Source organism: Arthrobacter sp. P4_F11 (genome assembly GCF_056401395.1).
This window is the reverse complement of record NZ_JBFUJK010000006.1, coordinates 1-113,109: the sequence shown is the minus strand read 5'-3', so window position 1 is coordinate 113,109 and position 113,109 is coordinate 1. Positions and strand designations below refer to the sequence as shown.

Here is a 113,109-nt window from a genome sequence, read left to right as displayed (position 1 = left end):
GTGTCGCCAGCCAGGTGCGTCCCGCAGGGGTACGGGCGTACCGGCGGGAAAGATCAGGCGGGATGGGGACATCTGGGATCGCGTTCACGGGACCTATCGTAGGGCCGGAGGGGTCGCCGCCGCGTTGGCCTGCCCCAGGCGGACCTCGGATGGTTCCTCTGGGACCGGGGGCCTTTAGACGATGCCGCTCGCGCCGAGCGCGTTGCCGATCGCGAACGTTGCCACCAGCGCAACGGCGCCGCCAATCACCACGCGGATCGCTGCTTTGAGCTTTGAGCCACCGCCAATCCACGCGCCCACGGCGCCGGTGGCGGCCAACGCCACGAGCACGGCCACGAAGGTCAGCGGAATCCTGATGCTTTCCGGCGGCAGCAGGATGGCCATCATGGGCAGGATTGCACCGGCGAGGAACGCGATGGCAGAAGCGAACGCCGCGTGCCACGGGCTCACGATGTCGGTCTCGTCAATATGGAGTTCGGCTGAGAGGTGCGCGCCGAGCGCATCGTGCGCCGTCAGTTCCTTGGCCACCGTCCGTGCGGTCGCGGGGCTGAGGCCCTTGCCCTGGTAGATCGCCGCGAGCTCCTCGAGCTCTTCCTCCGGCTGTTCCTCCAGCTCCCGGCGCTCCTTTTCGATCAAGGCGTGCTGGCTGTCCTTCTGGCTGCTGACGGAGACATATTCCCCGAGCGCCATCGAGATAGCGCCGCCCACCACGCCCGCGGCGCCCGCGAGCAGGATTGCTCCGGTATCGGTGGTGGCGCCGGCGACGCCGACGACGATCGCTGCGACGGAGACGATGCCGTCATTGGCCCCCAGGACGCCCGCGCGGAGCCAATTGAGGCGGTGTGCGATGTCATTGTGGTGCGGCTCGTTCTCGTGCTGGGTTGCGGCGCCGGTCGTTTCCATGCCTACAGCAAATCACCCGGGGCCGGGGCATGCCAGTATTCCAAGGCTTACCAAAATAAGCCGAGGCTTGCTCCGGCGTTCAGCCTGCGGGCTGCGACGGCGTTTCGCCCGCCGGCCGCGTCGGCATCGACGCTCTGTCCAGGCCCGGCAGGGCGCCGGAATCCGCACCCCACTGCACCGCCCGCTTCGCAGACCCGAACAGTGCAGCGATGGCCCACTGCCGGGTCCCGCCCTCACTCAGCGCCACGAGGTCGCCATAGACCGGCAGGGCGGCGGCTTCCAGGTCGCCGAGGCCGGCGGCGGGGGAGGCCAGGAAGGACGGCGCCAGCGCGTAGCCCGCCTCGCGTGGTGGCACCGCGGAACAGTGCAGCCGGCTCAGGGATTCCACGGCGCCAAGGAGCGCGTCATGATGGGCCAGTTCCTCGGTCGCGGATTTCGCCGCGTCGCCGCCGAGCCGGGTCAGCGCCACCTGGTAGCCGTAGATGGTCTGCGCCTCGGCCCGCGCAGCCGACGCCAGGGCGCCGCCGAGGTTGGACGCGGCCGCGGATGGCTCTCCTTCGGGCTGCGCTGCTGTGGACGGTTCTGCTGCGGCCTGATCCTCTGTGGTTGGCGCCGTCGCTGACTGCGACGGGCAGGTGCCGGACACCTGTGGGGAGGTTACGTCGGCTGCCGGCGCCGCCGTTCCGGTGCCGGTGGCGAGCGCGGATGCCTGCAGCAGCTGAGCGGTGCCGACGGCGGCCAACAGCCGTGCCATGCCGCCGTCGGCCTTGGCAGCGTCCGCGAGGCGCTGGCGGCCGCTGCCTGCCAAGGCCGCCACCAGCCCGGCGGCGGTCGCCGGAAGAGGTGCGGCGGACGCCCGGGCGCCGGGTCCTCCGGAAGCGGACGGAGTCGATGCGGCGGAGGACGCTGCCGGGGGCGTTGCCCGGCCGGAGGCGGAAGCCGCGCCGGCCGGGTCCGCAGGACTTTCTCCCGGCGCCAGCAGAGCTTGCGCCTGGAGTGTCAGCAAGGTCACAGTCCGGTCGATGGCGGGATTGCCGGCATCGGCCGGACGGCCATCCGCGCCCTCGGCCGGGCCGTCTTTTGAATGCGCCCGGGCCGCGGTGCCAAGCTGGCTGCCGGCGTCCAGCAGTTGCCGGGTTTCGGCCAGTGCGGCGGCGCGCGCCTGCTCAGAAAAGGGTGCGATCGCAGGCTCCGGCGGCCTGGCCGGCGTCAGGACCACGCCCAGGCTCACCACCACCAGGGCGAGGCACACCAAAAGCACATAGCGGGGGAGTGACCGGGGAAAGTGATCCTGCCATCGCTTTTCCCTGGTGTCGTCTTTCACAACAGACCATGTTGTCATGCCGGCCCGGAACTGCGTGCACCACGCCGCCCGGAAAATCGCTAGGCTAGTACACACAACATCATCTAGCGGGAGGCGGCCGGCATCATGACCAACGCAGAAGCCACGACTTCAACAGACCGGACCGGGACGGGAAAGGCTGAAGCCGCAACCGTTCAAAATGTCGAGGCCGAGCGCCTTCACGCACTCCTGGAACCCGCAGTGCTGGCGAACCGGCTGTACCTGGAGGACGTATCCATCCATGTCGCCGGCGCCAACCGGGTGGTCCACGTAGTGGTGGACCTGCCGCAGGAGGAGACCGGGGGCGTCGGGCTCGACGTCATCGCCGAGATCTCCAAGACCCTTTCGGACACCCTGGACAACGACCCCAGCATGGACGCGCGCCCCTATGAGCTCGAAGTCTCTTCACCCGGCGTCGGCCGTCCACTGACAGAGGAGCGGCACTGGCACCGTGCCCGCGGGCGGATGGTCAACGTGAACGTGATCCAAGGCGACAACGTCACCGGCAGGGTCCAGTCCGTAGACGATGGGGGAGTCACCCTCGTTCCGGAAATCGCCGTCAAGAAGGGCATGAAGCCCAAACAAGGTGAACCCGTCAAGCTTCCTTTCGACAGGATCCGCAGCGGAAAAGTCGAGATAGAGTTCAGCCACCTCGAAGAGGCCGGCTTGGAAAAAGCAAACAATGGACCTTCTGAGGAGGCCTGATGGATATTGACATGAGCGCACTGAGACTCCTGGAGCGTGAGCGTGAAATCCCGCTGGATCTCCTGATTCCAACAATCGAGCAGGCACTGCTCGTGGCCTATCACAAGACCCCCGGCGCCTTCGAAAAGGCCCGGGCCGAGCTCGACCGCAAGAGCGGCCACGTGACCATCTGGGCCACCGAGATCGACGACGACGGCGCCCCGATCGGCGAGTTCGAGGACACCCCCGCGGGCTTCGGACGCATCGCGGCGAGCACCGCACGGCAGATCATCCTGCAGCGCCTCCGGGACGCTGAGGACGACAACGTGCTGGGCCAGTTCAAGGGCCGTGAAGGTGAGCTTGTCGCCGGCACCATCCAGCAGGGCAACAACCCGCACATGATCCAGGTGAACCTGGGCACGGTGGAGGCACTGCTGCCGCCGCCCGAGCAGGTTCCCGGCGAGAAGTACATCCACGGCAACCGGCTGCGCGCTTTCGTGATCGACGTCCACCGCGGCACCAAGGGCCCGTCCATCACGCTGTCCCGCTCCCACCCCGGGCTCGTCCGGAAGCTCTTCGAACTCGAAGTTCCCGAGATCGCGGACCGTTCGGTCGAAATCGTGGCGCTTGCCCGCGAAGCCGGCCACCGCACCAAGATCGCCGTCAAGGCAAACACCCCCGGCGTGAACGCCAAGGGTGCCTGCATCGGTGAAATGGGGTCGCGGGTCCGGGCGGTCATGACTGAACTGAACGACGAGAAGATCGACATCGTTGACTACAACGACGATCCGGCGACCTTCATCGCCAGCGCCCTCTCGCCGTCGCGCGTGAATTCGGTCACAATCACCGACGAAGCCACGCGTTCGGCCCGGGTGGTCGTTCCCGACTACCAGCTCTCCCTCGCCATCGGCAAAGAGGGGCAGAACGCCCGTCTCGCCGCCAAGCTCACGGGATGGCGAATCGACATCGTCTCGGACGCCGCCGTCAACACCGGCAAATAGCGCGGGCGCGCAAGCGCACGAACACGGGCACCAATAGGCGCTGCGGGCCGCCATCGCGGCCCGCAGCCTGTGTGCGCTCTCACGGGTTAGCCGTGATTTCCAAGCTGACCGGCATGCCTGGGTTCGGGACCCGGGCGCCGGAGGGGCTAGAATAGACATGACCGCGCCTAACGGCCGGTATCCGTGTGTCTTTGGCGCGTCTGGGTTTTTCCCGGATTCCCGGGACGCGGTGATTCACCAAGCAGTTGTACTGGCAGGAAGATACTCGTACGTGGCACATGTGCAACACCTCGGGAATCAGCCGCAGCGCACCTGTATCGGATGCCGACAAAAAGGATCGCGGTCGGAGTTACTCCGGCTCGTCGCCGGCGCCGGTGGTTCGTCCGCCGTCGTGGTGGATGAACGACGCCGGATGGCTGGCCGGGGAGCATGGCTGCACCCCAGCGAAAAGTGCCTGGCACTGGCGGTCAAACGTCGAGCGTTCGGCCGCGCCCTCAACGGCGCAGCCGGTACAGCCGATGTTGAACGCCGGATCACTGCCGGCACGGAAGCCGTGGGCACCCCGGTGGCCGCAGCAACAACCGTCCAACCTGAAAGCGGGTCAGAAAACTGATGGAAACCCGATGAGTTCCCAGCGATGAGTGCGCAACGATGACAACTTTGTTGCGCTCTGCAATGGGCCTTTCAGCTGCATTCGCGGCGGAGGCCCGCAGTAAGAAGTAGACGGTTCGTGCCTGGCTCGGTGCGGACCGAGACAGGAGAAATGTGGCCAAGGTCCGCGTACATGAGCTTGCTAAAGAGCTCGGTATTACTTCCAAAGATGCAGTAACCAAACTGCAGGAACTGGGCGAATTCGTTCGCTCCGCCTCGTCAACAATCGAGGCTCCCGTTGTGCGGAAACTGCGCAACGCTTACCCCGACGCCCCCGCAGCTTCGAAGTCAGAAGCTCCGGCGTCCGCCCCCCAGGCATCTGCCAGCCCGGCAGCGACCCGTCCGGCGCCTGCGCCTGGCCCCGCTGCGCCCACAGCGCCGGCGGCTGCAGTACCCAAGGCTGAAGCTCCGGCTCCGGCCGCTGCGGCACCTGCCGCCGCGCCCGCCGCTCCGGCAGCCCCCGCCGCCCAGGCCCCGGCAGCCCCCGCCGCCCAGGCCCCGGCCGCTCCGTCTACGGGCGTCAAGCCCGGCGCGCGTCCGGCCCCTAAGGCTGAAACCCCGGCTGCTCCGGCACGCCAGGGTGGTTCTGCACCGCGTCCGGGCGGTCCCCGTCCCGGCAACAACCCGTTCGCCACGTCCCAGGGCATGCCCCGCGGCCGCGGCGGCGACAACGAACGTCCCTCGCGTCCGGGCAACAACCCGTTCGCTCCTTCCCAGGGCATGCCCCGTCCGGGCGGAAGCCGCACCGAGGGTGAACGCCCCGGTGGTCCGCGCCCCGCAGCAGGCGCAGGCGGCCCCCGTCCGGGTGGTCCCCGTCCGGCAGCGGGCGCAGGCGGCCCCCGCCCCGGCGCCCCGCGTCCGGCCGGCGCTCCCGGCGCCGGTCGTCCGGCAGGAGCCGGCGGCAACCGCCCGACTCCCGGCATGATGCCTAACCGCACCGAACGTCCCGCACCCGCTGGTGCCGGCCGTCCCGGCGGCGGAGGCCGTGGTCCGGGCCGTCCGGGTGGCGCTCCGGGTACCGGTGCTCCCGGTGCCGGTGGCGGCGCTCCGGCCGGTGGTGGCTTTGGTAAGGGCGGTCGCGGTCGCGGCGGCACCCAGGGTGCCTTCGGTAAGGGCGGCGCAGGCCGTGGCAAGCAGCGCAAGTCGAAGCGTGCCAAGCGTCAGGAACTGGAGCAGATGAGTGCTCCGTCGCTGGGTGGCGTGAGCGTACCCCGCGGCGACGGCAACACCGTAGTCCGGCTTCGCCGTGGCTCGTCCATCACGGACTTTGCCGACAAGATCGAGGCAAACCCGGCAGCACTGGTGACGGTCCTCTTCCACCTCGGCGAAATGGCCACCGCCACGCAGTCGCTGGATGAAGAGACCTTCGCCCTGCTCGGCGAGGAGCTTGGCTACAAGCTCCAGGTTGTGTCCCCGGAGGACGAGGAGCGCGAGCTGCTCTCCACCTTCGACATCGACTTCGACGCCGAACTGGAAGCCGAAGGCGATGAAGACCTCGAGGCACGTCCTCCGGTTGTCACCGTCATGGGTCACGTTGACCACGGTAAGACCCGACTGCTCGATGCCATCCGCAAGTCCGACGTTATGGCGGGCGAGCACGGCGGTATCACGCAGCACATCGGTGCCTACCAGGTCACCCACGCCCACGAAGGCATCGATCGCAAGATCACCTTCATCGATACTCCGGGCCACGAGGCGTTCACCGCCATGCGTGCCCGTGGTGCGAAGGTTACCGACATCGCCATCCTGGTGGTCGCAGCGGACGACGGCGTCATGCCGCAGACCGTTGAAGCCCTCAACCACGCCCAGGCGGCCAACGTGCCGATCGTCGTGGCCGTGAACAAGATCGACAAGGAAGGCGCCAACCCGGACAAGGTCCGCGGCCAGCTGACCGAGTACGGCCTGGTTCCGGAAGAATACGGTGGCGACACCATGTTCGTGGAGGTCTCTGCCCGCCAGAACCTGAACATCGACGAGCTCCTCGGCGCCGTTCTGCTCACCGCAGACGCCGCTCTGGACATGCGCGCCAACCCGAACAAGGACGCCCGCGGTATCGCGATTGAAGCCAACCTGGACAAGGGCCGCGGTTCCGTGGCCACCGTCCTGGTTCAGTCCGGTACCCTGCACGTCGGCGACACCATCGTGGCAGGCACGGCCCACGGCCGCGTCCGTGCGATGTTCGACGACGACGGCAGCGCCCTGACCGAGGCCGGCCCGTCCCGCCCTGTGCAGGTGCTGGGTCTGTCCAACGTCCCGCGCGCCGGTGACACCTTCTTCGTGACCGCTGACGAGCGTACCGCCCGCCAGATCGCCGAGAAGCGTGAAGCTGCCGACCGCAACGCCGCCCTGGCCAAGCGCCGCAAGCGCATCAGCCTGGAAGACTTCGACCAGGCCGTCGCCGATGGCAAGATCGACACCCTCAACCTCATCCTCAAGGGTGACGTGTCCGGTGCCGTGGAAGCCCTCGAAGACGCGCTGCTCAAGATCGACGTCGGCGAGGGTGTCCAGCTCCGCGTCATCCACCGCGGTGTCGGTGCGATCACGCAGAACGACGTCAACCTGGCAACGGTCGACAGCGCCGTCATCATCGGCTTCAACGTCAAGCCCGCCGAGCGTGTTGCCGAACTGGCAGACCGCGAAGGCGTGGACATGCGCTTCTACTCCGTCATCTACGCAGCAATCGATGACATCGAGGCAGCCCTCAAGGGCATGCTCAAGCCGGAGTACGAAGAGGTCCAGCTTGGCACCGCCGAGGTCCGCGAAGTGTTCCGTTCCTCCAAGTTCGGCAACATTGCAGGCTCGATCGTCCGCTCCGGTGTTATCCGGCGCAACGCCAAGGCCCGCATCAGCCGCGACGGCAAGATCATCGGTGACAACCTCACCGTTGAGACGCTCAAGCGCTTCAAGGACGACGCAACCGAGGTCCGCACGGACTTCGAGTGTGGTATCGGTCTTGGCTCGTTCAACGACATCACCGAAGGTGACATTATCGAGACCTTCGAGATGCGCGAGAAGCCGCGCGTCTAGGTTGGTTTAGCAGTACAGGTGCGGGGCCGTTGGATTTTCCGGCGGCCCTGCACTTTTCCGCCGTAGAGGGGGCCCCGCCCCTACGCTGGGTGGCCGACGTCTTACGACGTCAGCCACCCAGCTCCGGCAGGCCCGATGCCACTCCCGGGCCCCCTCCACGGCTCCAAAGGGCCGCCGGAAGAATCCAACGGGAGTCCGTCGTAGACTCGCCTTAGGCGCGTGGCATGAAAACCCAACTGGTGTACGGCAGCCGTTACAGCGCCGTCGTACATCCAAATTTTTAGGAGTGGAAATGGCTGATCCCGCACGGGCTGCCAAGTTGGCGCAGCGGATTAAGGTTGTCGTTGCTGAGGCGCTGGGCCGGAGGGTGAAGGATCCCCGCCTGGAAGGCGTCACCGTGACTGACTCTCGGGTGACCAACGACCTGCAGCACGCAACTGTTTACTACACCGTGTTCGGTGACGAGGTGGCCCAGGCCGATGCCGCCAAGGGGCTTGAGAAGGCCAAGGGCGTGCTGCGGCAGGAAGTAGGGCGGAACATCACCGTGCGGCTGACTCCGACGCTCGAGTTCGTGGCTGACCAGATCCCTGTCAACGCCTCGAACCTTGAGGAGCTGCTCCGGGCGGCGAAGAAGCGGGACGCCGAGGTGGCCGCGCTTGCCGAAAGTGCAAAGCACGCCGGCGACGCCGATCCTTACAAGAGTGACACTCCGCAGGACGTGGAGCTCGACGAGGACGACTTTGACGAAGAGGACTTGGACCTCATTGACAACGACGCAATCGATGAGGACCGCAACAAGTAGGAATGCCTTCCACAGCAGGGGCCGGAACCGGTAACGGATCCGGCCCCTGCTGTTCCGGGTCTTGGTGCTGCTAGGTGCCAGAAGCGCTATTTTGCGATGCGTGCTTGAGGCTCAGGACCGCGACTTGGCCGTTGGGGGGTGTTGTCGAGGGGCCCTCAGGCGGAAGGGCGTTGACGGTGGCGTACAGCGTGGAACCTTGAAGGGCGACGTCGGCCGTGAGCCCAGCGCTCAACAGCGTGCTCTGCCGGCCGGAATCCCCGTCGATCTTGAGGACTCCCATACCAAACAGGGACGCGACGAACACGTCGCCGTCATTATCCACCGCCAAGCCGGTGGGGGACAGGATCTTGTCCGCGAACACCTTCACGTGACCGTTGTCCGGATCCACCTTGAAGACGGCGCCCCTGGCCCCAAAGGACGGGTCCTCGGGTCCTCCCGGCAACGACGTGACGTAGAGCCAGCCGTCCGGCCCAACCCCAACATCGGTGGGTACCGGCTCGAAGTCGTAGCTCCGCCCGACCACGCAGGCCGGCAGGTGGTTGGCGGCTGCGGCTTCGGCCGTAATCGTGAACGGCCGAGGCGGCAGTACAGCGACGGTCCGTGTCTTCCCGCTCTCTATATCAACGGACACCACGCTGTTTGCGCCCGCATCCGCCACATAGAGGGTGTGGCCGGAGACGGTAATCCCGTATGGATGGGAATCCACTTCACCGTTGTAGGCCGCCGGCATCTCGGGCGGCAGCAGCGCTGCGCACCCGTTCGGCAGGTTGCGGAAGCCGTAGTGGACTTCTCCGTCGGCGTTATGCCCAGCTTCCAGTGCGGCGAAGTCGCCGTAGGTGCGTTGCCGACCGTCGCCATCGATGGTGTGAACATGACCGGCGAGCGGACGTTGGTCCTCGGGCCCAGCGCCCTGGCTCTCGAGGAAGTAGGTTGTCGATCCGCGCTGGGCATTTCCGGCGACGTCCCAAGCAGGATTCGAGTAGAGGACGCTCTTGGTACCGTGAGCGTCGATCCGGGTCAGCCGGCCCGCGAATTCTTCGCTGACCGTGACGGTTTTGTCATGGCCGGCGCTGACATGAAGCGGGGCCACCAGTCCGCCCGCCAGAGTGGCCGGTGGCTGTCCGTTCGGGGTGGCGGCCGCAGCCGTGAGGGTGGAAAGGAACACCGCGGCGATAGCAGCCGCGGATGGAAATGTCATTAGTTTTCTCATGGTGTGCTCCCGTGGCCGTGATGAAGTATCCACAGTTCGAGACCGATGAGACCGTTTGAAGATCGGGGAAGCACAACCGGAAACCCACGCCTGCTTCCCAAGCGGATTGTATTCCGGCGGGCCGGCGAAGTCGACAGTTCCCGCGGACGCTCATTTCTCCTGGCTTGTCTCCTGTCCGCGGCTTCGGTGACCTTCGACTCTATGCCCGTCCAAGTGCAGGCGAGTCCCATGGACCCATGAGTGCGTGTATGCGGGAAGGCACCGGCGTGCCGTGGAATCCAGCCTGACCAAGTGCCCGCACTGCGGGAAGACCAACCGGATTCCTGCGGCGGCTGCCGGGCACCCGCGCTGCGGCAATTGTGGCCAGGATCTTCCGTGGATAGTGGCGGCGGGTGACGCAGATTTTCCGGTTGTGGCGGAGCAGTCTTCGGTTCCGGTTCTCGTCGATTTCTGGGCGGCCTGGTGCGGGCCGTGCCGGATGGTCAGCCCGGTGCTGGACAAGCTGGCGGTGGAGCGGGCCGGTAAGGTCAAGCTCGTGAAGGTCGACGTCGACACCTCCCCGGGGCTGTCCCGCCGGTTCGATATCCAGGCCATTCCAACGTTGCTTGTCATCAAGAACGGGGCTGTGGCGGCCCGCCAGGCTGGAGCGCCGCCGGCCGCGGCCCTCCGCAGTTGGCTCGACGCCGCACTGTCCGCCTAGCGGCGTCTTGAGCGTCCTCGGGCTCCCAGCCCGCCGCCCAGCACGGGAGATCCCATGCCCAGGAGATAGCCGAAGTCGTACCAGTTTCCCGCACGGGCGGAGTTGTAGAACGGGAATTCACTCCAGAAGCCGAAGACATGGGCGATCAGGACGATCCATGCCGTCAGCCCATTCCAGAAACCCCACAACAGGTCTTGCCACCACACGATGTACTCCCTCGGCCGGAAATCGGCGGCGCCCTGCCGGGCCAGCCCGCCGCCAGTACACCGGGCAGGCCTGGAATCGCCGTGAGTTCAGGCTAGGGCGCCAGCTTCGCCGGCGATAGGGCCGGTTGACCCGTCGGTGCCCGCCGGCTCGCGCGCAGGGATGCGGCCGAGGCCCTCCACAAGATCGGCCTGGCTGCCGCAGAGCGCGATCCGGATCCAGCCCTCGCCGATCGAGCCGAACGCCGTGCCGGGGGCGAAGGCCACCCCGGAGTCCGCCAGGAAGCGGCGCGTCCATGACCGGACATCCCCGCCACTGGCATGCGAGACGTCCGCCCACAAATAGAACGCGCCTTGGGCCGCGAGGTAGGGGATGCCGTGGGTGCGCAGCACCGCCGAGGCCGCGTCGCGGTTGGCCCGGTAGTGGGCATGGGCGTGGCTGACGTAGTCCTGCGGACCGGTCAGCGCTGCCAGCGCGGCGTACTGCGACGGCGAGGCCACGCACGACACGATCGACTCCATGACGTTGTTCATCTTCTGTTCCAGCCCCGGCGGGCAGATCAGCGCACCGATCCGCAGTCCCGTCAGCCCGTAGGTTTTGGAGAGCGTGAGCGAGGTGAAAACGCGTGCTTCGCCTGGGGCGTCGCTGTCGAAGCGGGCCGGGCTGACGTGCGGGACATCGTAGGTGAACGCCTCGTAGCATTCGTCCGAGATGACCCACAGATCGTGCCGCCTCGCCAGCTCCACGAGCCGGCGGGTCAGATCCTCGCCCAGGACAGCACCGAGCGGGTTGGACGGGGAATTCAGTATCAGCACCTTGGTGCGGGGCGTGATGAGCGCCTCGATGTCCTCGATCCGCGGCTGGAAATCGTGCTCCGGGTACAGCGGGTAGCGGACCGGAACGGCGTGCAGCAGGCTGGACGTCATCGCGAAGGTGGGGTAGCCGGGATTGGGGATGAGGATCTCATCCCCGGGGGAGAGCAACAGGCTCATGGCGAAATGCAGGCCCTGCTGGGCGCCGTCGACCACGTAGACGCGCTCCGCGCCGACCGGCGTCGCATTGTGTTCACGGAAGCGGGCGGCGAAGGCCTCCCGCAACGCGGGGATCCCGGCGTTCGGTGTGTAGTTGGTCTCGTCCCGGTCCAGGCACGCCATGCCGGCTTCGAGGACATGGCGGGGGACTGCGAAGCCCGGCTCCCCGATACTCAGCACGATCGCACCGGGCGTTCCCCAGGCGGCTTCGGTGATCTCGCGGATCTGGTTGATCGGGACGTCGCGGACATGTGCGGCAAGCTCGGGCATGTCTGCCATCCTAACGCCCGGCGTCCGCGGTGGCGGCGGGACGGTGGGCGTCGGGGCAGGGCTGGCCCGCATATACTGGGAGGCGTGCTTTCTGGACTGGTGATAGTAGACAAGCCGCAAGGTTGGACCAGCCACGATGTGGTTGGACGGATGCGGCGGATTGCCGGTACCCGAAAGGTTGGCCACGCCGGGACACTGGATCCGATGGCCACCGGCGTTCTGGTGGTGGGCATCAACAAGGCCACCCGGCTGCTGACTTACATCGTGGGCACGTCCAAGACCTACACGGCCACCATCAGGCTCGGTGAATCCACCGTGACGGACGACGCCGAAGGCGAGGTCACCGCCACCCGCAGCGCCGCCGGGGTCACCGAAGACGCCGTCCGCGCCGGCGTCGCGGCACTGACCGGGGAAATCGAGCAGGTTCCCAGCAGCGTCAGTGCCATCAAGGTCAACGGCGAACGCGCCTACGCCCGGGTCCGGTCCGGTGAAGAGGTCAAGCTCGCAGCCCGGCCTGTAACGATCCACCGCTTTGAGATCCACGAGACCCGTCCCGTCCACGACGGCGAGGCCCTCGACGTCGACGTCACCGTGGAGTGCTCCTCCGGTACCTACATCCGTGCCCTGGCCCGCGACCTCGGCGATGCTCTCGGCGTCGGCGGCCACCTGACTGCACTGCGGAGGACTCAAGTGGGTCCATACACCCTTGATCAGGCGCACACCCTCGAACAATTGGCCGAGACGCTGGATGTCCTGGAAATCTCGGACGCCGCACGGGCACTCATGCCGAACCGCGAACTCAGCGAGGCGGAAACCACCGAGATTTCCTTCGGCCGCAGAATCGGAGCCGGAGCAACCGCAGGCACGCCCGAGGCAGCGACCGCGGACAAACCGGCAGCGGCGTTCGCGCCGGATGGTTCGCTCGTGGCCCTCCTGGCCGATGCGGGAAGCTACGCCAAACCTGTGCTCGTCTTCGCGCCGGATAATGAAAAGCCCGGCAACGGCAAGCCGGCCACAGACAAGCAGCCAACAGATAAGCAGCCCACAGAAAAGCTGGCCGGCCAGTAGTGGACGCGTATTTCTACATCATTCTGGTGGTTGGCCTGCTCTCCAGCATCATCTGCGTCGTCGCGGGCCTCCTGAAGAAGGCGCCCAACGACACGACGATATTGTCGGTGGCCGCCGTCGAACTTGCCCTCCTGGTCTATCTGGGGGGTTCGATTGTCCGGGTGGCCAGCGGCGAGCGGATCGCGGGGGAGTCTTGGGAGTTCTGGGGCTATCTGGCGACGGCGCTGATCCTCCCGATCGGGGCCGTTTACTGGTCCATCCTGGAGCGGACCCGCTGGAGCAACTTTGTCCTGGCCGCCGTCGGCGTCACCGCCCTGGTGATGGCGGCGCGCATGAACCAGATCTGGTATTGAGATGGAAGAGGCAGAAAACGTGAGCGCAAACTCCCCGCACGACGGCACCGGAAACCCGGCGGCGCCGGCGTCCCGGACCCCTGGGCCGGCGGACGCTGGATCCGCCGACACTGCGCCGGCGACGACCGATACCCGCAACACCGGGCCGGGACGGCTGTTGATTGCTGTCTATGCCATCTTCGCGATTTCGGCGACGGCCCGGGCCGGCTACCAGATTCTCACGAAGTTTTCCGAGGCGCCGCTGGCCTACCTGCTGTCCGCGTTCGCCGCTGCCGTCTACGTCGTGGCCACGGTGTCGCTGGCGAAGCCGGGGCGCACCGCGTTCAAGGTCTCGGTGGCGGCAGTCATGGTGGAGCTTGTGGGCGTCCTGGTGGTGGGAGCACTCAGCGTGTTCGACTCGGTGAACTTCCCGCATGAGACAGTGTGGTCCCTGTTTGGCCGCGGCTACGGATTCATCCCGCTCCTGCTGCCGATCCTGGGACTCATCTGGCTGTACCGCCGACGGCCCGCGCCGCGGGACCACTAACTCCGGCTGACTACAAGCGGCCGGCGATGCGCCGGGCCTCCGTGAGCCTGCTGCGCAGCCCGGGCCAGGCCGCGGCAAAGCCCGGGTGCAGTTCCTTGCCGCCGACGCCGTCAATCCCCACCCACTGCAGTTCGATACTTTCCGCATCACTGATCGCGGCCTCGAACGGCTGCAGTGCAAGGGCCACCACGGTGGTGTAAGACCAGTAGCCGACGTCGAACACTGACGTAAACAGGACCTGGAGATTCCCCGGAGGCACGGCCGCTTCCTCGTGTGCTTCCCGCAACGCGCCGTGGATGGCTTCTTCCCCTTGGTGCAGGGCGCCGCCGGGGAGCCCCCAGGTGCCGCCCTGATGGCTCCACAAGGCGCGGTGCTGGAGGAGGACCCCCTTGGCGGGGTCGTGAACCAGGAGCCCGGCGGAACCGAACCGACCCCAGAACCGCCCCCGGTCGCCATCGACCCAGGCATCGCCAGGATCGCGTGGGCCCAACGGGCGGCGCGGATCGCCCGGCAGCAGTGGTGCGAACGGTGATTCCCCGACTTGGGGAGCGGCTGTGCTGTCCATCCCTACAGCTTGCCACGCACCGGTCCGTAGGAGGGCGGGGGTCGTACGCAGTGTTACGTGCCCGGACGTGCCCTATGGGCTCCAGGTGCTCTGAGGTGTGCTGCCGGGAGTCACCCACTATGAGTCGCGCGCCGGCAGAATGGCTTCCGTTATTTCTGTCGTACCCCTCTGGCAGGGTTTAGTTATGGAAGCCATTGGAGAGTTCATCCCGGACCGGGCCCCGTGGGCCGGCCCGGCTGTGTCCTCCCGGCATCCCCGCCTGGCCGCCGCGGGTGCGGCTGTGGACGCGGCGCTGGCGGCGCTGCGGGATTCGAGCCCGACTGCGGATGTCGACGCCACCTGGTTTGGCTTGCGGGAGGCCGCGGACTTTGCCGGCCACGTCGAGGACCTGTCCCGCACGGTCGAATACTTCCAGCTCGTTGCCGTGGCCGCGGTAGAGCGGACGCGCCAACAAGCCGCGTTCACCGCGCCGGCCGCCCACGGCTGGGGTGAGGAAGCGTCCCAGGCGGGCTGGCTCACGGGCTGGAAACAGGAATCCGACGGCTGGACGGATGCAGGGGCCGGCGGGGGAGCTGATGCCGTTTCCGACGCCGGGGCTCACTGCGTACCTGTCGGCGGGACGCAGGCCGGGGCCGGAACTGGCCCCCGCGGTGACTTTGCCGGGCAAATGGGGATGTCCGCTGCAGCGGATGACGGCTACCGGAACGCCACAGATTTTTTGCGGGCGCGGCTGCGGATCAGCGCCGCCGAGGCAAAGCGCCGGCTGACGCTGGCCGCCGAGCTGCTGCCCCGCGCCGGCAGCGGCGGCCATACCGGGCCACCGGTCCGGGAGGAGCTCGCCGCCGCCGTCGCGTCCGGCGAGGTCGCGTCCCGGGCCGCAACCCTCGTCACGCTCGCCCTGGACCGGGTCCGGCACAGCTGCCTCCCCGAGGCCGCCGCCACCATGGAACATGCCCTGACAGTGACGGCCATCGAAAACGACGCCGACTTCCTGGCTCGGATCGCCCGCCGGTGGACCGAGGCGCTGGACCAGGACGGCGCCGAGCCCTCCGAGGAACTGCTCCGCCGGATTCAGGGCGCCTTTCTCCGCAAACCCCGGCACGGCCTGCAGCACCTGGAAATCTTCGCGACCGCGGACCAGTTCGAGCACCTGATCACCGTGATGAACACCGCCACCAACCCCCGCACCGGCGAAGGCACCAGCGAGGGCACCGCCACCGGCAACACGGCGCAGGCCGGACCGGGCGACGGGTCCGCGGCGGCAGATGCGCCCGGCGCGGCTGACGATCCCGCCACGGCCGAAGAGGACGCCGCGCTGCCGTCCCTGGACCTCCGCTCCCGGCCCCAACGACTGCTCGACGGCTTGGTCGGCGCGTGCAAGGCAGCCCTCGCCGCCGGAGGGCTGCCCGCCACGGGCGGGCTCCGGCCCCAGGTCATGGCCACCATCGATTACCGGGACCTGCTCACCCGGCTCGGGACGACCGGCTCCGAAAACGGGGCCACGGGATCTCTGGCGTTCACCGGCCCCGTCACCGCCGGCACCATCCGCAAAATCGCCTGCGACGCCGACATCATCCCCGTCGTCCTCGGCGGCGACGGCCAGGTCCTGGACATCGGCCGGGCCTCCCGCGTCTTCCCGCCGCACATCCGCAAGGCCATCACGGCCCGGGACCGGGGCTGCGCCTTCCCGCAATGCACGATCCCGGCCCCCTGGTGCGAGGCCCACCACATCACCTACTGGTCCCGCGGCGGAACCACCGGAACCGGCAACGGCACCATGCTCTGCTCCCATCACCACCACGTGATCCACAAGGAACACTGGAGCATCCAGATGCGCACCGGGATCCCCTGGTTCATCCCGCCACCCCACCTCGACCCCGCCCGGACGCCCCGCCGGAACACCTACTTCCGCCTGGAGTGACCCCTCGCCTGGACTGAAGCTCGCCTCGACTGACCCGGTGGCACCCCCGAAACCGGCGCCCCTCCGTCGCCGGGCTCCCTGCACCGGGCCGAAAGTCCCAAGCATGCGCGCCCGGGCGGGCCTAGGGTGGAGGCATGGACCAGCGCAGTCTGATGCTGCGGGCAGTGAAGACGCTCCACACCCTTGCCTGGCTCGTGATCGAGGCCTGTATGGCCTACGTCCTGTACGCCGGCATCACGGGCCGCAATGACCGGAAAACGAGGGCCGCCGCCGTCGTGGTTGCCAGCGAATCGCTGATTTTTGCGGGCACCGGCTTCCAGTGCCCGCTGACCGTCGTCGCGAAAAATCTTGGCGACGGCTCGGGCTCCGTCACGGACATCTACCTCCCGCGGTGGTTAGCGAATATCCTGCCCGGGCTGCACGTCCCCCTCATCCTCGTCGCCGTGCTGCTGCATTGGCGGAATTGGCGGAAACAGACGGTGCGCGACAGCGAGCGGCGGCTTTTGCTCGGACGCTAGCGCGCACCCGCCTCACACCTTCGCCCTGCCGCCGATTAACCGTGGTCCCTCCGGCGGGGCCTTTACGGGGCTGCCCCGGGAGCCCGGCGGACCGTCCGGAAGTTGCCCGGATTGCGGGTAATCTTAGAGAGTTCCGGAGCCGGCACGGTCGCTCCGGAGCAGTTCATGGCAGGCAGCAAAAGGCGAGGTTGATGGTCCACATCTGGAACGATCTGTCCGAGGTCCCGGCGGACTTTGGTCCTTCGGTTGTCACGTTCGGCAATTTCGACGGCGTGCACCGCGGCCACCAGCAGGTGCTGTCGCAGCTCATCCGTACCGCCCGGTTGAATCACGCACGCGCCGTCGCCATCACCTTCGACCCGCACCCCGCGCAGGTACACCGTCCGGAATCGGCTCCCGAACTGATCATGGGGCTGGAGGACAAGCTCGTGGCCCTCGGAGAGCTCGGCCTCGACGCCGTGCTGGTGATGAAGTACTCGATGGAGCTCGCCAGCCTCACTCCCGAGGAATTCGTCGCGACAGTGCTGGTCGACAGCCTCAAGGCCAGCCACGTGGTGATCGGCCACGACGCCCGGTTTGGCCGCGGCAATTCCGGCGACCTCGCCACCATGCAGGAACTGGGCAAGAAGCTCGGGTTCGAGGTGCTGGTCATCAGCGAATTCGGCTCAGAGGGCTTTCCCATCCACGACGACGACGGCACGGACCGCCGCTGTTCGTCCACGTGGGTGCGCGAGGCCCTGCGCGCGGGCGACGTCGCCACCGCCGCTGCCGTGCTCGGCAGGCCGCACCGGATGCGCGGCGAGGTAGTACACGGTGCCGCACGTGGCCGCGACCTCGGGTTCCCCACCGCGAACCTCTCCTCGACGGCCACCGGGTACATCCCCGCGGACGGCATCTACGCCGGCTGGCTCGTGGACCAGGCAGGCACGCGCTGGCCCGCCGCCATCTCCGTGGGCTCGAACCCGACATTCGACGGCGTGAGCCGTCAGGTCGAGGCCCACGTGATCGACCGCCCGGAAGAGTCTCCCGACGACTTCGATCTGTACGACCAGACAGTTGTGGTGGAATTTGTCGCCAGGCTCCGCGGCATGGTGGCGTACCGTGGGGCTGAAGCTTTGGTGGAGCAGATGCGCCTGGACGTCGTCCAGGCCCACGACCTCCTGTTCGCCCACTAAAAACCCGGCCGGATCGGCGTCGGCCCCCGCGCTGACAATGTTCTGATTCACTGGAGCCGCGCTGATTCACAGCCACTTGGCAAGGAAGGCAAGACACGTGACCATCGAGAAAAACACGAGGGAACTGGACCAGGACATTGTCCGGGACTTCAGCGCGCGGATGAGCTACGCGTCCTACCTGCAGTTGCCCACCTTGCTCAGCGCCCAGCAGCCGGTCAGCACCCCGGAACACCACGACGAGATGCTGTTCATCATCCAGCACCAGACCACGGAGCTGTGGCTGAAGCTGGTATTGCACGAGCTTCGCAGCGCCGCCGCGTGGCTGCGGTCGGACGACCTCGGGTCCGCCCTGAAAGCGATTGCCCGCGTCAAGCACATTCAGAAGACGCTCACCGAGCAATGGTCCGTCCTGGCCACCCTGACGCCCACCGAGTACTCCCAGTTCCGCGGCTTCCTCGGCAACTCGTCCGGATTCCAGTCCAGCCAGTACCGTGCGGTGGAGTTCCTCCTCGGCAACAAGAACGCCAAGATGCTTCCGGTGTTCGAATCGGACCCCGAGGCCCACGAGATGCTGCGCGAACTGCTCGAAGCCCCCAGCATCTATGACGATTTCCTCGCCTATCTCAAGCGCCAGGGCTTTGACGTCCCTGCCTCCCTGCTGGAGCGCGACGTCACCAAGGCCCACGAGTTCTGCCCCGAACTGGTCCCGGTGTTCAAGTACATCTACGAGAACGCCGCCGACAACTGGGGCGCATACGAGGCCTGCGAGGAACTTGTGGACCTTGAGGACAACTTCCAGCTGTGGCGCTTCCGCCACCTGCGCACCGTCCAACGGACCATCGGCATGAAGGCCGGCACCGGCGGATCCAGCGGCGCCGCGTTCCTGCAGAAGGCCCTCGAACTGACCTTCTTCCCCGAGCTCTTCGCCGTGCGGACGGAGATCGGCCAGTGAGCATCTCCGCCAACACCGAAGCGACGGACAGCCTGTGGAGGCGCGCCCTCGAGCTCGACGCCGCGGATCCGCTGGCCGGCTACCGCGACCACTTCGTCGGCACGGACACGGACCTGTCCTACCTTGACGGCAACTCCCTGGGCCGTCCACTCAAGCGGACCGTCACCGACATCAGCAGCTTCATCCAGGACAGCTGGGGCGGCCGCCTGATCCGGGGGTGGGACGAGGAATGGCTCGAACTGCCCCAGAAGATCGGCGACCAGCTCGGCCGCGCCGTACTCGGCGCGGCGCCGGGGCAGACGATCATTGCCGATTCCACCACCGTGGTGCTGTACAAGCTCATCCGCGCCGCGCTGGCAGCCGTCACCGATCCGGCCCGGACCGAGATCGTCCTGGACACCGATAATTTCCCCACCGACCGCTACCTGGTGGAGGGAATCGCCCGTGAAGAAGGCCTGAGCCTGCGCTGGATCCACGCCGATCCCGCCTCCGGCGTCACCGTCGAGCAGGTGCGGGACGCCACCGGGCCGGCCACCGCCGTCGTGGTCCTGAGCCAGATCGCCTACCGCTCCGGCTTCCTCGCGGACCTGCCGGGCATCACCGCGGCAATCCACGACGCCGGCGCACTGGTGGTGTGGGACCTGTGCCACTCCGCCGGGTCTGTAGAGATCGCTTTGGACGACGCCGACGTCGACTTCGCGGCAGGCTGCACCTACAAATATCTGAACGGGGGACCGGGCTCGCCCGCGTTCGCCTACATCAACGCACGGCACCTGGCCGGGCTGCAGCAGCCCATCTGGGGCTGGATGGGGCGCAAGGACGCGTTCGAGATGGGTCCCGGCTACGAGGCCGCCCCCGGCATCCGCGGCTTCCTCAGCGGCACTCCGGCGATCTTCGGGATGCTCGCCATGCGCGGCACCCTGGACCTGATCGAGGAAGCGGGGATGGCTGCGCTCCGGGAGAAGTCGCGGCTGCTGACCGCTTATGCCCTCGAACTTTACGACGCGTGGCTGGCGCCGGCCGGCGTGCAGCTGTCCACCCCGCGGGCGGCGGAACTGCGCGGCAGCCACGTGACGATCGACCACCCGGCCTTCCGTGAAATGACCGCCACATTGTGGGACCAGGACGTGATTCCCGATTTCCGCGCCCCGCAGGGCCTCCGGATCGGGCTCTCGCCGCTCAGCACATCCTTCGCGGAGCTTTACCGGGGCGTCGCCGCCATTCGCGAACTGCTCTCAGCCCAGGAAAGTGGAAACCCGCAACCGCCGCAGGCAGCTGGCGCGCCGCCAGAGTCGGCGGCCGCGCCCGGCGGTTTCGACAAGACCGCGGACGTGCCACTAAACTGAACGTTGGATCCGGCTGCAGTCCGTGGCGGCTGGCTCCTGTTGTGTACGGAATACCCGGCTTCGGCGGGGGATTCCGGGACGGCACCCCCGGCAGTGAATTACTGATTCGGGCCTCACGGCACATCTCTAGGAGTTATTGTGGCACTTGAAGCCGCTGTAAAGCAGTCCATCATCAAGGATTTCGCAACGTCCGAGGGCGACACCGGTTCGCCGGAGGTCCAGGTTGCAGTCCTGACTCAGCGGATCAAGGATCTCACTGAGCACATGAAGGAGCACAAGCACGATTACCACACCCAGCGCGGTCTGCTGGCCATGGTTGGTCGTCGCAAGCGCATGCTCACCTACCTCAAGAATACTGACATCACCCGCTACCGTAAGCTCATCGAGCGCCTCGGCCTGCGTCGCTAGTCAGCTTTAAGGGGCGGCCCCTTCCGGACCGGAAAGGGCCGCCTTCTTCAGGAAAAAACTAAACAGGAGGATCAACCGCATCACGCATTCGCGGTCCTCGGTAGTGATCCCCGGGAACGGCCTCAAGGAATGAGGCCCGGCCCGTGGGTCTCGATCGATGACCGGGTGCAGTGCAGGCCAGTAGACAGATGCTGGACTGGGTTGATGCGGCTGGGCTCCGTGAACCAAGAAACGGAGGTGACTCTCTATGGAGGGTCCCGAAATCCAGTTCTCAGAAGCAATCATTGACAATGGCCGCTTCGGCAAGCGTGTAATCCGCTTTGAAACCGGCCGCCTTGCCAAGCAGGCAGCCGGCGCAGCGATGGTCTACATCGATGAAGAGACCGCGCTGCTGTCCGCAACCACCGCCGGCAAGCACCCGCGTGAAGGTTTCGACTTCTTCCCGCTGACCGTCGACGTCGAAGAGCGTATGTACGCCGCCGGCCGCATCCCGGGCTCGTTCTTCCGCCGCGAAGGCCGTCCCTCCACGGAAGCCATCCTGGCCTGCCGCCTCATGGACCGCCCGCTGCGCCCCGCGTTCGTCAAGGGCCTGCGCAACGAAGTCCAGATCGTCGTCACCGTGCTGTCCATCAACCCGGACGAGCTCTACGACGTCGTCGCGATCAACGCGTCCTCGATGTCCACCCAGCTTTCCGGCCTGCCCTTCTCCGGCCCGATCGGCGGCGTCCGCGTTGCCCTCGTTGCGGACGAGAACGGCTCGCAGTGGGTTGCGTTCCCGAAGCACTCCCAGCTCGAGAACGCCGTCTTCAACATGGTCGTCGCCGGCCGCATCGCCGGTGACGACGTCGCCATCATGATGGTTGAAGCCGAAGCCACCGACAACTCCTGGAACCTCATCAAGGAACAGGGCGCCACCGCCCCGACCGAAGAGGTTGTCTCCGAGGGCCTCGAGGCTGCCAAGCCGTTCATCAAGGCCCTTTGCGAAGCACAGTCCGACCTGGCAGCCCGCGCCGCCAAGCCGACCGTCGAGTTCCCGGTCTTCCTGGACTACCAGGACGACGTCTACGCCGCCGTGGAGTCCGCTGCCGCCGAGAAGCTGGCCGCTGTCTTCCAGATCGCCGACAAGCAGGAACGCGACACCGCGTCCGACGAGCTCAAGGACGAGGTCACCTCTTCCCTGGCCGGCCAGTTCGAAGGCCGCGAGAAGGAACTGTCCGCAGCCTTCCGCTCCGTCACCAAGCAGGTTGTGCGCCAGCGCATCCTCAAGGACCAGATCCGCATCGACGGCCGTGGCCTGACGGACATCCGCCAGCTCACCGCCGAGGTTGAGGTTCTGCCCCGCGTCCACGGCTCGGCCATCTTCGAACGCGGCGAGACCCAGATCATGGGTGTCACCACGCTGAACATGCTCAAGATGGAACAGCAGATCGACTCGCTGTCTCCCGTGACGCGCAAGCGCTACATGCACAACTACAACTTCCCGCCGTACTCCACCGGCGAGACCGGCCGCGTCGGTTCCCCGAAGCGCCGCGAAATCGGCCACGGTGCCCTCGCAGAGCGCGCCATCATGCCGGTGCTGCCGTCCCGCGAGGAATTCCCCTACGCCATCCGCCAGGTGTCTGAGGCTCTCAGCTCCAACGGTTCGACGTCGATGGGTTCCGTCTGCGCCTCCACGCTGTCCCTGCTGAACGCAGGCGTGCCGCTGAAGGCTGCTGTTGCCGGTATCGCCATGGGCCTGGTCTCCGACCAGGTCGACGGCCAGACCCGTTACGCCGCCCTGACCGACATCCTCGGCGCCGAAGATGCCTTCGGTGACATGGACTTCAAGGTTGCCGGTACCTCCGAGTTCGTCACGGCCATCCAGCTGGACACGAAGCTCGACGGCATCCCGGCCTCGGTCCTGGCCGCCGCCCTGAAGCAGGCCCGCGAAGCCCGCCTGCACATCCTGGACGTCCTGAACTCCGCGATCGACACCCCGGACGAGCTCTCCGAGTTCGCGCCGCGCGTCATCGCGGTCAAGATCCCGGTTGACAAGATCGGCGAGGTCATCGGCCCGAAGGGCAAGATGATCAACCAGATCCAGGAAGACACCGGAGCCGACATCTCGATCGAGGACGACGGAACTGTCTACATCGGCGCCACCAACGGCCCGTCTGCCGACGCAGCACGGTCCGCGATCAACGCCATCGCCAACCCGCAGATCCCGGAAATCGGTGAGCGCTACCTGGGCACGGTCGTCAAGACCACCACCTTCGGCGCCTTCGTTTCCCTGACCCCGGGCAAGGACGGCCTCCTGCACATCTCCGAGCTGCGCAAGATCGCCGGCGGCAAGCGCGTGGACAACGTCGACGACGTCGTCTCCGTGGGCCAGAAGATCCAGGTGGAAATCACCAAGATCGACGATCGCGGAAAGCTGTCCCTCTCGCCCGTAGTGGCTGAGGAGGCTGGCGCGGAAAATGCAGGAAACACGGAAAACGCTGCCAACGCCGAGGTCTCCGCGGACGCTGCAGAGTAGTCTCTCCTGAGTCAAACAGCGGGGCCGGTGGATCAACCACCGGCCCCGCTGCTGTTAAAGGTAGGATGGCAGGCAGATTTGGCATGTGTTCAATGAAAGGCCTTGATGACTGTCGTCCCCCTGCCGCTAGAGCAGAACCAGCACGCTGACACCCTGATCCACGGCGCCGACGGCGGCTCCGAGGTGCGACGCTCGGTCCTGCCCGGCGGCGTCCGCGTCCTCACCGAAGCGATGCCCGGCCAGCGCTCTGCCACGATCGGTTTCTGGGTCGGCGTCGGCTCCCGCGACGAGGCTCCCGGCCAGCACGGCTCCACGCACTTCCTGGAGCACCTGCTCTTCAAGGGCACCAAGCGCCGCACCGCGCTGGAGATCGCCTCGGCCTTCGACGAGGTCGGCGGGGAATCCAATGCGGCCACCGCGAAGGAGAGCACCTGCTACTTCGCCCGCGTGCTGGACACGGACCTTCCCATGGCGATCGACGTCATCGCGGACATGATCACCGGTGCGGTCCTGGACCCGCAGGAGATGGAGCAGGAGCGGGACGTCATCCTCGAGGAAATCGCCATGGACAGCGACGATCCCACCGACGTCGCGCACGAGAACTTCGTGGCCGCCGTGCTGGGAACGCACCCGCTGGGCCGCCCCATCGGCGGCACGCCGGCAGCCATCCGGGCCGTGGCGCGCGACTCGGTGTGGGACCACTACCGCCGCTACTACCGTCCCGACGAGCTCGTGGTCACCGCGGCCGGCGGCCTGGACCACGACGTCGTCTGCGGGCTCGTGGTGGATGCCCTGCACTCCGCCGGCTGGAACCTTGAGGCCGCGGCCGCCCCCGTGCAGCGCCGCTCCACCGAACGTGCATCGATCACCGGCACGGCCGGCCTGCATGTGGTCAAGAGGCAGGTGGAGCAGGCCAACATCATTATGGGTTGCCCGTCGCTGGTCGCCACCGACGGCCGCCGCTTTGTGATGAGTGTGCTCAACGCCGTCCTCGGCGGCGGCATGTCCTCCCGCCTCTTCCAGGAGGTCCGGGAAAAGCGCGGACTTGTCTACTCGACCTACTCTTTCGCCTCCTCCTACGCCGATGCCGGCTATTTCGGCATGTACGCCGGATGCACCCCGTCGAAGGTCCGGCAGGTCATTGATCTGCTGGGCGCCGAACTGGACAAGCTGGCTGCCGACGGCATCTCAGACGAGGAGCTCCGCAAGGCGGAGGGACAGCTGTGCGGCGGAATCGTGCTGGCGCTGGAGGACACCGGTTCCCGGATGTCCCGGCTGGGCCGCGCGGAACTGGTGTCCGGCGAGTACCAGGACATCGATGAGACCCTCCGCCAGATCAAGGCCGTCACAGCAGCGGAGGTCCAGGAGCTCGCCCGTGAGCTCGCGGCAGCCCCGCGGACCGTCACGGTGGTTGGCCCGTTCGAGGAAAGCGAGACGTTCGGGCTCCTGGCCTAGACATTCCAACTGGCGCGGCGCCATGATGGTGGCGGGGTCACTCGGGAGGAACTCCGTATGGGAGAAACTGTGGACCGGCCGCTGCCAGGCAGTGCATGCGAGGCGCTTGAGGCTTTCCTGGGCCATTGGACGGGGACCACGCACTGGGAGGCAACCGCGTGGGGTCCGGCGCGCACCGCGGACACCGAGATTATCTTTTCCCGGGCAGCCGCCGGGCTTGCGGTCACCCAGAGCTACCGGCACACGGATGCGGACGGGACCCGGTCCGAGGGCCACGGTGTCTTCACGACGGACCCGGACCATCCCGAGGCCTTCTGGTACCACGTCAACAGCTTGGGGTTGCCGCCCGAGGGACCCGCGCGCGCCAGCATGGAAGGCGGCACCTTGACCGTGGAACGGCGAAGTGACCGCGGCACCGCACGGCACACCTTCCGGGTGGACGACGGCGAACTGACTCACACCGCCGGTCTCCGCCTGGGCAAGGCGAGCGATTTCACGCCCTTCATGACCACCGTGTGCCGTCGCGTCGCTGAGGGCGCCTCCGTCCCGGTGTGAGGTCTTAGGAGGCGGCTTCGAGGATCCGGGTCTTTGGAGCCCCTTGTAGGGCCGGGGCGGCGTCGGCGGAGTTCCAGACCTTCGCCTGAAGATTGGCCAACAAGGCTTCCGCCTGCTCGCGTTGGTCGAAGTCCAACTCGACCACCACATAGTGCGGGTCGTCCACCGGGCGGCTGATCCGGTACGCAGTGACACCAGACGCCGCCCGGTTCACCGGATCACGGTCGAAGGCGGTCTTCCACATGCCAAAATCCTTGATCCTGTGCTCAATCTGCAGTGTGAACATGGCGCTCTCCTGATTGTTTGTCGCCTGCCGCGGGGTAGTCCACACTCTAGGACCGGTCCGGTCCACGCGATAGCCCAGGAATCCGGGCCCAGCTGTGCTGTGCCTACCCGCCGGCGAACGGCGGCAGCACGTCGACGACGTCGGCCGGCTTGAGCGCCGCGGCATGGTCCCGCACGGCAACTTCGTTGAGCAGGAAGCTGGAGCGGGACAGGATGCGGGCCAGCGGCGGCGTACCGGCCGGCGGTTCGGGGCGCTCGACGGCGAGGATCGCCTCGAGCAGCGAGGTGAGGGTGTCGCCGTCGGCGAGGTCGTAGCGTTCTTCATCCACGCCGGCGGCAGCGCGTGCGGCAGCGAAGTAGCGTACATTCACGAAAAAAATCAGCCTCCGATGGCGCTCATGCTGCGGTCCGGCTGGACGAAGTCGGGCGCGTCGAGGCCCACATGGTCCATGCCGTGGGCCTTGGGCTTGATCCACATGGCATCCTGCCAGCGTTCGGCGAGCTGTTCGTCGCTGGCGCCCTCGCGCAGCAGCCCCAGCAGGTCCACTTCCTCGCGCGAGAACAGGCAGCTCATGATCTTGCCCTCGGCGGTGATGCGCGTCCGGCGGCAGTCCGAGCAAAACGGCTCCGTGACGGAGGCGATGATGCCCACAGTGCCGAGCAGAGGGCCGGTGGCGCGGTCGGTGCCGGGAACCCGGGCCCGGACTTCGAACCGTTCCGCCGGGGCGCCGTCGCGGTCCCGCGGGTCGGAACTGAGCACGTAGTCGACCGAGAGCAGTTCGCGGATCTCCGCGGCGGTGATCATGTTCCGCCGGGTCCAGCCGTGGTCCGCGTCGAGCGGCATCTGTTCGATGAAGCGCAGTTCATAGCCGCGGTCCAGTGCCCAGGCCAGGAGGGCCGGCGACTCGGCGTCGTTGATCCCGCGCATGAGTACAGCATTGAGCTTTACCGGGCCCAGGCCTGCGGCCCAGGCGGCGTCGACGCCGGCGAGGACCCTGTCCAGGAAGGGCCGGCGGGTCAGCTTGGTAAAGGTTTCTTCATGCAGGGAGTCGAGCGAGACGTTGATTCTGGTCAGTCCCGCGGCTTTGAGTCCGGCGGCCTTCTTGTCCAGGCCGACGGCGTTGGTGGTCATCGAGATTGGCAGGTCGGGGTGGGCCTGGCGGAGCGCGGCGATGATCTGCAGCAGGTCCGCCCGCACCAGGGGCTCGCCGCCGGTCAGCCGCAATTCGCGCACGCCGAGCATATCGACGCCGATTCGCACGATCCGGACGATTTCCTCCGCGGACATCACCGCCTGTTTGGACAGCCATTCCAAGCCCTCGGCCGGCATGCAATAGGTGCAACGCAGATTGCACTTGTCCGTCAGTGAGAGGCGCATGTCGGTGGCACGGCGGCCGTAGCGATCCACGAGCCCGGCAGGCAGGCCCTCCGGACGCCCGGACAGCGCGGCTGCAGCAGGCATTCCCGCTCCGGGACTGCCTGCCGCGCGGGGCTGGGGCATACCCAGTTGAACTGTCATAGAGTCAGGCTACGCCACCTCGCTGCCCACGTCACAGCCGCATGACGGCACGGATATTACAGATTCGGGAACGATGTCCCGCGGGGGTCCGGAGCTCTGCCCGGACCGTTGCGGCGAACCTATGCTGGAAGCGTGAACAAGACCCAGCCGGCCCCGGACGCAACGGAGTACCGGCGCATCCTTCTCGTCGAGGACGAACCGACCATCGCCGGAGTGGTCCGGGACTACCTCGTTCAGGCGGGATACCAGGTGGTCCTCGCCGCCGACGGGTTCACAGCCCTGCGCCTTGCGGCCGAACGCCGCCCGGACCTCGTCCTGCTGGACCGGATGCTGCCGGGCCTGGACGGTGTGGAAGTCTGCCGCCGGCTCCGTGCCGCACACAGTGTCCCGGTCATCATGCTCACCGCCCTCGGAACGGAAGACGACCGGATCCTCGGCCTGGAAGCCGGCGCGGACGACTACGTCACCAAGCCATTCTCGCCCCGCGAGCTGGTACTGCGGGTCCGGTCGGTCCTGCGCAGGAGCATTCCCGAGTTCAGCCCGGAGCCCTCCGTCGAAGTAGGCGGTTTCGACCTCAACCCGGCCGCCCGCACCGTCTCACGCCACGGCACGCCCCTGGCGCTGACGGCCCGGGAGTTCGACCTGCTGGCCTTCATGCTCCGCCGTCCCCGGCAGGTCTTCAGCCGCGAGGAACTCATGAAGGCGGTCTGGGGCTGGGACTACGGGGACCTGTCCACTGTCACGGTGCACGTGCGGAGGCTGCGGGAGAAGATCGAGGACGACCCCACCCGCCCCTCCGTCCTGAAAACGGTCTGGGGCGTGGGGTACCGGCTGGACCCCAGCGACGAGGAGGAGTCCGCCGATGCAGACCTCTGAACTCCTGACCATCATCGGCTGGGCCGTTGCTTGGGGAGCCTTGATCGGGGCCGCGTCGCTGCTCATCCTGAAATCCCTGCGCCGGGCCTCGTTCGCAGTCCAGATCTGTGTGGTGGTGCTCGCTGCCGTGGCGGTCCTGACGGCCGGAATGGTCAGCGCCTTCAACGCCATGTTCATCTCGGCCCGGGACCTCGAAGTGATGTGGTACGTCCTGGCCGTGGCTTCCGCCGTGGCTGTTTCGATCGCGCTCGTGCTCGGATCGAGGGTTTCGCGGAACGCCAAGGCGCTGGTCGAGGCTGCCCGGAGCATCGGCCGCGGCGAGAGCCCCGGGATCCAGTCCCCGGTGATGAGCCACGAACTTGCCGCCCTCGCCGCCGAGCTCGAATCCAGCAGCCGGATGCTGGAGGCCTCCCGGCAGCGGGAGGCCGCCGTCGAAAACGCCCGCCGCGAACTGGTCAGCTGGATCTCCCACGACCTGCGGACGCCGCTGGCGAGCATGCGCGCCATGACCGAGGCCCTGGAAGACGGGATGGCCGCGGATGTTCCCGGCTATTACCGCAAACTCATCGCGCAGACCGACCTCATGGCCGGCATGGTCAACGACCTCCTGGAATTGTCGAAGATCCATGCCGGAACGATGCGGCTCAAGGCCGAGCCGTTGGACCTGTACGACCTCGCCAGCGACGCCATTGCCGACCTCGCCGCGCTGGCGGAGCAGCACGGCATTACGCTCGACGGCGGCGGCCAACGGGAAAGCCTGGCCCTCGCCGACGGCCCCTCGATGGGACGTGCCATCCGGAACGTCGTGCTCAACGCGATCGTCCACAGCAGACCCGGCTCCAGGGTCACCGTGGAAGTCGGCCGGAACGGTGACCGGGCCGTCGTCGCGGTCACCGACGGCTGCGGCGGAATCCCGGAAGCGGACCTCCCGCATGTGTTCGAAACCGGCTGGCAGAAGGACCCGGCGCGGCGGCAGGCCGGCCGTTGGGCCGCCCCGGACGACGGACTGGACGGTATGGCCCCTGATGGCGCGGCCCGGGGCGACGGCTTCCGGGTGCCCGGGCCGGATGAGCCGGCGGGCGTCATGCGCTACAGCGGCGCCGGCCTTGGCCTGAGCATCGTCGCCGGAATCGTCAGCGCCCATCAAGGCACCGTCACCGTGGAGAACGTCGACGGCGGATGCCGGTTCTCGCTGCTGCTCCCCGGCCAGGGAGCAGCCGGCCAGGAGCCGGGTGGCAGCCACGGCACTTCTGCCGGGGAGCCTGCTGCCGGGGGAGCATCAGCCCCGGCAGCAGCAGCCCAGGGCACACGCAACAGGATTCCGCGCGACGCGGTAGAGGAAAAACTCCGGACGGGACGGGCACAGTGAGCAGCGGCGTCGGATTTGACGGGCAGGGGAAGGAAACCGGCGGCACACTCGCCGGCAGGGAACAGCAGCATACGGAACCGGGAGTCCGGCAGCGGCAGTCCCGGGACCTGTGGGCCGCCGGGGCCGGACTGGTGGCCGTGGGGACGGCGGTGGTCCTCGGTGAACTCACGGCCAGCCTGGTGAGCCCCACGGTGTCTCCGGTGACGGCCGTCGGCGGGGCCGTGATCGACACCGTCCCGCCTGGCGTCAAGGAGTGGGCCATTTCCTTGTTCGGCACGGCGGATAAGGTGGCGCTGCTGGGCGGCATGGCACTGGTCATCGCCGCGCTCGCGGCGCTCTCCGGAGTCCTCGAAGTGCGGCGCCGTTTCGCCGGGGTGATTCTCATCGCGGTGTTCGGCGCGGTAGGGCTCGTGGCCGTGCTGAGCCGGGCGGACCTGACCGCCAACGCCATCCCCGTCCCGGTGCTGGTGGCACTGGTGGGGATCGCGCTGTTGCGGTGGCTCATCCGGAAACTGTTGGAGTGGCAACCCGATGCCGGCCGGCGGCCGGCGGTGGCGTCCGGCCCGGCGGAAACACCACCGGTTGAGCCGGCCCCGCAGGAAGCCCCCGCCGTGGCGCCTGCAGATGCTACAGCCAACGACGCCGGGCCCGCCCGGCGCCGGTTCCTGCTGGCGCTGGGCGGGACAGCCGCGGTTGCCGCCGTCGCCGGTGTGCTCGCCTCCACCCTCAGGGGAGCTGCCGCCGTCGTCAGCGACGTGCGCAGCAAGCTGGTCCTCCCGGTGCCCGCCGCTCCCGCGCCGCCCATCCCGGCCGGCGCCGAGATCCGGCTGGACGGGCTGGGCCCGCTCGTGACGCCGAACAGAGATTTCTACCGGATCGACACCGCCCTGCGCGTCCCGCTGGTGGACCCTGCGGAATGGACGCTGAAAGTCACGGGCCTGGTGGAACGGGAGATCGAGCTCGACTACGCCACCCTCCTGGCCAAACCCCTGACGGAACGGCACGTGACCATCGCCTGCGTCTCCAACGAGGTCGGCGGGGACCTGATCGGCAACGCCCGCTGGCTCGGCTGGCCGGTGCGCGAACTGCTCGCCATGGCCGGCCCCAAGCCCGGGGCGGACATGGTGCTCTCCCGCAGCACGGACGGCTGGACGGCAGGGACCCCGCTGGAGGCCCTCACGGACAACCGCGACGCGCTGCTGGCCGTCGCCATGAACGGGGAACCGCTCCCGCTCGAACATGGATTCCCCGTCCGGATGATCGTGCCCGGGCTGTACGGCTACGTCTCCGCCACGAAGTGGGTCACCGAACTCAAAGTGACCCGGTACGCGGACGACGTCGCCTACTGGACGCCCCGCGGCTGGAGCGAGCGCGGGCCCATCAAGACATCGTCCCGCATTGACGTGCCTCGCGACGGGGCCAACGTGAAGGGCGGGACGGTTGTCTTCGGCGGCGTCGCGTGGGCCCAGCACACGGGCATCGGCAAGGTGGAGCTGCGGGTCAACCGCGGCGACTGGCATCAGGCCGAGCTGGCCCCCGGCATCTCCAAGGACACCTGGTACCAGTGGAAGCTGGCCCTGCCGCTGGAGCCGGGACAGTATGAGGTCCAGGTCCGGGCCACAGCCCTCGACGGCGTGCCGCAGGCCGAGGAATCCGCCCCGGTCGCGCCGAACGGAGCCACGGGTTACCACACGGTTAGAGTTGACGTGAAGTCCTAGCGAGCCGAGCAGAGGTCAGGAAACGCATGCACCGCACCGAGACAAGGCATGTCAGCGTTCAAGCGCACCGGGACAAGGTGCGGGCCCTGCTGGCCCCCCTGCGCGCCGAGGGGCGGGTGGAACGGCTCCCGCTGCTCGAAGCCCTGGGCCGGGGGATCGCCGCCGACATCCTGGCGCCGCTGGACCTTCCCCCCTTCGCCAACTCGCAGATGGACGGCTTCGCGGTCCGCAGCGCCGACGTGCCCGACGGCGGCAGGGAACTGCGCGTCGTCGCGCCCGTCCCGGCCGGTGCCGCACCGGCGGAACTGGCCGCCGGCACGGCCGCCCCGATCATGACCGGCGCGATGATGCCGGCCGGGGCCGACGCCGTCGTTCCCATCGAGCAGGCCGTGCCCGATTCCTTCCCGGTGCCGGGGGAGCCCGCCACGGTCCACCTGCCGGCCGCCGCCGCCGGAACGTTCGTGCGCGACGCCGGCAGCGACATCCGCTCCGGCGAGCTCGCCCTCGGCGCGGGGACCTTCCTCGGCCCCGGTCAGCTGGGACTGCTGGCGGCGATGGGCTACACGGAGGTGCCCGTCCATCCCTCCCTCCGGGTCCTCTTGGTCACCACCGGCGACGAGGTGGTGGAACCGGGCAGCCCGCTGGGACCGGGCAAGATCTTCGACTCCAACGGCACGCTGCTCGAGTCCTCCATGCGCCAGGCCGGGCTCCAGGTCACACGGACCGGCGTCTCCACGGACCAGCCGGATGAGCTCGCCGCGTTGCTGCGCCGGCATGCCCCCGCCGTGGACCTGATCGTCACCACCGGCGGCGTCAGCAAAGGTGCCTACGAGGTGGTCCGGCAGGCAATGGCCGGACACGACGTCGAATTCGGCGCCGTGGCGATGCAGCCCGGCGGCCCGCAGGGGATCGGCAGCTTCGACGGCGTCCCTGTGCTGGGGTTCCCGGGTAATCCGGTGAGCTGCCTCGTGTCCTTTGAAATGTTCCTGCGCCCGGTCCTCACAGAACTGTTCGGCGCCCCGGCCCCCCGGCCCGCCGTCCGCGCGCGCCTCGCCGAACCGCTGACATCCCCGGCGGGCAAGCACCAGGTGCGCCGCGGCACACTGGCTCCGGACGGCACGGTCAGGCTGGAGGGCGGCGCGGGATCCCACCTGGTCCATGCCCTGGCCCGTTCCAACGCCCTGGTCCACGTGCCGGAGGGAACAGCGGCGCTCGCAGCGGGCGACGAAGTGGAAGTATGGATCCTGTGAACGATGTAGAAAACCCCGAAGCGGATGCCACACCAGCAGACAACGGCGGAGCGGACAACGGCGAAGTGGACAACGGAGCAGTGGGCAACACCCGCCTGACCCATCTCCGCCACGACGGCACGGCCCAGATGGTGGATGTGTCCAACAAGGCGCAGTCCACCCGGGAAGCCACGGCCACCGCGACCGTCCGCAGCACGGCCGAGGTCCTGTCCCTCCTCGGCGGCGGTGAGCTCCCGAAGGGCGACGCCCTGGCCGTGGCCCGCATCGCCGGGATCATGGCGGCCAAGAAGACGCCGGACCTGATCCCGCTGTGCCACCCGCTGCCGATCGCCAAGGTCACCATCGATTTTGAGCTCGACACCGACGCCGTGACAATCTTCGCCACGGTCAAGACCCGCGGCGTCACCGGGGTCGAGATGGAAGCCCTGACTGCGGCGACGGTCGCGGCACTGAGCGTGTACGACATGATCAAGGCCGTGGACAAGCACGCGGTCCTGACCGATATCAAGGTGCTCGCCAAAAGCGGCGGCAAGAGCGGGGACTGGACCCTATGAACATGCCCGAACCCCACCGCCACGGCGAAGCCACGGGCCGCAAGGCCGGTGTCGTGATCGCCTCCACACGGGCGGCCTCCGGTGTCTATGAGGACCTCACGGGTCCTGTGATCATCGATTGGCTCACCGAGCACGGCTTCGAGCCGTTCCCCGCCATGGTGGTGCCGGACGGGGCGCCGGTCGGGGCCGCGCTGAGGGCCCTGCTGAGCCAGCAGCCGGCCGTCATCATCACCAGCGGCGGCACCGGGCTGAGCCCCACGGACGCAACGCCAGAACAGACGCTGCCCCTGCTGGATCGGGAAATCCCGGGCATCATGGAGGGCATCCGGACCGCCGGAACGGCCAAGACTCCGATGGCCATGCTCAGCCGGGGCCACGCGGGCGCAGCCGGACAGACGTTCATCGTGAACCTGCCCGGATCCCCGAAAGGCGTGATGGACGGCCTGGCCGTGCTGGATCCCATTCTTGGACACCTTTGCGACCAACTGGAAGGCAGCCATGGGCACTGATACCGGATTTGAAATCGTGCATGCCGTGCTGAGCGCCGAACCCATCTCGGTGGAGCAGGCCATCGCGGCGGTGGAGTCGGACACGGCAGGAGCGGTGGTCAGCTTCAGCGGCGTCGTCCGCAACCACGACGGCGGCAAGCAGGTCTCCCGGCTCAGCTACAGCGCCCACCCGACGGCGCACCAGGTGATGGCCGACGTCGTCGCCGGGCTTGTGACGGAGCACTCGGTCCCGGCCGGGGATGCCGTGCCCGGCGGATCTCCGGAGGATGCCGCCGGTGGCGCCGGCGCCACCGGGGACCGGCGGCAGCCGGTGCGGATCTGGGCGGCCCACAGGATCGGCATGCTGGAGATCGGCGATCCGGCCCTGGTGTGCGCCGTCTCGGCGGCCCACCGCGGCCAGGCCTTCGCCGTATGTGCAGAACTCGTCGACCGGATCAAGGCCCAGGTGCCGATCTGGAAGGAACAGTTTTTCGCCGACGGCACTGTGGAGTGGGTCGGCGCCGGAGAGTAGAGGCAGTGGTGACCGGAAGCCGGCTCCGGATCAGGAGGAAAGAACCCTGCGCCGGACCACCGCCCGGTCGACCCCCAGTTCCTTGAGCAGCACGGCTGCCGGATCGTGTTCCTCGCGGTCCAGCAGCGACAGCAGCAGATTCGCGGTGGTGATCTGTCGTGACTTCTGGTCCATGGCGTACCGAAGCATGCCTTCCATTACCGACCGGGCGCCCGAGCTGAAGGGCGGTTTCTTCCCCCGGCCGGGCATGGGGACGCGCTCAAAGCCGTGGGCAGCTATACCGATTGACGCGAGTGCCGTGCGGTCAAGCCTCGCCGCCGCTGCCCGAGCCTGATCGAGCGTGACACCCAGAAGGCCGGCGGGACCAGGATCGTGGAGCGCCCCCAGCAGCAGATGATCCGTGCCCAGCCGCTTGTCGCCGCTGCAGCGGGCCTCGTCCATGGCGAAGCCAACGATTTTTCGGGTGTCGTCGGCAAATCGTTCAAACATGGCTTGATCTCACTCTCGGTATTTTGCGTGGACGGACTGCCGTGAGACGCCCAGGGCGTCACCGATCTGCTCCCACGTCCATCCCTGCTGTCGGGCCGCTCTGACCTGCGCTGCCTCGACCTGTTCTGCCAGGCGATGGAGGGCGCCGACCGCCCGCAGGCCGACGGCGGGGTCGAGTGAATGAATATGCGCGGACAGGTCGTCAGTCTCCATGCCTGTCAGTTTAGATTGACAGGCTCAGGACGTCAATCCAGCTTGACAGGCCTGGGTCGGCGTGTGACCCATCGAGCCGGCGGGCCGGGCCCTGCGGAACGTTGCTCACGCCGCGTGGCGGGCAGGCTGTCGCCCCCGACGGCGGCCCTGTAACCAAGCGCCGCCGGTTCCGGAACGCAGCGGCCCCGGCGGTAGGGTTGATGGCATGACCGAACAACTCTCCGTCGCCGTGCTGGGCGCCAGCGGGCGCATGGGCGCAGAGGCCGTGAAGGCCATCGACGCCGCCGCGGACCTGACGCTCGTCGCGGCCCTTGGCCGCAACGACCCCCTCGACTCCCTTGTCAGCTCCGGCGCGCAGATCGTGGTGGACCTGACCGTCCCCGAAAGCACCGAGGCGAACGTTCGCTTCGCCGTCGAGCACGGCATGCACGCCGTGGTCGGCACCACCGGCTGGGATGCCGGCCGGCTCGCGGGCCTGGAAGAACTCCTCGCCAACCGGCCCGGCGTCGGCGTCCTGATCGCCCCGAACTTCGCCCTCGGCTCCGTCCTGGCCTCCGCCTTCGCCGCCAAGGCGTCCAAGTACTTCGAATCCGTTGAAATTATTGAGCTGCACCACCCGGACAAGGTCGATGCGCCCTCCGGCACGGCCGTGCGCACGGCACAGCTGATCTCGGCCGAGCGCTCCGAGGCTGGCGTGCCGTCCAGCCCGGACGCCACCACTTCGGAACTCGCCGGTGCCCGCGGCACCGACGTCGACGGCATCCGGGTCCACAGTGTCCGGCTGGCCGGTCTTGTCGCGCACCAGGAAGTCCTGCTGGGCGGGCCGGGGGAGCAGCTGACCATCCGCCACGACTCCTTTGACCGTGCGTCCTTCATGCCCGGGGTGCTGCTGGGGATCCGCAGCGTCGCCGCTCACCCCGGTCTCACCGTGGGACTCGACGGCTACCTGGACCTGGGACTCTGAGCCCGATGTCCGCTGCCTTGACTGCCCTGAAAGCGAACCGCACCAAGATCTGGGTGGGGGCCGTCACCCTGCTGCTCGTGTTTTACCTGGTGGTGTCCCTTCAACGTTCCGTGCTCCTGATGTCCGATCCCAGCCTCGTGGCGAAGGCGATCGGCGTCGCCTACCTGGTGCTGCCGGTCATCGGGGCCTGGGCCCTGATCCGGGAACTGCTGTTTGGTGCCCGCACTGAGCGGTTGGCAAAGATCCTCGAAGCCGAGGGAGGTCTGCCGGAGGACACGCTGCCGCGCACGCCCGCCGGCCGGATCATCCGCGAAGCCGCAGACGCCGAATTTGAGAAGTACCGCGCCGAGGCCGAAGCCGCCCCCGAGGACTGGCGTTCCTGGTTCCGGCTCAGCTGTGCGTACGATGCTGCCGGAGACCGCAAGCGCGCCCGCGCCTCAATGCGCGACGCCGTGCGGATGTTCCGCGCCGGGGCGCAGAAGAACTAGCCGGACGCTGTGCGGAAGGCCTGTGGGCCGCGCCGGACCTGGCGGCAGGCCGGTGGGCCCGTGCTCGGCGGACGGCCTGTGGACCGCGCCGGGCCCGGCGGCGGAACTTAGCGCCGGACCTTAGCGCACGCGTCGAGGCCGGCGGACTTGAGCCGGCCGGTGGCGGCCGGCCTGGCTGGCCGCATGGGTCGCCCATTCCAGCGGCCCGCGCCACGCCATGGCCGCGAAGACTCCGCCGGCCACCAGCACCCCGACAGCCTGCGCGAAGTACACACCCTCCACGGTCCAGCCCGGCATCAAGGGCTGGTCGTGCAGGGCGGCCATGATGCACAGGTGAGCCGTGTAGAGGCTCAACGTCATGGCCCCGGCTCCGCGCAGCGGCAGCAGCAGATCCAGTTCCAGCCAGTCGCCCAGCCGGCCCAGCAGCAGGCACAGGCCGATCACGGCGGCAGCGGCCCCCGAGGTGTGCAACAGATCCAGCGTGGTGCCGGAGTGCGGTGCACTCGTGGCCAGCCACCACACTGAGCCTGACTGGTCGATGCCGGCCAGGTTGACCTGCAGCAGGCTCTCCAGCGGGTAGGCGGGATCGCCGATGTGCGCCTGAAGGGCCTGCCTGCCACCCCAGTCTTCCAACATGAGCGTCCCCAGCCATTTGGACATGACGGCCACCACCGTGCCGGCAGCAACGAGCAGGAACGGCACGGCCGCTTTCCACAGCGCCATCCGGCCGATCACCAGCCCTACGAGGAGATAAGCGATCCACTGCAGGACAGGGTAGTAGCCCGTGAGGAAGAGGTCGCCCAGTAGCCTTGCCGGCGTGGCCAGATCCTCCCAGCTTGGGTTGTGCCCCAGCCGCAGGGGCGGATCGGCGGACAGCAGCCACGGCCGCAGGAGGTAGGCCAGGGCGGGGGCAGCCAGTATCCCGAGGGCCGCGAGTGCGGCCAGGCGTTTCAGCCCAAGCCCGATAAAGGGCAGCACGCACAGGAACAGCAGGGCGTAGTGGACCAGAATTATCGCGATGTTGACTTCCAGCCCGCCCAGGGAGAGCCCGACGGCACCGATCACGAGCGCCCGCAAGGCGATGCCTCTGCGGGCCGCCCGCAGTTCGGCGCCCTCGAGCGGCTGCTGTTTCCCCGTGGACAAGGCGAGTCCGACTCCGGCCAGCACGGCGAACAGCGCGGCTGCCCGTCCGGAAAACGCCAGGCCGATCCAGGTGGGCGTCAGCTGCTGGTCCGGCTCAAAGGTCGCCAGCACGTGGGTGGCCATCATGGCCAGCAGGGCGAGGCCGCGCGCGGCGTCGATACCGGCCAGCCGGACGCCGGGGGGAGTGCCCCGGACGGTCCGGGAAGCCGTAGTAATTCCGCGCGCCGTCATCATCTGATCGTCTCACGATCGGTCCGGTGACCGTCTCATCTTCGGCCTGCCCGCAGCCCCGATCCTTCTCCGGGCAGCCCTTGAATTCGAATATATGTTCGAATACGATGGGCGCATGAACGACGCCCCAGAGCCAGCCTTCCTGAAGCCCGAATTCACCGGCCGGGATTCCACAAGCCGACATTTTCCGGGCCCGGATCCGTCGGGCCCGCAATGGACCAGCGCGACGCCTGGTGGAAGAACAAAGCGTGGCGAGCCGGCGGCCGGCGTCCTCAAAGCCATGAGCCCGGGCGTGGTGGACTTCCTCTTCCGGCGCTTGGTCGCCGGGGAGCCGGCCGAGGACGTCCAGTGGGGGAAGGAGGGGGCGGCGCTGGCCGCGGTACCGCCGGGAGCTGAGCTGGCGCGGCGGCTGGCCGAGACGGACCTCGATGCCCTCACTCCAACCGAATTGTTCGACTACGTGCGGGCGGCCCAACGTCTGGCCGCCTGGGCGGAGGCCCTTCGCGAAACCGCCGTCGGGCGCTACTGCTCGGCACCTTCGGCTCCCTCCGGAGAAAGAGGGAGTGCATAGGATGGCAGGGTGACCACTGGCTCAATCACCGCGCTGACGCTGTCCGCCGTCCAATACCAGGCCCTGGATGGTGGCGTTGCCGCCAACGTGCCCGAGCACATCCGGCTGATCGAAGACGCCGAGTCGCATGGAGCCCGGCTTGTCATCTTTCCCGAACTCTCGCTGACGGGGTACCGGCTGGACCTGCTGGACGGACCCGGGGAGTGGCTGAGCGCGGCTGACCGGCGGCTGGACGGCATCCGGGAAATCTGCCGGCGCACCGGAATGACCGCCGTGGTCGGTGCAGCGTTCAAAGACGCGGACGGGACGCCGCGGCTGGCCGTCCTCGCGGTCCATCCAACAGGCTCCATCGAGGCCAGCTTCAAAACGCACCTGCACGGACCGGAGCGGGATCTCTTCGTGGCCGGCAGGAATCCCGCGGTCCTGGAGATCGACGGCTGGAAGGTCGCCCTGGCGATCTGCTTCGACGCAGCCCGCCCGGGCCATGCGGAATGGGCCGCGGACGCCGGGGCGGACATCTATGCCGTCTCGGCCCTCTACACGGCCGGCGAAGACCACCGGCTGGCACTGCATCTCGGCGCCCGGGCCATGGACAACCGGATGTTCTCCGTCCTGGCGAACCTGGCGGGCGCCACGCCGCTCGGCCCTTCGTGTGGCCTGAGCGGGTTCTGGGGTCCTGACGGGCTCCCGCTCCGGCAGGCGGCCGGCACCGGCACCGAGGTGCTGACCGCGAGTCTCCAATACAGTGTGCTGGCGCGGTTTCGGCGGCCCTGAGTCCGGCCGGGCCGCCGAAACGTGACGCACGGCCGCCGAGTTTGACGTTCGTCACACCGCCGCCATTGTCCTAACATGCCGCAGACAAGGTAACGTTTTTCATATGGCTGACTCTGATATTCGCTCTTACACGTTCGGGACCCTCGTGACTGCCATGGTCACGCCTTTCACATCGGACGGTGAGGTCGACTACCTGCAGTCGGCGGAACTGGCGAGCAAGCTCGTCGACGACGGCAATGACGCCCTCGTGATCTCCGGCACCACGGGGGAGACCTCCACGCTCGAGGACGACGAAAAAGAGAAGCTCTTCCGCGTCATCGTCGAGGCCGTGGGCGACCGCGCCAAGGTCATCGCCGGGACCGGGACCAACCACACCTCGCACTCGATCGAGATGGCCAAGCGCGCCGCCAAGGCCGGAGCGCACGGCCAGCTGATCGTCACGCCGTATTACAACAAGCCCAGCCAGGCCGGTATCCAGGCGCACGTCGAGGCCGTGGCCGATGCCGCCGACCTCCCCGTCATGGTCTACGACATCCCCGGCCGCGCCGGCGTGCCCATCCTGCCCGAGACCATGATCCGGCTCGCCGACCACCCCAGGATCGTCGCCCTCAAGGATGCCAAGGCCGACTTCAACGCCGTCACGCGCGTCCTGGCGAACACCGATCTTGATGTCTACTCCGGCGACGACGGCCTCACGCTGCCGTGGATGGCCGCCGGCGCCGTCGGGCTGGTCAGCGTCTCCGCGCACGTCGCGACGCGGCAATTCCGTGCGCTGATCGATGCCGCACTTGCAGGCGATTTTGCTACCGCCCGCACCCTACATTTCGAACTGGACCCCGTGGTCCGCGCAGTGATGACCCACATTCAGGGTGCTGTCGCTGCCAAGCAGGTTCTTAAGTGGCAGGGAGTCCTGCCCAACTCGGTTGTCCGTTTGCCCCTCGTGGAGCCGGGCGAGGCCGAGATCGCAACCATCCGCGAGGATTTGGCGGAAGCGGGGATGGTCTTTTCCTGATCGGGAGCCAATCCTGACGGTTAAGAACCAGCCCGGCTTCAGCCTGGAAAGTAGTGCACTATGACCCAAACCGCCCTTCCCGGCCTTGTCACGCCGCCCCGCCTCCCGAAGAACACCCTGCGGATCGTACCGCTCGGCGGGATCGGGGAAATCGGTCGAAACATGACCGTTTTCGAGATCGATGGCAAGCTCCTCATCGTTGACTGCGGCGTCCTCTTCCCCGAAGAGACCCAGCCCGGCGTCGACCTCATCCTGCCGGACTTCTCCTACATCGAGAACCGTCTCCAGGACATCGTCGCGGTAGTCCTGACCCACGGTCACGAAGACCACATCGGCGCCGTCCCCTACCTCCTGCGCCTGCGCGCCGACATCCCCATCGTCGGTTCACAGCTGACACTGGCCCTCATCGAGGCCAAGCTGCAGGAACACCGGATCAAGCCGAACACGAAGATCGTCGTCGAGGGCCAGGTCGAGAAGTACGGGCCCTTCGAATGCGAGTTCATCGCCGTCAACCACTCCATCCCGGACGCCCTGGCCGTGTTCCTCCGCACCTCGGGCGGCACCGTCCTGCACACCGGTGACTTCAAGATGGACCAGCTGCCGCTGGATGGCCGCATCACCGACCTCCGGCACTTCGCCAAGCTGGGCGAAGAAGGCGTGGACCTGTTCATGTCGGATTCGACCAACGCCGACGTCCCGGGGTTCACCACCGCCGAGAAGGAAATCGGACCCACCCTGGACCGGCTGTTCGGGCAGGCCTCCAAGCGCATCATCGTCGCCTCCTTCTCCTCGCACGTGCACCGCGTCCAGCAGGTTCTCGATGCCGCCGCCAACCACAACCGCAAGGTTGCCTTCGTGGGCCGCTCCATGGTCCGGAACATGGCCATCGCCGCGAAACTGGGCTACCTGGAGGTCCCGGCCGGGATCCTGGTCGACATCAAGAACATCGACAACCTGCCGGACAACCGGGTTGTGCTGATGTCCACCGGCTCCCAGGGCGAGCCCATGGCCGCCCTGTCCCGCATGGCCAACGGCGACCACCGCGTCGTCGTCGGCGAGGGCGACACCGTCATCCTTGCGTCCAGCCTGATCCCGGGCAACGAAAATGCCGTCTTCCGCATCATCAACGGACTGCTGAAGCTCGGCGCCGACGTCATCCACAAGGGCAACGCCAAGGTGCACGTCTCCGGCCACGCTGCCGCCGGCGAACTGCTGTACTGCTACAACATCCTTGAGCCGCTCAACGCCATGCCGGTGCACGGCGAAACCCGCCACCTCATCGCCAACGGCAAGATCGCCCTCGAATCCGGCGTGCCGGAGGAAAGCATCCTGCTCGCGGACAACGGCAGCGTGATCGACCTGCGCGACCACCAGGCCGACATCGTCGGCCAGGTCGAGGTCGGCTTCGTCTACGTCGACGGCTCCAGCGTCGGCGAGGTCACCGAAGCAGACCTCAAGGACCGCCAGACCCTCGGCGATGAGGGCTTCATCTCCATCATCACGGTCATCCACCGTGCCACCGGCAAGGTGGTGTCCGGGCCGGAAATCCACGCCCGCGGCGTGGCGGAGGATGATTCCGTCTTCGACGAGATCATCCCCAAGATCAATGAGGCCCTCGAAGAAGCCGTGCTGAACCGCACGGACCACACGACGCACCAGCTGCAGCAGGTCGTCCGCCGGGTCGTCGGCACGTGGGTCAACCGCAAGCTCCGCCGCAAGCCCATGATCATCCCGGTGGTCCTTGAGGCGTAAGCCTCAGGTGGTTCACCGGGCGTAAGCCTCAGGTGGTTCACCGGGCGTGAGCCTCAGGTGGTTCACCGGGCGTGAGCCTCAGGTGGTTCACCGGGCGTGAGCCTCAGGTGGTTCACCGGGCGTGAGCCCTTCACACCGCCCGGCGCATGCCTGGTCAACGGCCTTCCCCGCCAACCCGCAGCCTCAGAGCCGCGGGAGGCGGGGGAGGCCGTTCCCGTTGGTGGTGGCGGCAACATGATCCCGGGCGCCCGGAAATTCGGGGTTTTCGGCCCGGCATCCGGTACCGTGGCGGGTATGGCGACTCGTACTTCTTCCGCGCCTAGAGGAAACTCAAGCGGCAAATCAGGCAGTTCTCCCGGCCGGGGGTCCCGTCCCGCCGCATCCAAATCCGCCCGGCCGCGGGGAGCCGCAGGTGGCACCGCAGGTAGAACCCCAGCCACCGCGCGGACCCGGCAGTTGGCCGTTGTTGAGCCGCACCAGCCCTGGGTGGTGAGGCTGCTGGCCGGTGCCTGGCTGGGCATCGCCCACGTGATCGGCGCCGGCATCCGGCGGGTCGGCCACGACGTCAGCGACCTCGCCCCCGAGGACCGCCGCGACGGCGCCGCCCTGTTCAACCTGGCCCTGGGAGTCTTCGTTGCCACCTTCGCGTGGTGGGGGTTCCAGGGCTGGCTCCCTGACCTCGTGTTTGCGATCGTCAACGGCACGTTCGGCTGGATGGCCCTGCTGCTTCCGCTCATGCTGTTCGTGTGCGCCTTCCGGCTGTTCCGCCAGCCCGACGACGGCCGCGGCAACAACCGGGTCGGCATCGGCTTCCTCATCATGACGTTCGCCGGTTCCGGGCTGGCGCACATCATTGGCGGCCAGCCGACCGTCGCCGACGGTTTCGATGGCCTGCGCCGGGCCGGCGGCATGCTCGGCTACCTCGCCGCCGCCCCGCTGGCCGCCGTGCACACCGCCGTCCCCGTCGCGGTCTACGGCCTGCTGGCCTTCACCTCCCTGCTGATCGTCACCGCCACGCCCTTCGGCGCGATCCCTGGCCGCCTGCGCGACGCCTACGAGCACCTGATGGGCATCGACCTGCAAGACGACGACGGCGGCGACCGCCACGACCGCAGCTACCTGTACGAGAACGACGCGCCGGCCCCGCCCAGGAAGAAGCGCAAGCGCCTCTTCGGCAAGGACCACGACGACGAGTCCGGCCTGGAAGGCTACGTCGGCGACGAGGCCTTCGAACGCGCCCTCATCGCAGATGAGGAAGCAGCGGACGCACCTCCGGCCAAGGGCACGAGGGGCAAGGCGCGCTCTGGCGTCGCAGCCGACGCCGCGCCCGACGTCGCGCCCGGCGTCCGCCGTCCCACCCAGGCCGAGATCGCCGTCGAAAAGATCAAAGCCGCCCAGGGGCTCGGCACGGCAGGATCCGCCGACGCTGCGGCGGAGTCCGGCGGCGACGCCACCGAGGCCATCCCGCTGGTCACTCCGGGGATGGTGGCCGCGGGATCGCTCAATGCCGCCGCTGCGGCCGCAAAGGTCCCCTCCAACCCGGTCGCGCCCGCACCGCTGCCCACCCCGATTCCGCAGCGCACCGAGCAGCTTTCCCTGGCCGGCGACGTCACCTACACCCTGCCGGCGTCGGACGTGCTGACACCCGGTTCCATCCCCAAGGAACGCACCGAGGCCAACGACGCGATTGTCGCCTCGCTCACCGAGACCCTCAACCAGTTCAACGTGGAGGCGCAGGTCACCGGCTTCAGCCGCGGCCCCACCGTGACCCGCTACGAAATCGAACTGTCCCCGGGCACCAAGGTGGAACGGGTCACCGCCCTGTCCAAGAACATCTCCTATGCCGTGGCCAGCTCGGATGTGCGCATCCTGAGCCCCATCCCGGGCAAGTCGGCCATCGGCATCGAAATCCCCAACACGGACCGCGAAACCGTGTCCCTGGGCGACGTGCTCCGCAGCCAGAACGCCCGCCGCACCGACCATCCCATGGTCATGGGGGTCGGCAAGGACGTCGAGGGCGGCTACGTCGTGGCCAACCTGGCCAAGATGCCGCACCTGCTCGTGGCCGGCGCCACCGGTGCCGGCAAGTCCTCGTTCGTGAACTCGATGATCACCTCGATCCTGATGCGGGCCACCCCGGACGAGGTCCGGATGGTCATGGTGGACCCCAAGCGCGTGGAACTCACGGCCTACGAGGGGGTCCCGCACCTCATCACCCCGATCATCACCAACCCGAAGAAGGCGGCCGAGGCCCTGCAGTGGGTGGTCCGGGAAATGGATGCCCGCTATGACGACCTCGCCAATTACGGCTTCAAGCACATCGATGACTTCAACAAGGCTGTCCGGGCCGGCAAAGTCCACCCGCCGGTGGATTCCAAGCGCGTCATCAAGCCGTACCCGTACCTGCTGGTCATCGTGGACGAACTCGCCGACCTCATGATGGTGGCCCCGCGCGACGTCGAAGACTCGATTGTCCGCATCACGCAGCTGGCCCGTGCGGCCGGCATCCACCTGGTCCTGGCCACCCAGCGCCCGTCGGTCGACGTCGTGACCGGCCTGATCAAGGCCAACGTGCCCTCCCGCATGGCCTTCGCCACCTCCTCTGTCACCGACTCCCGGGTGGTCCTGGACCAGCCGGGCGCCGAGAAACTCATCGGCCAGGGCGATGCCTTGTTCCTGCCAATGGGGGCCTCCAAGGCCATGCGTGTCCAGGGTGCCTGGGTCACCGAGTCCGAGATCCACAAGGTCGTCGAGCACGTCAAGGGCCAGCTCAAGGCCGTTTACCGCGATGACGTCGCGCCCGAGGCGCAGAAGAAGCAGATCGATGACGACATCGGGGACGATCTCGAGGTCCTGCTCCAGGCAACCGAGCTCGTGGTCACCACACAGTTCGGCTCCACCTCGATGCTCCAGCGCAAGCTCCGCGTCGGCTTCGCGAAGGCCGGCCGTCTCATGGACCTGCTTGAGTCCAGGGGAGTGGTGGGGCCCTCCGAAGGTTCCAAGGCGCGCGACGTGCTGGTCAAGCCCGATGACCTCGCCGCCGTGCTGGCCGCGATGAAGGGGCAGGACGGTCCGGTGTCCGCCGACTCGCAGACCGCGGCGCTGAGCGATAACGCCAACGCGAACATCGCCCAGGGCGGTTACGCCGAGGACCTCGTGGCGGCGGATCTGGAGAACCGCACCCAGGCGATCGACTACCATGACGGCGCCGACGGCGGTTCCGGCGACGAGGACGGCTCAGAGGACGCCTGGTCGCTCACCGGCCGGTAGCGCAGAAGGTAGCCTAGGAAGGTGAATAGCGCCGAAGCCAACGCCGGATCCGCCTCGCGGATCTGGAACCTGCCGAATGTCCTCACGATGCTGCGGATAGTGCTGGTGCCGTTCTTCGTCTGGTTCCTGCTCCTCGACGCGCCGGGGCTGCAGGCCCAGAACGGCGTCTGGCGCTGGGCGGCCGCCTTCGTTTTCGCGGTCGCCATCTACACGGACAAGCTCGACGGCGACATCGCCCGGTCCCGCGGCCTCGTCACCGATTTTGGCAAGATTGCTGACCCGATCGCCGACAAGCTCCTGATCGGTTCCGCGCTGGTCATGCTCTCGTTGCTCCAGGAACTGCCCTGGTGGGTCACCATCCTGATCCTGGTCCGGGAGTGGGGCATCACCGCGCTGCGCTTCTTCGTCATCCGCTACGGCGTTATCCCGGCCTCGCGCGGCGGAAAGCTCAAGACGGTGGTGCAGACGGCGGCCATCTTCCTCTACGTCCTTCCGCTGGCGTCCCTTGCCCCGTGGCTGGGCGTCGTGGCGTTCATCGTGATGATGGCCGCCCTGGCCATCACCCTGTGGACGGGCGGCGAATACGTCATTGAGGCGCTCAAGCTGCGGTCCGCCGGCATCAAGGCAGAGAAACAACATTCAAGGGAGAACAAGCCATGAACCAGCCGGACCCCGTTCTTCACCCCAACCTGCACCCCAATCTGCACCGCCTGGCGGAGCAGGCCGTCACCGGCGCCCTCGGCCGCGGCCTGACCGCCGCCACTGCCGAATCGCTCACCGCCGGCATGGTCACCGCCGTGCTGGCCGACACGCCCGGCGCCTCCGGGATGCTGCAGGGCGGCGTGGTGTCCTACGCCAACAGGGTCAAGTCCGACGTCCTTGGCGTCCCCGCTGAGCTGCTCGACGCCGTCGGCTCCGTGGACGGCCAGGTAGCCGCAGCCATGGCCGACGGGGCGCGCCGCATCTGCGGCGCCGATATCGGCGTTTCCACCACCGGCGTTGCCGGTCCCGAACCGCACGACGGCAAAGCGGTGGGCACGGTCTTTGTCGGCATCGCCACGGCGGAAGGATCGACGTCGTACCCCTATTCCTTTGACGGCAGCCGTGCCGAGATCCGCGCACTTGCGTGCGGCGCCGCGTTGGAGCGTCTGCTGGAGGCCCTATCTTCCGAAGGCTACCGGGCGTAAAGTTGCCGGGAACAAAAGTTGATTCCGAATAGTTGTTACATTGTGTCGCTTCCAAATGAGGGAGGCGCCTAGGATGAAAACATCAGCAGAGTCCGCCCCCACCGGCGGACTCGACAGTACGAGGAGCAAGGCGATACAGATGGTAAAGCAGCCCGTATCCGTAAACGGCGTTGTCCGCTGGAAGGATGTGGGCCTCGCCGATCAGGCCAAGAGCGAACAGAAGGAGCGCAAGATGGTTGTACTACGTCACGAAATCGGTGATGTCCTGCGCGATGTCCGCCAGCGCCAGGGCCGTACGCTCCGCGAAGTCTCGCACAGTGCCCGCGTTTCCCTGGGCTACCTGAGCGAAGTGGAACGCGGCCAGAAGGAAGCCTCCTCGGAGTTGCTCTCCTCGATCTGCTCGGCCCTCGATGTTCCGCTTTCGAGCATGCTCCGCGAAGTCAGCGACCGCGTCGCGGTCGCCGAGGGTGTCGCGGTTCCGGACACCGTTCCCCAGGAGTTCGCGCAGCGCTATGGCCGCGACCTCGACCGGGAACTGAACTCCGATCTCTCCGACGAGCTGGCCAAGGGCCTCCTTTCCGGAGCGCGCTAGCCCGCCCACTCACCTAAGACCTAAGACACAAAAGAGGACCTCCGGCCCAGGCCGGAGGTCCTTTGACGTGTTTCGGTGACCAGGGTTCCCGGTGGGGGAGTCAGGCGTGCTCGTCCCGGGGGAAACCGTCTCGCTCGTAGGTGGCATTGAGCTTGGCCATGTACATGGCCAAAGCCTGCAGATCCTCGGCCGGCCATTCCGCCAGGCGTTCCCGGAACACCTCACGCCGTGCGTCCTGGACCTGGTGCATCCTTTCCTCGCCTTCGGACGTCAACCGGATGGCCTGCGCCCGGCCGTCCAGCGGGTCCGCCTCCTTCGACACCAGCCCGAGGCCCTCGAGGAAGGCGATCTGCCGGCTCACCGAAGGCTTGCCGACGCCGATGCAGGATGCGAGGTCGGTCAGCCTGATGGGACCCTGCTTGCGGATCACGCTGAGCAGCCCGTAAGCGGCGGGTTCCATGTCCGGGTGGACCTGGCGCGAGAGCTGGTGGGAAATCGACCGGCCCCGGCGCCAGAGCAGACTCAGCTGGTTCTCGACGGCGTCCAGGGCGGCGTCCGCGCCGGCGGTATCGGGAGCGGGATCTCCCGCGGACTCAGTTGGGTTGCTCATGGCAACCATTCTAGAGTCCCCGGCCGTGAGAGACTTTACTCGTGCGAATCAGTGACTTTTGGCGGCTTATGGACGACGAGTTCGGCGCGGGATACTCCCGCGTCCTGAGCAATTCGCTGGTCTTGGCTGGGGTCGGAGGCCGCACCGCGGACCAGGCCCTCAGCGCCGGCATTCCGCCGCGCCAGGTGTGGCTTGCCCTGTGCGACGTCCAGGACGTTCCGCCGGAACGCCGCCTGGGCCGCGACGTCAAACCCCGTGACACCACCGGGCCCCGCTGACGCCTGCTGACGCCCGCGCCGTCGCGCTGACGCCGGCTGAGCACCGCTGACGCCTGACACGCCGCCCGCTTGTTCGAATATCTGTTCGGATAGCGATATGCTTTTTTTCAGACCGTTTTCCACATAAGTGGTTCTCCCGACAACTTTGTCGGAGGGTGCCAGTAGCGTCAGTGATGACAGACAAAGGCCTCCACGGCCACTCCACAGCGAGAAAGTATTAGAGGTGTGAATCATGGCCGCAGCCCCGGATCGCCAGAAGGCGCTCGACGCAGCGCTTGCCCAGATTGACAAGCAGTTCGGCAAAGGCTCGGTCATGCGCCTCGGCGATGAAGTCCGTGCACCCATCGAAGTCATCCCGACCGGGTCCATCGCACTGGACGTCGCCCTGGGAATTGGCGGCCTGCCCCGCGGCCGCGTCGTGGAAATCTACGGTCCGGAATCATCCGGTAAGACCACGGTCGCGCTGCACGCGGTTGCCAATGCCCAGCGCCAGGGCGGCATTGCCGCCTTCATCGACGCCGAGCACGCCCTCGATCCGGAATATGCCGCCAAGCTGGGCGTCGACACCGACGCGCTCCTGGTCTCCCAGCCGGACACCGGCGAGCAGGCGCTGGAAATCATGGACATGCTTATCGGGTCCGGCTCCCTTGACGTCATAGTCATCGACTCCGTGGCCGCCCTCGTTCCCCGCGCGGAAATCGAAGGCGACATGGGCGACAGCCACGTGGGCCTGCAGGCCCGCCTGATGAGCCAGGCCCTACGTAAAATCACCGGCCGCCTGAGCCAGACGAAGACCACGGCCATCTTCATCAACCAGCTGCGTGAAAAGATCGGTGTCTTCTTCGGCTCCCCGGAAACCACCACCGGTGGTAAGGCGCTGAAGTTCTACGCCTCCATCCGCATCGACGTCCGCCGCATCCAGACCCTGAAAGAGGGCGCCGATTCCGTCGGCAACCGCACCAAGGCCAAAATCGTCAAGAACAAGATGGCCCCGCCCTTCAAGATCGCCGAGTTCGACATCATCTACGGCCAGGGCATTTCCCGTGAGGGCGGCATCATCGACATGGGTGTCGAGCACGGCCTGATCAAAAAGTCGGGCTCCTGGTTCACCTACGATGGCGACCAGCTGGGCCAGGGCATGGAGAACTCCCGCCGCTTCCTGCGCGACAACCCGGAGCTGGCGGCCGAACTGGAGCGCCTGATCAAGGAAAAGCTCGGCGTTGGCGTCAAGGCCCCGGCTGAGACCGAGGAATCTCCGAAGCTGAAGGCCGTTGACGGCTTCTAACAGCCGGCGGCGCAAAGGGGCAGGATTTCCATCACGGAATCCTGCCCCCGGCTTTGCCGGCCCGGATCAGCCGGCGGACCGCACCGATGGCGCGGATTCGCCGGCCGGGCAGGACCGGGACGCGGACCCCGCGGCGGTGGCGCGTGCCATCGTGCTGCGGCAGCTGACGAATTCGCCCAAGAGCCGGCTGCAGCTCTCGCGCAAGCTGGCCGAGCGCAACGTCCCTGAGGACGTCGCGGAGGCCGTGCTGGACCGCTTCGAGGAAGTGCGGCTGGTTGACGACGCCGAGTTCGCCGACATGTGGGTCCGCAGCAGGTCCCAGACGCGCAAGCTCGCCAAAGGGGCCTTGCGGCGCGAACTTGCGGACAAGGGCATCGACCCGGAGATCGCTGCCGGTGCACTGGACCAGCTCAGCGACGCCGACGAGGAAACGGCCGCCCGGGAGCTCGTGGAGCGCAAGCTGCGGGGATTCACCGGCGGCGAAGACCGGGCCGAACGCGACAAAGTTACGCGCCGCCTCGCGTCAATGCTGGCCCGCAAGGGATACCAGCCGTCGCTCGCCTTCCGGGTGGTGGGTGAGGTGCTCGATGCCGCCGCCGGCCCAGCGGGGGACGGGGATTAGGACCGCCGGGCCGGGGTCTGCGCCGGCCCAGCCGCTGCCCACCACCCTTACCCGTTACCCTTAACAGGTGAGTTTTACCATTCCCTCCCCAACGGCCGGCACGACTTCTCCGACAGCGCCACCGGCGGTGCAGCCAGCAGGGCCCCAGACATTCGCTGCGGACCCCGTTTCCGCACCGGAAAGTCCCGCCCCGGCCCAGCCCCGCACCTACCAGGTGCGCACTTTCGGCTGCCAGATGAACGTGCACGATTCCGAGCGGATGGCCGGCATGCTGGAAGCCGCAGGCTACGTCCCCTCCGCCGGCGAGCTGGCCGACGTCGTGGTCTTCAACACCTGCGCGGTCCGGGAAAACGCCGACAACAAGCTGTACGGCAACCTCGGCATCCTCGCCCCGGTCAAGGCAGCCAACCCGGGCATGCAGATCGCCGTCGGCGGCTGTCTCGCGCAAAAAGACCGCGAGACCATCCTCAAGAAAGCCCCGTGGGTGGATGCCGTGTTCGGCACCCACAATGTCGGTGCCCTGCCGGCGCTGCTGGACCGGGCCCGCCACAACAATGAGGCCCAGCTGGAGATCCTCGAATCGCTGGACGTCTTTCCCTCCACCCTCCCCACCAAGCGGGACTCCGTCTACTCGGGCTGGGTATCGATCTCGGTGGGCTGCAACAACACCTGCACCTTCTGCATCGTCCCGGCCCTGCGGGGCAAGGAAAAGGACCGCCGCCCCGGCGAGATCCTGGCCGAAATCCAGGCGCTCGTGGACGACGGTGCCATCGAGGTAACCCTGCTGGGCCAGAACGTGAACTCCTACGGCGTCGAATTCGGCGACCGGCAGGCGTTCTCCAAGATCCTGCGTGCCTGCGGAGACATTCCGGGCCTGGAGCGGGTCCGGTTCACCAGCCCGCACCCGGCCGCCTTCACCGACGACGTCATCGACGCCATGGCCGAGACCCCCAACGTCATGCCGCAGCTGCACATGCCCCTGCAGTCCGGCTCGGACAAGGTCCTCAAGGACATGAAGCGGTCCTACCGCTCGACCAAGTTCCTCGGCATCCTGGACAAGGTCCGCGAGAAAATCCCGCACGCCGCCATCTCCACGGACATCATCGTCGGGTTCCCCGGCGAGACCGAGGAGGACTTCCAGGCCACCCTCGACGTCGTGGAGAAATCCCGGTTCGCCACCGCCTTCACCTTCCAGTACTCCAAGCGGCCCGGCACGCCCGCCGCGGACCTGCCGGACCAGCTGCCCAAGGCCGTGGTCCAGGAGCGCTTCGAACGCCTCACTGCCCTGCAGGACCGGATTGCCGCCGAGGAAAACGCCCGGCAGCTTGGCCGCCGCGTCGAGGTCATGGTGACGGCCCAGTCGGGCCGTAAGGCTGGGGAAACCCACCGCCTCTCCGGCCGGTCCCAAGACCAGCGGCTGGTGCACTTCTCCGTGCCCGCCGGAGCCGAAGTGCCCCGGCCCGGCGATCTGGTGACTGTCACCATCACGGAGGCGGCGGCGTTCCACCTCGTCTCCGACCCCGCCTCGGCCGAGGACTACAGCCTGCGCCGGTCCCGTGCCGGCGATGCCTGGGACCGGTCGCAGGCAGATTCGTGCGGCGCAGGCCCAGCAGGCAAAACCAGCCCGGCGGGGAAGACCAGCGCGTCGGGCACCTCCGGCGTGTCGCTGGGCATGCCCAGCCTCCCGGCCCGCGGCCGTTAGCGCCGTGCGCGGCCCGCAGGGCGCTCCCGGCAACGCAGCAGTCCAGAACCCAGCAGCCCGGGCCACAGCGGTCGAGGACACAGCCCAGGCCACGGCGGTCGAGGCCACAGCCCAGGCCGCTGCCCAGCAGGACGCTGCCCAAAATTCGGCGGCGCAGGGGGCACAGCCGGCTGCTCCGCCGGTGATCGCCGTCGTCGGGCCGACGGGATCCGGCAAATCAGACCTGGCCGTCTCCCTCGCCCTCGAACTCGAGGGGGAAGTCGTCAACGCCGACTCGATGCAGTTCTACCGCGGCATGGATATCGGCACCGCCAAGATCACCGAGGCGGAGCGCCGCGGTGTGCCGCATCACCTGCTGGACATTCTGGACGTGACCGAGGAAGCGAGCGTCTCGGACTTCCAGCAGCAGGCCCGGGCGTTAATCGCCGACATCCACGGCCGGGGTAAGCGGACCATCCTGGCCGGCGGCTCCGGACTCTACGTCCGCGCCGCCCTCGACGTCCTGGAATTCCCCGGCACGGATCCGAACATCCGCGGCCGGCTCGAGGCGGAACTGGCTACCGCGGGAGCCGCGCCCCTTCGGCAACGGCTCGAGGCAGTGGACCCCGTCTCCGCGGGCAGGCTCGGCGATGAGCGCAGGATCATCCGCGCCCTGGAAGTCTTCGAGCTCACCGGGCGGCCATTCAGCTCCTTCATGCCGGCCCGCCAATACTTCCAGCCTGCCATCCAGATCGGACTCGAGGTGGACCGGGAACTGCTCCGGCAGCGCCTGGCCGACCGGGTCCACGCCATGGTGGACCGGGGGCTCCTGGACGAGGTCCGCCGGCTGGACGCAGCAGGGCTCCGCAGCGGCCGGACCGCGCCGCGGGCCCTCGGCTACGCCCAGTTCCTCCGGGTGCTCGACGGTGCCTCCAGCGTGGAGCAGGCCGCGGACGAAACCATCGTCGCCACCCGGCAGTTCGCGCGCCGCCAGCTGACCTGGTTCCGTGCGGATCCCCGGGTCACCTGGCTGGGCTGGCACGATCCTGACCTCGTGGCCAAGGCCGCCGGCCTCTGCCGGGCGACGCCGGTTCTGCCTCCGGCGTAGCGCTTGGGTCACGGTGCCGGAGCGGTCGGGGCGGAACGGTAACCTTGGAGCATGGACGAATCCCAAGCCGTAGCCGCTGACCGTACTGCCGGCGATACCGCCCCGCTGAGCGGTCTGAAGTTTTCCAAAGGCCACGGAACGGGCAACGACTTTGTCCTGATCGCAGACCTCAACGGCGCGCTCGAGTTGAGCCCGGAGCACGTCGCGGCGCTCTGTGACCGGCACCGTGGCATCGGCGGCGACGGCCTGATCCGGGCCGTGCCCTCCCGGCTCCTGCCCGAGGGGCAGCAATTGCTGACCGCGCACCCCGATGCCGAGTGGTTCATGGACTACCGCAACGGCGACGGCTCGCTCTCTGAGATGTGCGGGAACGGAGTCCGCGTCTTTGTGCACTTCCTCATCGCCGAAGGCCTCGTGGACCTGCCGGCCGGCGAATCGCTCGTGATTGGAACCCGGGGCGGTGCCAAGACGATCGTCCGGACGGCTGCGGGCTACGCCGTGGACATGGGCCCCTGGGAGTTCATTTTCCCGGGCGAGGCGACCGCGCGGGCCATGGACTCGCTGGTCAGCGCCGACGGGCTCGAAGTCGCGCGGCCCGCCCTCTCCGTCAGCATGGGCAACCCGCACACCGTCGTGGCCCTGGCCGAAACAGCCGAACTGGAGGCCACGCAGCTGTTCACTGCCCCCCGGGTGGACCCGACGCCGCCGCACGGCACCAACGTCGAATTCGTTGTGCCCTCCGAACCACTGGTGCACGACGGTACCGGCACCATCACCATGCGGGTCCACGAGCGCGGAGTGGGGGAGACCCAGTCATGCGGCACGGGCGCCTGCGCCGCCGCCGTCGCGATTCGCCATTGGGCCGGGCAGGGCGCGCCGGACGCGTGGAACGTCCACGTCCCCGGCGGCGTCGTCGGCGTGAAATTCTTCCTGGGCCCGGAGGGGCACGAACACGTCGAACTCAGCGGCCCGGCCGTGATCGTGGCTAGCGGGACGCTTTCCTGATTCGAAGGATCCGAAACGACTTCGACGTGCTCTCCCGGGTCACGCTGAAGCTGGCGTCGAGCTCCGCCGAGAGCCAGCGCTGCAGCGAGTCGGAGCCGAGGTTCTTCTGGACCACGAGCCAGGCCGATCCGCCCGGCGCCAGCCTGGGAATCCACAGGCGCAGGAGGGCATGAAGTTCATCCTTGCCGATCCTGATCGGGGGGTTGGACCAGATGGTGTCAAAGCGCAGGTCGGGGTCCACGGCGCCCGGCGTGCTGGCGGATACGTTGTGCAGCCCCAGCAGCCCGGCGTTTTCATTGGTCAGGGTCACGCAGCGTTCGTTCACGTCCACCGCGTAGACCTGGGCGTGCGGTGCCCGCAGGGCCATGGTCAGGGCGATCGGTCCCCAGCCGCAACCGATATCCAGAAGGTTGCCCTGCGGCGACGGCGCCGGGACGTCGGCCAGCAGCACGGCCGTTCCCTTGTCGATCCCGTCCGGGCTGAAGATCCCCGAGGACGTCTGCAGCCGGCGCGTCTCACCGGCAAGATCCACGGTGAGCGGCTTGCGGGTAAATGGCCCGGCCGGCTGGGCGCTGAAATAGTGTGCAGACTCCATAATGGGCCAGATTAGTTCGCGGCCAGCCCGTATGGGAAACCGGGTGGCAGCGCCGGCGTCTGCTACGCTACAAAACATGATCCTGATCTCCAAGTAGCCGGCACGGGTCCCGTCCCGTCCTTGTCAGGGACGCCGGGGACCCCGAAGCGACGCAGGTAAACGCCTTCCGCTGAGTGCGCCATCGCAGGGGTGAGTTTTCTCACCCGCGGGCGCCCGCACCACTTGGAATCCAGCCATTTCCCAGGCACGGAGTTTTGCTAGCACTGTGCTGGCGCTGTACTCCCGGGCCCGGCGTGGCGGAGGCACCCACCTCACCGTGTTTTGCACCGGCACGGCACCCCCCAGACAGCCAGTGTCCCCGTAGCCAGGCGCCTTAGCCGCCTCTACCGTCACCCAGCCACCGCTCTGCACAGAGCCAGCCCCGCCCCGGCGCCGTTGCCGCGGGCATTCCAGGAGGCCCCCATGACCACCCGCCGTCAGCCCAGCGCGAATACCGCCCCACAGAGCAACAATCGGCACTATTCTGAAAGAGCCGAACCTTTAAAGGAGACCATGACCAGCCACCCCAACACCGGACCCGATTCAGCAGCCCAGGACATGAGCCCTGAAGAGATTCAAGCTGTAATCGACCGGATCCTTTCCAAGGACACCCCCGCCCCAGGCCGCGGCGGCGGCGCCGGCACCAGCCATGGCACCGCCGCCGGTGCTGGTACCAGCAGCCCGACGTCGGTGCTCGGCAAGGCGCAGGCCATCTCCCGCCTGGACGAGGTGTACACCAACTTCGACGGCGACCAGCAGGACCTTGAGGAACGGCACGCACTGCGCCGCAAGGCCGGCCTGTCCACCGAGCTCGAAGACGTCACCGAGGTCGAATACCGGCAGTTGCGCCTTGAGCGCGTCGTCCTGGCCGGCCTCTGGACCGAGGGCACCCTCGCGGACGCCGAGAACTCCCTGCGCGAACTTGCCGCCCTCGCTGAGACGGCCGGCTCCGAGGTCCTCGACGGGCTCGTCCAGCGGCGCGCCAAGCCCGATCCCGGGACTTTCCTCGGCTCCGGCAAGGCACAGGAGCTGAAAGCCATCGTGATGTCCACCGGCGCCGACACCGTCGTCGTCGACGCCGAACTGGCCCCCTCCCAGCGGCGCGGGCTCGAGGACATCGTCAAGGTCAAGGTCATTGACCGTACAGCGCTGATCCTGGACATCTTCGCCCAGCACGCCAAGAGCCGTGAAGGCAAGGCCCAGGTGGAGCTCGCCCAGCTCGAATACCTGCTCCCGCGCCTGCGCGGCTGGGGCGAATCGATGTCCCGCCAGGCCGGTGGCCAGGTGGGCGGCGCCGGTGCCGGCATGGGCTCGCGTGGTCCCGGTGAAACCAAGATCGAACTGGACCGCCGTCGGATCCGCACCCGGATGGCCAAGCTGCGGCGCGAAATCGCCGCCATGAAGCCTGCCCGGGAAACGAAGCGCGCCAACCGCCGTCGTAATGCCGTGCCCTCTGTCGCGATCGCCGGCTACACCAACGCCGGGAAGTCCTCGCTGCTGAACCGGCTGACCGACGCGGGGGTGCTGGTGGAAAACGCCCTGTTCGCCACCCTGGACCCCACCGTCCGCAAGGCCGAAACCGCTGACGGGCTGGGATACACCCTGGCCGACACCGTGGGCTTTGTCCGGTCCCTGCCCACCCAGCTCGTGGAGGCATTCCGCTCCACGCTGGAAGAGGTCGCCGACTCTGACCTGATCCTGCATGTCGTGGACGTCTCGCACCCGGATCCGGAGGGCCAGATCGCCGCTGTCCGGACGGTCTTCAGCGAAGTCGACGCGCGCAAGGTTCCGGAAATCATTGTCCTGAACAAGGCCGACGCCGCTGACCCGTTCGTGGTCGAACGGCTCAAGCAGCGCGAGCCACGCCACGTGGTGGTCTCGGCCCGCACCGGCGAAGGCATTCCGGAACTGCTCAAGGCCATCAGCGACGGCATTCCGCGGCCCAGCGTGAAGCTTGAACTGCTCATCCCGTACAACCGCGGGGATCTGATCAGCAAGCTCCACGAGAGCGACGCCGAGATCCTCAGCCTCGACCACGAGGAAACCGGGACCCGTGCCGTGGTGATGGTGCGTGAAGGACTCGCCGCCGAACTGGATCCCTTCATTAGCAATGACTGAGGCTGCGGTGACCAGGACCGACGCCGATCCAGCCGACGCCGAACCAGCCGACGCCGAACCAGCTGATGCTGGGCCGGCCGAAACTGACACCGGCGCCGGCGCCGGTTCAGGTGCCGGCGCGGCCGGCGAGGAGTTTGTTGTTAAGCTGCTCGACCGTGCCGTGTCCGGCATGGGCGGGCAGAGCCGCGATGGCCAGCACGAAATGGCCCGGCAGGTGGCGCGCGCGATAGACAGCGGCGATCACCTGCTGGTCCAGGCCGGCACCGGCACCGGCAAGTCGCTGGCCTACCTGATTCCGCTGATCGCGCATTCGCTGACCAGCAACAAACCCACCCTGGTCTCCACCGCCACCCTGGCGCTGCAGACGCAGATTGTGGGCCGGGACCTGCCCAGGCTGCTCAAGACCATCACGCCCGCCCTGGAGCGGCCCGTCAAGGTCGCCCTGGTCAAGGGCCGTTCCAACTACGTCTGCCGGCACAAACTCGAGGGCGGCTTCCCGTCCGAAGAACCTTCCGAGGGACAGCTGTTTTCCCTGGGCGAGGACACCAGCGTGCCGCATTTCGCCGCCGCACTTGGCGGGCCGTCCTCCCAGCTGGGCAAGGAAGTCGTCCGCCTGCGCGAATGGGCCGAGGAGACCACCACGGGGGACCGCGACGAGCTCATGCCAAGCGTCACGGACCGGGCCTGGCGCCAGGTCTCGGTCACCTCCATGGAGTGCCTCGGCGCGCAGAAATGCCCGCTCGCGGCCGAATGCTTCAGCGAACTGGCACGGCAGAACGCCGCCGATGCCGACGTCGTGGTCACCAACCACGCCATGCTCGCCGTCAGTGCCTTCGAAGGCCTGGCGGTGCTGCCCGAGTACGACGTCGTCGTGGTGGATGAAGCACACGAACTTCAGGACCGCGTCACGGGCGCGGTCTCGGGCCAGCTCTCCGTGGCGATGGTGCACGCCGCCGCGTCCGGGGCCCGGAAGCACACGGGCATCACCGTGGATGCACTGAACAATGCCGCTGCCCACCTGGAGCTCGCCATCGACGGCGTCCCCAGCGGGCTGATGCCCAACGGCCTGAACAGCGGGCAGCTGGACTGCATCGACCAGCTGCGCGACGCATGCCGCGCCGCCCTGTCCGATTCCAAGGGGGACAGCTCCGTGTCGGCGGACGGCGGACGGCAGCTGGCCCGCTCGCGCCTCATGGTCATCCTGGAGCTCTGTGAACGCCTCCTGGCCGCGCGCGAAAACCGCGAAGTCGTGTGGTTCTGCCGCAACAGCAGCTTCGATCCGGCGCAGGGCTACTCGCAGCCGGACGAGAGCGCGCCGGCGTTGATCAATGTTGCCCCGCTGAGCGTCGCAGGGCGGTTGCGCGAGGGCCTGTTCGCAGACCACACCGTCATCCTGACCTCGGCCACACTGGCCATCGGCGCCGCCTTCGAACCCGCCGCCGGCGGCCTGGGCCTGGTTGGCAACGGCGCACCGAGCTGGACCGGCGTCGACGTCGGCTCCCCGTTCGACTACCCGAAGCAGGGCATTCTCTACGTCGCCCGGCACCTGCCCAAACCCGGCCGCGGAACGTCCCCCGAGGCCCTGGACGAACTCGAGAAGCTGATCCGCGCCTCCGGCGGAGGCGCCCTGTGCCTGTTCTCCTCGCGGCGCGCCGCAGAGGAAGCAGCCGAGTCCATGCGGCCCCGGCTGGGCCTCAGCATCCTGTGCCAGGGGGAGTCGACCATGACGGCGCTCGTGCGGCAGTTTGCCGACGAACCTGACACGTGTTTGTTCGGCACCATGTCCCTCTGGCAGGGCGTCGACGTCCCTGGCGTGTCCTGCCGGCTGGTGGTCATCGACCGGATTCCCTTCCCGCGGCCGGACGACCCGCTGATGACGGCACGTTCGCGGGCCGTGGCCCAGGCCGGCGGCAATGGCTTCATGGCCGTCTCGGCCACGCACGCCGCCATCCGCCTCGCGCAGGGCGCCGGACGGCTGATCCGCTCGACCTCGGATAAGGGCGTGGTGGCAGTGCTGGATTCGCGGCTCTCTACGGAGCGTTACGGCGGCTTCCTGCGCGCCGCGCTGCCGCCGTTCTGGCCCACCACCGATTCATCGATAGCCATGGCAGCCCTGAAGCGCCTGGCGAAAGACTCCGCAAAAGCCTAAGTCCCAAACCGGGGCCGCCACCCTGCGCCGGAAATCCGCCGCGGGGTGGCCGCTCCGAACTGGCGGCATGGCCCGGGACGGCTAAGGGGAGCGCAGTTTAGAGTGAGCGCAGTACCGAGACGACCTTGCCCATGATGACGGCGTGGTCGCCCAGGATGGGCTCGTACTGGGTGTTTTGCGGCAACAGCCACGTGTGGCCGTCCCGCTGGCGGAAGGTCTTGACCGTGGCTTCGTCGTCCAGCAGGGCGGCAACGATGTCGCCGTTCACGGCATCGCCCTGGCGGCGGACAACCACCCAATCGCCGTCGCAGATGGCGGCGTCGATCATCGAGTCGCCGGCCACTTTGAGCATGAAGAGTTCGCCATGGCCCACGAGCTGGCGGGGCAGCGGCATGACGTCCTCCACCACCTGGTCCGCGAGGATCGGCCCGCCGGCGGCGATGCGTCCGACGAACGGCACCATTGCCGTGTCGGTGGCGCTGGCCAGCTCAGTCACTGACAGGCCGCCGACGGCCCGCAGGCCGCTTGACTTCTCGACACCGGAAATCGGTGTGGTCCCCTCGTCCAGGGTCAGCGGCATGAGCACTTCCATGGCCCGCGGGCGCTTCGGATCACGCCGCAGGTAGCCGAGCTTTTCGAGCTGGGAGAGCTGGTGGGTCACGCTCGAGAGGCTGGCGAGACCGACGGTGTCGCCGATTTCGCGCATGGACGGCGGATAGCCCTTGTCCGTGACGGACCGCTGGATGGTCTCCAGGATTTTCTTTTGCCGGACGGTGAGGCTCTTGGGGGCCCGGGCGGGCTGCGGGCTCCGTGGGGTGGCCCTGCCGCCGGTGGCTTGTGCTGCCATGTTCGCCAACGCCTTTCCGTTCCGCCCGGCTGCCGTGGCTGCTGTCACCGGGAACTTCCGGCCTGAAATGTCAGACCCTGCTGATCAACTACGAATGAATTCCCACGGGTAGTTCGAAAGTGGGAGTTCGAAAGTGGTTGTCCTGTCCCTCAAAAATAGGCCAGCCGCAGACCTTTTTCAAACATTTGTTCTAGCGAGTCTCGACATCGTTCGTTAGTAAGTGCTAAAACAGAACTAGCAAGATTCGAATATGTGTTCGATTCCGACGATCTGGGTTCGCAAGCGATGTTCGGTTCTATGTTCGAAGGTTCGGCCGGTTGGCGGCGAGTACGTGAGTACGCCGGGCGGCAACTTATGGTCCAGGAGGGCTCAGTTCATGTCAGTTTCAAGCGCGTTTGACGGCACTAACATTCAGGACGTCACGACCCGCCACCGCGGTGTTGGTCCAGGTGGCGCAGCGGCTCGCCGCAACATCGGACACGGCAGCCTCGGACACGGCAGTCGCGACCAAGGCGGCATGGGCCAGGGTGGTTCCCTTCACGGCAACGTGTACCCGCTCAACGCCAGGCGCCGCGGCGCCGCGACGTCGCAGGCGCCGCAAGGAGCCGCCGCGGTTTCCGGCGGCCGGACCAAGCAGCCGCCGCTGCGGCTCACCCGGCGCGGACGCTTCGTCTTCTTCGGTGTCCCGCTGATCCTGCTGGCGGCGTTCATCCTGTCGTTCAGCGGATTCCTCAACGCTCCCGCGAAAGCGGCAGATTCCGCAGACCAGCTCTCGGTGACGCCGACCGTATCCGTCACAGTCCAACCGGGGGAGTCCCTCTGGGCCATTGCCGGGTCGGTGGCTCCGGAGCGCGATCCCCGCGACGTCGTGGCCGACATCGTGGAGCTGAACAATCTGGACGCCGCGCGTGTGATGCCGGGCCAGCAACTGTTCGTCCCGTCCAAGTAACCACCCCCGGGTGCCGTCGCGGGCGTCACAGTTTCAGCGCCCGTCCCGCTACCACTTAAACTGGTCACGTGACTGACCAGCTTGAGCGCCTCAACCGACTGCCCCTCCGAACCAATCTGCGTGGCCTGCGTCCGTATGGCGCGCCGCAGCTGGACGTCCCCATCCTGCTCAACGTCAACGAGAACACCCATGGGGTCCCGGCCGATGTCCGCGCAGCGATCACCGAGGCCGTGAGTGCCGCCGCTGCCGGGCTGAACCGCTATCCGGACCGTGAATTCACCGAATTGCGCGAAGCCCTCGCCGAATACCTTGGCCACGGGCTGGACGCGGAGAACATCTGGGCCGCGAATGGTTCCAACGAAGTCCTTCAGCAGATCCTCCAGGCCTTCGGCGGCCCCGGCCGGACGGCCCTCGGGTTCCCTCCCACGTATTCGATGTACCCGCTGCTGGCCTCCGGCACGGATACGGAATACGTCGTCGGGGCCCGCGCGTCAGACTATGGGCTCAGCGCGGACTCGGCGGCACAGCAAGTCCGCGAGCTTCAGCCCAACGTTGTCTTCCTCTGTTCCCCGAACAACCCGACCGGCACGGGGCTGGGCCTCGATGTGGTCGAGGCCGTCTATGACGCCGGCGAGGCCAGCCAGACCATCGTGATCGTCGACGAGGCCTACCACGAGTTCGCCCACGACGGCACGCCCAGTGCCCTCACCCTGCTCCCTGGCCGGGAGCGGCTCATCGTCTCGCGCACCATGAGCAAGGCCTTCGCCCTCGCGGGTGCGCGGCTCGGCTACATGGCCGCGGCACCGGAGGTCGCTGACGCCCTGCGCCTGGTCCGTCTCCCGTACCACCTTTCCGCCATCACCCAGGCTGCGGCCCTGGCTGCCCTGCACCACCGGGAGGCGCTCATGGCGGACGTCGAGGACATCAAGCGCCAGCGCGACCGGATCGTGTCGGAACTGACGCGGTTGGGCTTGACCCCGGCCGCGTCCGATTCCAACTACGTGTTCTTTGGCGGCCTCGAGAACCCCCATGAGGTTTGGCAGCGGATGCTGGACGCCGGTGTCCTCATCCGCGACGTCGGTATTCCGGGGCACCTGCGCGTCACCGCGGGCACTGAGACAGAAACCACAGCCTTCCTGGAGGCACTTGAACTTATCCTGGCCGGCTCCGCAAAGCCGCAGGCCTAGACTTGGTGGGGAGCCCGATCGTCCCCGCCAGATTGCCCAACACCCTGCCTTCTTCCAAAGGACACATCTACATGAGCACCACCGGATCCACCACCGCCGAGGGCCGGACCGCACGCATGGAACGGACCACCAGCGAGTCCTCGGTCCTGGTCGAGATCAACCTGGACGGCACCGGCGTTTCAGACATCAGCACGTCGGTCCCGTTCTACGACCACATGCTGACAGCCCTCAGCAAGCACTCCCTGATCGACATGACGGTCAAGGCCACCGGCGACACCCACATCGATGTCCACCACACTGTCGAGGACGTGGCCATCACTTTCGGCGAGGTTTTGCGGACCGCGCTGGGCAACAAAGCCGGGATCCGCCGTTTTGGCGAGGCGACCGTTCCCCTCGACGAGGCCCTCGCGCAAGCTGTCGTGGACGTCTCCGGCCGCCCCTACCTGGTCCACGCCGGCGAGCCGGCAGGCCAGGAATACCACCTGATCGGCGGCCACTTTACGGGCTCCCTGACCCGCCACGTCTTCGAGGCGATCACCCTTCACGCCGGGATCTGCCTGCACATGAACGTCACTGCCGGGCGCGACCCCCATCACATCGTCGAGGCCCAGTTCAAGGCCTTTGCCCGCGCCCTGCGCGCCGCCGTCGAGCCGGATCCCCGCGTCGAGGGCATCCCGTCGACAAAGGGTGCTTTGTGACCGGCCCGCTGCTCCGCGACGGGGCCATCATCGACCCCGCTGCCGCGACCAAGCCGGTCTCCCCGGAGGGAAAGCCCACCGTTACGGTGCTGGACTACGGCTCCGGGAATGTCCGGTCCGCCGTCCGCGCGCTGGAGCGGGCCGGCGCCGAAGTCATCCTCAGCTCCAAGGCTGAGGATGTCCTCAATGCCGACGGCCTCGTCGTCCCCGGTGTCGGCGCCTTCGAAACCGTCATGCGCGAACTCAAGGCCGTTGACGCCATCCGGATGATCGGCCGCCGTGTCGCCGGAGGCCGTCCCGTGCTGGCCATCTGCGTCGGGCTCCAAGTGCTGTTCGAGGCCGGCGTCGAACACGGCACCGAAGCCGAGGGCATGGGGGAGTGGCCCGGCAAGGTGGAACTGTTGCCTGCCGACGTCGTGCCCCACATGGGCTGGAACACCGTCGCCGTCCCCGAAGGGTCCAGGCTCTTCGCCGGGGTTGAGGACGAGCGGTTCTACTTCGTGCACTCCTATGGTGTCCAGAAGTGGGACTTCGACGTCATCCAGCCGCGGATGGCTGCGCCGCTGGTGACCTGGTCCGACCACGGTGCCCCGTTCATCGCGGCCGTGGAAAACGGCCCGCTGTGTGCCACCCAGTTCCACCCGGAGAAGTCCGGCGACGCCGGCGCCCGGCTGCTGCGCAACTGGGTCCAGGGCCTGCGCCCCGCAGCCCCGGAAGGAACCGCCTAGATGTGGTCTCTGGTGCTCATGGGCGTGGCCGGCCTGCTGGTTGGCGGCGGGATCTCCTTCCGCCAGCAGAAAAGTCCGCTCTGGGTGCAGATCGTTTTCTACATCCTCGCCGGCATGTCGCTGCTGGCCGCCTACCTCCTGACCCTGCCGGCGTCCTGACCGCCCCCTCCCCACCACCATCCCCAAGCTGAGGACTCCACGATGACCACCGAAACCCCGCTGCCCGTACTTGAGCTCCTGCCCGCCGTCGACGTCGTCAACGGACAGGCCGTCCGGCTCGTGCAGGGCGAAGCCGGCAGCGAGACGAGCTACGGCACCCCGCTGGAGGCCGCCCTCAACTGGCAGCAGCAGGGGGCTGAGTGGGTGCATCTGGTCGACCTGGACGCCGCGTTTGGTCGCGGTTCCAACGCCGAGCTCCTGCGCGAGGTCGTCGGCCGGCTCGATATCAAGGTGGAGCTCTCCGGCGGCCTGCGCGACGACGAATCCCTTGAGAAGGCCCTCGACCTCGGCGTCGCCCGCGTCAACCTGGGCACGGCGGCACTGGAGAACCCGGAATGGACGGCCCGGGTGATCGATCGCTTCGGCGACAAGATTGCCGTCGGCCTGGATGTCCGCGGCACCACCCTCGCCGGCCGGGGCTGGACCAAGGAAGGCGGGGACCTCTGGGACGTGCTCGGCCGCCTCGAGGACGCCGGCTGCGCCCGGTACGTCGTGACCGATGTGACCAAGGACGGCACGCTCCAGGGCCCCAACGTCGAACTCCTGCGCCAGATGGTCGAGAAAACGGGCAAGCCGGTGGTCGCCTCCGGCGGCATTTCCAGCCTCGAGGATCTGAAGGTCCTGCGCTCCCTAGTGCCACTCGGCGTCGAAGGCGCCATCGTCGGCAAGGCCCTCTACAACGGCAACTTCACCCTGCCCGAGGCCCTCGACGTCGCCGGCCGCCGCTAGCGGCGAAGGCGCCCATGACGCACACCCACGACACCCACGACCCCAATAACCCCCACGAGACAGCGCAGGCAGGGACCGGGGCCGGTCCCGTCCGGCATCTGCCCGGGCACATCGCGGCGGCCCTCGCCGGCGCCGGCGGGGCCACCGACTCCGCCGGCCAACCCTGGGCAGGGCGCAGCCTTTCCGGCGATGACGCCAACATCCACAATTTCGACAACGACGACGGCACCGCCGACGCCGGCTATCTGGCGGCTTTGTCCGACCTCGCAGCGGGCACTGGCGACGAAGCGGCCGTGGTGGCCGCGCTGGCCACCGCCCGGGTGTTCGTGCCAATCCTCGCTCAGCTCGCCGAAGAGGGCGAGGCCGCGCCCGGCCCCAACGGGGACCCGCTGCACGATGACAAACTGCTTGGGGACAAACAGGCCGACATGGCCCTGGTGACGCTCAAGGCGCCGGACGGGCGGACGGCCATGCCGGTGTTCACCTCGGCGGCGTCACTGACGGCGTGGCACCCGGAGGCCAGGCCGGTCGCCGTGTACGCGGCCCGGGCCGCCTTGTCAGCGGTCGCGGAAGGCGCGGAGCTGCTCGTGCTCGATCCCGGCTCGGAAGTGACGTTCGTGGTCCGCCGGCCGGCAGTCTGGGCCCTCGCCCAACAGCAGCCATGGACGCCGTCATACGCCGATCCCGATCTCGCGGGTGCACTCGGGGAAGGCGCGGTTGGCTTTCCGGCGGTCCGCCGTGTTGAAATTCATCCGGGGGGTGGAGTTGCCTCGGCCACGGCCGATGGCAGGCGGCTCCCCGGTGGGGGAGCCGGCCCGGAACTCCGTGTGGTCCTCTATCTTGAAGACGGTCTCGACGCCGCCGGCGTGCAGTCGATCGTCGCCGGCCTCTATAACGCCTGGGCCCGGAATGAAATCTTTGCCGAGCGGGTTGATTCGATCGAGGTCAAGCTGCAGCGCGCAGCACCATAGCTGACGGCCCAACGGGGGGACCTCCCGGTGCTGCCGTGGGCAGTACCAGAAGGATATAGTCCGTGAATTTCGCGCTTTACCGTCAGCTGCTGGCCATCCGGCCCATCAGGCGCCTCCTGTTGGTCGGCATGATCGCCCGCATACCGCACTCGGCGGCCGGTGTCCTGCTGACCCTGCACATCGTCCTGACCCTCGGCCAGGGCTACGCCGCCGCCGGAGCGGCCGCCGCCGTGATGACGATCGGTATCGCCGTCGGCGCGCCCTGGCGCGGACGTCGGGTCGACACCGTGGGGCTGCGAAAGGCGCTGATTCCGTCTGTGGTCTCCGAGGCCGTGATCTGGTCGATCGTGCCGCACGTGTCCTACGAGGCCCTGTTGCCCCTGGTCTTCATCGGGGGCCTGCTGACCCTGCCTATCTTCAGCGTGGTGCGGCAGTCGCTGGGCGTGCTGGCCCCCGGGGAACAGCGCCGGACGGCCTTTGCGCTCGACGCCATCGCCACCGAGCTGGTCTTCATGATCGGCCCGGCCGTCGGAGCCGTCGTCGCCACCAGCGGCCAGTCCGTCCTGGGCCTGACAGTCGTGGGAGTGGCCACATCCGTCTCCGGGCTCTTCCTGATGTGGTTCAACCCGCCCACCCGGAGTGCTTCCCCGGACGCCGGGCTTGAGGCGCAGGAACTGGAGTGCGCGGAAGCCGCAGTGGTCGCCGCCGCGCCGGCCCATCTGCAGGAGGCCGCAGCCGAACTGGCACCCCTGGCGGCCGCCGCCGAGGAGCGCCGCCGGCGGGGCTCCGGCCTGCGCCACCGGGTCATCCACAACTTCAGCTGGTTCACCGCCGCCGTAGCCGCCGTGTTTGCCGTCGGCGCCGGTGCCGGCATGGTCCTCAGCGGCACCGACGTCGGCATCGTCGCGGCGCTCCAGACCGGCGGCCACCAGGCCGAAATCGGCATCGTGTTCCTCTTCTGGTGCGCGGCCTCGGTGGTGGGCGGCGTCCTCTACGGCGCCATGCACCGGGCCGTTTCCCCGATCCTCCTGTTGCTGGGGATGTCAGCGCTGACGGTCCCGATGGCCTTCGCGACCGACGTCTGGACGCTCAGCCTGCTCGCGTTGCTGCCGGGTCTGCTGTGCGCGCCGGTGTTGTCCGCGGCCTCGGAAAAGGTGGCCGAACTGGTGGATGAAAGCCGGCGCGGCGAGGCGATGGGCTGGTACGGGTCATCGCTCACCGGCGGAGTGGCCCTGGGCGCGCCGCTTGCCGGGCTGTTCATTGACCTCATCGGCCCGTCGGCCGGCTTCGTCTCAGTGGGGTTGGCGGGCGTGACCCTCTGCCTGGTGGGACTGGCCCTGCAACAGGTCCGGCGCAGCCGTCTGGCCCGCGTCTGAACGCTGGCGGCCCCCACTGCGCCGACCCGGGCACGCGCCCGGGCCGTGCGGACGGAAAATCGTGCGGACGGAAAATCGTGCGGACGGAAAATAACGACGCCGGCGGGCGGACCTGGGTGGTCCGCACGCCGGCGTTGTCCTGACTGACTAGTGCTTAGTTGACGGGGCCGGTGTACTTCTCGCCCGGGCCCTTGCCCGGAGCGTCCGGGATGATCGATTCTTCGCGGAAGGCCAGCTGGAGCGAGCGGAGTCCGTCGCGCAACGGTCCAGCGTGCTGAGAGCCGATTTCGGGCGCCGCCGCGGTCACCAGACCGGCGAGGGCGGTGATCAGCTTGCGGGCCTCGTCCAGGTCCTTGAGTTCCTGGGCATTTTCCTCGGCGGCGAGGCCGAGCTTTACCGCGGCGGCGCTCATCAGGTGCACGGCGGCCGTGGTGATGACCTCGATCGAGGGGACTTCCGAGATGTCGCGGATCTGCTGCGAGACGTCCGCCTGGGCGGCCGCGGGCTCGAAGACGTGGGAATTACTATCTGAAGTGCTCATGCTGGTAAGCTTGTCACAGACCGACTAAATGTCGTTATTCTCAAGCTTTTATAGAATGCAGTGTTCTGACTGGCAGTGCTTGTCACTGAAGTTGGCGCCCGGCGACGCATACGTGCGTTGAACGGGTGTCTTTCTGTAGAGTTGGCTTTAGTTTGCAAGCGGAGTTCTCTCCCACCCGCGTCAGCCGCGAAACTTCCTTCGGGAAGCCCCTCCTGTCCAGGAGTCAAGGTTGCCGGGTACCTGGTCGGGCACTACCTCGGACTCCGGTCCGCAGGAAGTGCATGTTGCCCCATTGAGGGCGGCAGTTCCGATCTCGAGGCCTTCGATTGCTCCGGCAATTGGGGGCCTTCTCTTTTTGCCGGTGGAATACCCCTCACGAACACAGGAGCTTTAACATTAGCGAGCCAAGAATCAATGAGCGTATCCGCGTCCCCGAGGTGCGGCTGGTCGGCCCTGCAGGCGAACAAGTAGGAATTGTCCGTATTGAGGATGCCCTGCGTTTGGCTGCCGAGTCCGATCTTGATCTCGTTGAAGTTGCACCGCAGGCGAAGCCTCCGGTGTGCAAGCTGATGGACTTCGGCAAGTACAAGTACGAAGCCGCTGTCAAGGCACGCGAGGCCCGGAAGAACCAGACCAACACGGTCCTGAAGGAAATCCGTTTCCGCCTGAAGATCGACACCCACGACTACGAAACGAAGCGCGGCCACGCGCTCCGCTTCCTCGGTGCCGGTGACAAGGTCAAGGCCATGATCCAGTTCCGCGGCCGCGAGCAGCAGCGCCCCGAGATGGGCATCCGCCTGCTCCAGCGCTTCGCCGACGACGTCGCCGAAGTTGGTGTGGTGGAGTCCAGCCCGCGCATCGATGGCCGCAACATGGTCATGGTGGTCGGCCCGCTGAAGAACAAGGCCGAAGCCAAGGCGGAGGCCCGCCGCGCAACGCAGCGCGCAGAAGCCAAGGCTGAGAACGAAGCCAAGGCTTCGGGACGCGTCGATGTCTCCGGTGGCAACGCCCCGCTGACCCAGACGCTGTCGGACCTCCTGCCGGAAGGCTACGTCGTATCGCCGGAGGCACCCGCAGCGGAGGCCCCCGTCGAAGAAGCCAAGGTCGAAGAAGCCAAGGTTGACGAGACCAAGGTTGAAGCGGCCAAGGTTGAAGAAGCCAAGGTTGAAGCGGCTCCGGTCGAAGAGACCAAGGCCGACGAGGCCCCCGCCCAGGACGCGCCGGCGGAAGCCGCTCCGAAGGCAGCCGAGGAGCCGGCAGCAGCGAAGGCTCCGGCGGCTCCGAAGGCAGCCGAGGAGCCGGCAGCAGCGAAGGCTCCGGCGGCTCCGAAGGCGGCCGAGAAGCCGGCAGCAGCGAAGGCTCCCGCGGCTCCGAAGGCCGCTGAGAAGCCGGCAGCAGCCAAGGCTCCCGCGGCTCCGAAGGCCGCTCCGGCCCCGGCGGCAGCGAAGGCTCCCGAGGAAATGGCAGCCGCTCCGGCAGCAGCACCGAAGCCGGTTGCTGCTCCGAAGCCGGTACCCAGGCCCGCAGCGCCGAAGCCCGCCGCACGGCCGGCCGCCCCCCGGGCAGGCGCCAAGCCTGGCACCAAGAAGACCAACTAGTTCACGGCTGCCGGACAGCAATGTCCGGCAGCAGGCAACCAGCACGCCGCCCGCAGGGGTGGCTGCACGAAAGAGCTGCAGACTTTTCTGCGGATACGTAAGGAGATCGGTTCCCATGCCGAAGATGAAGACCCACAGCGGTGCTAAGAAGCGCTTCAAGCTGACCGGTACCGGCAAGCTGCGCCGCCAGCAGGCCAACCGCCGCCACTACCTCGAGCACAAGTCCTCCCGGCTGACCCGTCGCCTTGCCGGCGACAAGATCGTCTTCAAGGGCGACGCCAAGGTCATCCGGAAGATGCTCGGCATCTAAGTTCCAAGTTCTCTGACTGTTCGCCACCTGGCAGCAGTCAACTACCAAAAAGGCTTCTCAGGCCAGCCGGACCGTTCCGGCAGTAGACGCTTGGGATCAGAAATTTTCTAAGGAGTACGCACGTGGCACGTGTGAAGAGGGCGGTTAACGCCCACAAGAAGCGCCGGGTTATCCTCGAACGCGCAAAGGGTTACCGCGGACAGCGTTCACGCCTGTACCGCAAGGCAAAAGAGCAGCTGCTGCACTCGTTTGTGTACAGCTATGGGGACCGCAAGAAGAAGAAGGGCGACTTCCGCCGTCTTTGGATCCAGCGCATCAACGCTGCATCCCGCGCCAACGGCCTGACCTACAACCGCCTGATCCAGGGCCTGAAGGCCGCTGAGGTCGAGGTTGACCGCCGTATGCTGGCCGAGCTGGCCGTTTCCGACGCCAACGCCTTCGCCGCGCTGGTCAAGGTCGCCAAGGACTCGCTGCCTGCCGACACGTCCGCTCCGGCCGTCCAGGCTGAGGCTGCTCCGGCTCCCAAGGCCGCCAAGAAGGCTCCCGCGAAGAAGCCCGCTGCCAAGAAGGCCGCCGACGAGGCTGCAAAGTAGTTCCTCCCGCAGTTGAAAGACTGCCTCGTTCAAGAGCCGGCCGGAATAGCCACTAAGGTTCTTATATGAACGAAACCGGGCGCCCGCAAGACTTTCCACTCTCCAACCCCCGAGCTGATCGGATGAGGAAGGTGGCACAGCTTGCCGGGCGCCCGGCCCGTTTAAAGCGTCGCGAGTTCCTGGCCGAAGGCCCGCAGGCGGTCCGAGAGGCCTTGGTCCTGCACCGGAAGAAGATCGCCGCGGGGGAGCCCGGCATCGTCTATGAGGTGTACGCCACCGAGGCCTGCCTGGACCGCCACCCGGAGCTGGAGCAGCTGGCCGAGGGAACCCACGCGCACCTCGCAACCGACGAAGTGATCGCTGCGATGGCGGACACCGTCACCCCACAGGGCATCGTCGCCGTCTGCGGCTTCCTGGACGTCAGCCTTGAGCACGTGCTCGACGCCGGCCCGCGGCTGATTGCCGTGTTGTGCCAGGTCCGCGACCCCGGCAACGCCGGCACCGTGTTGCGGGCGGCCGACGCCGCCGGCGCCGACGCCGTCATCCTGACCGGCTCGAGCGTGGATATCTACAACCCCAAGGCCGTGCGGTCGACGGCGGGTTCCCTGTTCCATCTGCCCGTCGTCCTCGGCGCGGAGGTCGAGGAAGTCGTGGCCCGCTGCCGTGAGCGTGGCGTCGGCGTGCTGGCCGCGGACGGCAAGGGACAACTGGACCTGGACCGTCTTCAGGACGAGAACGCCGCCCGCCGCCTGGGGGCCTCCGGCGCCGAATCGGTGTACGCGTTGGAACAGCCGACCGCCTGGCTCTTCGGCAACGAGGCCCAAGGCCTGTCCGAGGACGAGATCGCGCTGGCCGACCACCGGGTGGCCGTGCCGGTGTACGGGGAAGCGGAAAGCCTGAATCTCGGCACCGCAGCCACCGTCTGCCTGTACGCCAGCGCCCGCTCCCAGCAAACCCCCTAGCCGCCCGGCAGGAAACCAGCGGGTCCGGCAGGAATTCCTGTCCGAAAAAAGCAGACCAAACGAACGGCGGGGCCCACCGAATGGTGAGCCCCGCCGTCGTACTGTCACTGCCGCCCCCACACAAAGTGTGCGGCCAGTGCCTTGAAGAATTAGGTGGTGGTCTTGTTGCGCCCCGTGATGGCGCCGTAGATGAGCGCGGCCGCGAGGCCACCGACGATGGCCAGGAGCCAGGAACCGAGATTCCAGAATTCCATCTTGCCGCCGCCGAACAGCAGGTCCCCGATCCAGCCGCCAACAATTGCGCCGACGACGCCGAGCACGAGGCTGGTAACCCAGCCGCCACCGACCCTGCCGGGCAAGAGTGCCTTGACGATTGCACCCACTATGAGTCCGAGAATGATCCAGCCAAGAAAGCCCATGTCTCCTCCTACATATTTTTCGGCATCCAAATTGTGAATACCGAATATGGCTTCAAGCTAACATAGGGCGGATTGCTTGTCAGCAGGAGACTACCCAATCGTTACGTGGCAGCGTTGGTCCCCGCCGCGGTTCGGCGCCGGCCCGGAAACCGGTACGGTATTCCTTGTGGGCGCTGGGTTCTTCCGGTGTTCGCATACACCCCGGAAGAACCCCATAAGGAGAAGCTCACGTGGCTGCAAATGGCGGTACCAAGGCGATTCTCGCGGCGCTGGCCGCAAACCTGACCATCGCCGTTTTGAAGTTCGTCGCCTACTTTCTGACGCTGTCCTCGTCCATGCTGGCCGAGGCGATTCACTCCCTCGCAGACTCCGGCAACCAGCTGCTGCTCCTGCTCGGCGGCAAACGCGCAAAGCGGGAAGCCAGCCCCGAGCACCCCTTCGGCTACGGCCGCGAGCGTTACATCTACGCCTTCATCGTTTCGATTGTGCTTTTCAGCGTCGGCGGCCTGTTCGCACTATACGAGGCCTGGGGAAAAATCCAGCACCCGCACGCCATCGAAGGGGACTTCTGGTGGGTGCCGCTGGCCGTCCTGATCGGCGCGATCATTGCCGAGTCCTTCTCGTTCCGGACAGCGATCATCGAATCCAACCCGCTCCGCGGGAAGCAAAGCTGGGTTAAATTCATCCGCAACGCTAAGCAGCCTGAACTCCCGGTCATCCTGCTCGAGGATTTCGGTGCCCTCGTGGGCCTGGTGTTCGCGCTCTTCGGCGTGGGCCTGACGCTCCTGACCGGGAACGGCATCTGGGACGCCCTCGGCACCGCGATGATCGGTCTGCTGCTCGTGTCGATCGCCGTGGTCCTGGCCATGGAAACCAAGTCGCTGCTGCTGGGCGAGTCGGCCACCCGCGATGACGTCGCCAAGATCCGCAGCGCGATCGAGGCCGGCGGCACCAGCATCATTCACCTCAAGACCATGCACCTTGGCCCTGAGGAGCTCTTGGTGGCGGCCAAGATCAGCATCGGCCGCTCGGACTCGGGCCAGGACATAGCGAAGGCGATTGATGACGCGGAGGTCCGGGTCCGCGAAGCCGTCCCGATTGCCCGGGTCATCTACCTGGAACCGGACGTGCAGCGCGTCAGCGCCCCCTGAGCCGCCCGGCCCCTAGGGAGAACGGAAGCCACTAGGGATAACGGCAGCCGCCAGATGGAACGGCGGCCCCTCAACAAAACAGCAGTCCGGTCCAGTGCTTCACTGGACCGGACTGCTGTTCTTTTTGGAGCATCTGCGCGCTGGTACCTCGGTCTCGGCCTCTGCCTCTTCCTCTGCCGTTGCCGTGGCTGTTCTGCCGGGGTACCTCTGCCGCGGCTGTTGCGCCGCGGCGGCGGGGTGGCTAGGAGGCCAGCGGCCGCCTGCGTTCTACGGCGCCGCTGAAGGCGGCGACCCCGAGCCCCAGCACGGCCAGGACGGCGCCCACGAGCGCGGGGGCGACGTAGCCCCAGCCCCAGGCGATCACCAGGCCGCCCAGGAAGGCACCGAGGGCGTTGGCGACGTTGAGCGCAGCATGGTTCAGCGAGGAGGCCAGCGACGGTGCATCCGGGGACGCATCGAGCAGCCTCGTCTGCAGGGCGGGAACGAGCATGGACCCGGCGGCGCCAACGACGAACACCATGACCAGCGCGGACCAGGCCCAGTGGACGCCCACGGCATAAACCACGAGTGCCACCGCCGTGCCGGGCAGCACCCAGTAAATCGTGCCCATGACGGACTTGTCGGCGATCCGGCCGCCAACGATGTTGCCCACCACCATGCCCACGCCGTACAGCGCCACGACCAGCGGCAGCCAGGCCGCCGGGAGGCCGGCGACGGAGGTCATGGTGTGCGAAATGTAGGTGTAGGTCGCGAAGAACCCTCCGAAGCCGACGATGCCGACCAGGATGGCAAGCCACACCTGCAGCCGCTTGAGCGCGCCGAGCTCCCTGCGGAAACTGGCATCGGCGTGCGGTTTCTGGAACGGGACAAACTTCCACAGCATGAAGAGCGTAATGATGCCGATCAGGCCCACCAGCAGGAACAGCAGCCGCCACCCGTAGCTCTGGCCCAGCCAGGTGGCGAAGGGGACGCCAATGACGTTGGATACCGTCAGTCCGGCCATGACCATCGAAATGGCCCAACCCCGCTTGGTCGGCGCCACCAGGGAGGCGGCAATCACGGCCGCGACCCCGAAGAAGGCGCCGTGGGGGAGTCCCGCGGCGAACCGGGACACCAGCATGGAGCCGTAGTCCGGGGCGAGGAAGGAACTGAGGTTGGCGACGCTGAAGAAGAGCATGAGCCCGAGGGCCAGATACTTCCGCGGGAGTTTGGCCCCGACCGCGGCCAGCACCGGCGCGCCGATCACGACGCCGAGGGCGTAGGCCGAAATCAGGTGACCTGCCTCGGGCGTGCTGATGTTCAGGCCCTGTTCGATCTCCTTGAGCAGGCCCATCATGGTGAATTCCGTGGTGCCGATGCCAAAGCCGCCCATCGCGAGAGCAATGATTGCCAGGGCAACGTGACGGGTGCCGATCTTGGTCGGCGCCGGGGCGTGTGTGGTGGTTGTCATTCGTCTTTTCGGAGAGATTTTCCGGGAGAGACCGGACGGATCGGACAGATAAATATGCTTTTAAGAACCGGGAGGGGGCGCCGAATATTCCGGAAGGTGTCGTGGCGGCCGCCTCCACCATTGTCCCCTACCTGAGCCGGCCCCCGGCCCCGGTCCCCGGGCGCCGGACCCTGCGCCCGCCTTAGACTTGAGGGCGTGACTGGACTCATAGGCGTCGTTGGCGGCGCAGTAGTGGACTCCCTGGCCGACCCGGGCATGCTCCTTGTGGCCCGGCGCACGGCGCCGCCGCAGTTTGCCGGAATGTGGGAGTTCCCGGGCGGAAAAGTCGAAGCAGGCGAGGCCGCCGAGGACGCCCTGCACCGCGAGCTCCGGGAAGAATTGGGCGTGCTGGTGCGGCTCGGGGCGGAACTGCCCGCGGAAACCGCCGCGGGCTGGCCGCTCAACGCGAAGGCGGCGATGAGGGTCTGGTTCGCGGAGCTCGCGCAGGGACAACCCCGGCCGCTGGAGGACCATGACGAATTGCGCTGGCTCGACCTCCGCAATCCGGCAGGGGTCCTGGACCTGCCGTGGATCCCGGCGGACCTCCCCATCGTCGAGGCCCTCCTGGCGGCTGTGCAGGCCACCGGGCCGCGCGGAGTGGAAGCGGGCCTGGGCCGCTGACCGGACTCGCCGCCGCGCTTCGGGAACCCGCCTCTCGCCAAACCGTCAGGCATGTGCCTACTCTGATCCCAACCGAGAGGAGTGGCCCGTGCAGGTCGGCGTCGGACGAGAGCAGCGAGCCGGAGAACGTCGCGTCGCGGCCACACCGGAGACGGCCCGGCAGCTGACAGCGCTCGGGCTCCATCTCCTGGTCGAGAGCGGTGCCGGCACCGAAGCAGGCTTCGCCGACGCCGCCTTCAAGGAGGCCGGCGCGACGGTGATCTCCGAGCTCCCGTTCGAGGCCCTGGACGTCCTGCTGCATGTCCGCCCGCTCACCCCGGCGGCCGCGGCCCGGCTGCGGCCCGGCACCGTCACCATCGGGCTGGCATCGCCGTCCTCGGAACTGCCGACCGTCCGGACACTCGCCGCGGCCGGGATCACCTCGTTCGCCCTGGAATTGCTTCCGCGGATCTCCCGGGCGCAGTCCATGGATGCGCTCAGCTCCCAGTCCCTGGTCACGGGTTACCGCGCCGTGCTGGAAGCCGCCGTCCGCTACCCGCGGTTCTTCCCGCTCTACATGACCGCCGCCGGTACCATCCCGCCGGCGAGGGTGCTGGTCCTTGGCGCCGGCGTCGCCGGGCTGCAGGCGATCGGCACGGCGAAGCGGCTCGGCGCCCGGGTCTCGGCCAACGACATCCGGGCGGCCTCCGCCGAGGAAGTCGCCTCGATGGGGGGCACTTTCATCAACCTGGACATCGATGCGGCGGCAGACGGAGCCGGAGGCTACGCCCGTGCCCTCGGCGAGGACCGGGCGCAACGCCAGCGCAGCCTCCTGGCCCCGCATGTCGCGGCGGCGGACGTCCTGATCACGACGGCCGCCATCCCCGGCCGGGCCGCTCCCTTGCTGGTGACCACCGCCATGGTGGCCGGCATGCGGGCAGGGTCTGTCGTCGTCGACCTCGCCGCGGAGTCCGGAGGCAACGTCGAAGGCGTGATCGCCGGCCAGGACGTGCAGGTGCCGGTCGACGGCGGATCGGTCACGCTCGTGGGTTTGCAGGACGCGGCATCCGCCATGCCCTCGGACGCGTCCCGGCTTTTCGCCCGGAACGTCAGCAACTTCCTCGCGCTCATGACCGACTGCGGCTCGGTGGCCCCGGACTTCGACGACGACGTGGTCGCCGGAACGTGCCTGACCCACGGCGGCACGGTGCGGCACGCCCCCACCGCAGAAGCATTGGAAAGGGAGGCGTGATGGGCCCCGTCGTATTGCTGACCGTGGTGGTGCTCGCGGTGTTCGTTGGCTTCGAAGTCGTCTCCAAGGTCACCAGCAAACTGCACACGCCGCTCATGTCCGGCGCCAACGCCATCCACGGCATCATCCTGGTCGGCGCCATCATCGTGGCCGGACAGGCAAGTGACCCGTGGGTCCTCGGCATCGCGCTCCTGGCCGTCGTCCTGGCCACCGTCAACCTGGTGGGCGGCTTTGTGGTCACGGACCGGATGCTGGAGATGTTCAGCGCCCACAAGCGGACACGCATCCCCGCCTCAAGCGGCGCCGCCAAGGCTGGCGGAGCCGCGGGCGAAGGACACCCCGGCGAGGGGAGCTCCGCCGACGCGGCGGGGGAGTCCAAATGAGCCTCCTGAGCCCCGAATGGACAGCCCTGCTCTACCTTGTGGCCGCCGTCTGCTTCATCCTGGCGCTCAAGGGCCTCAGCTCGCCACGAACGGCCCGCCGCGGCAACACCATCGGCGCGGCCGGGGCACTCCTCGCCGTCGTCACCGTCTTCCTCTCCGCGCGGCTGGAGAATGTTCCGCTCATCCTCGCGGCCATCGCCGTGGGCTCCGCGATTGCCTTCCCCGTGGCACGGCGGGTGCAGATGACCCAGATGCCCCAACTCGTGGCGCTCTTCAACGGCGTCGGGGGCGGGGCCGCGGCGCTCGTCGCCGTGCTGGAACTTGGCCACCAGGAAGATCCCTGGGTCCGCCTGGCCGTGGTCTTCACCATGCTTGTGGGGGCGGTGTCCTTCGCCGGCTCCGCGGTGACCGTGGGCAAGCTGCAGGAGCTCATCAGCACCCGTCCGCTGCTGTTTCCCGGGATGCCCTGGGTGATGGGGGCCGTCCTGCTGGGGGCGGTCATCTCAGGAGCTCTGGTGGTCCTGACCGGGTCGCCGGGCTGGTCGCTCGCATTGCTGGGCCTGGGCCTCGCCGCCGGGCTGCTCCTGGTGCTGCCCGTGGGCGGGGCGGACGTGCCGATCGTGATCTCCCTGCTGAATGCGTTCACGGGGCTGGCGGTGGCAGCGTCCGGCGTGGTCCTGGGCAATGTCCTGCTGCTGGTCGCCGGGACGCTCGTGGGCGCGAGCGGCACCATCCTGACCAAGGCCATGGCCTCGGCCATGGGGCGCGGAGTCGGCGGAATCATGTTCGGGGCGTTCAAGGGCGGCTCGACGGCGGGTTCCACCGCCCTGAGCGACCGGCCAGTGCGTTCCTCGTCCCCGGAGGACATTGCCGTCCAGCTCGGCTACGCCCAGCGGGTGGTGATCGTTCCCGGTTATGGGCTCGCAGTGGCCCAGGGCCAGCACACTGTGGCGGAGCTTGCCACGGCCCTGGTCGCGCGCGGCGTGGACGTCGTGTTCGCCATCCATCCCGTGGCGGGACGCATGCCGGGCCACATGAACGTGCTGCTGGCCGAGGCCAACGTGCCGTACGAGTCACTGCGGGAGCTCGCGGAAGTCAACCCCGAATTCGCGACCACGGACATCGTTCTGGTAGTCGGGGCCAACGACGTCGTCAACCCGGCGGCCAAGTCCTCGCCGGGTTCGCCGATTTACGGGATGCCGATCCTGGAAGTGGTGCAGGCCCAGCAGGTCGTGTTCCTGAAGCGGTCCATGCGCCCGGGGTTTGCCGGCATCGAGAATGAGCTCCTGCACGATCCCAAGACCACCCTCCTGTTCGGCGACGCCAAGGATTCGCTGGCCAGGGTGCTCGGCGCGGTCAAGGCGCTCTAGGCATCCTGCGCCCGGCGGCTCAGGGCGCTTTCCGCTCCGGCGTCCCTGCTGCGCAGGGGACCCATGGCTCCGTGTGCTTGAGGTGGAGCGGACTTCAAAACAGTGTGGGCTGGGCGGCGTCGGAACGGGCAGCGCCGGCGTGGCGTGGGCTTGCGTGCCCCGCGGTGTCCGGGATGCTCCCGGCCGGGTACTGGGCTTCTTCCTCCCGGGCGTTGTCATGGTCGCTGCCCCCGTCAAGGTCCCGGTGGCTGAAGCCCTGCGAGCCGGAGAAGCCGTGCAGGTCCTTGAAGTACCGGACCCGTCCTGCCAGCCACGCGCGGTATTCCTTCGATGCGTACGACCCGCTGCCGTACAGGCGGCGGTACTTGCCCGCCAGGTGCGGATGTTCCCGGGCGATCCACTGCATGAACCATTCACGGGTGCCCGGCTTCAGGTACAGCGCACCGGCCGTGACCCCTGTGGCGCCGGCCGCCGCGAGGGCCCCGAAGAGGGAATCGAGGGCCTCATCACCGTCGGAGAGCCACGGCAGGATGGGCATGGCCATGACGCCGCAGGGCAGGCCAGCTTCCCGCAGACGGGAGATGAGCTTCAGCCGGGCCCGTGGCCCAGGCGTGCCCGGTTCCACGGCCTCGGACAGCTGCTCGTTGGTCATGGCCAGCGAGATGCCCACCCCGACCGGCACCTGCGCCGCCGCATGCTTGAGGAGCGGGATGTCCCGGGCCAGGAGCGTGCCCTTGGTGAGGATGGACAGGGGAGTGCCGGAATCGGCGAGGGCACCGATGATGCCGGGCATGAGCTGGTAGCGGCCCTCGGCGCGCTGATAGGGGTCGGTGTTTGTGCCAAGGGCCACGTGCTCGCGGCGCCAGGACGGCTTGGCCAGTTCCTTGCGCAGGACTTCGGCGGCGTTGATCTTGACCACCACTTGGCTGTCAAAGTCCAGGCCGGCGTCGAAGTCAAGGTAGGTGTGGCTCTTCCGGGCAAAGCAGTAGACGCACGCATGGCTGCAGCCGCGGTAGGGGTTGATGGTCCAGTCGAACGGCATCCGGGAACCGGCGACCACCTTGTTGAGCACCGATTTGGCGGTGACCTCATGGAAGGTGATCCCGGCAAATTCCGGGGTGGAGACCGTCCGCACGAGTCCGGCCAGCGGCAGCAGGGCAGCCGTGGGCGAAGCGGCGGAAACGGCGGCCGGGGAATCGCCGCGCTCAAGTGCTTGTGCGTCCCATCTCATGCCTACATTCGAATATATGTTCGACTGAATGTCAAGGATGCTGACGGGTGAGGCGGCGGCCGGCTGCAGCATGGGGCGGCCTGTGCAGCTGCGGGGATCGGGGCTTACGAAGCCAGCCGCTCACGGGCGTTGTGATCAGGGCCGGTCGGTTCAGTGGCGCGTTTGGTCTGGTTGACCTCGGCCCACACCGCATCGAGGGAGAGTCCGAGGACGCCGGCGATAGCGGCGATAGTCGGGAAGGCGGGGGTCGCTACGCGGCCCGTCTCGATCTTCCGGAGGGTCTCCGGTGAGACGCGTGCATCGAGTGCGATGTCGAGCATCGAGCGTTCCCCCCTGGCGCGGCGCAACAGGGCGCCGAGGCGCTGTCCGCGCTCGATCTCTGCGAATGTGAGGGGCAACCTGACCATGGCTTCGATTATACCGGGATAATATGACCGGTATAGTTATTGGACACGTGAGAAAGGCGCCGCATGATCGAGATCCTGAATCCCACCGAACTTGCCCGGGCCAAAGAAGCAGGCGCCCTTGTAGCTGACATCCTGCAGACGCTGAAGAACCGCAGCACGGTCGGCGCGAACCTCCTGGACCTCGACCGATGGGCGCAGGCCATGATCGCCGAGGCTGGTGCGCAGTCCTGTTATGTCGACTACGAGCCGTCCTTCGGCCGCGGGCCGTTCGGACACTACATCTGCACGGCCGTCAACGACGCCGTGCTCCACGGACTCCCACGCGACTACACACTGGCCGACGGCGACCTGCTCACCCTCGACCTCGCCGTCTCCAAGCGAGGCGCCGCAGCAGACTCCGCCATCAGCTTCATCGTGGGCGACTCAAAGCCCCCGGAAAGCGTCGCGATGATTAACGCGACCGAGGGCGCGCTGGGCGCAGGGATAGCCGCTGCCCGGCCCGGAGCCAGGATCGGCGACATCTCCCATGCCATCGGCTCAGTCCTTGGCGAGGCGGGGTACCCGATCAACACCGAGTTCGGGGGCCATGGCATCGGATCGACCATGCACCAGGACCCGCACATTCCCAACACCGGACGGCCAGGCCGTGGCTACAAGCTGCGCCCCGGGCTGCTGCTCGCACTGGAGCCATGGGTCATGGCCAACACCGCTGAACTCATCACCGACGCCGACGGGTGGACGCTCCGAAGTGCGACCGGCTGCCGGACAGCACACAGTGAGCACACGATCGCCATCACCAACGACGGGGCCGAAATCCTCACCCTGCCGACGCGGACACACGCGTGAGGCCGGAGCGCCACCTGCCCTGGCGGCCAACGTGGACGGAGCCGGGTTGAGGGTGCCGCGGGGTTGCCGCCTTGCCGGGGCAGTGGAAGGGCGTTGCTAGGCTGGGGCGATGATTCTCCTGACCGGGTTCGAGCCATTTGGCGGCGATACGGCCAATCCGTCGTGGGCAGCGGCCCGTTCGGCGGCACGGCTGCTCCAATCCGAAGGGCTGGATGTCCAGGCGGTGGAATTGCCGTGCGTCTTCGGCGAGTCGGCCAAGGTGCTGGCGGAGGCCCTCGAGCGTTTCACGCCGGAGCTTGTGCTGTGCGCCGGCCAGGCCGGCGGGAGGGCGCGCATCTCGCTGGAACGGGTGGCCATCAATTGTGACGACGCCCGGATTCCGGACAATGCCGGCAATCAGCCCGTGGACGAACCCGTGGTCCCGGGCGGACCGGCAGCCTATTTCACGTCGCTGCCGGTCAAGGCGGCGCTCGCGGCGTTGAGCGCAGAGCAGATCCCGGCCGAAGTGTCCCAGAGTGCCGGGACCTATGTCTGCAACCATGTCTTCTACGCGCTCATGCACGCCCTGCGGCTACGTCCGGGCACCAAGGGAGGCTTTGTCCACGTCCCCTACGAGGACACGCAGCTTCCGGCCGGGAGCAGTGTCCACTCGCTGCCGGCCGCCCACATGGCGGCGGCGCTCGCCGTCGTCGTGCGCACTGCGCTGGCGACGACGGCGGATCTAAAGCTCCCTGCCGGCGCAACCCACTAACCCCAGCCGGTCATCCGGCGCCCGAGCCGGTGGCGGCCGCCGTCGGCGACGCGAAACAACTGCTCCCGCAATTACTGGACAATCAGTCGAGCAGTTCCCAGACGACGCCGATGGTGGCGGTGACCCCCGACTCGCCGGCCTCGACGGTGAGTGAGGCCACCGCCGCTTCCCGCTGCATCTTCGCCACGGGGATCGGCGCCTGGAAACCGGTGTGCTGGGTGAGGGACAGGACCCTGCCCAGCCCGGTTCCCGCGAGGGCGGCATAGTGCTCGGCGGTGGTGCGGGCGTCCTGCCAGGCGGCCTCCCGGGCCCGGGCTTCCACGGCCGAGGAGTCGGCGAAGCCGAGGGTCAGCCCGTTCAGCCGGACGGCGTCGCCGCCGGCAGCAACCGCCGCGGCAAGGACCTGCGAGGACGCGGACAGCTCGCGGATCCTGACGGTGAGCGTGCTGGAGGCCAGATAGCCGGTCACGGTCTGGCCCCGGCCATCCTGCCAGTTCAGCTCGGCCCGGACGTTCAGCCCGGAAGTGGACAAGTCCGCGCTGTCCACGCCGCGCTGCCGGAGCTCCGACGTGATGGCGGCCGACCGTGTTCCGGCCTCGCTGTAGGCCTCGGCCACGCTCTCGCGGCGGCATTCAACGCCGATCGACACGGTCAGCAGGTCCGGCACCGCCTCGGCGCTGCCGGTTCCTGCAACGGAGATGCTTCGGGGGCTGTCTGTCATGTCAGGCCTCGTAACGTTCAGGGGCGGTCACGCCCAATCTGCGGTGCGTGCGTGGTCTGGTCCCGGGCAGGCCGGGCCGGGGGTAGCCGCCTGCTTCCAGGCCGGCATGGCGCTCGAAGATGTTGGCGCTGCCCGGGTTGCCCGTGCGCCAGAGGGACCAGCCGGCGGCTATGAAGTACAGCGGAAGGAAGGGCAGCCCGAGGCACCAGGCGTATTGGGTGCTGTGGCGCTCCTCGTGGCCCAGCAGCACCGGATTGGCGCGGGCGGATTCCGGTCCGGCGCGGAAGAGGATCACGTTGCCCACGGTGAAGGCCGCAGCAAACGGCAACCGCCAGCGGTAGCGGCCCGCGATCAGCAATCCGCGCGGACCGGAGCTGACGGTTGTCCGCGCACAGGCTGCCAGCAGCAGGCCCAGCAGGGTGGAGCCGTTGAGCAGGTTGGCGATCTGGCGGAGCCGTTGTCCGGGCGTCATGAGGCCATGGTAACCGGGGGTGTGCCCGGCAGTCAGGGGTCCGCCGGGATGTCCCGTGCCCGTGGAATCCCGGCGTGGGCGTGTCCAGGCGCAGCCGGCACCGCGGCGTCACGTGCGGGGCGGCCATTGCCATGCCGCCGACGGCCGTCTACTAGACTGGGGACAGTGACCACAAGCCTTGCCGAGAACCTGCGCCGCGCCCTGTGCCCGGCGCACGCTGTTGGCATGATCCGACTCGTAGCTAAGAACAGTAGATGACTGAAACTTTGCCGGACGCAGCCGTCCCGAATCCTCTGGATGAAGCCGCCATTACCGCCGCCGTAGACCAGGCCGTTGCCGCCATCGCCGCCGCAGCGACCCTCGATGAACTCAAGGCCGTGCGCCTCGCCCACACGGGCGAGAAGTCCGCCCTGAGCCTCGCCAACCGTGAGATCGGCGCGCTGCCCAAGGACCAGAAGGCCGCCGCCGGCAAGCTCATGGGCGCCTCGAGGGGACGGGTCAACAAGGCGCTCGCGGACCGCACGGTCGCGCTCGAGGCCGAGAACGACGCGCGGATCCTCGTCGAAGAGACCGTGGATGTCACGGCAGCGCCGCGCCGGCGCACGGCCGGTGCACGCCACCCGCTGTCCACGCTGCAGGACCGCGTGGCGGACATCTTTGTCGGCATGGGGTGGGAAATTGCCGAAGGGCCCGAGGTCGAGTCCGAATGGTTTAACTTCGATGCCCTGAACTTCAAGCCGGACCACCCCGCCCGCGACATGCAGGACACGTTCTTCGTCGAGCCGCCCGAGGCCCACCTGCTCATGCGCACGCACACCTCGCCGGTGCAGGTCCGCTCCATGCTGGAACGGGAGCTGCCCATCTATGTGCTGTGCCCGGGCAAGGTGTTCCGCACGGACGAGCTCGACGCGACGCACACCCCCGTGTTCCACCAGTTCGAAGGCCTGGCCATCGACAAGAACCTGAGCATGGCGGACCTTCGCGGCACGCTGGAGCACTTCGCACGCCAGATGTTTGGTGCGGAAGCCCAGATCCGGCTGCGCCCGAACTATTTCCCGTTCACCGAGCCGTCCGCGGAGCTGGACATCTGGCACCCGGGCGCCAAGGGCGGCCCCAGCTGGATCGAGTGGGGCGGCTGCGGCATGGTCAACGCCAACGTCCTGCGCGCGGCCGGGATCGACCCGGACATCTATTCAGGCTTTGCCTTCGGCATGGGCATCGAACGCACCCTCATGTTCCGCAACGAGGTTGGCGACATGCGCGACATGATTGAAGGCGACGTACGTTTCAGCGAGCACTTCGGGATGGAGATCTAACAGTGCGTATCCCACTTTCCTGGCTGCGCGAATTCGCGCAGGTACCGGCCGAAGCATCGGCCGAAGACGTCATGGCCGAACTCGTCAAGGTCGGCTTTGAAGAAGAAGCCGTCCACCGACCCACGGACACCCTTCGTGGGCCGATCGTCGTGGGCCAGGTCCTGAGCATCGTCAAGGAGCCCCAGACCAACGGCAAGACCATCAACTGGTGCCAGGTCCGGGTTGTCCCCGAGGGCCGCGAGCAGACCCTCACGGGCGAGGGCATCGACCCCTCCGGCGTGCAGGGCATCATCTGCGGCGCCCACAACTTCGTCGAGGGTGACAAAGTGGTGGTCACCCTCCCGGGCGCAGTGCTGCCGGGCGACTTCCACATCTCCGCGCGCAAGACCTACGGGCACCTCTCCGCCGGCATGATCGCCTCCGTCCGTGAGCTTGGCATCGGCGAGGACCACGACGGCATCCTGGTGCTGTCCCGGATCGGCCTCGACCCGGAACTGGGCACCGACGCGATGGAACTGCTGGGCCTCTATGACCAGGCGGCCGAGATCAATGTGACGCCGGACCGCGGATACGCGTTTTCCATCCGCGGCGCAGCCCGTGAATACGCGCACGCCACCGGCACCGTGTTCACGGACCCGGTCTCCAAGGTCCAGGTTCCGCAGTCGCTCTCCGGCGGCTACGGCGTCAAGCTCAACGACGACGCCCCTATCTACGGCAAGCCCGGCTGCGACCGTTTCGTGGCCCGCACCGTGCGCGGTGTGGATGCCACCCGGCCCACCCCGCTGTGGATGACCTCCCGTCTCCGGCTCGCCGGCATCCGGTCCATCTCCCTGCCGGTGGACATCTCCAACTACGTCATGCTCGAGCTCGGGCAGCCGAACCACTGCTATGACCTGGACAAGCTGGCCGGCGACATCGTGGTCCGGCGGGCCACGGCGGGGGAGAAGATCACCACCCTGGACGACAAGGAGCGCACGCTCGACGTCGAGGATCTGCTGATCACGGACGAATCCGGGCCCATCGGAATCGCCGGTGTCATGGGAGGCGCCCACACCGAAGTCTCGGACACCACCACGAACGTCCTGGTCGAGGCCGCGCACTTCGACGAGGTCTCGATTGCCCGCGCGCGCCGCCGGCACAAGCTGCCGTCCGAGGCGTCCAAGCGCTTTGAACGCGGCGTGGACTGGCAGGTGGCCGACGTGGCCGCCCAGCGTGTGGTGGACCTGCTGGTCGAACTCGCCGGAGGAACGGCCGACGAGGCCGGGACCGACGTCGGGACCGCGCCGGACGCCGTAACCATCGAACTGCCGGCAGAGTACGCGGCAGCCCGGATCGGGATCGACTTCACCGAGGAACAGATCCTGACCTCGCTCGAGGACCTCGGCGCCGTCGTTGCCAGGACCGGTAACGGCTACACGGTGACCGCCCCGAGCTGGCGCCAGGACCTCGAGACGAAGGATGACCTGACCGAGGAAATCGCCCGGCTGGTCGGCTATGACAAGATCCCGGCGACCCTGCCGGTGGCGCCCCCGGGCCGTGGCCTGACCCGCGTCCAGCAGCAGCGCCGCCGCCTGATCCAGGCCCTCGCCGACGCCGGACTCACCGAGGTGCTGGCGTATCCGTTCGTCTCGAAGGCCGCCAATGACACCTTTGGCGTCCCCGCCGAGGGTGCGGCGCGCAAGGCCCTCAAGCTGGCCAACCCGATCAGCGAGGAGCACGGCTTTCTGCGGACCTCCGTCCTTCCGGGCCTGATCGAGGTGGCCAAGCGCAACCACTCCCGCGGTTTCCGCGACCTCGCCCTCTTCGAGGCCGGGCTCGTGTTCCTGCCGGGCGAGAAGCTTGGCACCTCCGCGATTCCGCCGCTCGGCGTCAAGCCCGGCGACGACGTGCTCGATGCCCTGTACGACGGCGTTCCGGACCAGCCGCTGCACCTGGGCGCCGTGCTCACGGGGCACGACTCTCCCGCTGCCCCGGGCCACGCCCCGCGGGCCTGGGACTGGGCGGACGCGGTGGACATCGCCCGGATCGCCGGCGACGTGCTCGGCGTCGAGCTCCTGGTCACGCAGGGCCGGCATCAGGCCTTCCACCCGGGCCGGGCGGCGCAGCTTGAACTGCGCACCGGCGAAGTGGTGGGCTACGCCGGCGAGCTGCACCCGAAGCTGCTGGTGGCGCACGACATGCCGGCCCGTTCCGTGGCGCTGGAACTGAACGCCGACGCCCTTTTCGAGGCTGCCGCCGACGTGATCGTGGCCCGGCACATCTCGACGTACCCGGTGGCCACGCAGGACGTGGCCCTGGTGGTGGCGCAGGATGTCCCGGCGGGGGAGGTGCTGGCTGCGCTGCGTGAAGGCGCCGGCGAACTGCTCGAGGACGTCGCGTTGTTCGACGTTTACGCGGGCAAGGGCATCGAGGAAGGCAAGAAGTCGTTGGCGTTCAGCCTGCGCTTCCGCGCCGACGACCGCACCCTGACGGCGGACGAGGCCTCGGCAGCCCGTGAAGGTGCCGTGGCCGCCGCCCACGAACGATTCGGAGCGGTGCAGCGCTGAGGACTGCGCTGCTCACAGCGCAGACGTTTCTGAAAGGGGCGGGTCATGGCATCACACCTTGTTGTGCGTGCCTGCCCGCCCTTTCGCGTTCCCGGCTACCCCGGTATTCCCCGGGGCCTGGGGGCGCCCGTGGACGCGGCACCAGCCCTATATCCGGAACCGGAGCTGGAACGCGACTCGCGCTCCCTGCTGGACGGGGCCGAGCTCGTCCGGGCCCGGGCCATGACCCCGCGGACCCGGGAGGACTTCCTGTACGGGCGGCTCGCGCAGCGCCGGTTCGCCGCCGGCCTGCTCGGCGTTCCGGCGTCGGATCTCACCGCCTGGTACAGCTGTCCTCGGTGCGGCACCGGCACGGACATCTCACACGGCCGGCCCGGCTACCTGCTCCGCGGCCAGGCTGCGCCGCTGCTGCTGAGCCTGTCCCGTACGGCCGGCTGGACGCTTCTGGCCGGGGTCGTGGACCCGGACCCGGGCGAGCACCTGGGCATCGACGTCGAGGATCCGGCCCGGGCGGACTTCGACGGGTTCGACGACGTCGTGTTGACCCCGGCGGAACAACGGCACCTCGCCGGGCTGGCCGGCATCGCGCTGCTGCAGGGCAGGGCACGCCTGTGGGCGCGCAAGGAGGCCTGGCTCAAAATGCTGGGCACCGGGCTGCAGACGGCCCCGGACACCCTGGACGTGCTGGCGCCGGCAGTGAACGGCCGCGCAGGGCTCCGGGACCTGCCGCCGGCAGAGACAGGCCTGCCCGCTGATCTCGTGGCCGCCGTCGCCCTGGCGGTCCTTCCCTAGCCGGAGCTCCGGCCCCTGATCAGATCTTGGGCGGCGTTGCCTGCGGGAGCGGCGGCAGGGCGTCGGCGAACAGCCAGGGGTGCAAAAGGGCCTCTGCGTCCAGGCCCGTCGTGTGGGCGGCCGCGACGATGAAGTCGGCGGTGGTCACGGTGCCGTGCCGGAAGCGGTCCGTCCAGTCGTGCAGCAGGGCGAAGAACGCCAGGTCGCCGCAGCGTACCCGCAGGGCGTGCAGGGCCAGGGCGCCGCGTTTGTAGACCCGGTCGTCAAACATCAGTTCGGGGCCGGGGTCGCCCACCATCAGGTCCTGCGGGGCAGCGGCGAGCTTGCGCCAGGCGGCGCGCGCGCGGGCCGCCGCCGACATGATGCCGGCCTCTTCAGACCAGATCCATTCCGCGTAGCAGGCAAAGCCCTCGTGCAGCCAGATGTCCTTCCAGGTCGCAGTGGTCAGGGAGTTCCCGAACCACTGGTGGGCGAGTTCGTGGGCGATCATCCGCTGTGATTCCCAGTCCTGCCGCAGATGGTTGGGCCCCAGGATGGACAGTGTCTGCGCTTCCAGCGGGATTTCCAGGACGTCGTCGGTGACCACCACCGTGTACTCCGGGAATGGGTACGGCCCAAAGCAGTTCGTGAAGGTCCGCATCATGTCGGGCTGGCGGGCCAGGGCGGCCCGGGCGCCCGCCTGCAGCGACGCCGGCACGGCCACATACTGCGGAACGTGCCCTGAGGGCCGGTCGGCATTGAGCGTCAGGAGCTCGTAGCGGCCGATCTGGACCGTGGCCAGGTAGGTGGCCATGGGTTCGGCCTGCTCAAAGACCCAGGTCTCGCGGCTGGCCCTGCTGGTGCGGGAAAGCAGCACCCCGTTGCACACGGCCCGGTAGTTCGCGTCGGTGGTCACGGTGATGAGGTAGGTCGCTTTGTCCCGCGGGTGGTCATTGCACGGAAACCAGGAGGCTGCCCCGTTGGGCTGCCCGGCGACCAGCACCCCATCGGAGAGCTCTTCCCAGCCCACTTCGCCCCACACGCCGCGGCGCGGCGCGGGGTACCCCTCATAGCGGATGTCCAGCGTGAAGGCCTCGGTGGCGAGCAGCGGGTGGTCGGGGTAGACAACGAGCTGCTCGGCCCGCTGCGTGAACCGGCGTACCCTGCGCCCGTTGAGCTGGATCTTCGTGGCCCGCAAGCCGGCCAGGTCCAGGACGATCGCCGACGTCGGGAGCTGCGTGATGGCGTGCAGGACGGCGTGCCCGGCAAGGCGGTTGCTGCTGACCCGGTAGTCCAGATCGAGTTCATACCGGGCGACGCGGTAGGCATTGGTCCCGTGGCCGGGCATATAGGGGTCCGGGGCGCCGGCTTCCGGGCTCGTGGCCCGGCTGATTTCGCGGCTGATTTCCCCGCTGATGTCCCCGCGGGCGGCGGCGCCGCTGCTGCTTGGTGCGCTGGTGCTCAATGGACGGACCTTCGGTTGTGGTGCTGGTGGACGTGCGCAGGCGCCGGGCCTAACGGGGCCCGGCGGGCGGTGCCGGCCCGTCCCAGGGGCTGACCGGATTGCCCATCCAGTACGTCCCGGCAGGGACGGTTTCGCCCCGCATGACGAGGGACGCCGGCCCCACCGTGCCGCCGCTGCCGATCCTGGCCTGCGGCAGGATGACGCCGTGCGGGCCCATGGTGGCTCCGTCATCGAGCGTAACAGTGTCGATGCTCATGACACGGTCATGGAACAGATGGGTCTGGACCACGCACCCGCGGTTGACGGTCGAATTCCTGCCGAGGGTGACGAGGTCCGCCTCCGGCAGCCAGTAGCTTTCGCACCAGGTCCCGGCACCGATTTTCGCGCCGAGTGCCCGCAGCCACCACACCAGCGCCGGTGTCCCCGTGGCGGCGCGCGCGAACCACGGGGCGCTGACCATCTCAATGAACGTGTCCACTACCTCGTTCCGCCAAATGAAGGAGCTCCACAGCGGGTGCTCGCCGGGGCGGATGCGGCCCACCAGCAGCCATTTGGCCACGACAGCACTGCCCGCGGCCGTGGCCCCGGCGAGCAGGATCACCACCCCGCTCAGGAGAGCGGCGACTCCGTAGTTGAACAGGGCCGCCATCGCGTCGAACGCGAGCATCACACCGACGGCGATGACGACCGTCAGCATGACCGGGACGAACCGGCACAGCTCCCACAGGGCGCGCGCGACCTTCAGCCTCCGGGGCGGCTGGTAGGTCCGCGTGTCGTCCGAGGCGATGGCGGTGCGCCGCAGCCGCACCGGCGGGCTGCCGAGCCACGAGGTGCCGGACTTCGCCTTGGCCGGCGTCGCGGACAACACCGCCACGAGGGAGTTCTTGGGCACGCTGCGCCCGGCCGCCGTCATGCCCGAGTTGCCCAGGAAAGACCGCTTGCCGATCTTGGCCGGGGCTATGTGCATCCAGCCGCCGTCGAGTTCGTAGGACGCCACCATCGTGTCGTCGGCCAGGAACGCGCCTTCGCCCACGGTGGTCATGCGCGGGATCAGCAGCACTGTCGAGGCCTCCACGTTGCGGCCGACCTTCGCACCGAGAAGCCGCAGCCAGACCGGCGTAAAGAGGCTGGCGTAGATCGGGAACAGCAGATCCCGGGCCAGATCCAGTACCCGCTCGGTTGCCCAGACCTGCCACCCGATCCGGCTCCGGACCCGGTAGTAGCCTTCGGCGAGGCCGACGCTGAGGAGCCTCGTCGTGGCCAGGATCAGCAGCAGGTTGGTCAGGAACCATGCCAGCGCCGCCAGCGGGATCGAGAGCGCTATGCCGGGCAGGGCCGCGGGCAGGGAGGAGCTGCCCTGGATGAACGCGAAGATCACCAAGCCCGCGACGGCGGCGGAGACGTAGGGGATGAGCGCCAGCATGGCGGAGGCGGCGGCGAAACCGGCGAACCACAACCGGCCCATCAGCCGGTGCTCGTCCGGGGAGTCCGGCCACGAGTGCCGGGCCTTGCCACGGCGCTCGGCCGGCGACCCGGCCACGAGCTGGCCCGCCTTGACCTTGCCGATCACAGCGGAACCCGGCTCCACCTGCGCCCCGGCACCCACCGTGGCTCCCGGCATCAGCGTGCTGCGGGCCCCCACGCTTGCGCCGGGGCCAATTCGGATGGCACCGATGTGGACACGGTCGCCGTCGATCCACCAGCCGGACAGATCGACTTCGGGCTCGATATTGGACCCTGTGCCGAGGGTCAGCAGCCCGGTGACGGGCGGCAGCGAGTGCAGCTGAACGTTCTCGCCGATCTTCGCCCCGAGCGCTTTCGCGTAGTAGGGCACCCAGGGCGCGCTGGCGAGGCTGATGGCGCCGGCGAGGTCCTGGATCTGTTCCGCGAGCCAGAGCCGGAGGTGCACCCGCCCGGACCGGGGATAGGTGCCAGGCACCACGTTGCGCAGCAGGATGCGGGCCGCGGCAACAGAGAGCAGCATCCGCCCGGCGGGACTGACGAAGACCAGCCAGGAAGCTCCCACCCACCACCATGAGATCGTTGGCGCGGCGCTGAATCCGGCGAAGGCGGCCAGCAGGTTGTTGGCTGCCATCAGGTAGGTCAGCCAGCGCATGCCGACCAGGATGTGCAAGGGAACGCCCAGGAGCGTCTGGAAGGCCTGCGACTTCCGCGCGGTGGGCCGGACGGTGCGCTCCTGGGCAGCGACGGCACCACCCTCCGGCAGCGACTGCCGGGCCTCGTCCACCAGGGCGCCCACCCTGGGTGTGGCGTAGATATCGGCCACCGTGATGGTGGGATAGCGGACGCGGAGGGCGGACACGAGCTGCGCCGCGGCCAGCGAGCCGCCGCCGTAGGCGAAGAAGTCGGCATCGAGGCTGGTGACCGGGCTTCCCAGCACGGCGCTCCACTGCTCCACGATCCACTGCGCGTCCTCCGGCAGGTTCAGCGGGGCACCTTCGGCCTCTGCCGCTCCGGTTCCACTGAGCGGCCAAGGCAGGGCGTGGCGGTCCACTTTGCCGCTGGTCTTGGTCGGCAGCGAATCGACGAGCGTCAGCAGCGGAATGAGGGGCGCGGGCAGGCGTTCGCCCAGCAGTTCGCGGGCGGCTGCGAGGTCGATGTCACGGCCCGCGACGGCGGCAAGGTAGCCGACCAGGATCTGGTTGCCGGCCGCGGTGGTCTGCACGGCGGCGGCGGCGCCGGCGATATCCGGCAGGGACTGCAGGGCGGCGTCGATTTCGCCGAGCTCGATCCGGCGGCCACCGAGCTTGACCTGCTCATCGGCGCGGCCCTGGAAAATGAGGCCTTCTGCTTCGTACCTGACGAGGTCGCCGGAGCGGTAGGCGCGCGGCCAGCCCAGGGACGGCATGGGGGCATATTTTTCCGCGTCCTTGCCCGGGTCAAGGTACCGGGCCAGCCCGACGCCGCCGATGATCAGTTCGCCCACCGCGCCTTCGGCGACGGGCAGCGAATCGGCGTCGACGACGGCGAGGTCCCAGCCGTCCAGCGGCAGGCCGATCCGGATAGGGCCGGCCGCGCCGAGCTGCGCGGCGCACGCGACCACGGTGGCCTCGGTGGGCCCGTAGGTGTTCCATACTTCGCGTCCTTCGACGGCGAGCCGTTCGGCAAGGTCGGGCGGGCACGCCTCCCCGCCGAAGATCAGCAGCCGGACACTTTCCAGCGACTCCACGGGCCAGAGAGCGGCCAGCGTGGGGACGGTGGAGACCACGGTGATGCCGTGGCTGATGAGCCAGGGGCCGAGGTCCATCCCGGTCCGCACCAGCGCCCGGGGTGCCGGAACCAGGCAGGCGCCGTGGCGCCACGCGAGCCACATTTCCTCGCAGGAGGCATCGAAGGCAACGGACAGGCCGGCCAGCACCCGGTCCTGCGGACCCACCGGATCGGCCTGCAGGAAGATGCGGGCCTCGGCGTCCACGAACGCGGCGGCTGAGCGGTGCTGGACCGCGACGCCCTTGGGGGTGCCGGTGGAGCCGGACGTGAAAATGACCCACGCGTCGTCGTCGGGGCCGGGCGGCCTCGCGTCGGGGAACGGGCGGGGGTGGTTGCTGTCCGTGACGATCTTCCCGCCGGCGCGGAGGATGCCGGCCACCCTCGCCTCCCCGAAGACCAGTTTGGCCCGCTCGTCGGGATCGTCGGCGTCTACGGGGACATACGCCGCACCGACCAGCAGCACCGCCAGGATCGAGACGTAGAGCTCGTTGGTGCCCGACGGGATCCGGACGCCGATCTTGTCGCCGGCACCCAGCCCGGCGAGGTGCAGTTTCCGGGCGGTGGCCCGGACCTCGTCCATGAGCTGGGCGTAACTGAGCGAACGGTGGCCGTCGTCGAGCGCCGAAGCGTCCGGGTACCGGGCGGCAGTATCCCGGACGATGTCTATCAGCGTGCGCTCCGGCGGGGCGGAGAGGGCGCCCGGCAGCTGGGGCTCGTGGACGGTGAGACGGGGAGCGGGAAGACTCTGCACCGCACCGGCGTCGGGGGCTTCACTGGGGGTCAGTCGTTGCTCGGTCACTGGCGCATTGTCCCTGCAGGAGATGAACGGATGGTGTTGCCGTACGGCTTGGGGGACCGTGCAGCTTAGGGGACGAGGATGACTTTGCCGGTGGTGCGGCGCTGTTCAAGGTCCTCGTGGGCACGGGCCGCCTCGCCGAGAGGATAGCGTGCGCCGATCCTGACCTTGAGGCTGCCGTCGGCAGCGGCGGCAAAGACTTCGTGGGAGCGCCAGCGGCGTTCCCGGGCGTCGCGCAGGTAGTGGCCCATGGTGGGCCGCGTGAGGTAAAGCGAGCCGCCGGCGTTGAGCCGCTGCGGGTCGAACGGCGGGACCGGGCCGGACGCTGCGCCGAAGAGGACCAGCATGCCCCGGATGCGCAGGGACGCCAGGGAGGCGTCGAAAGTGTCTTTTCCGACGCCGTCGTACACCACATCCGCGCCGGTGCCGTTGGTCAGATCCCGGACCCGGTCGGCGAAACCGTCGTAGCGCAGCACGTGGTCGGCGCCGGCTTCGCGGGCCAGCTGCTCTTTCGCGTCTGTCGAAACGGTGGTGATGACGTTGGCGCCCCTCGCCTTGAGCAACTGGATCATCAGGAGTCCCACACCGCCGGCGCCGGCGTGGAGCAGCACGGTGTGGCCGGACTCGACCTTGAAGGTGGAGTTGATCAGGTAGTGGGCCGTCACGCCCTGCAGCGGCAGCGCCGCGGCGGTGAAATCATCCAGGCCGTCGGGAACCGGGAGGGCCTTGTCCTCATCGATGAGTGCATAGCCGGCGTAGCAGTCAGCGCCCTCGGCCGTGGCCACCCGGTCACCGGGAGCAAACCCGGTGACGGCGTCGCCGACCTCCTCCACGGTGCCCGCGGCCTCGGAGCCGGGCGTGAAGGGGTAGCTGACCTTGTAGACGCCGCTGCGCTTGTAGGTGTCAATGAAGTTCACGCCCGCGGCCGCGACCTTGACCAGCAGCTGGCCGGGCCCGGGAACAGGTCGGGCTGTCTTGTCGAGTTCGAGGACCTCGGGGCCGCCGGCCTGGCGGGCGACGATTGCGTGCATCATGTGGCTCCTTTTCCGGGCGGGAATTCTGTCCCGGTCCCTGGGTCCATCCTAGGGACACCGGGGGTAACCATGAAGGGGCCTTCCGTAACCAGCCGTCACGTGATGTTTGGGCCGACGTGGCCCGGAGGGGGCGGGTCCTGCGCGGCCGACGGCGGTCCGTCCTTTAGTAGCGGCGGGTTACCGTTGCCATCGGGCATTCGAAGTGGCGGCCCGCGGCGAGTCCGACGTCGTTGAGGTAGCGGACAATGATGGCGTAGGACTGCATCAGCGTGGTTTCCGTGTACGGGACCTGGTGCTTGGCGCAGTACTCGCGGACGATCTTGGCGGCCTGGTGCAGCTGCGGGCGGGCCATGTCCGGGAAGAGGTGGTGTTCGGCCTGGCGGTTGAGGCCGCCGAGCAGGATGTCCATGAAGCGGCCGCCCGAGATGTTCCGGGACGTCAGGACTTGGCGGCTGAAGAAGTCCACCCGGCTGTCCGCCGGCAGCACCGGCATGCCCTTGTGGTTCGGCGCGAAGGACGCGCCCATATAGAAGCCGAACACGGCCAGTTGGACGCCGATGAAGGCGAACGCCATGCCCAGCGGCAGGAAGGTGAACGCGAGGACCGGCAGGAGGCTGAGCCGGACCGCGAGGATCGGGATTTCGACCCAGCGGTGCGTGACCTTGGCCCGGCGGACGATGAATTTCACGGAATCGATCTGCAGTCCCAGGCCCACCAGGAACAGGAGCGGGAAGAAGAACCAGCCCTGCTTGCGGGTCAGGAACGCGAGGCGTCCCTGGCGGTCGGCTACGGCTTCGGGGTGGAAGGCGATGGGGCCGGGCGCGATGTCCGGGTCCTTGGAGATGACGTTCGGGTGGTTGTGGTGCGCGCCGTGCTTCTGCTCCCACCAGGAGTAGCTGATCCCGGCCACGGAGGTGGCGAGCAGGCGTGCTGCCCAGTCGTTGGCACGGCGGGACGCGAAGATCTGCCGGTGCCCGGCCTCGTGGGCGAGGAAACTCAACTGCGTGCAGATGATGCCGAGGGCGGCGGCGATCAGGAGCTGGAACCAGCTGTCACCGATCAGCGCGAACCCGAACCAGGTGGCGGCCATCAGGAGCACCAGGCTGGCGAACACTGTGATGTAGAACCCGACGCGCCGTTCGAGGAGGCCGGCCGTCTTCACGCTCTTGAGGAGTTCCGAATAGCTCAGGACGACGGCGTTGGGCTGCCGGACCCGCGATGGCGGCCGCGCCGGCGTTTCGGCGGGAAGGGTGGAAGTGGCGGTCATAGGGCGCTTGCCTCGTCACGGTTACGGGCAACGCTGCAGCTGACATTCGCAGCTGCACGGTCTGGATCACCCTTTACCAAGCATACGCCCCCGGGTTTCCGCGGCAGGCCGTTCGGGAGCTTTGGACACACGCCCATCGATGCATAAATATCGGCATCTATGCATACTCTTGCTGTATAGTCGTGCTTATGACTATTTCTGTTGCCGTTTCCGGGGCTAGCGGCTATGCCGGCGGCGAGGTCCTGCGGCTCCTCGCCGGTCATCCCGACGTCACCATCGGCGCCATCACGGCCCACAGCAACGCCGGTTCCAGACTAGGGGAATTGCAGCCGCATCTCCATGGCCTCTCTGACCGGATTCTCGAAGACACCACCGTGGATAACCTGGCCGGGCACGACGTCGTGTTCCTGGCGCTTCCGCACGGGGCATCCGCGGAGATCGCGGCGCAGCTGCCCGCCGGGACCCTGGTCATCGACGCCGGCGCGGACCACCGACTCGAGGACCCGGAGGTCTGGGAGAAGTTCTACGGGTCGGCCCACGCCGGAACCTGGCCCTACGGACTCCCGGAACTGCCCGGCCAGCGCGATGCCCTCCGCGGCGCCACCCGGATCGCCGTCCCCGGCTGCTACCCGACCTCGGCCCTGCTGGCCCTCACTCCCGGCTTCAGCAACCAGCTGCTGGAGGGCGACGACGTCGTGATCGTCTCCGCCTCCGGCACCTCAGGGGCCGGCAAAGCTGCCAAGGTCAACCTGATCGGTGCCGAAGTCATGGGCTCCATGAGCCCCTACGGGGTCGGCGGGGGACACCGGCACACCCCCGAGATCGAACAGGGACTCTCCAAGGCGCTGGGGTCCCCGGTCACCGTCTCCTTCACGCCGACGCTGGCCCCGATGAGCCGCGGCATCCTCACTACGGCGACCGCCAGGGTCCGGCAGCAGCCAGGCCGCAGTGTCACTGCCGCAGACCTGCGTGCCGCCTGGGCCGAAGCCTACGACGACGAACCGTTCGTGCACCTGCTCCCCGAGGGGCAGTGGCCCTCCACGAAATCGGTCCAGGGATCGAACCACACGGTCATGCAGCTCGCCTTCGATGAGCACACCGGCCGCGTGATCGTGTGCTGCGCCATCGACAACCTCACCAAGGGGACCGCCGGCGGGGCCGTGCAGTCCATGAACCTAGCCCTCGGCCTGGCGGAAACCGCCGGCCTCAACCTCCAGGGAGTCGCACCGTGAGCATCACCGCACCGCAGGGATTCCGCGCCGCCGGCGTGACGGCCGGGCTTAAGGCTTCCGGCAAGCCGGATGTGGCCCTCGTGGTCAACGACGGCCCGTCCAGGGCCGCCGCGGCGGTCTTCACGTCCAACCGCGTGGCCGCGGCCCCCGTGCACTGGTCCCGCGAAGTGGTCAAGGACGGGCGCGTGGATGCCGTGATCCTCAATTCCGGCGGCGCCAACGCCTGCACCGGGCCCCAGGGGTTCCAGAACACGCACACCACCGCGGAGAAGACCGCCGAGGCCCTCGGCGTCTCCGCCACCGACGTCGTGGTCTGCTCCACCGGACTGATTGGCGAGCAGCTCCCCATGGAGAAAATCCTGGCCGGGATCGGTTCCGTCACCGCAGCCCTGGCCGCGGACGGCGGGCCCGCGGCGGCCACCGCGATCATGACCACGGATTCGGTGTCCAAGCAGGCCGTCTTCACCGGCACGGCCGCGGACGGCACGCAGTTCACCATCGGCGGCATGGCCAAGGGCGCCGGCATGCTGGCCCCGGGCCTGGCCACCATGCTGGTGGTCCTCACCACGGACGCCGACGTCCCGCCGGACGTTCTCGACGCCGAACTCCGCAACGCCACGCGGCTCACCTTCGACCGGGCGGACTCGGACGGCTGCATGTCCACCAACGACACCGTGGTGCTGCTCGCCTCCGGCGCCTCCGGTGCCGCGCCGTCCGCCGCCGACTTCGGCGCCGGCCTGACCCAGGTCTGCGCCGAGCTGGCCCGGAAACTGATCGGCGACGCCGAGGGCGCCAGCCACGACATCGCGATCCGGACGTTCAACGCCGCGAGCGAGCGGGACGCAGAAGTCGTCAGCCGCGCCGTCGCCCGCTCCAACCTGTTCAAGACCGCGATTTTCGGCAAGGACCCCAACTGGGGCCGCGTGCTGTCCGCCGTCGGCACCACCGACGCGGCCTTCGAACCGGACCAGCTGAACGTGTCCATGAACGGTGTGCAGATCTGCCGCAACGGCAGCATCGGCGATGACCGGAACCTCGTGGACCTCGAACCGCGCGAGGTCCTGGTCGAAATCGACCTGCAGGCCGGTACAGCCGAGGCCACGATCCTCACCAACGACCTCACCCACGACTACGTCCACGAAAACAGCGCCTACTCCAGCTAATCCCCCCGGGGGGGAAGGCACAGTTGGGATGAACAGTAGGGATGAACAGTAGGGACGAACAGAGGACGAACAGCATGAACACCCAGACCCGCGAGACCACCTCCCAGTCCGACGCCCGGGACAAAGCCGCCACGCTGATCGAGGCGCTGCCCTGGATCCAGCGCTTTGCCGGCAGCACGATGGTGATCAAGTACGGCGGCAATGCCATGGTCAATGACGAGCTCCGCCGCGCCTTCGCCGAGGACGTCGTGTTCCTGCACCACGTCGGCATCCACCCCGTGGTGGTGCATGGCGGCGGCCCGCAGATCAACGCCATGCTCAGCCGGCTCGGGATCGAATCCGAATTCAAGGGCGGGCTGCGCGTCACCACGCCCGAGGCCATGGACGTGGTCCGGATGGTCCTCACCGGCCAGGTGGGACGCGAACTCGTGGGCCTGATCAACTCCCACGGCCCGTACGCCGTCGGCATGTCCGGCGAAGACGGCGGCCTGCTCCGCGCCGTCCGCGCCGGCACCGTGGTGGACGGCGAAGAGGTGGACCTGGGCCTGGTGGGCGAGGTGGTCGGGGTGAACCCGGAAGGGATTGTGGACATCCTCGCGGCCGGCCGGATTCCCGTGATCTCCACCGTTGCCCCCGAGATCCACGACGACGGATCCACCACCGGTCAGGTACTTAATGTGAACGCGGACACGGCGGCGGCCGCGGTCGCGTCGGCCCTGGGTGCCTCCAAGCTGGTCATCCTGACCGATGTCGAGGGCCTCTACGCCAACTGGCCGGACAGGTCATCGCTCATTTCGTCGCTGACAGCGTCGGAGCTGCGCGAGATGCTGCCGCGCCTCGAGTCCGGCATGATCCCGAAGATGGCGGCATGCCTGAAGGCCATTGACGACGGCGTCGAGCGCGCCCACATCGTGGACGGCCGCCTGCCGCACTCGATGCTCCTGGAAACCTTTACGACCGCCGGCATCGGCACCCAGGTCGTCCCCGATGAGGAAAGCAAATGAACCAGATCGAAACCGCACCTTCCACGGATCTCGAACACTCTCCGGTAGCGGATCTAGTTCACTCGCGCGCCAGTGGCGCGCAGTGGCTGTCCCGCTACTCGTCCTCCCTGCTGGGCGTCTTCGGCACCCCGCAGCGGGTCCTGGTCCGCGGCGCCGGCTGCCTCGTGTGGGACGCCGACGGCAAGGAATACCTGGACCTGCTCGGCGGCATCGCGGTGAACGCCCTCGGCCACGCCCACCCGTTCGTGACCTCCGTGATCTCCAGCCAGCTGGCCACCCTGGGCCACGTCTCGAACTTCTTCACGAGCCCCACCCAGATCGCCCTGGCCGAGAAGTTGCTGGAACTGTCCAAGGCCCCGGCCGGCTCCAAGGTGTTCTTCGCCAACTCCGGCACCGAGGCCGTCGAGGCGGCCTTCAAACTGGCGCGCCGTAACAGTGGCGCCAGCCAGTCCGCGGCCGCGGAGAATACTGTCGCGGAAAAAGCAGCGAAGCCGCGCACCAAGATCATCGCGCTCGAAGGCGCCTTCCACGGGCGCACCATGGGCGCCCTCGCGCTGACCTCCAAGGAGGCCTACCGGGCGCCGTTCGCGCCGCTGCCCGGCGGCGTCGTGCATGTCCCGTTTGGTGACATCGAGGCCCTCCGCGCCGCCATTGATGAGACCACCGCTGCCGTCTTCCTCGAACCGATCCAGGGTGAGGCCGGCGTCCGGCCGCTGCCTGCCGGCTACCTCAAGGCGGCCCGCGAGGCCACGAGCGCGGCCGGCGCCCTGCTGATCCTCGACGAGGTCCAGACCGGCATCGGCCGCACCGGCAAGTGGCTGGCCAGCGAGGACGCCGGGATCATGCCCGACGCCGTTACCCTCGCCAAGGGCCTGGGCGGCGGCTTCCCGGTCGGCGCGCTCGTCACGTTCGGCCCGGAAACGTCTGCTCTGCTGACCGCCGGCCAGCACGGGACGACATTCGGCGGCAACCCGGTGGCCACCGCCGCCGCCCTCGCCACCCTGCACGTCCTGGAAAACCAGGACATCCTGGCCCACGTCCGGAACCTGGGGGAGCATCTGCGCGCCGGCCTCGCCGGAATCGCCGGCGTGACCGAGGTCCGCGGCGAGGGGCTGCTGATCGGCTTCGACCTCGACGCCGACGTCGCCCCGGGCGTCGTGGCCGCCGGTCTCGACGCCGGGTTCATCGTCAACAGCCCGGGCCCGCGCACCATCCGGCTGGCGCCCCCGCTGATCCTGACCACCGAGCAGGCAGACCTTTTCCTGGCCGCCCTGCCGGCACTGCTCGAGACCGCCAAGACCAACGCTGCAAAGGACGCCAAGTGACCGCCGCCGTGACCGCCTCAGTGCCCGCCCGCCACTTCCTCAAGGACACGGACCTCAGCCCGGCCGAACAGGCCGAGGTCCTCGAGCTCGCCGTCCGGATGAAGGCCGCGCCCTACAGCGTGCAGCCCTTCGCCGCGGACGGCAACGGCCGCCGGACGGTGGCCGTCATCTTCGACAAGACCTCCACCCGGACCAGGGTCTCCTTCGCCACCGGCATCGCGGACATGGGCGGCAACGCGCTCATCATCAACCCCGGCGAGGCGCAGATCGGGCACAAAGAATCGGTCGAGGACACCGCCAAGGTGCTCGAACGCATGGTCGCCACCATTGTGTGGCGCACCGGCGCACACGCCGGGCTCGTCGCCATGGCCGAGAACTCCCGCGTTCCGGTCATCAACGCCCTGTGCGATGACTACCACCCATGCCAGCTCCTGGCCGATCTGCTGACCGTCAAGGAGCACAAGGGCTCGCTCCAGGGCCTGACCATGGCCTACCTGGGCGACTCGGCCAACAACATGGCCAACTCCTACCTGCTGGCCGGCGTGACGGCGGGAATGAACGTCCGCATCGCCGGACCGGAAGGCTACCTGCCGTCGCCGGAGATCATCGCCGCCGCCGAGGACCGCGCCGCGGAGACCGGCGGCTCGGTGCTGGTGACGGTTGACGCCGCCGAAGCGCTCCTGGGCGCCGACGTCGTCGCGACCGACACGTGGGTGTCCATGGGCCAGGAGGCGGAGAAGGAAGCGCGGATGAAGCTGTTCCGCGCCTATTCCGTGGATGCCGACGCGATGAAGCTCGCGGCGCCGGACGCCGTCGTGCTGCACTGCCTCCCGGCCTACCGGGGCTACGAGATCGCCGCGGACGTCATTGACGGCCCGCAGTCGGTGGTCTGGGACGAGGCCGAAAACCGGCTGCACGCGCAGAAGGCACTCATGGCCTGGCTCATGCACCGCTCCGGTCTGGCAGTGGTTGACGGTCTGGCGCCAGTCGGTGGGCAGGCGCCACTCGATGGTCCGGCACCGGTGGGCGGACCGGCCTGATGTCCGTCCAGCCAGCCTCTCCTGGGGCCAGCCCGGCCACCAAGACAGCCCGGCAGGCGCGGATCACGGCGATTCTCACGGGCGAATCTGTCCGTTCCCAGGCCGAGCTCGCGGCGCTGCTCGCGGACGACGGCGTCCAGGTCACCCAGGCCACGCTGTCACGCGACCTCGTGGAACTCGGCGCCGTCCGGGTCCGCGGCAAGGACGGCGTGCTGGTCTACGCCGTCCCGGGGGAGGGCGGCGAACGGGCGGCCAAGAGCGGCGTCACACAGGAAATCCTCGACGCCCGGCTGACCCGGTTGTGCGGGGAACTGCTCGTCACCGCCGAGGCCTCCGCCAACCTCGTGGTGCTTCGGACCCCGCCGGGCGCAGCGAACTTCCTGGCCCTCGCCATCGACCACTCCGTGATGCCCTCGATCCTGGGCACCATCGCTGGGGACGACACCGTCCTGCTTGTCACCCGGGACCCCCTGGGCGGCGCGGACATCGCCGCACGCTTCCTGCAGTTCGCCGAGGAAGCCGGCCAATAGGCCACTCCATGAGCCCTCACAGGACCGGGCACCCGGGGTGTGTGACAGGCTTGCAACAGACAGATTTTTCCCAGACTTAAAGCATCACCAAACAACATAAGGAGCATTTCCGTGACTGAGCGTATTGTTCTGGCCTACTCCGGTGGCCTGGATACTTCCGTAGCCATCGGCTGGATCGGTGAAGCCACCGGCGCCGAGGTCATCGCCGTGGCGGTCGACGTCGGACAGGGCGGCGAATCGCTGGAGACCATCCGCCAGCGCGCGCTGGGCTGCGGCGCCGTCGAGGCCTACGTCGCCGATGCCAGCGACGAGTTCGCCAACGAGTACTGCGTGCCCACGCTGAAGGCCAACGCCCTCTACCAGGGCCACTACCCGTTGGTCTCGGCCATCTCCCGCCCGGTGATCGTCAAGCACCTGGTCAAGGCCGCCCGCGAATTCGGCGCCACCACCGTCGCCCACGGCTGCACCGGCAAAGGCAACGACCAGGTCCGCTTCGAAGTCGGCATCCAGACCCTCGGCCCGGACCTGAAGTGCATCGCCCCGGTCCGTGACCTCGCCCTGACCCGCGACAAGGCCATCGCCTTCGCCGAGGAAAAGGGACTGCCGATCGAGACCACCAAGAAGAACCCGTACTCGATCGACCAGAACGTCTGGGGCCGCGCCGTCGAAACCGGCTACCTCGAGGACATCTGGAACGCCCCCACCAAGGACATCTACGACTACACCGCCACCCCGGAATTCCCGCCGGCACCGGATGAGGTCACCATCTCCTTCGAGGCCGGCGTCCCGGTCGCGATCGACGGCGTCAAGGTCACCCCGCTGCAGGCCATCAAGGAACTCAACCGCCGCGCCGGCGCCCAGGGCGTGGGCCGGATCGACGTCGTCGAGGACCGCCTCGTGGGCATCAAGTCCCGCGAGATCTACGAGGCACCGGGCGCCATGGCGCTCATCACCGCGCACAAGCACCTCGAAGACATCACGATCGAGCGCGAGCAGGCCCGCTTCAAGGCGACCGTCGGCCAGCGCTGGGCCGAGCTGGTCTACGACGGCCAGTGGTTCTCGCCGCTCAAGCGCTCCCTCGACGCCTTCATCGAGGACACCCAGAAGTACGTCTCCGGTGACATCCGCATGGTGCTGCACGGCGGCCAGGCAATCGTCAACGGACGCCGCTCCGAGACCTCGCTCTACGACTTCGACCTTGCCACGTACGACACCGGCGACACGTTCGACCAGTCGATGGCGCGCGGCTTCATCGAGCTGTGGGGCATGTCCGCCAAGGTTGCCTCCGGCCGCGACATCCGCGTCGCAGGAGAGTAGCCCCTGTGGCTGAGTCGGAAACCACTAAGTCTGAGGCGACAAATACGGGAGCGCTGTGGGGCGGCCGGTTCGCCGGCGGCCCCGCGGACGCCCTCGCCGCGCTGAGCAAGTCCACGCACTTCGACTGGCGGCTGGCCCGCTACGACATCGCCGGGTCCAAGGCGCACGCCCGCGTGCTGCACAAGGCCGGGCTGCTGGACGACGCCGAACTCGACGGCATGCTGGCCGCCCTGACGCAGCTGGATGAGGACGTCGCCTCCGGCGCCTACCTGCCGGCCGAGTCCGACGAGGACGTGCACGGTTCGCTCGAGCGCGGCCTGATCGAACGCGCCGGTACCCAGCTCGGCGGCAAGCTCCGCGCCGGCCGGTCCCGCAACGACCAGGTGGCCACCCTGGGACGGATGTTCCTGCGCGACCACGCCCGGATCATCGCCCGCGGCGTGCTCGCCACGATTGACGCTCTCGTGGACCAGGCCAAGGCGCACCAGGGCGTGGCCATGCCCGGCCGCACCCACCTGCAGCACGCCCAGCCGGTCCTGCTCAGCCACCACCTGCTGGCCCACGCATGGGCGCTGCTGCGCGACGTGCAGCGGCTGGCCGACTGGGACAAGCGCGCCGGGGTTTCGCCCTACGGCTCCGGTGCCCTGGCGGGCTCCTCGCTCGGCCTGGACCCCGAGGCCGTCGCCGCGGACCTCGGCTTCTTCTCGGCGACGCACAACTCGATCGACGGCACCGCCTCCCGCGACGTCTTCGCCGAGTTCGCCTGGATCACGGCCATGATCGGCGTGGACCTGTCCCGGGTCTCGGAGGAAGTGATCCTGTGGGCCACGAAGGAGTTCTCCTTCGTCACCCTGCACGATTCCTACTCCACCGGCTCCTCGATCATGCCGCAGAAGAAGAACCCGGACGTGGCCGAACTCGCTCGCGGCAAGGCCGGCCGGCTGATCGGCAACCTGACCGGGCTGCTGGCCACCCTGAAGGGCCTGCCGCTCGCGTACAACCGCGATCTGCAGGAGGACAAGGAACCGGTCTTCGACGCCGCCGACACCCTGGAGGTCCTGCTCCCGGCAGTTTCCGGGATGATCGCGACGCTGAAGTTCAACACCGAACGGATGGAAGCGCTGGCTCCCCAGGGTTTCGCGCTGGCGACGGACATCGCCGAATGGCTGGTCCGCCAGGGTGTGCCGTTCCGCGAGGCGCACGAGCTCTCCGGCGCCGCGGTCAAGCAGGCCGAAAGCCGCGGCGTCGAGCTCTGGGACCTCACGGACGAGGAATACGCCGCCATCTCGGGGCACCTGACGCCGGAGGTCCGTACGGTCCTGTCCACCGAGGGTTCGCTCAACAGTCGGAACTCGCAGGGCGGCACCGCACCGGCCGCCGTCGAACGCCAGCTGCTGGCCCTCGAGGGCGAGCTCGCCGGCGTGCGCGAGTACGCGGGCTAGCTAGCAGACGCGAGAGGGGCCACGCGGGCAGGGTTCCCTGGCCGAGCTTGCGAGGCTAGGGGGCCGGTGGGGAGTTCCGGCAGCGTCTCGGCCGACGCTCCTGCATTGCCTGCAGGAGCGTCGGCGGATTTCCTGCCAAAAGTGAGGGAGCGTTTGGCGTTTGCCGCCGAAAACTCCCCGCTAGCATTGCGACATGAGCGAATCGTTCCGCCAACTGCTGCGTGCCCTGCCCGACTTCCCGGAAGTGCTCCCGGACTTCGACCCGGCGGCGGCGCCCGCTGACCCCGCGGAGCTGTTCCGGCTGTGGCTGGACGAGGCCCTGGCGGCCGGGGTGCCGCAGCCCAATGCGTGCAGCCTGGCCACCGCCGATGAGCACGGCCGGCCGTCGTCGCGGATGCTGATCCTGAAGGACATCGACGCCGACGGCTGGCACTTCGCCACGTCCCGGAAATCCCGCAAGGGCAAGGAGCTCACGGCCAACCCGCACGCGGCGCTGAACTTCTTCTGGCAACACCAGGGCCGCCAGGTGCGGGTGGCCGGGGACGTCGTGGAGCTGTCCGCGGAAGCCTCGGCCGCCGACTGGCGGGCCCGGCCCGGCGCCGACGACGGCGAAAATGCAGACAATGAAAACACAGACTGGCAGCTCTACGCCATCCGGCCCCGCGAAATCGAATTCTGGCAGGCCCGGCACGACCGCCGGCACATCCGGCACCGCTACGCGCCCCGCTGACCGGGCAACGCTCAGTTAATCCGACTTAATTGGGTGGCTCGGTTTAGGATGGGCGCCATGACCTCAATCACACCAGAGAACCTTCGGGCAGAACTGCACCGCGCCGCCGGAGTCGTGGCCGGAATCGCCGCGAAACTGACGGAACAGGACATCAAAGCGCCGTCGGAACTGCCCGGCTGGAGCCGCGGGCACGTGCTGGCCCACATCTGCGGGATTGCCAACGCGATGGGCCGGCAGCTCGAATTTGCCACCCGCGGCGAGGGCGTCGAACTCTATGACGGCGGCTTCGAGGGGCGAAACCGCGCCATCGAGATGGCGGCCGGCCACAGCCTCGGGCAGCACCGGGCCGACCTCGACGCAGCGTTGGACCGGGCCCTGCGCGCCTTCGACTCCCTCGACGCGGCCGGCTGGCGTGAGCCCATCACCTACCGGGGAGGAATCGTGTTCGACGGCGGCCTGGCACTGTGGCGCGAACTCGTCATCCATGCCGCCGACCTCGGCACCGGCCACGGACCGGAAACCTGGAGTCGCCCGTTCTGCGGGCACCTTTTCGATTTCCTCTCCGCGCGGGTACCCGAGGGCCAGCGCTTCGTGCTGCAGCCGCTCGGCCTGCCCGCGGTGGCCATCGGGAGCGGCGGAACATCGACCGTGATCAACGGCATGCTCACGGACATCGCCGCGTGGCTCGCCGGCCGCACCCCCACCCTCGGCAGCCTGCGCGCCACCGCCGCGGCCGACGGCGTCGACCTTCCGAAGCTGCTGCCCTGGCCTGCCGGCGTTCCGGTCAACAACTGAGTACGCCCGGGTCCGGCAGGCCGTCCCTCGCACACGGTGCACCCGTCAACAACTGAGCCCGCCCGGGCCGGGCGGGCTACGGAATAAGGCTCAGGGCCGTGCCGTCGCGAGGGCTGCTTCGCGTTCCCGGTCCAACAGGCTGCCCTTGACGGCCAGCCCCCAGCGGAAGCCGCCCAGCGTCCCGTCGGTGCGGATGACGCGGTGGCAGGGAACAAACAGGGCCGCCGCATTGAAGGCGCAGGCACTGGCCGCCGCCCGGACGGCCTTGGCGTTGCCGGACAGCTCCGCGTACTCCGTGTAGGTCACCGGGCGCCCCGGCGCGACCGTGCGCAGCACGTCCCAGGCATGGCTGCGGAACGGACCGGACTTCTGCAGCACCGGCACCCCCATGGCAGGCTCCGGATCGCCGGCATAGAACGCCTCCACGGCCTCGGAGATCTCGCCCAGCCCGGTGACGGTCTCGAATCCGGCCGGAAGCAGGGCAGCGTGGATCTGGCCGGTCAGCTCGCCGGGAACGGCGGTCCAGCCCGACGACAGGACAGCCCCGTCCCGGGCAATGATGGTGAACGGACCGTCCGGGGTGGACATGGTCAACAGCTGGGCTTTCATGGTTTCGCTTCCTTCGGAGTCTGCTTCGGAGTCTGCTTGGGGTTCTGCGTTGGAGCCTGCCTCGGCGGCAGGGACGGCTTGCGCGCCGCGGCCTGGGCAGCCGCTGCTGCGCGCCACAGGTGCATGGTGGCGTAAGAGCGCCAGGGGCCGACCTCACGGAAATCCGGGGCGAGGGTGGCGCCGTCGGGTGTCTCGGCGAGTGAACGGATGCCATTGCGGACCGCGGCGTCGTTGGCCAGGAACACATCCGGCGCGCCGATGACCCGCATCGCGACGTATCCCACGGTCCACGGCCCGACGCCGGCCAGGGGCAGGAGTTTGGCCTCCAGCCCCTGCACGTCATCGCCGTAGCCGAAATCGAGGTCGCCCGAGGCCATCGCCGCCGCGGCGCCCCGGACAGCATCGATCCGCCGCTGCGGGCCGCGGAGCAGTTCGAAGCCGGTCCCGGCGATCTGTGCGGCCGTCGGGAACAGCCGGTGGAGGCCGTCATCGGGCACCAGACTCGTGCTCCCGGCCGCGGAAAGCTGGACCAGGGCGGTCCGCGCGGCGGCCACGGTGATCTGTTGGCCGATCATCGCCCGGATCAGCAGTTCCTGCGGATCAACGGCGCCGGGCATCCGGATGCCCGGCGTGAGCGCCACCGCGGCGGCCAGCCGGGAGTCGGCCTCGAGGGCGGCATCGATGGCGACCGGATCGGCGTCCAGGTCCAGCAGCCGGCGGACCCTGCTCAACAGGGCGGCCAGATCCCGGAGGTCGACGGCGCCGATGGTCAGCACGAGCGGACGCCCGGCCGTGCCGGCGTCGTAATCCACCCGGAAGCGGGCATCGCCGTGCATCAGCCGCAGGGTCCGGGCGTAGGAAGTGGAGGTACCTTCCTCGATCCCGGGGATGGCGCGGACGGCCAGGAAATCAAAGACGCCCGGGTCGAACGGTTCGCGGTACGGAAGGTTGAGCGTGAGCGCTGTGGTGGCCGCGGGGGAGCGGTGATGCCTGGCTGTGGCCCGGAGCGCGGAAGGCGTCATCGCAAAGACCTCGCCGATGGTCTCGTTGAACTGGCGCACGCTGCTGAATCCGGCGGCGAAGGCGATGTCCGAGACTTTCATGGCGGTGGAGACCAGCAGGGTGCGGGCGGTCTGGGCGCGGCTGGCCCGCGCCAGGGACAGCGGGCCGGCGCCGAGTTCGTGGCTGAGGATCCGGTTGAGCTGGCGCGAGGAGTATCCGAGCCGGGCCGCGAGCCCCTCGACGCCGTCGCGGTTGATCACGCCGTCATTGATGAGCCGCATGGCCCGGCCGGCGATATCGGAGCGCACGTTCCAGGCCGGCGTACCCGGCACGGCCTCGGGCAGGCAGCGTTTGCACGCACGGTAGCCGGCGTCGTGCGCCGCGGCGGACGTTTCATAGAACGTGACATTGTCCGCCTTGGGCGTCCGCGCGGGGCACGATGGCCGGCAATAGATGCCGGTGGTCCGGACAGCTGTGTAGAACTGCCCGTCGAATCGGGTGTCCCGGGCATCGATTGCCCGGTAGCGCTGCCAGAAGTCCATCACCCCATCCTGCCAGCTTCGCGGAGCAGCTGCTAGCGGAATTCGGACACGGCCGTCCTCACCTTTGGCGGTGTTTGTTAAAGTCTGAGCATGACTTCCAGCCCGCTTCCTGCCGAGTCCGGCATGGAGTCCGGCGCGGCCGTGTCCGTCCGCGCGCTGCTCTCGGCCGATGCCCGGCACGTGGCGCCGCTGATCCTCGGCGCGGTGCTGACGCACGACGGGCCCGGCGGATCCGTCTCGGTTCGGATTACCGAAGTGGAGGCATACCTGGGCCCGCATGATTCGCACCACCCTGACCCCGGGTCCCACACCTTCCGCGGCCAAACGGCCCGCAACGCCCCGATGTTCGGCCCGGCCGGCCACCTCTACGTGTATTTCACGTACGGGATGCACCATTGCGCCAATATCGTGTGCGGGCCCGAGGGCGTGGCGTCGGCGCTCCTGCTGCGGGCCGGCGAAGTGGTCGCGGGGCATGAACTGGCGAGGGCCAGACGGCCGACGTCGAAATCGGATGTCGACCTCGCGAGCGGGCCTGCCCGGCTGGCGACCGCGCTGGGACTGACGACGGCGGACAGCGGGCGGGATGCCCTCGCGCCGCCGTTCCGGCTGGAACCGGCCGCGCAGCCTCCGGAGGCGGTCGCCGCGGGCATCAGCTCCGGTCCGCGCGTCGGCGTCTCCGGCGACGGCGGCAGCCACGAGTACCCCTGGCGGTTCTGGCTCAGCGGCGACCCGACCGTCTCCCGCTACAAGGCGGCAAAGCCGGCAAAGGCGCCAAGCGCCCGCGGCGCGTGAGGCAGCGGGCACTGTGTGCGCCCCGTTCCCGCGCGCTGATGCCGGCACGTGCGGTGGGGGATGATGGAGCATTATGGGCGAGGGGAAGCGCGGAAAACCGGGCAGCGAGCTGGAGCGGCTCCAGATCTTCGCGGAGCTGGCCACCGAGTACTTCCGCATGGTGGAACTGTTCACCCCCGACGGCGTGCAGGTCGCGGCGGACTCCGTCGAGGCAGAGCGCCGGCACTGGATTGAGCTCTTCCGCGCGGCCCTGCTGCGCAAATTCATCGTTCCCGAAGAACACGTTTCGCTCAAACTCGTGGTGCGGGCGCTGCGCCTGTGCAACTACTCGGCGGACTCCCGGCTAGCCCAGGGCGCAGCAGAAGCGGCCGGGATGTTCACCAACGTGATGATCCGGGACCGCGAGGCGCTGATGGCCGAAATCGCTCTGGCCGACCATGACTTGTTCGAGGACGTCCTCTATGGACGGCTCCTTCACGGTGACGCCGACAGGTTCCGCCGGTCCGGATGGGCCGGGGACTACGCCCGGCTGAGCCGCGTGGCGGCCGGGCGGTTCGACGCCGAGCGCGCGCTACGAAAAGCGCTGGACATCGTCAACTACGGGCTTGCCAACGGACTCCTGCGCCCGCCGGAACCGGACTCCGTGCCTCCAGATGCCGTGCCCCCAGATGCCGGGCCTCCCGTTCATCCGGACGCCTTGCCGCCACCGGCAGGGGATTAGGGGTTCCAAGTTGCTGCGGGCTGCCCAGTGAATAGTCGGCGCCGACGGCGAAGGGGGCGAGCCGGCGCCGCAGGTCCTCGCGCACGTGCGGCCACTCCTGCGAGAGGATCGAGAAGACGGCGGTGTCCGCTCGTCCCCCGCCTGGCGCCGCGCGGTGGCCGCGGAGGACCCCCTCGAATTGTGCGCCGAGCCGTTCGATCGCCGTCGCACTCCTGGTGTTGCGGGCGTCGCAGCGGAAAGCCACCCGGTCCACTTCCAGTACCTCATAGGCCTAGGCGAGGAGCATGTGCTTGCTCGCCGGATTGACGTGGCTGCCCCAGAACTGCCGCCCGTAGAATGTTCCGCCGATTTCCAGGCGTTGCTGGTCCCGAACGTAGTCGCGGAGGGACGTCGTGCCCAGCAGGGCGCCGGTGCGCCCGTCCGTGACTGCGAACGGGATAGTGGCGGGATCCTCCAGCCGTGACCGGAACAGCGCCGCCAGCTCACTGGCAGTCCCAGGCATCGGTGCCGCCATGCCTGCCCACATGCCGGCGTCCACAAAATCGAAGAGACCCGCCGCATGGTGCGGGGCCAGCGGAACCAGCCGAACCCCATGGCCGGAGAGGACGATTTCGTGTCGCATTCGAGCATTCAATCACCGGCGGGATGGACAGGAGCGGCGAATCCGGCACCGACAGCGTGAACATTGGATGGCCGGTGGGTTGCCGCGGGCCGCCGGCACGGAAGGCCCGGGAAGCTTCCGGCTACCAGCCAGTAAGGTGGATGGGTGAATCAAAGCGACCCGAACCAGACGACGACTGCAATGCCGGTGGATGAACTGATCAAGAGCCTGTGCGCCACCATCCCGGACTATCCCAAACCCGGCGTCAGCTTCAAGGACCTGACCCCAGTCTTCGCCGACGGTGCCGCCTTCGGGGCCGTCGTCGATGCCCTGGTGGGACCTTTCCAGGGCCAGTTCGACGCCGTCGCCGGAGTGGAGGCCCGCGGCTTCCTGCTCGCGGCGGCCGCCGCCTACGCCACCGGGACCGGGGTCATCACGGTCCGCAAGGCCGGCAAGCTTCCGCGCGAGGTGTTCTCCGAGGACTACGCTCTGGAGTACGGCACCGCCACCCTTGAGCTGCACACCACGGACCTGGCGCCGGGGAGCCGGGTGCTGATCCTCGACGACGTGCTCGCCACGGGCGGCACGCTCGGCGCCGCGGCGCGGCTCTTCGAGCGGTGCGGGATCCACGTGGCAGGCATCGGTGTGGTCATGGAACTCGACGATCTTGGCGGCCGCACAGCCCTGACCGGCCACAACGTCCGGTCCCTGCTGCGGATTTAGCGGGCCTGCCGGGCTGGACCATCCGGGCCGTGTCGGTAGAATTCCCTGACGAAGACTGCCTTGGCATCGTTCGGCGACAAGCAACAGCCGTGCCGACGAAATGGCTGTAGAATGGTGGGTCTGTCTTTTTCGATAGGGGAACGTTCGATGCACGACGCTGATTTGGTCCATGAACGCGACTATGTGGCCGGACTTTACGCCCGACTCGATGAGTTGCGGGCGGAGAAGCGCACCCAGCTGGCCCAGGTGCGCCGGGCCGGTGCCGTGGGCACCATGCAGAACGTTTCCGAACGTGATGCCTTCGCCGCCCTCTACGAGGACCGCCTCGCCCAGCTCGACGCCGTCGATGACCGGCTCGTGTTCGGCCGCCTGGACCTGGATTCCGGGGAGGCCCAGTACATCGGCCGCATCGGCCTGACCACCGAGGACCTGCAACGGCTCATGGTGGACTGGCGTGCGCCCGAGGCGGGTCATTTCTACCAGGCCACGGCATTCGACCGGCAGGGCGTCCGCCGCCGCCGCCACCTGATCCTGCAGGGCCGCGAGGTCAAGGCAATCGAGGATGACGTGCTCGACGCCGACATGCTCGCCGACAACGATTCGCTCCAGGGCGAGGGTGCCCTGCTGGCTGCCCTGAACTCCAAGCGGACGGGCCGGATGTCAGACATCGTCGGCACCATCCAGTCCGAGCAGGACCGGATCATCCGTTCCTCCATCTCCGGCGCCCTCGTCGTCCAGGGTGGCCCGGGCACGGGCAAGACCGCTGTCGCCCTGCACCGCGCCGCGTACCTGCTCTACACGCACCGGGACCGGCTCAAGAGCGCCGGCGTCCTGCTGGTGGGGCCGACGTCGTCCTTCATGAAGTACATCGAACGCGTGCTGCCCTCGCTCGGCGAGACCGGCGTCGTCATGGCGAGCCTGGGCCGGCTGATGCCCGGCATCACCGCCGTTGCCGAGCCGGACTCCGCCGTCGCCGCCATCAAGGGCCGGCTCGACATGGCCGAGGTGGTCGCCAACGCCGTGGCCAACCGGCAGCGCATTCCGGCCGGAAACCGGACCCTTGAGGTGGACGGCCGCAAACTGGTCCTCACGCCCAGGCAGGTCCGCCGCGCCAAGGAGAGGGCGCGCGCCACGGGCAAACCGCACAACGAGGCCCGCGTCTCCTTCGTCAAGATCCTGCTCCGAGAATTGACCGAGCAGATGACGGAGCTGGTGGAGGCAGGCAACATCGGCAACAACGCCGACCGCTCCTACCTGGCGGAGGATGTCCGCTCGGCCCGGGATGTCCGGATCGCCCTGAACCTGTGCTGGATGCCGATGACCCCGGAGAAACTCGTGGGGGAGCTGCTCAGCAAGCCGGCCATCCTCGAGGCATGCACCCCGAACTTCAGCCCGGAAGAACGCGCACTGCTGCTCCGTCCGGCCGATTCGCCCTGGACCGAGTCCGACGTTCCGTTGCTGGACGAGGCTGCCGAATTGCTCGGCGAGCTTGATGCCGCCGCCGGGCGCGGCCTGGCGCAGCAGGAACAGGACCGGGCCCGCGACCTGGCCAACGCCAAGCAGACCCTGGTCAACATGGAAACCGCCGGTGTGGACGTCCTTGTCACGGCAGAAGACCTGGTGGACCAGAACCAGGAGCGTGAGACGCGGCTGACCGCTGCAGAGCGTGCCACCACGGACCGTTCCTGGGCCTTCGGGCACATTGTGGTGGATGAAGCGCAGGAGCTGTCACCCATGCAGTGGCGGCTGCTGGTCCGACGCTGCCCGCTGAAGTCCTTTACGATCGTGGGCGACATCGCGCAGACCAGTTCTGTTGCCGGCGCCAACTCCTGGCACAGCGCACTGGGCCCGATGTTCGGCGACCGCTGGCAGCTCGAGGAGCTGACCGTCAACTACCGCACCCCGTCCCAGATCGCCGAGGCCGCCGCCCGCATGGCGACCGCGGCCGGACTGGTGGTTTCGGCGCCCAAGGCCGTGCGGGAAGGGCGCTGGTCCCCGGTCATCGACAAAGTCGGCCAGGGCCAGATCGTCAACAAGCTCGTCGAGGTGCTTCCGGAGGAACTGGACGCCATCGAGGGCGGCCTGCTGGCGGTCATCGCCGACGGCGGCCTTCTCCCCGAGGCCAGCGCGGCACTGCGGGCCGTGTACGGCCACCGGGTCGGGACGGGCGCGGGGAGTTACGCGCAGGACATCGTGGTGATCAGTCCCCGCGAGGCGAAGGGCCTGGAATTCGACGGCGTCGTGGTCCTGGAACCGACGGACATGCTCAATCACGAGCACGGCCGGGTGGGTGACCTGTACGTGGCCATGACCCGGCCCACCCAGCGCCTGCGGCTCATCGCCGCCGCCGCCGGAGTCCCGGCAGGCATCGAGGAGTAGGCCGGGCCGGCAGGCGTCACCTGCGCTGCCGCCCGGTTGATCCTGCTAACTTAGATTCCGTGTCCCAGCTAAATATTCTCGATGCCCAGCAGAACGATCCCAGCTTTGCCAATATCTGGCAGGAGCTGAAATGGCGCGGCCTTGTCCACGTCTCCACGGATGAGGCGGAGCTCGAAAAGCTCCTCGCCGGCGATCCCGTGACGTATTACTGCGGCTTCGATCCGACCGCGCCGAGCCTGCACCTGGGCAACCTGGTCCAGCTGCTGCTCATGCGCCGGATCCAGCTGGCCGGCCACAAGCCGCTCGGACTCGTGGGCGGCTCCACGGGCTTGATCGGTGATCCGCGTCCGACGGCGGAACGCACCCTGAACACCAAGGACACCGTGTCCGAGTGGGTAGGCTACCTTCAGGCCCAGGTCCGTAGGTTCCTGAGCTTCGAGGGCGACAACGCAGCCCGGATGGTCAACAACCTGGACTGGACGGCGCCCCTGAGCGCCATCGACTTCCTGCGCGAGATCGGCAAGCACTACCGTGTCGGCACCATGCTCCGGAAGGACGCCGTCGCCTCCCGCCTCAGTTCCGACGAAGGCATCAGCTACACGGAGTTCAGCTACCAGATCCTGCAGGGCATGGACTACCTGCAGTTGTTCCGCGACTACGGTTGCATGCTGCAGACCGGCGGCTCGGATCAGTGGGGCAACCTCACCAGTGGCACCGAGCTCATCCGCAAGGTTGAGGGCAAACACGTCCACGCCCTGGGAACGCCGCTCATCACCAACTCTGACGGCACCAAGTTCGGCAAGAGCGAGGGCAACGCGATCTGGCTGGATCCAACCATGTGCAGCCCGTACGCGTTCTACCAGTTCTGGCTCAACACGGCGGACGCCGACGTCGCGGACCGACTCAAAGTGTTCACCTTCCTGAGCCGCGCCGAGATTGAGGAACTGGAGCTCGCGATCGCCGAACGGCCCTTCGCCCGCGAGGGCCAGCGAAAGCTGGCCTACGAGGTGACTTCGCTCGTCCATGGCGTGGACGCCACCGAGAAGGTCATTGCGGCTTCCGCCGCGGTGTTCGGCAACGGCGACCTCTCCGTACTGGACGAAGCGACACTGAAGGCGGCGACCTCCGAGCTGCCCTCCGCCACGGTTGACGCCGGCGCCCTGGGCATCATCGAGCTGCTGGTCGCCTCCGGTCTGTCTGAGAGCAAGTCCGCCGCACGCCGCACCGTGGGGGAGGGCGGCGCCTACGTCAACAATGCGAAGGTGTCTGACCCCGACGCCGTTATTGCGGCCAGCGAGTTGCTGCACGGGCGCTACCTGCTACTGCGCCGGGGCAAGAAGAACCTGGCAACGGTGGAAGTCGCCGCGTCCTGACCAGCACGGGATCCTGACCGGTACCGGATCCTGACCGGTACCGGATCCTGACCGGTACCGAAAACGCACCTGCACGCTCCTTCCCGGCCGATTTGCACGGCCGGGGAGGAGCGTGTATTGTTTTCTGAGTTGCCGCCGTTGAGTGGTGACAAACCCCCACAAATGAGAAGCAATTCTTCATGCGCCAGGCGCACATAATGAAAATTGCTTCAATTATGCTGGGCGGATTCGCTCCACAAAGCGAAATTCCGATGAAAATCGCGAATTTGCAAAGTGGAAATGAATGAAATAAGCTGTAAACATCGCAGCGAAGAAAAGCGAAATAAAAGATTCATGGAAATGAATTGTTTCGGCAAGTATTCGAATGTGTCTGTTGTTTGAGAACTCAATAGTGTGCCAAGTTTGTTGATACCAATTTATTGTATTGAATTGGTTGAATTTGCCGGGCCCGCCACCCCGTGGTGTGGTCTGGTGTTTTTAGCTGGTTTCAAATTTTGTGCAGCGTGTGCATCCCGTTTTCCCGGGGGCGCGTGTTGTGTCTGTTTTACTTCAACGGAGAGTTTGATCCTGGCTCAGGATGAACGCTGGCGGCGTGCTTAACACATGCAAGTCGA

Annotated in this window: 110 protein-coding genes and 1 rRNA gene (1 of these 111 only partly in view); 81 read left to right on the top strand and 30 right to left on the bottom strand. The window is 68.0% G+C overall.

Translation table 11 applies throughout. The annotated features are described in order from the left end of the window. From AC1DRO_RS08735 to AC1DRO_RS08725, 3 genes are all read right to left on the bottom strand, one after another. Positions 1-88: the start of an aminoglycoside phosphotransferase family protein gene (locus AC1DRO_RS08735; RefSeq protein WP_476950544.1), read on the bottom strand. It extends 992 nt beyond the left edge of the window; the window shows 88 of its 1,080 coding nt (coding positions 1-88); it begins with the start codon at positions 86-88; its stop codon lies beyond the left edge, outside the window. A gap of 86 nt (positions 89-174) precedes the next feature. Beyond that, the gene (locus AC1DRO_RS08730; RefSeq protein WP_028277118.1) at positions 175-903 is read right to left on the bottom strand and encodes a VIT1/CCC1 transporter family protein; all 729 of its coding nucleotides are present in this window, start codon (positions 901-903) and stop codon (positions 175-177) included. Between the two features lie 79 nt (positions 904-982). Continuing rightward, positions 983-2,227, bottom strand: coding sequence for a DUF4439 domain-containing protein (locus AC1DRO_RS08725; RefSeq protein ID WP_476950543.1), 1,245 nt, complete (start codon positions 2,225-2,227; stop codon positions 983-985). A 105-nt stretch (positions 2,228-2,332) separates the two neighbouring features. Between AC1DRO_RS08725 and AC1DRO_RS08720 the strand changes: the two genes are divergently transcribed. The 5 genes from AC1DRO_RS08720 (at position 2,333) to rbfA (ending at position 8,410) form a co-directional block, all read left to right on the top strand. Continuing rightward, the gene (locus AC1DRO_RS08720; protein WP_028277119.1) at positions 2,333-2,950 is read left to right on the top strand and encodes a ribosome maturation factor RimP; all 618 of its coding nucleotides are present in this window, start codon (positions 2,333-2,335) and stop codon (positions 2,948-2,950) included. After that, the gene (gene nusA / locus AC1DRO_RS08715) at positions 2,950-3,930 is read left to right on the top strand and encodes a transcription termination factor NusA (protein WP_018774503.1); all 981 of its coding nucleotides are present in this window, start codon (positions 2,950-2,952) and stop codon (positions 3,928-3,930) included. The genes AC1DRO_RS08720 and nusA overlap by 1 nt, the downstream gene beginning before the upstream one ends. Positions 3,931-4,087: 157 nt before the next feature. Next, positions 4,088-4,543, top strand: coding sequence for a YlxR family protein (locus AC1DRO_RS08710; protein WP_476950542.1), 456 nt, complete (start codon positions 4,088-4,090; stop codon positions 4,541-4,543). Positions 4,544-4,695: 152 nt separating this feature from the next. Further along, a complete protein-coding gene (gene infB, locus AC1DRO_RS08705) occupies positions 4,696-7,608 on the top strand; it encodes a translation initiation factor IF-2 (protein WP_476945674.1) in 2,913 nt (970 codons plus the stop codon). 292 nt (positions 7,609-7,900) lie between these two features. After that, positions 7,901-8,410, top strand: coding sequence for a 30S ribosome-binding factor RbfA (gene rbfA / locus AC1DRO_RS08700; RefSeq protein WP_018774499.1), 510 nt, complete (start codon positions 7,901-7,903; stop codon positions 8,408-8,410). 70 nt (positions 8,411-8,480) lie between these two features. Here rbfA and AC1DRO_RS08695 read toward each other — a convergent pair whose 3' ends face one another. Continuing rightward, complete coding sequence (locus AC1DRO_RS08695; protein ID WP_243181740.1) at positions 8,481-9,608, bottom strand: ScyD/ScyE family protein; 1,128 nt, start codon at positions 9,606-9,608, stop codon at positions 8,481-8,483. 283 nt (positions 9,609-9,891) lie between these two features. On the opposite strand from AC1DRO_RS08695, the gene trxA reads away from it, so the two are divergent. Further along, complete coding sequence (gene trxA, locus AC1DRO_RS08690) at positions 9,892-10,320, top strand: thioredoxin (RefSeq protein WP_476950541.1); 429 nt, start codon at positions 9,892-9,894, stop codon at positions 10,318-10,320. Here trxA and AC1DRO_RS08685 read toward each other — a convergent pair. Further along, entirely contained in the window at positions 10,317-10,526 is a 210-nt protein-coding gene (locus AC1DRO_RS08685; protein WP_028278246.1) for a hypothetical protein, read from the bottom strand. The two genes, trxA and AC1DRO_RS08685, sit on opposite strands and share 4 nt — an antisense overlap. Positions 10,527-10,613: 87 nt before the next feature. Next, positions 10,614-11,825, bottom strand: coding sequence for a pyridoxal phosphate-dependent aminotransferase (locus tag AC1DRO_RS08680; RefSeq protein ID WP_476950540.1), 1,212 nt, complete (start codon positions 11,823-11,825; stop codon positions 10,614-10,616). A gap of 84 nt (positions 11,826-11,909) precedes the next feature. Here AC1DRO_RS08680 and truB point away from each other — a divergent pair, with 84 nt between their 5' ends. Genes truB through AC1DRO_RS08665 form a run of 3 tightly spaced genes read left to right on the top strand, consistent with a single transcriptional unit; the run spans position 11,910 to position 13,772 of the window. Beyond that, entirely contained in the window at positions 11,910-12,893 is a 984-nt protein-coding gene (truB, locus tag AC1DRO_RS08675) for a tRNA pseudouridine(55) synthase TruB (protein WP_476950539.1), read from the top strand. After that, on the top strand, positions 12,893-13,246 hold the full coding sequence (locus AC1DRO_RS08670) for a hypothetical protein (RefSeq protein ID WP_028278244.1): 354 nt from the start codon (positions 12,893-12,895) through the stop codon (positions 13,244-13,246). The genes truB and AC1DRO_RS08670 overlap by 1 nt, the downstream gene beginning before the upstream one ends. A gap of 1 nt (position 13,247) precedes the next feature. Further along, the gene (locus AC1DRO_RS08665; protein ID WP_476950538.1) at positions 13,248-13,772 is read left to right on the top strand and encodes a hypothetical protein; all 525 of its coding nucleotides are present in this window, start codon (positions 13,248-13,250) and stop codon (positions 13,770-13,772) included. Between the two features lie 10 nt (positions 13,773-13,782). Here AC1DRO_RS08665 and AC1DRO_RS08660 read toward each other — a convergent pair whose 3' ends face one another. Next, positions 13,783-14,337: an NUDIX domain-containing protein gene (locus AC1DRO_RS08660; protein WP_476950537.1), complete on the bottom strand. Its 555-nt coding sequence runs from the start codon at positions 14,335-14,337 to the stop codon at positions 13,783-13,785. Between the two features lie 184 nt (positions 14,338-14,521). Between AC1DRO_RS08660 and AC1DRO_RS08655 the strand changes: the two genes are divergently transcribed. The 9 genes from AC1DRO_RS08655 to AC1DRO_RS08615 all read left to right on the top strand — a co-directional run bounded on the left by AC1DRO_RS08655 (position 14,522) and on the right by AC1DRO_RS08615 (position 25,182). Continuing rightward, a complete protein-coding gene (locus tag AC1DRO_RS08655) occupies positions 14,522-16,258 on the top strand; it encodes an HNH endonuclease signature motif containing protein (RefSeq protein WP_476950536.1) in 1,737 nt (578 codons plus the stop codon). Between the two features lie 134 nt (positions 16,259-16,392). Further along, a complete protein-coding gene (locus AC1DRO_RS08650; RefSeq protein WP_028277198.1) occupies positions 16,393-16,776 on the top strand; it encodes a hypothetical protein in 384 nt (127 codons plus the stop codon). A gap of 191 nt (positions 16,777-16,967) precedes the next feature. After that, entirely contained in the window at positions 16,968-17,951 is a 984-nt protein-coding gene (locus AC1DRO_RS08645) for a bifunctional riboflavin kinase/FAD synthetase (RefSeq protein ID WP_459384300.1), read from the top strand. Positions 17,952-18,048: 97 nt separating this feature from the next. Further along, on the top strand, positions 18,049-18,903 hold the full coding sequence (gene kynA, locus AC1DRO_RS08640; RefSeq protein ID WP_223914012.1) for a tryptophan 2,3-dioxygenase: 855 nt from the start codon (positions 18,049-18,051) through the stop codon (positions 18,901-18,903). Continuing rightward, entirely contained in the window at positions 18,900-20,249 is a 1,350-nt protein-coding gene (gene kynU / locus AC1DRO_RS08635; protein ID WP_476950535.1) for a kynureninase, read from the top strand. The genes kynA and kynU overlap by 4 nt, the downstream gene beginning before the upstream one ends. Positions 20,250-20,387: 138 nt before the next feature. Further along, positions 20,388-20,657, top strand: coding sequence for a 30S ribosomal protein S15 (gene rpsO, locus AC1DRO_RS08630; protein WP_018774485.1), 270 nt, complete (start codon positions 20,388-20,390; stop codon positions 20,655-20,657). A 247-nt stretch (positions 20,658-20,904) separates the two neighbouring features. Next, positions 20,905-23,172: a polyribonucleotide nucleotidyltransferase gene (locus tag AC1DRO_RS08625; protein WP_476950534.1), complete on the top strand. Its 2,268-nt coding sequence runs from the start codon at positions 20,905-20,907 to the stop codon at positions 23,170-23,172. 105 nt (positions 23,173-23,277) lie between these two features. After that, the gene (locus AC1DRO_RS08620) at positions 23,278-24,627 is read left to right on the top strand and encodes a M16 family metallopeptidase (protein WP_243181750.1); all 1,350 of its coding nucleotides are present in this window, start codon (positions 23,278-23,280) and stop codon (positions 24,625-24,627) included. A 57-nt stretch (positions 24,628-24,684) separates the two neighbouring features. Continuing rightward, entirely contained in the window at positions 24,685-25,182 is a 498-nt protein-coding gene (locus AC1DRO_RS08615) for a DUF1579 domain-containing protein (RefSeq protein WP_476950533.1), read from the top strand. Positions 25,183-25,186: 4 nt separating this feature from the next. Here the strand turns inward: AC1DRO_RS08615 and AC1DRO_RS08610 are convergent, their stop codons facing one another. The 3 genes from AC1DRO_RS08610 to moaA form a co-directional block, all read right to left on the bottom strand. After that, positions 25,187-25,468 carry a hypothetical protein gene (locus tag AC1DRO_RS08610; protein WP_028277204.1) on the bottom strand — a complete coding sequence of 94 codons (282 nt, stop codon included), beginning with the start codon at positions 25,466-25,468 and terminating at the stop codon, positions 25,187-25,189. 103 nt (positions 25,469-25,571) lie between these two features. Continuing rightward, on the bottom strand, positions 25,572-25,838 hold the full coding sequence (locus AC1DRO_RS08605; protein WP_476950532.1) for a MoaD/ThiS family protein: 267 nt from the start codon (positions 25,836-25,838) through the stop codon (positions 25,572-25,574). An 8-nt stretch (positions 25,839-25,846) separates the two neighbouring features. Then, positions 25,847-26,986, bottom strand: coding sequence for a GTP 3',8-cyclase MoaA (moaA, locus tag AC1DRO_RS08600; RefSeq protein WP_028277206.1), 1,140 nt, complete (start codon positions 26,984-26,986; stop codon positions 25,847-25,849). A 132-nt stretch (positions 26,987-27,118) separates the two neighbouring features. On the opposite strand from moaA, the gene AC1DRO_RS08595 reads away from it, so the two are divergent. From AC1DRO_RS08595 to AC1DRO_RS08565, 7 genes are all read left to right on the top strand, one after another. Further along, positions 27,119-27,862, top strand: a complete 744-nt coding sequence (locus AC1DRO_RS08595; RefSeq protein WP_043436237.1) for a response regulator transcription factor — start codon at positions 27,119-27,121, stop codon at positions 27,860-27,862. After that, positions 27,849-29,231 carry a sensor histidine kinase gene (locus tag AC1DRO_RS08590; RefSeq protein WP_476950531.1) on the top strand — a complete coding sequence of 461 codons (1,383 nt, stop codon included), beginning with the start codon at positions 27,849-27,851 and terminating at the stop codon, positions 29,229-29,231. The genes AC1DRO_RS08595 and AC1DRO_RS08590 overlap by 14 nt, the downstream gene beginning before the upstream one ends. A 149-nt stretch (positions 29,232-29,380) precedes the next feature. Then, on the top strand, positions 29,381-30,949 hold the full coding sequence (locus tag AC1DRO_RS08585; RefSeq protein ID WP_476950610.1) for a molybdopterin-dependent oxidoreductase: 1,569 nt from the start codon (positions 29,381-29,383) through the stop codon (positions 30,947-30,949). A 26-nt stretch (positions 30,950-30,975) separates the two neighbouring features. Further along, the gene (locus tag AC1DRO_RS08580; protein ID WP_476950530.1) at positions 30,976-32,199 is read left to right on the top strand and encodes a molybdopterin molybdotransferase MoeA; all 1,224 of its coding nucleotides are present in this window, start codon (positions 30,976-30,978) and stop codon (positions 32,197-32,199) included. Beyond that, positions 32,187-32,753, top strand: coding sequence for a cyclic pyranopterin monophosphate synthase MoaC (gene moaC / locus AC1DRO_RS08575; RefSeq protein WP_476950529.1), 567 nt, complete (start codon positions 32,187-32,189; stop codon positions 32,751-32,753). Before AC1DRO_RS08580 ends, moaC begins: the two co-directional genes overlap by 13 nt. Continuing rightward, entirely contained in the window at positions 32,750-33,262 is a 513-nt protein-coding gene (locus AC1DRO_RS08570) for a MogA/MoaB family molybdenum cofactor biosynthesis protein (RefSeq protein ID WP_028277212.1), read from the top strand. Before moaC ends, AC1DRO_RS08570 begins: the two co-directional genes overlap by 4 nt. Beyond that, positions 33,252-33,773: a molybdenum cofactor biosynthesis protein MoaE gene (locus AC1DRO_RS08565; RefSeq protein WP_476950528.1), complete on the top strand. Its 522-nt coding sequence runs from the start codon at positions 33,252-33,254 to the stop codon at positions 33,771-33,773. Before AC1DRO_RS08570 ends, AC1DRO_RS08565 begins: the two co-directional genes overlap by 11 nt. A 30-nt stretch (positions 33,774-33,803) precedes the next feature. Here the strand turns inward: AC1DRO_RS08565 and AC1DRO_RS08560 are convergent, their stop codons facing one another. Both AC1DRO_RS08560 and AC1DRO_RS08555 read right to left on the bottom strand, forming a co-directional pair. Next, positions 33,804-34,262, bottom strand: a complete 459-nt coding sequence (locus AC1DRO_RS08560; protein ID WP_476950527.1) for a Clp protease N-terminal domain-containing protein — start codon at positions 34,260-34,262, stop codon at positions 33,804-33,806. Between the two features lie 9 nt (positions 34,263-34,271). After that, entirely contained in the window at positions 34,272-34,475 is a 204-nt protein-coding gene (locus tag AC1DRO_RS08555; RefSeq protein ID WP_026266610.1) for a helix-turn-helix domain-containing protein, read from the bottom strand. Between the two features lie 205 nt (positions 34,476-34,680). Here AC1DRO_RS08555 and dapB point away from each other — a divergent pair, with 205 nt between their 5' ends. Together dapB and AC1DRO_RS08545 are read left to right on the top strand one after the other, a co-directional pair. Further along, positions 34,681-35,439: a 4-hydroxy-tetrahydrodipicolinate reductase gene (gene dapB, locus AC1DRO_RS08550; RefSeq protein WP_476945687.1), complete on the top strand. Its 759-nt coding sequence runs from the start codon at positions 34,681-34,683 to the stop codon at positions 35,437-35,439. Positions 35,440-35,444: 5 nt separating this feature from the next. Further along, positions 35,445-35,927, top strand: coding sequence for a hypothetical protein (locus tag AC1DRO_RS08545; protein WP_459384309.1), 483 nt, complete (start codon positions 35,445-35,447; stop codon positions 35,925-35,927). A 120-nt stretch (positions 35,928-36,047) separates the two neighbouring features. On the opposite strand, the gene AC1DRO_RS08540 is transcribed toward AC1DRO_RS08545, so the two are convergent. Beyond that, entirely contained in the window at positions 36,048-37,301 is a 1,254-nt protein-coding gene (locus tag AC1DRO_RS08540) for a heparan-alpha-glucosaminide N-acetyltransferase domain-containing protein (protein WP_476950526.1), read from the bottom strand. 115 nt (positions 37,302-37,416) lie between these two features. On the opposite strand from AC1DRO_RS08540, the gene AC1DRO_RS08535 reads away from it, so the two are divergent. From AC1DRO_RS08535 to AC1DRO_RS08500, 8 genes are all read left to right on the top strand, one after another. Next, the gene (locus AC1DRO_RS08535) at positions 37,417-37,872 is read left to right on the top strand and encodes a hypothetical protein (protein WP_476950525.1); all 456 of its coding nucleotides are present in this window, start codon (positions 37,417-37,419) and stop codon (positions 37,870-37,872) included. A gap of 9 nt (positions 37,873-37,881) precedes the next feature. Continuing rightward, positions 37,882-38,646: a carbon-nitrogen hydrolase family protein gene (locus AC1DRO_RS08530; protein ID WP_476950524.1), complete on the top strand. Its 765-nt coding sequence runs from the start codon at positions 37,882-37,884 to the stop codon at positions 38,644-38,646. Between the two features lie 103 nt (positions 38,647-38,749). Further along, complete coding sequence (dapA, locus tag AC1DRO_RS08525; RefSeq protein ID WP_476950523.1) at positions 38,750-39,658, top strand: 4-hydroxy-tetrahydrodipicolinate synthase; 909 nt, start codon at positions 38,750-38,752, stop codon at positions 39,656-39,658. 60 nt (positions 39,659-39,718) lie between these two features. Further along, positions 39,719-41,410, top strand: coding sequence for a ribonuclease J (locus AC1DRO_RS08520; RefSeq protein WP_028277222.1), 1,692 nt, complete (start codon positions 39,719-39,721; stop codon positions 41,408-41,410). Between the two features lie 294 nt (positions 41,411-41,704). Next, on the top strand, positions 41,705-44,680 hold the full coding sequence (locus tag AC1DRO_RS08515) for an FtsK/SpoIIIE family DNA translocase (protein ID WP_476950522.1): 2,976 nt from the start codon (positions 41,705-41,707) through the stop codon (positions 44,678-44,680). Positions 44,681-44,701: 21 nt separating this feature from the next. After that, on the top strand, positions 44,702-45,340 hold the full coding sequence (pgsA, locus tag AC1DRO_RS08510; RefSeq protein ID WP_476950521.1) for a CDP-diacylglycerol--glycerol-3-phosphate 3-phosphatidyltransferase: 639 nt from the start codon (positions 44,702-44,704) through the stop codon (positions 45,338-45,340). Further along, complete coding sequence (locus tag AC1DRO_RS08505; RefSeq protein ID WP_476950520.1) at positions 45,337-45,867, top strand: CinA family protein; 531 nt, start codon at positions 45,337-45,339, stop codon at positions 45,865-45,867. Before pgsA ends, AC1DRO_RS08505 begins: the two co-directional genes overlap by 4 nt. Positions 45,868-46,006: 139 nt before the next feature. Further along, complete coding sequence (locus AC1DRO_RS08500; RefSeq protein WP_018774460.1) at positions 46,007-46,459, top strand: helix-turn-helix domain-containing protein; 453 nt, start codon at positions 46,007-46,009, stop codon at positions 46,457-46,459. A gap of 100 nt (positions 46,460-46,559) precedes the next feature. Here the strand turns inward: AC1DRO_RS08500 and AC1DRO_RS08495 are convergent, their stop codons facing one another. Beyond that, a complete protein-coding gene (locus tag AC1DRO_RS08495) occupies positions 46,560-47,069 on the bottom strand; it encodes a MarR family winged helix-turn-helix transcriptional regulator (protein ID WP_028277226.1) in 510 nt (169 codons plus the stop codon). A 41-nt stretch (positions 47,070-47,110) separates the two neighbouring features. Here AC1DRO_RS08495 and AC1DRO_RS08490 point away from each other — a divergent pair, with 41 nt between their 5' ends. The 6 genes from AC1DRO_RS08490 (at position 47,111) to dapF (ending at position 53,048) form a co-directional block, all read left to right on the top strand. Then, positions 47,111-47,347 carry a DUF3046 domain-containing protein gene (locus AC1DRO_RS08490; protein ID WP_028277227.1) on the top strand — a complete coding sequence of 79 codons (237 nt, stop codon included), beginning with the start codon at positions 47,111-47,113 and terminating at the stop codon, positions 47,345-47,347. Between the two features lie 232 nt (positions 47,348-47,579). Then, positions 47,580-48,632 (top strand): recombinase RecA, encoded by a 1,053-nt coding sequence (gene recA / locus AC1DRO_RS08485; protein ID WP_018774457.1) that lies wholly within the window; start codon positions 47,580-47,582, stop codon positions 48,630-48,632. Continuing rightward, a complete protein-coding gene (locus AC1DRO_RS08480) occupies positions 48,619-49,254 on the top strand; it encodes a regulatory protein RecX (RefSeq protein WP_476950519.1) in 636 nt (211 codons plus the stop codon). The genes recA and AC1DRO_RS08480 overlap by 14 nt, the downstream gene beginning before the upstream one ends. 214 nt (positions 49,255-49,468) lie before the next feature. Further along, complete coding sequence (miaB, locus tag AC1DRO_RS08475) at positions 49,469-50,956, top strand: tRNA (N6-isopentenyl adenosine(37)-C2)-methylthiotransferase MiaB (protein WP_476950609.1); 1,488 nt, start codon at positions 49,469-49,471, stop codon at positions 50,954-50,956. A 181-nt stretch (positions 50,957-51,137) separates the two neighbouring features. Next, positions 51,138-52,043, top strand: coding sequence for a tRNA (adenosine(37)-N6)-dimethylallyltransferase MiaA (gene miaA / locus AC1DRO_RS08470; protein ID WP_476950608.1), 906 nt, complete (start codon positions 51,138-51,140; stop codon positions 52,041-52,043). A gap of 51 nt (positions 52,044-52,094) precedes the next feature. Further along, positions 52,095-53,048 carry a diaminopimelate epimerase gene (dapF, locus tag AC1DRO_RS08465; RefSeq protein WP_476950518.1) on the top strand — a complete coding sequence of 318 codons (954 nt, stop codon included), beginning with the start codon at positions 52,095-52,097 and terminating at the stop codon, positions 53,046-53,048. On the opposite strand, the gene AC1DRO_RS08460 is transcribed toward dapF, so the two are convergent. Beyond that, positions 53,029-53,643, bottom strand: coding sequence for a class I SAM-dependent methyltransferase (locus AC1DRO_RS08460; protein WP_476950517.1), 615 nt, complete (start codon positions 53,641-53,643; stop codon positions 53,029-53,031). The genes dapF and AC1DRO_RS08460 overlap by 20 nt on opposite strands. A 552-nt stretch (positions 53,644-54,195) precedes the next feature. Here AC1DRO_RS08460 and hflX point away from each other — a divergent pair. Further along, complete coding sequence (gene hflX / locus AC1DRO_RS08455) at positions 54,196-55,800, top strand: GTPase HflX (RefSeq protein ID WP_476950516.1); 1,605 nt, start codon at positions 54,196-54,198, stop codon at positions 55,798-55,800. Further along, a complete protein-coding gene (locus tag AC1DRO_RS08450) occupies positions 55,793-57,949 on the top strand; it encodes an ATP-dependent DNA helicase (protein ID WP_476950515.1) in 2,157 nt (718 codons plus the stop codon). The genes hflX and AC1DRO_RS08450 overlap by 8 nt, the downstream gene beginning before the upstream one ends. Positions 57,950-58,046: 97 nt before the next feature. On the opposite strand, the gene lexA is transcribed toward AC1DRO_RS08450, so the two are convergent. Then, positions 58,047-58,796 carry a transcriptional repressor LexA gene (gene lexA, locus AC1DRO_RS08445; RefSeq protein WP_028277234.1) on the bottom strand — a complete coding sequence of 250 codons (750 nt, stop codon included), beginning with the start codon at positions 58,794-58,796 and terminating at the stop codon, positions 58,047-58,049. Positions 58,797-59,313: 517 nt separating this feature from the next. On the opposite strand from lexA, the gene AC1DRO_RS08440 reads away from it, so the two are divergent. The 8 genes from AC1DRO_RS08440 (at position 59,314) to AC1DRO_RS08405 (ending at position 65,653) form a co-directional block, all read left to right on the top strand. Continuing rightward, complete coding sequence (locus tag AC1DRO_RS08440; protein WP_476950514.1) at positions 59,314-59,745, top strand: LysM peptidoglycan-binding domain-containing protein; 432 nt, start codon at positions 59,314-59,316, stop codon at positions 59,743-59,745. Between the two features lie 68 nt (positions 59,746-59,813). Next, the gene (locus AC1DRO_RS08435) at positions 59,814-60,932 is read left to right on the top strand and encodes a histidinol-phosphate transaminase (RefSeq protein WP_476950513.1); all 1,119 of its coding nucleotides are present in this window, start codon (positions 59,814-59,816) and stop codon (positions 60,930-60,932) included. Positions 60,933-61,003: 71 nt separating this feature from the next. Further along, positions 61,004-61,630, top strand: coding sequence for an imidazoleglycerol-phosphate dehydratase HisB (gene hisB / locus AC1DRO_RS08430; protein ID WP_028277237.1), 627 nt, complete (start codon positions 61,004-61,006; stop codon positions 61,628-61,630). After that, positions 61,627-62,358, top strand: a complete 732-nt coding sequence (hisH, locus tag AC1DRO_RS08425) for an imidazole glycerol phosphate synthase subunit HisH (RefSeq protein WP_476950512.1) — start codon at positions 61,627-61,629, stop codon at positions 62,356-62,358. The genes hisB and hisH overlap by 4 nt, the downstream gene beginning before the upstream one ends. Beyond that, positions 62,359-62,517, top strand: a complete 159-nt coding sequence (locus tag AC1DRO_RS08420) for a hypothetical protein (RefSeq protein ID WP_164468561.1) — start codon at positions 62,359-62,361, stop codon at positions 62,515-62,517. Positions 62,518-62,559: 42 nt separating this feature from the next. Further along, a complete protein-coding gene (gene priA, locus AC1DRO_RS08415) occupies positions 62,560-63,306 on the top strand; it encodes a bifunctional 1-(5-phosphoribosyl)-5-((5-phosphoribosylamino)methylideneamino)imidazole-4-carboxamide isomerase/phosphoribosylanthranilate isomerase PriA (protein ID WP_243181770.1) in 747 nt (248 codons plus the stop codon). A 14-nt stretch (positions 63,307-63,320) separates the two neighbouring features. Beyond that, positions 63,321-64,277 (top strand): SseB family protein, encoded by a 957-nt coding sequence (locus AC1DRO_RS08410; RefSeq protein WP_476950511.1) that lies wholly within the window; start codon positions 63,321-63,323, stop codon positions 64,275-64,277. Between the two features lie 62 nt (positions 64,278-64,339). Beyond that, positions 64,340-65,653: an MFS transporter gene (locus AC1DRO_RS08405; protein WP_476950510.1), complete on the top strand. Its 1,314-nt coding sequence runs from the start codon at positions 64,340-64,342 to the stop codon at positions 65,651-65,653. Positions 65,654-65,807: 154 nt separating this feature from the next. Here AC1DRO_RS08405 and AC1DRO_RS08400 read toward each other — a convergent pair whose 3' ends face one another. Further along, the gene (locus AC1DRO_RS08400; RefSeq protein WP_018774440.1) at positions 65,808-66,194 is read right to left on the bottom strand and encodes a DUF1844 domain-containing protein; all 387 of its coding nucleotides are present in this window, start codon (positions 66,192-66,194) and stop codon (positions 65,808-65,810) included. A gap of 437 nt (positions 66,195-66,631) precedes the next feature. Here AC1DRO_RS08400 and infC point away from each other — a divergent pair, with 437 nt between their 5' ends. From infC to AC1DRO_RS08380, 4 genes are all read left to right on the top strand, one after another. Continuing rightward, positions 66,632-67,792 carry a translation initiation factor IF-3 gene (gene infC, locus AC1DRO_RS08395; RefSeq protein WP_476950509.1) on the top strand — a complete coding sequence of 387 codons (1,161 nt, stop codon included), beginning with the start codon at positions 66,632-66,634 and terminating at the stop codon, positions 67,790-67,792. 115 nt (positions 67,793-67,907) lie between these two features. Beyond that, positions 67,908-68,102, top strand: a complete 195-nt coding sequence (gene rpmI, locus AC1DRO_RS08390; RefSeq protein ID WP_003798720.1) for a 50S ribosomal protein L35 — start codon at positions 67,908-67,910, stop codon at positions 68,100-68,102. A gap of 122 nt (positions 68,103-68,224) precedes the next feature. Beyond that, a complete protein-coding gene (gene rplT / locus AC1DRO_RS08385; protein ID WP_028277244.1) occupies positions 68,225-68,695 on the top strand; it encodes a 50S ribosomal protein L20 in 471 nt (156 codons plus the stop codon). Between the two features lie 65 nt (positions 68,696-68,760). Continuing rightward, complete coding sequence (locus AC1DRO_RS08380) at positions 68,761-69,657, top strand: TrmH family RNA methyltransferase (protein ID WP_476950508.1); 897 nt, start codon at positions 68,761-68,763, stop codon at positions 69,655-69,657. A 149-nt stretch (positions 69,658-69,806) separates the two neighbouring features. Here AC1DRO_RS08380 and AC1DRO_RS08375 read toward each other — a convergent pair whose 3' ends face one another. Next, positions 69,807-70,076: a GlsB/YeaQ/YmgE family stress response membrane protein gene (locus tag AC1DRO_RS08375; protein WP_028277246.1), complete on the bottom strand. Its 270-nt coding sequence runs from the start codon at positions 70,074-70,076 to the stop codon at positions 69,807-69,809. A 230-nt stretch (positions 70,077-70,306) separates the two neighbouring features. On the opposite strand from AC1DRO_RS08375, the gene AC1DRO_RS08370 reads away from it, so the two are divergent. Beyond that, a complete protein-coding gene (locus AC1DRO_RS08370; RefSeq protein ID WP_028277247.1) occupies positions 70,307-71,227 on the top strand; it encodes a cation diffusion facilitator family transporter in 921 nt (306 codons plus the stop codon). A 241-nt stretch (positions 71,228-71,468) separates the two neighbouring features. Here AC1DRO_RS08370 and AC1DRO_RS08365 read toward each other — a convergent pair whose 3' ends face one another. Beyond that, on the bottom strand, positions 71,469-72,677 hold the full coding sequence (locus AC1DRO_RS08365) for an MFS transporter (RefSeq protein ID WP_476950507.1): 1,209 nt from the start codon (positions 72,675-72,677) through the stop codon (positions 71,469-71,471). Between the two features lie 195 nt (positions 72,678-72,872). Between AC1DRO_RS08365 and AC1DRO_RS08360 the strand changes: the two genes are divergently transcribed. The 4 genes from AC1DRO_RS08360 (at position 72,873) to AC1DRO_RS08345 (ending at position 76,321) form a co-directional block, all read left to right on the top strand. Further along, entirely contained in the window at positions 72,873-73,337 is a 465-nt protein-coding gene (locus AC1DRO_RS08360) for a (deoxy)nucleoside triphosphate pyrophosphohydrolase (protein ID WP_476950506.1), read from the top strand. 88 nt (positions 73,338-73,425) lie between these two features. Then, complete coding sequence (locus AC1DRO_RS08355; protein ID WP_476950505.1) at positions 73,426-74,568, top strand: Re/Si-specific NAD(P)(+) transhydrogenase subunit alpha; 1,143 nt, start codon at positions 73,426-73,428, stop codon at positions 74,566-74,568. After that, the gene (locus AC1DRO_RS08350) at positions 74,568-74,951 is read left to right on the top strand and encodes an NAD(P) transhydrogenase subunit alpha part 2 (RefSeq protein ID WP_459384320.1); all 384 of its coding nucleotides are present in this window, start codon (positions 74,568-74,570) and stop codon (positions 74,949-74,951) included. The genes AC1DRO_RS08355 and AC1DRO_RS08350 overlap by 1 nt, the downstream gene beginning before the upstream one ends. Next, a complete protein-coding gene (locus AC1DRO_RS08345) occupies positions 74,948-76,321 on the top strand; it encodes an NAD(P)(+) transhydrogenase (Re/Si-specific) subunit beta (protein WP_476950504.1) in 1,374 nt (457 codons plus the stop codon). Before AC1DRO_RS08350 ends, AC1DRO_RS08345 begins: the two co-directional genes overlap by 4 nt. Before the next feature lie 94 nt (positions 76,322-76,415). Here AC1DRO_RS08345 and AC1DRO_RS08340 read toward each other — a convergent pair whose 3' ends face one another. Both AC1DRO_RS08340 and AC1DRO_RS08335 read right to left on the bottom strand, forming a co-directional pair. Continuing rightward, on the bottom strand, positions 76,416-77,552 hold the full coding sequence (locus AC1DRO_RS08340) for an Rv2578c family radical SAM protein (protein WP_476950503.1): 1,137 nt from the start codon (positions 77,550-77,552) through the stop codon (positions 76,416-76,418). A gap of 104 nt (positions 77,553-77,656) precedes the next feature. Next, positions 77,657-77,959, bottom strand: a complete 303-nt coding sequence (locus AC1DRO_RS08335; RefSeq protein ID WP_028277253.1) for a helix-turn-helix domain-containing protein — start codon at positions 77,957-77,959, stop codon at positions 77,657-77,659. A 63-nt stretch (positions 77,960-78,022) separates the two neighbouring features. Between AC1DRO_RS08335 and map the strand changes: the two genes are divergently transcribed. Beyond that, positions 78,023-78,805 (top strand): type I methionyl aminopeptidase, encoded by a 783-nt coding sequence (gene map, locus AC1DRO_RS08330; RefSeq protein WP_476950502.1) that lies wholly within the window; start codon positions 78,023-78,025, stop codon positions 78,803-78,805. 109 nt (positions 78,806-78,914) lie between these two features. Next, a complete protein-coding gene (pcp, locus tag AC1DRO_RS08325; protein ID WP_476950501.1) occupies positions 78,915-79,556 on the top strand; it encodes a pyroglutamyl-peptidase I in 642 nt (213 codons plus the stop codon). Between the two features lie 82 nt (positions 79,557-79,638). Here pcp and AC1DRO_RS08320 read toward each other — a convergent pair whose 3' ends face one another. Together AC1DRO_RS08320 and AC1DRO_RS08315 are read right to left on the bottom strand one after the other, a co-directional pair. Then, positions 79,639-80,277, bottom strand: coding sequence for an SIMPL domain-containing protein (locus tag AC1DRO_RS08320; RefSeq protein ID WP_476950500.1), 639 nt, complete (start codon positions 80,275-80,277; stop codon positions 79,639-79,641). Position 80,278: 1 nt separating this feature from the next. Continuing rightward, positions 80,279-80,749, bottom strand: a complete 471-nt coding sequence (locus AC1DRO_RS08315) for a hypothetical protein (RefSeq protein ID WP_476950499.1) — start codon at positions 80,747-80,749, stop codon at positions 80,279-80,281. Between the two features lie 254 nt (positions 80,750-81,003). Between AC1DRO_RS08315 and pheS the strand changes: the two genes are divergently transcribed. From pheS to AC1DRO_RS08300, 3 genes are read left to right on the top strand one after another with little or no spacing between them, the layout of a single operon-like run. Next, a complete protein-coding gene (gene pheS, locus AC1DRO_RS08310; RefSeq protein WP_028277258.1) occupies positions 81,004-82,065 on the top strand; it encodes a phenylalanine--tRNA ligase subunit alpha in 1,062 nt (353 codons plus the stop codon). Positions 82,066-82,067: 2 nt separating this feature from the next. Continuing rightward, on the top strand, positions 82,068-84,611 hold the full coding sequence (gene pheT, locus AC1DRO_RS08305) for a phenylalanine--tRNA ligase subunit beta (RefSeq protein ID WP_476950498.1): 2,544 nt from the start codon (positions 82,068-82,070) through the stop codon (positions 84,609-84,611). A gap of 45 nt (positions 84,612-84,656) precedes the next feature. Beyond that, on the top strand, positions 84,657-85,403 hold the full coding sequence (locus AC1DRO_RS08300) for a 4'-phosphopantetheinyl transferase family protein (protein ID WP_476950497.1): 747 nt from the start codon (positions 84,657-84,659) through the stop codon (positions 85,401-85,403). Between the two features lie 19 nt (positions 85,404-85,422). Here AC1DRO_RS08300 and AC1DRO_RS08295 read toward each other — a convergent pair whose 3' ends face one another. From AC1DRO_RS08295 to AC1DRO_RS08280, 4 genes are all read right to left on the bottom strand, one after another. Continuing rightward, on the bottom strand, positions 85,423-86,847 hold the full coding sequence (locus tag AC1DRO_RS08295) for a M1 family metallopeptidase (RefSeq protein WP_476950496.1): 1,425 nt from the start codon (positions 86,845-86,847) through the stop codon (positions 85,423-85,425). Positions 86,848-86,896: 49 nt separating this feature from the next. After that, positions 86,897-90,829 carry a Pls/PosA family non-ribosomal peptide synthetase gene (locus AC1DRO_RS08290; protein WP_476950607.1) on the bottom strand — a complete coding sequence of 1,311 codons (3,933 nt, stop codon included), beginning with the start codon at positions 90,827-90,829 and terminating at the stop codon, positions 86,897-86,899. 113 nt (positions 90,830-90,942) lie between these two features. After that, entirely contained in the window at positions 90,943-91,908 is a 966-nt protein-coding gene (locus AC1DRO_RS08285) for a quinone oxidoreductase family protein (RefSeq protein WP_476950495.1), read from the bottom strand. A gap of 163 nt (positions 91,909-92,071) precedes the next feature. Beyond that, positions 92,072-93,175: a fatty acid desaturase family protein gene (locus AC1DRO_RS08280; RefSeq protein WP_028277262.1), complete on the bottom strand. Its 1,104-nt coding sequence runs from the start codon at positions 93,173-93,175 to the stop codon at positions 92,072-92,074. A gap of 188 nt (positions 93,176-93,363) precedes the next feature. Here AC1DRO_RS08280 and argC point away from each other — a divergent pair, with 188 nt between their 5' ends. The 10 genes from argC (at position 93,364) to AC1DRO_RS08230 (ending at position 103,753) form a co-directional block, all read left to right on the top strand. Further along, complete coding sequence (gene argC, locus AC1DRO_RS08275) at positions 93,364-94,407, top strand: N-acetyl-gamma-glutamyl-phosphate reductase (RefSeq protein WP_476950494.1); 1,044 nt, start codon at positions 93,364-93,366, stop codon at positions 94,405-94,407. After that, on the top strand, positions 94,404-95,570 hold the full coding sequence (argJ, locus tag AC1DRO_RS08270) for a bifunctional glutamate N-acetyltransferase/amino-acid acetyltransferase ArgJ (protein ID WP_476950493.1): 1,167 nt from the start codon (positions 94,404-94,406) through the stop codon (positions 95,568-95,570). The genes argC and argJ overlap by 4 nt, the downstream gene beginning before the upstream one ends. Before the next feature lie 74 nt (positions 95,571-95,644). Beyond that, positions 95,645-96,574 carry an acetylglutamate kinase gene (gene argB / locus AC1DRO_RS08265; RefSeq protein WP_476950492.1) on the top strand — a complete coding sequence of 310 codons (930 nt, stop codon included), beginning with the start codon at positions 95,645-95,647 and terminating at the stop codon, positions 96,572-96,574. Further along, complete coding sequence (locus AC1DRO_RS08260) at positions 96,571-97,899, top strand: acetylornithine transaminase (protein WP_476950491.1); 1,329 nt, start codon at positions 96,571-96,573, stop codon at positions 97,897-97,899. Before argB ends, AC1DRO_RS08260 begins: the two co-directional genes overlap by 4 nt. Beyond that, complete coding sequence (gene argF / locus AC1DRO_RS08255; protein ID WP_476950490.1) at positions 97,896-98,939, top strand: ornithine carbamoyltransferase; 1,044 nt, start codon at positions 97,896-97,898, stop codon at positions 98,937-98,939. Before AC1DRO_RS08260 ends, argF begins: the two co-directional genes overlap by 4 nt. Next, positions 98,939-99,469: an arginine repressor gene (locus AC1DRO_RS08250; protein WP_079551248.1), complete on the top strand. Its 531-nt coding sequence runs from the start codon at positions 98,939-98,941 to the stop codon at positions 99,467-99,469. Before argF ends, AC1DRO_RS08250 begins: the two co-directional genes overlap by 1 nt. Positions 99,470-99,580: 111 nt before the next feature. Continuing rightward, the gene (locus tag AC1DRO_RS08245; protein ID WP_028277269.1) at positions 99,581-100,786 is read left to right on the top strand and encodes an argininosuccinate synthase; all 1,206 of its coding nucleotides are present in this window, start codon (positions 99,581-99,583) and stop codon (positions 100,784-100,786) included. A 5-nt stretch (positions 100,787-100,791) separates the two neighbouring features. Further along, the gene (gene argH, locus AC1DRO_RS08240; protein WP_028277270.1) at positions 100,792-102,228 is read left to right on the top strand and encodes an argininosuccinate lyase; all 1,437 of its coding nucleotides are present in this window, start codon (positions 100,792-100,794) and stop codon (positions 102,226-102,228) included. 193 nt (positions 102,229-102,421) lie between these two features. Continuing rightward, the gene (locus AC1DRO_RS08235; protein ID WP_243181789.1) at positions 102,422-102,958 is read left to right on the top strand and encodes a pyridoxine/pyridoxamine 5'-phosphate oxidase; all 537 of its coding nucleotides are present in this window, start codon (positions 102,422-102,424) and stop codon (positions 102,956-102,958) included. 57 nt (positions 102,959-103,015) lie between these two features. Next, entirely contained in the window at positions 103,016-103,753 is a 738-nt protein-coding gene (locus AC1DRO_RS08230; RefSeq protein ID WP_476950489.1) for a maleylpyruvate isomerase family mycothiol-dependent enzyme, read from the top strand. 90 nt (positions 103,754-103,843) lie between these two features. Here the strand turns inward: AC1DRO_RS08230 and AC1DRO_RS08225 are convergent, their stop codons facing one another. Beyond that, positions 103,844-104,362 carry a methylated-DNA--[protein]-cysteine S-methyltransferase gene (locus AC1DRO_RS08225; RefSeq protein ID WP_476950488.1) on the bottom strand — a complete coding sequence of 173 codons (519 nt, stop codon included), beginning with the start codon at positions 104,360-104,362 and terminating at the stop codon, positions 103,844-103,846. Then, positions 104,359-105,906 carry an AlkA N-terminal domain-containing protein gene (locus tag AC1DRO_RS08220; RefSeq protein WP_476950487.1) on the bottom strand — a complete coding sequence of 516 codons (1,548 nt, stop codon included), beginning with the start codon at positions 105,904-105,906 and terminating at the stop codon, positions 104,359-104,361. Before AC1DRO_RS08220 ends, AC1DRO_RS08225 begins: the two co-directional genes overlap by 4 nt. A gap of 90 nt (positions 105,907-105,996) precedes the next feature. Here AC1DRO_RS08220 and AC1DRO_RS08215 point away from each other — a divergent pair, with 90 nt between their 5' ends. Both AC1DRO_RS08215 and AC1DRO_RS08210 read left to right on the top strand, forming a co-directional pair. Continuing rightward, a complete protein-coding gene (locus AC1DRO_RS08215; RefSeq protein WP_476950486.1) occupies positions 105,997-106,698 on the top strand; it encodes a DNA-3-methyladenine glycosylase in 702 nt (233 codons plus the stop codon). 73 nt (positions 106,699-106,771) lie between these two features. After that, positions 106,772-107,419, top strand: coding sequence for a hypothetical protein (locus tag AC1DRO_RS08210; protein ID WP_476950485.1), 648 nt, complete (start codon positions 106,772-106,774; stop codon positions 107,417-107,419). A 271-nt stretch (positions 107,420-107,690) separates the two neighbouring features. On the opposite strand, the gene AC1DRO_RS08205 is transcribed toward AC1DRO_RS08210, so the two are convergent. Beyond that, the gene (locus tag AC1DRO_RS08205) at positions 107,691-108,041 is read right to left on the bottom strand and encodes a GNAT family N-acetyltransferase (RefSeq protein ID WP_476950484.1); all 351 of its coding nucleotides are present in this window, start codon (positions 108,039-108,041) and stop codon (positions 107,691-107,693) included. A gap of 180 nt (positions 108,042-108,221) precedes the next feature. Here AC1DRO_RS08205 and AC1DRO_RS08200 point away from each other — a divergent pair, with 180 nt between their 5' ends. The 4 genes from AC1DRO_RS08200 to AC1DRO_RS08185 all read left to right on the top strand — a co-directional run. Then, complete coding sequence (locus AC1DRO_RS08200) at positions 108,222-108,743, top strand: adenine phosphoribosyltransferase (RefSeq protein ID WP_243181808.1); 522 nt, start codon at positions 108,222-108,224, stop codon at positions 108,741-108,743. A 147-nt stretch (positions 108,744-108,890) separates the two neighbouring features. Beyond that, on the top strand, positions 108,891-111,122 hold the full coding sequence (locus tag AC1DRO_RS08195) for a HelD family protein (RefSeq protein WP_476950483.1): 2,232 nt from the start codon (positions 108,891-108,893) through the stop codon (positions 111,120-111,122). 59 nt (positions 111,123-111,181) lie between these two features. Continuing rightward, on the top strand, positions 111,182-112,495 hold the full coding sequence (tyrS, locus tag AC1DRO_RS08190) for a tyrosine--tRNA ligase (RefSeq protein ID WP_028277280.1): 1,314 nt from the start codon (positions 111,182-111,184) through the stop codon (positions 112,493-112,495). A 549-nt stretch (positions 112,496-113,044) separates the two neighbouring features. Beyond that, positions 113,045-113,109 (top strand): 16S ribosomal RNA (locus AC1DRO_RS08185); the annotation flags it as partial.

Bases quoted from the DNA above. Each gene is read 5' to 3' on its own strand.
- AC1DRO_RS08570 (WP_028277212.1), top strand. From the start codon at position 32,750: ATGAACATGCCCGAACCCCACCGCCACGGCGAAGCCACGGGCCGCAAG.
- AC1DRO_RS08340 (WP_476950503.1), bottom strand. From the start codon at position 77,552: ATGAGATGGGACGCACAAGCACTTGAGCGCGGCGATTCCCCGGCCGCC.
- rbfA (WP_018774499.1), top strand. From the start codon at position 7,901: ATGGCTGATCCCGCACGGGCTGCCAAGTTGGCGCAGCGGATTAAGGTT.
- AC1DRO_RS08315 (WP_476950499.1), bottom strand. From the start codon at position 80,749: ATGACGCCCGGACAACGGCTCCGCCAGATCGCCAACCTGCTCAACGGC.
- AC1DRO_RS08345 (WP_476950504.1), top strand. From the start codon at position 74,948: ATGAGCCTCCTGAGCCCCGAATGGACAGCCCTGCTCTACCTTGTGGCC.
- AC1DRO_RS08320 (WP_476950500.1), bottom strand. From the start codon at position 80,277: ATGACAGACAGCCCCCGAAGCATCTCCGTTGCAGGAACCGGCAGCGCC.
- AC1DRO_RS08665 (WP_476950538.1), top strand. From the start codon at position 13,248: ATGGAAGAGGCAGAAAACGTGAGCGCAAACTCCCCGCACGACGGCACC.
- pcp (WP_476950501.1), top strand. From the start codon at position 78,915: ATGATTCTCCTGACCGGGTTCGAGCCATTTGGCGGCGATACGGCCAAT.
- recA (WP_018774457.1), top strand. From the start codon at position 47,580: ATGGCCGCAGCCCCGGATCGCCAGAAGGCGCTCGACGCAGCGCTTGCC.
- AC1DRO_RS08300 (WP_476950497.1), top strand. From the start codon at position 84,657: ATGGCATCACACCTTGTTGTGCGTGCCTGCCCGCCCTTTCGCGTTCCC.
- AC1DRO_RS08620 (WP_243181750.1), top strand. From the start codon at position 23,278: ATGACTGTCGTCCCCCTGCCGCTAGAGCAGAACCAGCACGCTGACACC.
- AC1DRO_RS08565 (WP_476950528.1), top strand. From the start codon at position 33,252: ATGGGCACTGATACCGGATTTGAAATCGTGCATGCCGTGCTGAGCGCC.
- AC1DRO_RS08655 (WP_476950536.1), top strand. From the start codon at position 14,522: ATGGAAGCCATTGGAGAGTTCATCCCGGACCGGGCCCCGTGGGCCGGC.
- AC1DRO_RS08520 (WP_028277222.1), top strand. From the start codon at position 39,719: ATGACCCAAACCGCCCTTCCCGGCCTTGTCACGCCGCCCCGCCTCCCG.
- AC1DRO_RS08205 (WP_476950484.1), bottom strand. From the start codon at position 108,041: ATGCGACACGAAATCGTCCTCTCCGGCCATGGGGTTCGGCTGGTTCCG.
- moaA (WP_028277206.1), bottom strand. From the start codon at position 26,986: ATGACAGTTCAACTGGGTATGCCCCAGCCCCGCGCGGCAGGCAGTCCC.
- AC1DRO_RS08440 (WP_476950514.1), top strand. From the start codon at position 59,314: ATGGGCCAGGGTGGTTCCCTTCACGGCAACGTGTACCCGCTCAACGCC.
- hflX (WP_476950516.1), top strand. From the start codon at position 54,196: ATGACCAGCCACCCCAACACCGGACCCGATTCAGCAGCCCAGGACATG.
- AC1DRO_RS08535 (WP_476950525.1), top strand. From the start codon at position 37,417: ATGAACGACGCCCCAGAGCCAGCCTTCCTGAAGCCCGAATTCACCGGC.
- AC1DRO_RS08195 (WP_476950483.1), top strand. From the start codon at position 108,891: ATGCACGACGCTGATTTGGTCCATGAACGCGACTATGTGGCCGGACTT.
- AC1DRO_RS08505 (WP_476950520.1), top strand. From the start codon at position 45,337: ATGAACCAGCCGGACCCCGTTCTTCACCCCAACCTGCACCCCAATCTG.
- AC1DRO_RS08625 (WP_476950534.1), top strand. From the start codon at position 20,905: ATGGAGGGTCCCGAAATCCAGTTCTCAGAAGCAATCATTGACAATGGC.
- AC1DRO_RS08420 (WP_164468561.1), top strand. From the start codon at position 62,359: ATGTGGTCTCTGGTGCTCATGGGCGTGGCCGGCCTGCTGGTTGGCGGC.
- AC1DRO_RS08235 (WP_243181789.1), top strand. From the start codon at position 102,422: ATGAGCGAATCGTTCCGCCAACTGCTGCGTGCCCTGCCCGACTTCCCG.
- AC1DRO_RS08260 (WP_476950491.1), top strand. From the start codon at position 96,571: ATGAACCAGATCGAAACCGCACCTTCCACGGATCTCGAACACTCTCCG.
- AC1DRO_RS08460 (WP_476950517.1), bottom strand. From the start codon at position 53,643: ATGGAGTCTGCACACTATTTCAGCGCCCAGCCGGCCGGGCCATTTACC.
- AC1DRO_RS08410 (WP_476950511.1), top strand. From the start codon at position 63,321: ATGACGCACACCCACGACACCCACGACCCCAATAACCCCCACGAGACA.
- AC1DRO_RS08560 (WP_476950527.1), bottom strand. From the start codon at position 34,262: ATGTTTGAACGATTTGCCGACGACACCCGAAAAATCGTTGGCTTCGCC.
- AC1DRO_RS08540 (WP_476950526.1), bottom strand. From the start codon at position 37,301: ATGACGGCGCGCGGAATTACTACGGCTTCCCGGACCGTCCGGGGCACT.
- AC1DRO_RS08710 (WP_476950542.1), top strand. From the start codon at position 4,088: ATGACCGCGCCTAACGGCCGGTATCCGTGTGTCTTTGGCGCGTCTGGG.
- argB (WP_476950492.1), top strand. From the start codon at position 95,645: ATGAACACCCAGACCCGCGAGACCACCTCCCAGTCCGACGCCCGGGAC.
- hisB (WP_028277237.1), top strand. From the start codon at position 61,004: ATGAGCACCACCGGATCCACCACCGCCGAGGGCCGGACCGCACGCATG.
- pheS (WP_028277258.1), top strand. From the start codon at position 81,004: ATGACTGAAACTTTGCCGGACGCAGCCGTCCCGAATCCTCTGGATGAA.
- priA (WP_243181770.1), top strand. From the start codon at position 62,560: ATGACCACCGAAACCCCGCTGCCCGTACTTGAGCTCCTGCCCGCCGTC.
- AC1DRO_RS08250 (WP_079551248.1), top strand. From the start codon at position 98,939: ATGTCCGTCCAGCCAGCCTCTCCTGGGGCCAGCCCGGCCACCAAGACA.
- AC1DRO_RS08210 (WP_476950485.1), top strand. From the start codon at position 106,772: ATGGGCGAGGGGAAGCGCGGAAAACCGGGCAGCGAGCTGGAGCGGCTC.
- AC1DRO_RS08695 (WP_243181740.1), bottom strand. From the start codon at position 9,608: ATGACATTTCCATCCGCGGCTGCTATCGCCGCGGTGTTCCTTTCCACC.
- AC1DRO_RS08555 (WP_026266610.1), bottom strand. From the start codon at position 34,475: ATGGAGACTGACGACCTGTCCGCGCATATTCATTCACTCGACCCCGCC.
- AC1DRO_RS08615 (WP_476950533.1), top strand. From the start codon at position 24,685: ATGGGAGAAACTGTGGACCGGCCGCTGCCAGGCAGTGCATGCGAGGCG.
- AC1DRO_RS08215 (WP_476950486.1), top strand. From the start codon at position 105,997: ATGACTTCCAGCCCGCTTCCTGCCGAGTCCGGCATGGAGTCCGGCGCG.
- AC1DRO_RS08645 (WP_459384300.1), top strand. From the start codon at position 16,968: ATGGTCCACATCTGGAACGATCTGTCCGAGGTCCCGGCGGACTTTGGT.
- AC1DRO_RS08400 (WP_018774440.1), bottom strand. From the start codon at position 66,194: ATGAGCACTTCAGATAGTAATTCCCACGTCTTCGAGCCCGCGGCCGCC.
- AC1DRO_RS08230 (WP_476950489.1), top strand. From the start codon at position 103,016: ATGACCTCAATCACACCAGAGAACCTTCGGGCAGAACTGCACCGCGCC.
- AC1DRO_RS08545 (WP_459384309.1), top strand. From the start codon at position 35,445: ATGTCCGCTGCCTTGACTGCCCTGAAAGCGAACCGCACCAAGATCTGG.
- AC1DRO_RS08225 (WP_476950488.1), bottom strand. From the start codon at position 104,362: ATGAAAGCCCAGCTGTTGACCATGTCCACCCCGGACGGTCCGTTCACC.
- AC1DRO_RS08720 (WP_028277119.1), top strand. From the start codon at position 2,333: ATGACCAACGCAGAAGCCACGACTTCAACAGACCGGACCGGGACGGGA.
- moaC (WP_476950529.1), top strand. From the start codon at position 32,187: ATGGATCCTGTGAACGATGTAGAAAACCCCGAAGCGGATGCCACACCA.
- AC1DRO_RS08365 (WP_476950507.1), bottom strand. From the start codon at position 72,677: ATGACAACCACCACACACGCCCCGGCGCCGACCAAGATCGGCACCCGT.
- AC1DRO_RS08280 (WP_028277262.1), bottom strand. From the start codon at position 93,175: ATGACCGCCACTTCCACCCTTCCCGCCGAAACGCCGGCGCGGCCGCCA.
- AC1DRO_RS08610 (WP_028277204.1), bottom strand. From the start codon at position 25,468: ATGTTCACACTGCAGATTGAGCACAGGATCAAGGATTTTGGCATGTGG.
- map (WP_476950502.1), top strand. From the start codon at position 78,023: ATGATCGAGATCCTGAATCCCACCGAACTTGCCCGGGCCAAAGAAGCA.
- AC1DRO_RS08590 (WP_476950531.1), top strand. From the start codon at position 27,849: ATGCAGACCTCTGAACTCCTGACCATCATCGGCTGGGCCGTTGCTTGG.
- AC1DRO_RS08515 (WP_476950522.1), top strand. From the start codon at position 41,705: ATGGCGACTCGTACTTCTTCCGCGCCTAGAGGAAACTCAAGCGGCAAA.
- AC1DRO_RS08200 (WP_243181808.1), top strand. From the start codon at position 108,222: ATGCCGGTGGATGAACTGATCAAGAGCCTGTGCGCCACCATCCCGGAC.
- AC1DRO_RS08220 (WP_476950487.1), bottom strand. From the start codon at position 105,906: ATGGACTTCTGGCAGCGCTACCGGGCAATCGATGCCCGGGACACCCGA.
- AC1DRO_RS08285 (WP_476950495.1), bottom strand. From the start codon at position 91,908: ATGATGCACGCAATCGTCGCCCGCCAGGCCGGCGGCCCCGAGGTCCTC.
- lexA (WP_028277234.1), bottom strand. From the start codon at position 58,796: ATGGCAGCACAAGCCACCGGCGGCAGGGCCACCCCACGGAGCCCGCAG.
- AC1DRO_RS08380 (WP_476950508.1), top strand. From the start codon at position 68,761: ATGAACGAAACCGGGCGCCCGCAAGACTTTCCACTCTCCAACCCCCGA.
- nusA (WP_018774503.1), top strand. From the start codon at position 2,950: ATGGATATTGACATGAGCGCACTGAGACTCCTGGAGCGTGAGCGTGAA.
- AC1DRO_RS08450 (WP_476950515.1), top strand. From the start codon at position 55,793: ATGACTGAGGCTGCGGTGACCAGGACCGACGCCGATCCAGCCGACGCC.
- dapF (WP_476950518.1), top strand. From the start codon at position 52,095: ATGGACGAATCCCAAGCCGTAGCCGCTGACCGTACTGCCGGCGATACC.
- AC1DRO_RS08660 (WP_476950537.1), bottom strand. From the start codon at position 14,337: ATGGACAGCACAGCCGCTCCCCAAGTCGGGGAATCACCGTTCGCACCA.
- AC1DRO_RS08650 (WP_028277198.1), top strand. From the start codon at position 16,393: ATGGACCAGCGCAGTCTGATGCTGCGGGCAGTGAAGACGCTCCACACC.
- AC1DRO_RS08580 (WP_476950530.1), top strand. From the start codon at position 30,976: ATGCACCGCACCGAGACAAGGCATGTCAGCGTTCAAGCGCACCGGGAC.
- dapA (WP_476950523.1), top strand. From the start codon at position 38,750: ATGGCTGACTCTGATATTCGCTCTTACACGTTCGGGACCCTCGTGACT.
- dapB (WP_476945687.1), top strand. From the start codon at position 34,681: ATGACCGAACAACTCTCCGTCGCCGTGCTGGGCGCCAGCGGGCGCATG.
- AC1DRO_RS08495 (WP_028277226.1), bottom strand. From the start codon at position 47,069: ATGAGCAACCCAACTGAGTCCGCGGGAGATCCCGCTCCCGATACCGCC.
- AC1DRO_RS08335 (WP_028277253.1), bottom strand. From the start codon at position 77,959: ATGGTCAGGTTGCCCCTCACATTCGCAGAGATCGAGCGCGGACAGCGC.
- AC1DRO_RS08500 (WP_018774460.1), top strand. From the start codon at position 46,007: ATGGTAAAGCAGCCCGTATCCGTAAACGGCGTTGTCCGCTGGAAGGAT.
- AC1DRO_RS08680 (WP_476950540.1), bottom strand. From the start codon at position 11,825: ATGCCCGAGCTTGCCGCACATGTCCGCGACGTCCCGATCAACCAGATC.
- AC1DRO_RS08350 (WP_459384320.1), top strand. From the start codon at position 74,568: ATGGGCCCCGTCGTATTGCTGACCGTGGTGGTGCTCGCGGTGTTCGTT.
- AC1DRO_RS08375 (WP_028277246.1), bottom strand. From the start codon at position 70,076: ATGGGCTTTCTTGGCTGGATCATTCTCGGACTCATAGTGGGTGCAATC.
- AC1DRO_RS08730 (WP_028277118.1), bottom strand. From the start codon at position 903: ATGGAAACGACCGGCGCCGCAACCCAGCACGAGAACGAGCCGCACCAC.
- rpmI (WP_003798720.1), top strand. From the start codon at position 67,908: ATGCCGAAGATGAAGACCCACAGCGGTGCTAAGAAGCGCTTCAAGCTG.
- argC (WP_476950494.1), top strand. From the start codon at position 93,364: ATGACTATTTCTGTTGCCGTTTCCGGGGCTAGCGGCTATGCCGGCGGC.